Source organism: Rothia sp. HMSC065G12 (genome assembly GCF_001811455.1).
GTDB lineage: Bacteria > Actinomycetota > Actinomycetes > Actinomycetales > Micrococcaceae > Rothia > Rothia dentocariosa.
Window position 1 is genome coordinate 120,268 of sequence record NZ_KV804813.1, and the last position, 84,257, is coordinate 204,524.

An 84,257-nucleotide genomic window follows, 5' to 3' on the forward strand; every position below is an offset into this window, starting at 1 on the left:
CAGGAGCAGGGGCACTCGCCGGGACTACAGGAGCGGGGGTATCAGGCGCAGGCTTCGGAGCTGGTGGTGCTTCTGCGGCTCCTGCGCAGGGTGTAAGAACGTTGATCATAGCCTCTTTTTCGGCTGGTTTGACCCACAGGTGGTACTTAGCTTTCACCCGAATCTGACGTGCCACATAAGAGCAGCGGAATGATGCGTTTGCTGGCAGCCAGGTGGCGGCATCCGAATCGCTTTTCTGCTGATTCGCAGGACCATCAACTGCCAGAAGGTTTTCGGGATCATTGGCGAGTTGTAAGCGTTCTTGAGCTGAAATCTCCTGAGCACCCGACTGCCAGGCGTCGGAAAGCGCCACAACGTGGTCGATCTGAACCTGCTCCGAGGTATCTTTCCCACGCATGAAATTAATGACCTTCCCGGTGTAAGGATCGTTAAGAATGCCCGAGATCACCACGCATCCGCGAGAGTTTTTATGCTGTTTTGCAGTGAGATCCCGGTTGAGAATGTCATTGCGGGTATCGCATCCGTTACGGTCGATATCGCTCCAGGCATCTCCGAACTGGGCACGGGAGTACCCGGTCTTAGGGGCGCGGCCTTTAACGGGAAGGGTATTGAGGATGCGCAGGGCCTCACTAGCCTCGTCAGATCCTATAGGCGCCGTTCCTTGAGGCTCAACGGAGCTGGTATCAGGATTGACGATAGTGACGGTTCCGGGGCGAATTTGGGAACCCGGATGAGCCGTCGAAGTATCGGCATTATTCTCTTCGGGTGATTCACCTACCTCGGTCACGGTGGGTGTTTGTTCCGAATCCTGCGCGGAAACCGTGGGTTGCTGTGAGGCCTCCGTGCTTTGTGAAGAAGTAGAAGAGTGTTCGTTCGCTGAGGGGGTGCTGGACGCAGAGACGGTAGACTCAGAAATTGTGATAGTTTCAGAGGAGCATCCGCTCAGCGCAAGTCCTAGGGCTAGAAAAGCTGCGGAAAATCTTGTACCGAGTTTCAAGGAACGCCCTTGATCTGATGCAGATGACCAAAAAACATGCGCGTCAGAGCGCGATGGCAGTGTTTTTAACATCAATGATTCCTAGAGATTGTATGTGTGCATAGAGTGAATGCTTTTCACAGTATAGAAAGAAAACGCCCGTAAAGGGGGAATTTTGGTGATGTCACACGATTTGTGTATATAAAGAAACTAAAATTAATGGAGAAATGTGCGGAGCAGAACGATATTCTCTCCCGCGTACAGTCAGCTTGTGTTTATAAACGTAGCCTTTGTACATGCCGATTATTAGAGGAACCCCAATGCCCACACAGCAGGAAAACCGCAGTAACAAGCCCGTGCGTATGGTTGCCGTAGATATGGATGGTACTTTCCTGAATGATGATAAGACGTTCGATGTTGAGCGTTTTGAGAGAATCCTAACCTGCTTGTCTCGGCATGGAATTTATTTTGTGGTGGCAAGCGGAAATACCTACACGAAATTACGCCAGTATATGCATGGTTTTGAACATCGAGACATTATTTATATCGCAGAAAATGGTGCCTATGTAGCGGATGATTCCGGGGAACTTGCGGTGCATCATTTTGCTGCCGAGGATCTGCCGCGTGTGTACGAGATACTGAACGGTATGCCTCAGCTTGGGATCGTTGTGTGTACGGAAGAGAGCAGCTTTATACTGGAAAACCGCGAAAAAACGGTTATGAACATTATCCGGGACTATTTTGAGGTGCAGGGTAAGCCGCTGCCGCAGAATATCGATCCCTTCGCTTTTGCCAGTATGTTTTATCCCGGAACCGAGCGTATTAGTTCTTACGAGCAGGTGCGTGGTGTTCCCATCAAATTTTCTCTGCAAGTAACGCATCGGGATCTGCCGGATGCTACAGCACAGTTACGGCGCACCCTGCCGCAGACGGTAACCCCGCTCGTTAGTGGTTTCGGTGCAATCGACCTGGTGCGTGCCGGTGTGAATAAGGCAACGGGGCTGAAAGACCTGTGTGATCGTTTGCAGATAACCCCTACTCAGATAGTAGCCTTTGGCGATAGCGATAACGATCTTGAGATGCTCTCGTTCGCCGGTACCGGTGTGGCAATGGCCCATGCTTCAGACGAGCTCAAGGCTGTGTCTCAGCGGGTGATTGGCTCGAATAATGACGGTGCGGTGCTCGACTATTTAGAGAGCATGCTCGACGAATTAGACGGGTAAGCCCCCGTACCAATAAAGGAGTTTAGCTCTTATCCGACTTGCAATGTGGGTTCCCTAGCCTCCGCGCTGCCTCCACCACGGCGGCGCGACGTTTGTGGTGCTCTTCCTCGGTAGGTTCGCCGCAGAGCATGCGAGATACCTGCGGCATAGCCGACCACCACCCCACGATAGCGAGAATAAAAAGTACAAGATAGGCGGCGTCTATATCGTCCGTGACGGAACCTGCCTCTTGCCCAGCGCGCACCGCATTCGCTTTGAAGGTGTAGTGACCGCGCCTGGGAGCAAGCCTGGGGCCTGTTATCGGCGCGTTACCCTTAGCGTTCACCACTCTCATACTTTTGCTGGTGGGCTTCCTAATTCTGGCTTTGCTTTCACTCGCGGCCGCTTCGCGAATAAACAATCGGCTAGTTTGAATGAGGTCCGTAATTTTGAGCGCCTGCAGAAGTCTTAAACTGTGGGGGAGTACAGCTTAGGGTGAAAAAAACATGATGGCACCTCAAAATTACCCTGGAATATGAGCTTTTATGGAGGAATAATCCCCGGAATCTCTCAGAATTCGATAGAATATTGAGAAACTCTTTGTAAATCTCACCGAAGGAGAGAATGATGGCGGGTAACCCGTTTATTAATTCAATCGCCAAGCAAAATAAGCAAGGCGATCCCCGTTTCGGGCGTTTTGGTGCGGGTGGTTCCTCGTCACAGGGTCAGTATCAGGCACAGCCGAACTACTCCAGTGAACCGCAGCAGTACGGTCAGCAGACCTACGGGTATGGTCAGCCGCAGCAAGCGAACTATGACCAGTACCAGCAGGCGCAGTACGATCCGTATGCACAGCCCGGCTATGCTCCCGTTGCCGAGGGCGACCGCCTCACCATGAACGATGTGATCATGAAGACCGGTCTGAACCTGGCTCTTGTGGTGCTCGGTGCCGCAGTTTCCTGGTATCTGCCCTACCTCATGTTCGTGGGCCTTATCGCAGGTCTGATCCTGGGTATCGTTAACGCCGTCAAGCGTAAGGTTTCCCCGGCTCTGGTTATGCTGTACTCCGTGTCCGAGGGCCTGCTTTTGGGTGGTATATCCGGTCTGCTCAATAAGAGCTACCCGGGCATCGCTATTCAGGCTTTGCTGGCAAGCGTGATTGTCGCCGGTCTTACTTTAGCTCTCTTCGCAAACGGTAAAATCCGTGCCACCCCGAAGATGACCAAGATCTTCATGATCGGCATGTTCGCTTACCTGATCTACGGTATTGTTTCCTGGCTCGGTGCGGGTCTGTTCGGTTCGCCCCTGGGCAGCCTGAGCATCGGCGGTATTCCGCTGGGTCTGATTGTGGGGCTGTTTACTGTTGCTATGGCAACCTACTCGCTTCTGCTGGATTTCACCAACACTGCCGAGGCGGTGGAAGCAGGTCTTCCCGAGCGCGAGTCATGGCGTTTGGCATTCGGCCTGACCGCATCGCTGGTCTGGCTGTACATTGAGATTCTGCGTATTCTCATGTACATCAACGAAATGGTCAACAGGGACTAACAGCATTGAGGATACGGCGGTACTCACAACCGGTGGGTGCCGCCGATTCTTTGTTTTGAGCCTGCTAGACTTGCGGAATAACTATATGCCGCAGCAACGGCATGGGCGAGAGACGATTTCTATAGCACCGACTTTTCAGGAGATTTGAGTGAGCGAATCCGTAGCCGGACAGAAAACCGGCAGCACGCATCAAAACCTAACGGCAGGGGAGGGCGAACAGGATGTGCGGGCACAGAAATTAGCCCGTACCGGCGTACCCTACGCTCTTAATACCGCGGCGGCGTGGTCGTGGCGTCTGATCGTGGTGGTCGGTGCCGTGTGGCTTGTATGGCAGGGGCTTTCAAAGGTGTCTCTGCTGATTATTTCGGCGATGGTAGCTGCGCTTTTGGCTGCGCTTCTAAGCCCCGCCGTCTACGCTATGCGTAAGCACGGTATTCGTGCTGGCGGTGCGACCGCTATCGCCGAACTCGGCATGATTTTAGGAATTGCCGCTTTACTGGCCCTTACCGGGCAGCAGCTTGTGCGGGGGTTTGTCTCGCTTACCAACAACGCCATTCAAGGGTATCAGCAGCTCGTGGACTGGCTTAAGAGCATGGGGTATGAGCTGGGCGCTGATCAGCTTAACCAGATTCTTAATCAGATAGAACAGGCGGTGAGCAATAACCCCTCAACCGTTTTGCGGAGCGTATCAGAGGTTGGTTCTACCGCTGCGGAGTTTGCCACCGGCGTGCTTATTACTCTTTTTACCCTCGTCTTCTTCCTGATGGAGGGAGAGCGCATCTGGCTGTTTATCGTCAAGCTCTTCCCGAAACAGGCACGCGATGCGGTGAACGGCGCGGGCCGTGCAGGGTGGAAGTCCCTGGGCGCTTATGTGAGGGTGCAGATCTTGGTGGCCGCTATTGACGCTGTGGGCATTGGTGTTGGCGCCGCCATTTTGGGGGTTCCGCTGGCGATTCCGCTGGGCGTTCTGGTTTTCTTAGGGTCTTTCATCCCGGTTATTGGTGCTCTTATATCTGGGGCGGTCGCCGTCCTGCTGGCACTGGTAGCTTTGGGACCGGTTCAGGCGCTCATTATGATCGGCATTGTGCTGTTGGTGCAGCAGCTTGAATCGCATATTCTGCAGCCGCTCATCATGGGTAAAGCGGTCTCGCTGCATCCGCTCGCCGTGATTTTTGCGGTGGCAGGCGGGTCCATGATTTTCGGCGCAGCGGGTGCACTATTTGCGGTTCCCGTGCTCGCCGTTGTGAACTCGGTTGTGCGCTACTTGGCTGCACGGCAGTGGGAGGATGACCCGGAGCTGCGCCGTGAAGAGTTCCTCTTCCCGCATGAGGTTGAGCGCCGTGAGAAATCAAAAAAGCGTGAAGAAAAAGCACAGAAGGTTGTTGCGCAGGCGCGGGAAGCGATTCGTGGTGAAGACGATTCCGAAGGCACCGCACTTGAGACTAGCTCTGCACAGGCGACTAAAACTGTCTCGCCTTCCAAAGCCGATATGTAATTGTGCAGTTTCCCTCCAGAAAAGCCCGCGTGAGATGAATAACGTGGGCTTTTCTGTTCTGTATTAGGCTTCTTCATCGCCTAAAATAGAGGGCAGAAGCTGATGAGAGCGTAAAGAACGGATCCGATGTGAACGCACCCCTAACCGATCTACCCGTAACCCTGGAGAATATCGAGACAGCAGCGTCGCTCCTCGACGGGGTTATCGAGCGAACCCCTGTGGCGCATTCTCGTGCCCTGAGCCTCAAACTGGGGTCGGAAGTTTTCTTCAAATGTGAGAATTTGCAACGTGCGGGCTCCTTCAAAGTGCGTGGCGCCTATGTGCGCATGGCAAAACTCAGCGATGCAGAAAAGAAACGTGGCGTGGTGGCCGCATCTGCGGGTAACCACGCGCAGGGTGTTGCTCTCGCAGCGGCAAAACTGGGTATCAAGGCGCGTATTTACATGCCCCTAGGTGCGGCCCTTCCGAAGGTGACCGCAACCCGCGACCACGGTGCCGAGGTCGAACTGCACGGTACGACCGTGGACGAGGCGCTGGCTGAAGCAAAACGCTATGCCGAAGAGACCGGCGCGGTGTTTGTGCATCCCTTCGATAATGAAGATATTATCGCGGGTCAGGGAACGATCGGTTTGGAAATCCTGGAACAGGTGCCTGAGGTCGATACCATCATTGTGGGTGTTGGCGGAGGCGGCCTGCTCGCTGGTCTTTCGGCGGCGGTCCGTGCGAAGGAAGACCAGTTGGGTAAAAAGATTCGCATTATTGGTGTGCAGGCTGAGCATGCGGCGGCATATCCGCTTTCCTTGGCTGCGGATGCGCTCGTCCCGTTGAAGAAGGTCTCGACGATTGCAGATGGCATTGCGGTGGGGCGCCCCGGTCAGTTACCGTTCTCCATTATCAAGAAGCTTGTCGACGATGTAGCGACAGTGAGTGAAGACGATATCGCCCGCGCCCTTATCTTCTTGATGGAACGCAATAAGCTGGTGGTTGAACCCGCCGGATCGGTTCCGGTGGCGGCGCTCATGAACGGCAAGCTCAAGGAAACATACGGCGATTTGGGAACTGTCGTGTGTGTGCTCTCGGGCGGCAATATCGACCCGATGCTCATGCTGAAGGTGATTCAGCGTGGTCTTTCGGCGGCAGGTCGGTATATGACGATTAAGATGATGCTCTCAGACCGTCCGGGTGAGTTAGCGACGATCTCGCGCATCATTTCGGAGAATGACGCGAATGTTACTGGTGTGGATCACACGCGCGTGGGCGGTTCCCTGTCGATGGGCGATGTCTCCATTACGATCGATATGGAAACCAAAGGCGTGGAACACTGCCGTCAGGTTATCTCGGCCTTGGAGGAAGAAGGCTTCAAACCCATCGTGGTGTACTAATTTTTGAGAGGTCATCTGGCATAAAACCACAGGATATAAAGGTGGGGTTCGGTCATAAACCGAACCCCACCGTGCGTTTAAAGCTTCGTGATTCTAGCCTTGGAAAGGCTTGACTGAAACAATCTTCGCGGTCAATTCCTTGCCGTTGGGAGCAAGATAGGTGACTTCATCGCCTTCTTTGGCCCCCAGAATCGCCGCACCCATCGGAGACTTTTCCGAGAAGACCTTCAAATCAGAGTTGGCGGGCAGAGTCTCCTCAATTTCGCGAGAGCCCAGCAGGAACTTCATGGAACGGGAAGCTACTTCGGCCTCAATAACCATGCCGAGGGCAACCACACCGTCATCGCTGGGGGCGTCTCCTACCTGGGCGTTTTCTAGAAGATGCTTAAGCTGGTTGATGCGAGCTTCGTTTTTACCCTGCTCATCGCGTGCCGCATGGTATCCGCCGTTCTCACGCAAGTCTCCCTCGTCGCGAGCGGCGGCGATGCGGTCAACGATTTCTTGACGATACGGACCTGAGAGATATTCAAGCTCCTGGGTCAGCCGATCGTATGCGTCCTGAGTGAGCCATGCGCCGTTGCTTTCAGCCATGCTTCTCCTTTGGTTATGCTCCGGTATAAACCGGCGCGTTGGTCTGGGGGTTCTCCCCTGGAAAGTATCACCCTATTCTAGGGCAGAAAGTACACATGCCCTAAATATCTGAGTGTTAGGGCGTGTATCATTTCGCTGAGCGCTCACCGAATCGTGGATGTGATACGCCTATTTAAGTCGACAGGAATCCACGGTAACCGTGGTTGCCTCCGAGAGTATGCGCAGGTTCGCGCTGTGTTGTGTGACTCGGGTGTTGCCCTGCTCGGCGCTGTTAGGACCAATTTCGACGTCGGCCCATCCCACCGCAACACGGGAAGAATTAAGCGCCTTAAGCGAACAAATCGCGGTGTCTTGTGGGTTTTTAGAGAGTTCGAAACGTCCCTGCGCCTCGTCATTGCTGATGAGGGTAAACCCGGTATCGCGTGCACTTGGGCGGGATTGAGAATCTATCTGTACCCACACCACAAAAGCGCCCGCCACAACCGTAACACAGGCAGCAAGAAGCACCCACATTCGCGTGGAGAGGGCACGCTGCCGAACAGGTTTGGCGCCATAGCGCTGCGCTAGGGTATCGGCATGAGAACCGGTAGCTGCCGTTTCGCTCGCCTGCGTGTGTGAAGGATCTGTCATAGTTCTCTTCTCGTGGTGTCTAGTGGACGATGCGGTACAGAAGATGGTCTGCATCACGATACTTTACACCGTCATAATGCTTCATTTAGAGTGGTTTTCTTGCGCTATTTCTGTATGATTACACTTTTAGGAGATGGTCTTAATCTCTACCATTTTAAACCCCACAGTATAAGCCCTTTGTCATCATAAGGATTAACGTGAGCGACGCGCTAGAAAAAATCAAAGCAATTCTGCCTGAACATCCCGCAGTGCAGGATCTTAAGCCTCTTGATGAGGAATACGCAGGGTTGCGCATCCTAGCCGTCCACGCTCACCCGGACGACGAATCCTCTAAAGGTTCCGCGACCGCTGCCGCTTATACCTCCCGCGGCGCCCGCTATATGGTTGCCACCATGACAGGCGGCGAACGCGGGGACATCCTCAACGAAGAAATTCGTAACGCTCCCAGAGCACACCGTGACCTGCCCGGATTACGCCGCACCGAAATGGCCCGTGCTGCTGAGATTTTAGGCATCGAACATCGATGGATAGGGTTCATGGACTCCGGTCTGCCCGAAGGCGACCCTCTTCCCCCACTTTCTTTCGGCAGCTTCGGTACACTGCCTCTCGAACAGGCCGCCGCACCGTTGGTAAGACTCGTACGCGAGTACAGGCCTCATATTATTCTCAGCTATGACGAGGTGGGAGGATACCCGCACCCCGACCACATCATGACTCATAAGGTTGCCGTCGAGGCCTACGAAAAGGCTGGTGACCCCGAAGCATACGTGGGGGAAGGCGAACCCTGGAAACCCCTAAAGCTTTACTATGATCGTGCCTTCAACCCCGAACGCACCGTCGCCCTGCACGAGTACCTGCTCGATCAGCGGGGCGAGAGCGTCTTTGAAGGTTTCATCGAACATATGGCGCACCGTTTCAATGATGCCCAAGACGGCACCAGGCACGAAACCACCACGCGAATTCTCTGCAGTGACTACTTCATCCATCGCGATCAGGCGCTTTTATCGCACTCCTCACAGGTGGATCCGCAAGGTATTTTCTTTGCGATCTCTACCGATGAGCAGAAGCATATTTGGCCCTGGGAGGACTATACACTTATCGACTCGCGGGTGCCGGTAACCCTGCCGGAACATTCCCTGAGCGACGGCATATTTTTCTAGCCTATCGCCTCCGTAAGCGATCATGCGGTGCCCCTCGACGATGCAGAGGCTTGCAGGCCTTGAGTACTGTGAACATAGCTAAACTCTTGGCGCATTCCTAGCTGAAACATGAACCTCAGGAGGGAATATACAAGATGTCACGCGGTAGAATGAAGACTTAGACAATCACACATGACCGGCTTACCGCTAGAAACCGGAATGTTCAGAAGGATAGTCATGAGCCACCTCATTCTTGATACGCTCGCCACAGTCCCCGACCTTGTGGCATTTGCCGCTCACGGTGTTGCGCTTGCAGCAGATAACACCCCAGCCGCCAACCCCGATGGGTCTGTTGCAGGTTCGCCCGGTATTGGCGGTTTCTTTGCGACTGCGGCGCTATCCCTCCTCGTCATTATTCTTGGCATCGATATGACCCGGCGTACTCGCCGTCTGCGGTACCGTGCACAATATGCAGCCGCTCAAGAGGCCGAGCAAGCCCAAGCCCAAGCCCAGCAGGATACAGAGTCCGAGGACGATCAGCATGGCACCCGCTGATACTCTGGCGCTGCCCGTTATTACCGTGCATGGGGTTCCCTCTGAACCGGGAACCTCCCCGGAACCGAGCGTCTATGAACGCTCTATGGCAACTTCTTTAACCCCGCAGATGCTTCCTACACACATCGGTGTGCTGGTGGACGGCAACCGGCGTTGGGCCGCACAGCGGGGGCTGAGCACCCGTGAGGGGCACGCGGCAGGAGCCGAGCGCATCATTGACTTTCTGGGCTGGTGCGCCGATTTGGGAATACCTCAGGTCACGTTGTATATGCTCTCAACCGAAAATCTCAAGCGACCCGCCGATGAACTTACCGGGCTTATTGCCGTTATTGACGAATTTCTGCGGCGGCTGCATACCGCGCAGCAGGGACCCGTGCACGCGGTTGGTAACGTTTCCCTTATCCCCCATGAGCTTCGCAACACCCTGGAGCGGGTTATAGCAGAGACCGCGCCCTTGCCGGGGGTGCGCGTGAATATCGCGGTTGGCTATGGTGGACGCCAAGAAATTGTGGATGCGGTGCGTGAACTTATTCTTGATGCCGAGGCTCAGGGCTGCTCGATGCGCGAGCTGGCAGATACCCTGAATGTTGAGGATATTTCGCGTCGCTTGTACACCCGCGATATGCCCGATCCTGATCTACTGATTCGTACCTCTGGTGAGCAGCGCCTCTCGGGATTTCTGACCTGGCAAAGCGCCTACTCGGAATTCTATTTCTGCCAGGCTCTCTGGCCTGATTTTACGCGGGTAGATTTCTTGCGTGCCCTGCGGGATTATGCGGGTCGCACCCGCCGCTTTGGATCTTAGCCACTCATGCTTCAAGAACTCTCGAAACTCTTTACACAGGGAGTACCCGGCTGGTTCGCCGGTATTCTGCTGATTCTTTATCTGCTGTACGCAGCTGGGTGTACGGTAAAACTATGGGGCTGGGATCTGCGAAAACACAGGCTACCAAACCGCATCGTATTTCCTTTCGTATTTGCCACCCACACCGCTTTGCCGGTTATTGCTGCTCTGAGCGGTCAGTGGGGAACTATCCTGCGTGTATGGGGGAGTGGTCTTGTACTTTGGGCCTTCTACCTCCTGATGAGGATGCTCTCCTTCGGGGCGCTGGGCCGAGGGGACGTGAAACTTGCTCTCGCGCTTGGCGGGCTCATTGGCTACTTCTCGTGGGCTAACCTATTGTGGGCGACGTTGGTTACCTTTGTTGTGGGCGGATTATGCGCCGCGGTCTTGGTACTGAGCAGGTCCGTTACACGGCGCACCCGCATAGCCTTCGGACCGTTTATGCTGATAGGAATGATAGCGGCGGTTTTGGTGCCAAGCTACTCATTCCTATCGTTCTAAAGGCCTCGGGCCAAAACCACCGATCGACGAAAGGATCTTTGATGCCTACCCCCGAGTACATCGTGAATTTACGCAAGAAAATTGGTCACGAATATTTATGGCTTTCGGGCGCTACCGCAGTGATCCGTCGCGATGAGGATGGCAAGGTACTGCTGGTTAAACGCAGCGATAACGGCAGGTGGACTCCCGTGACGGGTATTGTCGATCCTGGCGAGAACCCGGCGCTTACCTGCATACGTGAAGCCTATGAGGAGGCGGGCGTGCGTATTGAGGTTCTAGAGCTTGCTCAGGTCAAGGCTGACCCCGCGATGCGCTTTAGCAACGGGGATCGCTGCCAGTTTTTAGATCACACGTTTTTGTGCCGGTGGGTATCCGGGCAGGCACGAGTGAATGATGAGGAATCTTCCCAGGTGCGATGGGTAGATGTGACGGATCCTCAGGAGCGTTCTATGCTCTCTGAGCGGATGCTTGACCGCATTGATGCGGCGCTGAACTATGACGGACATTGTCGTTTTGACTATGTATCTCACGCTCCCAAAGATGGACCTGAATCCTCTCGGTAACCGTCAATACTCCCTCTAATACACCCTTAAGCCGATAGCCGCGCGCCCGCATAATACCTGTTTGCTATGCGTTGAAGACCGTGTGTACTCCCAAGATCGTATCTGAGTATTTTTCTCGTACTTACCGTTGTTCATATCTGAGAAAAATAAAAATGGGGGTTTTATGCATTAATTTCGGTTTCTTGTAAAAATCTAAAATCTGTAAATTATAGAAGATTACCACCGAAAATATCTATGTATTTTTCAGATGTAACACACCGTTAAAAAATAAACCTGTGCATAATATTGTGACAATAAACATGTGGCGTCTTTATGAAAAGTATATGTTGCTTCATGGGTATTTAGCGTTGATATATCAGCGAAGTAGGTTGGATGGGTGGGTAATATTTATAGTGTGTGCATTGCTAGGATAAGAATTAAATTATGTGTCAGAAGAAATTTTTAAATAGGAAAACCCTGTATTTTGAGTTAAAGCTTTGATAAGGTGAATATGAGTGTTGAGAGATTTAACTTGCTCACTCCCAACCACATCTATACAAATGGAGAATAATAATGTCTCTTATCTACCCTACAAACAATTCACCTAACGAATCGCCCGGAAGAGCCAGAAATGCTCTCGGACGTAGCGCCTGTGCCCTCGTGGTGGCAGGCGCTTTAGTGCTTCCTCTGACCCCAGCGGGAGCTGTCACCGATCCTGGTGCTTCAACCCCTGCATCCACCGCTACGGTGACCCCGCAGGTTGTGGCCGATCAGGAACCTCAAGCAACTCCGCAGCTCGTGGTCGAAACCCCCGATGAAGTCAACCCCTACTACGGGAAGACGCTCAAAATCAAAGGAACCGGTTTCTACGGTGTGGCGGCAGATCAGCAGGTCAGCCTCAAAGTTACCCCTTCAGATACACCAGCTAATTCCCCATATTTCACTACGGAATACGGCGTATACAACCTGGGGTATGTGAATGTTCCCGCATCGCAGATTCATGACGGAACCTTTGAGGTCTATTTGAATACCCAGCCGCTGCCGCTGAACGATTTCCACCCGGAACTCGATTACGTCGTCAGCAGTACCCTGACCTCGACAACGCAGCAGGCGCAAGGATATGAAATCTTGCCCAACACGGCATACAACACCCAGGCACCGGTGCTGGTCGCACGCCAGAACACCAATCTGGAAGTCGAGGGTAAGCCTAACTCGTTGGTGGAAGACTCCGTGAAGGTGCGCGGTACCGGCTATGACCCAAAGTTTATTCCTCAAGGCGGATACTTGCAGGTTTCTCTTATTGAGGGTGATTGGCCCAGAGGTCAGGTTGTTACTCAGGAAAGAACCGTGTCATCGGTGAAAGTTTCTGCCGAGGAGCTCTCGCAGAGCGGCCTCTTTGAAACTGCGCTTCCCTATCCGGCAGGTCTGGATGCACGCCGCAGCTATCGCATCGGAACCCAGGTCATCAATCCCGACGGAACGTTGGCAAACAACGCTTTGACTGAATACCTGGATGTTGAGTTTTCCTCGGAGAGTAAAGCACCGCAGCTGAACGTGAGCGTTCCCGCTGTGAACCCGACCATCGATACCGAGATTACTGTGACCGGTACTGGATATTATGGCTCTGGCAACGCCGAGATACAGGGTCAGAGTATGAACCTCGTTATTAACGAGATAGACCAGAAGACTGGCAAACCAACGGGCGCGGTTCTCACTCATCCAGTGGATTATACCTACCGGGTGGAAGAGAAAGACCTCTACGATGGCTTTACCGACGGTACCTTCCAGACCACCTTCACCATTCCCGCGAATACCCTCAAAACCGGGCACGTATACGAGCTTAGTACGGGGGTATATCCAAAGGGCCCGAAGGACGATGTTATCTTCGAAGCCCACCAAAAGCTCCCGTTAACGACTGCGGATCAACCGGTTCCAAATCCCAAACCGGCAGAGCCCCAGCCGGGCCCCGAACCCGCACCAAACCCCAAACCCGCACCCGGTGAGAAACCTACACCCGAATCGGATTTCAAGGATGTGCGCGATCGTACCGCACATCGCGATGCGATTCTTTGGGCTTCGCAGCGGCAGCTCGTCGATAGCGCGGACGGCTATTACCGCCCCTACGATGCTATAACCCGCGAACAGTCCGTTGTGGCCCTCTACCGCTTGGCAGGAAGCCCTCAGGTTACTCTTCCGCAGGAGTCTCCCTATGTGGATGTTACCCCAGAACACCCGCACTACCGGGAGATTATTTGGGCACGCGAACGTGGTATCAGCTTCGGTTGGAGTGACGGTCATTTCCGCCCCGAGGCGGCTGCATCTCACGCGAGTATGGCTGCGTTTTTGTACCGTTACGCTGGGGAACCTGGCGTGAACCTACCGGAACAATCCCTGTATGCCGATATGACGGCTGATTCCCCGTTTTACCGGGAGAGTACCTGGCTGAAGAAGAAGGGTCTTGTTTTCTGGTCTGAAAGCTGGTTCCAGCCCGATGGTGCCGTTACTCGCGCCGATTTTGCGGAACTTATCTATCAGTACGAACAAGGCAAATAGACCGAGCAAAATTCTGAGATAGAGATTTATCTATCCGCCCGCACCGCGCGGGTCTTAGCTCAAACGTTGAGGGGCTTCTACACATCGTGTAGAAGCCCCTCAACTATGTTCTAGGAGTGGTCTGTTCACATGAAAACGATATGCGGACTAGAAGTTGCCCAGCATCTTGGTGACGTCCAGTGCTTCATCGAGCTGAGCCTCGGTTACCTCACCGCGTTCAACGTAACCTAAAGCCACCACGGCATCGCGCACGGTGACCTTGTTTGCCACGGAGTACTTGGCGATCTTCGCGGCGGCCTCGTACCCGATGAGCTTATTCAGCGGGGTTACGGTCGAGGGGGATGCCTCCGCCAGGAAGCGGCAACGCTCTACGTTGGCGCTTAGACCGTCGATCATCTTCTCTGCCGCCACGCGAGAAACGTTGGCGAGCAGGCGGATGGACTGGAGCAGGTTAGCCGCCATTACTGGAATACCCACGTTTAGCTCGAAGGCTCCGTTGGTGGAGGAAAGCGCGATGGTCGCATCATTACCAATTACCTGTGCCGCAACCTGAATAGTAGCCTCACAAATCACCGGGTTTACCTTGCCAGGCATGATGGACGAGCCGGGCTGCAGATCGGGGATGTGCAGCTCGCCTAAGCCGGTGTTCGGGCCTGAACCCATCCAACGGATATCGTTGCTGATCTTCATCAGACCGTATGCGAGGGTGCGCAGCTGACCGGAAACCTCAACCAGACCGTCGCGGTTTGCCTGCGCCTCAAAGTGGTTACGTGCCTCAGTCAGGGGCAGACCGGTTTCTTCAGCAAGCAGCTCAATCACGCGTGCCGAGAAGCCCGCCGGGGTATTGATGCCGGTGCCTACGGCGGTGCCGCCCAGGGGAACTTCAGCCACGCGGGGCAGGGATGCGTTCACACGTTCGATGCCGTAACGCACGGTAGCGGCGTAGCCAGAGAATTCTTGGCCTAAGGTAATGGGGGTTGCATCCATCAGGTGGGTGCGTCCGGACTTGACGACGTCCTTGAACTCTGCGGACTTCTTTTCCAGCGAAGCAGCGAGAACCTCAAGGGAAGGGATCAGCTCTTTGACCAGTGCCTCGGTCACGGCAACGTGCACGGAGGTGGGGAAAACATCGTTGGAAGATTGGGAGGCGTTCACATGGTCATTGGGGTGAACTTCAATGCCTCGTGATTCCAAGGAACGGGTTGCCAGCGTTGCCAGAACCTCGTTGGTGTTCATATTCGACGAGGTGCCCGAACCGGTCTGGAAGACGTCAATGGGGAAATGCTCGTCGTACTCACCGGTTGCTACCAGATCCGCCGCCTCGCGGATAGCCTGGGCGCGCTCAGCATCGAGCACCTGAAGTTCCTCATTGGCGGTCGCGGCTGCCTTCTTAACGAGGGCAAGAGCGCGAATATGGGCTGATTCGAGGGTCTGCCCCGAAATCGGGAAGTTATCGACCGCGCGCTGGGTCTGTGCACGGTAGAGTGCGTTAGCGGGCACGCGAACTTCGCCCATGGTGTCATGTTCAATGCGGTATTCAATATTTTCAGCCATAACTCTAGTTTAGGGCTCAAAATGGCGGGTTTTCATACCCTTCGTGTAAAAATCGGAACATTTGGGGAATACCGTGCATGATGATACTCACCACGCTGTGGGGTTGTGTGGCGGTACCGTATGAACTCAAGTAAAGCCTGTTGGAGCTTCTGGGGTTATGTTGGTTTTCTCGGGTGGATAACACGAAGGAGGCAGCGACCACCGATAGAACGCGTGGGAACTACTTCATCTCGCGCGAGTCAAAGACAATATCGACTGCGCCGGAATCCAAATGATAGAAGTAGCCCAGCACAATGGTCTCGCCGCGAGCAACTGCATCGGCAATAATGCGCGATTCCTGAAGCAGACGGGAAGCCGTCGCAGACGTATGAGCCCGTACCATCTCGTTCACATACTGGCTTGGCTTCTCGCCGTGGGGAAGTTCTTGGGCCAGCACCGTAGGCTGAATAGTCTCAACTACTCGCGTAATAAATCCGCCCGGAAGCTGCCCCGATTCCACCGACGAGCAGGTAGCCTGAACAGCCCCGCAAGACTGATGACCCATAATGATCAGTACCGGCGTCTTGAACTGGGTAATGGAATATTCCAGCGAACCAAGGGCACCTTCATCAAGAACCTGCCCTGCGGTGCGTACCACAAAGGCATCGCCAAGACCCAGGTCAAAGATATGTTCCGGTGGCGTACGCGAATCCGCACACCCAAAAATCGTAGTGAAAGGAAACTGTCCGCCTGTGAGTTCGTCGCGACGTGCCACATCCTGGTGCGGATGCGAAAGCTCGCCCCGTACAAAGCGTGCGTTACCCTCCTGCAGGCGTTCCAACACATACTCAGCGGTGGGTTGAACCGGACGAGAACCCATGAGCAGGCTCCTTAAAGTGAGAGGTATCTTCCCTCTATTTTACCGAAAGCAGACCGTACATTTTGCTAGAGAAAATCACGAAATATTAGAAGTATTGGATGCACTGGGGGAGGTCGTCATCGTCGGCGCTTTCATATAGGTGACCGTCGCATCCGCCAACTGGGCAAACTCCGCCGGGTCTGCCGTGCCAGTGATAATCACAGTTGTCGTTTTGCCGTCACTGTAAGGCACCTGTGCCACGTAGGAGTACACTTTTTCACTGTTCTTCTTCGAGGTGGCTGAACGTACTTCCCACTCCACGCCGCCAATAGATTCGGTGCCCTGTTTCTCAGCGTTATCGACCTGTTGAGCCACCCAGGTAGGGTTTGTATCCTTCGCTTGGATCAACTCAATAAAATGATTTTTATTGGTCACCTGTCCGCTCTTAAAGTACGGGATATTATCGGGAGTATTACCCGTCCACCGCGCGTAGTTATAGTGCCAACTCTCAAGCTGCGGTACCGCCACCGGAAAACCCGCCTGCTGGGTAGATTCAGCCGCTACCTGCGATAAATTCACCTGCGGGCGGTACGGATTCTTATCCGGCTGCGGCATGAGCCAGAGCACCGGAATGAGAATAGCCACCATCGCCAGCATCGAAATAATCATATTGCGCGCCGGAGCATTAATGCGTTTCGCCTGTTTTTGTGTAATTTGTGGCACAACAAATGAATCGGTAGAAGCATCTGCGTGAGCCTTCGGCGCATGAGCGTTCTGACCATCGCTCTCAGCCGGTGTATGCGCGTGATTCTGAGAGTTTTCCACTCACACATTCTCTCATACGCTCTAAGACATACCGTTTCCCACACCCACCTGGGCGGATGTTCACCACGGTACATGCGCCCACGCAAACCCGTTCAATACACGCGAACATTCCGCCGGGCGCGTTATGCTAGTAAACAGGAGGTGCCGGTTCAAAGCGCTGGAACGAACCAGCCAACCGGCCATGACAACGACCTCGAAGGTGAGCAATGACTGAAAACAATAACCACGCCGACCGCAACCTAGCTATGGAATTGGTGCGCGCCACCGAGGCCGCAGCCATCGCATCCGGCCCCTGGGTGGGCGCAGGCGATAAGAACCGCGCGGACGGTGCCGCCGTGGACGCGATGCGTTACCGTCTCTCGACCGTGCACTTCAACGGAACCGTTGTGATCGGTGAGGGCGAAAAAGATAAGGCTCCCATGCTATTCAACGGCGAAGTTGTTGGCGATGGCATCGGCCCCAACCTCGATATTGCGGTAGATCCCATCGACGGAACTCGTCTGACCGCATTGGGCATGGACAACGCACTCTCCGTCATCGCGGTAGCAGACGGAGGTTCTATGTTCGACCCCTCCGCCGTGTTTTACATGGAAAAACTGGTGACTGGGCCCGAAGCCGCAGAGTTCGTAGATCTTCGCCTGCCCGTCAAACAGAACCTTCACTTGGTCGCTAAGGCACAGGGTAAGAACGTAAGCGAACTGACCGTGTGCGTTCTGGATCGTCCGCGTCACGCTAAGCTCATTGAAGAGATCCGTAATGCCGGTGCACGTACCCGCATTATCCTTGACGGCGATGTTGCGGGAGCTATTGCGGCCTGCCGTGAAGGAACCGGTGTTGACGTGATGCTCGGTACCGGCGGAACCCCTGAAGGCATCGTCGCCGCATGCGCTATCAAGGCCACCGGAGGCGTAATTCAGGGCCGCTTAGCACCCACCGACGATGCCGAGCGTGAGAAGGCGCTCGCTGCGGGGCACGATCTTGATCGCATCCTCACAACTGACGATCTGGTCACCAGCGATAACTGCTTCTTCGCCGCAACCGGTATTACCGACGGCAAGCTGCTGCGCGGGGTGCGCTACAGCAAGAATATTGTGACCACCCAGTCGCTCGTTATGCGTTCCTCCTCGGGAACCGTGCGTATCGTGGAGGCTGAGCATCGCCTTTCTCGCCTGCGCGAGATTCTGTCGCATACAAAGTAACGTCTTGATATAAAGCCTGTGCCGCGCTCTTAATCATTGAGAGCGCGGCACAAGCTTTATTGTATGAGCGTGGTCTGCCTGGGAACCTAGGCTGTCGAAGTAGCGTTATTTTTTCAGGCGTGCGCGAACCTTAGCTACTGTAGATTTCGCGGTTTCCTGAGCGGTTCCCAATGCTTTCTTGAGTGCGGGACGCGCGCGGTATGCGTAGCCGTAGGCGCGGTAGCCTAGCGTGTTCACCGGAATGTCCCAGGTGCCGGGGTACTCAACCGAACGCCCGCCGAAAGACTTCTTAAACTTGGTGAACCCCGCCCATTCGTGATCAGGCTGATCTTCGGGTGCGATGCCGAAAAGATCCACATATTTCAGACCCTTTGCTTTAGCATCCAAGATGAAATTGGTCACTACCGGAATGCCTGCCGAGAGCCTACGATGCGCAAAAGAGGCCGCTGCGTGGGCATAGGTGCGCGTATCGTCTGAATCGTAGACAAATGCCGCCGCGATAGGCTCCTTGGAACCATCCTCGCCGGTCAGCTGAGCAATATAGAGGGACGCGGCATCGGCAGGCATGAGGGTCTTTGCCACCTGCATCAGATAGTCGTCCTGCTGACGGTTGAACCCGTTGCGGTCGGCGGTTTCAGAGAGGAACGTGAAGAGCACCTTCATATCCTCGGGGTTCTGAGACACCTCAATACTGACACCTTTTTTGTGGATATTACGGTGCAGATTGCGGTTATTGGACTTCATATCCTTCAAAATTGCAGCTTCGTCGCCGGAAAGATCAATAATCTGCGTGTGTGAAGGCTGAACCTGGCGCGGTGCCAACGCAGCGCCGCGTGCCTTCAGGAACTCTGCTGCATCCTGCGAACCCCAGATAGCGGAGTCAATTGGTTCGATGCGCACAAACAGGCACCCATGAGCCTTTGCTTCTTCTTTCAGCGAGTCGAGCGCGGCATCGAAAGCCTGCGCACTCTGTGCCACCGGGCCGTAGGGGCTGTAAAGATACTTGCCGGTGCGCCCGCCCTCAACGGTAGCGAGATAGGACCAGCCTTCGCCTTCGTGGCGAATAACGGTATGACCAAGAGATTGCTGAAAACGTGCCCAAATATCGGATTGAAGAATATTGCTCATTCAACTATTTTAGCCTCAACCGCAGGTTACGATGAGCGAAGGCGACCTTGGGAGTAGATAAAATACGAGCCGTTCCGTATCTTCACGGAACGGCTCGATAACACCGAGAAATGACCATACATTAGGGCACGTAAGCCTGCGGTTCGTCCCCTTCATCACGTGTAGAGTCGGCGGTCGGGGCGGGTTTGGGAGCCGCCGGGGCCTGTACTTTTTCTTCTTCGGCAACTTGGGCGCGATGCTCGGCGAGCTTAGCGCGCAGAGCCGTTCCCTTATCTACCGCGCTCTGGCGCAGATCCTTCGAGAAATCGAGAAGATCGGAGTGCACCTGCTGCGCGAAATCGTCGGTGGCGCATCCTAGGATGCGCAGCGCCAGAAGTCCCGCATTACGTGCGCCGTTGATAGACACGGTCGCCACCGGAACCCCCGCGGGCATCTGCACGATAGAAAGCAGGGAATCCATGCCTTCGAGATTCTTCAGCCGCACCGGGACACCGATAACGGGCAATGCGGTAACCGAGGCGAGCATGCCGGGAAGGTGCGCTGCCCCTCCGGCACCGGCGATGATTACGCGAATACCGCGCTGATGGGCCTGCTGACCGTAGGCGATCATATCTTCAGGCATGCGGTGTGCTGAGACGACATCCGCTTCATAGGGGATGCCGAATTCTTCAAGAACCGTAGCGGCTTCTTCCATGATGGACCAGTCGGAATCTGACCCCATCACAACGCCAACAACGGGCTTATCTGAATCGTACGGGGAGCTCATGAACAATCCTTCCTGTGAGCTAATAAGACACTACGGACACGAAATATACCGGCAAACTCTTAGAGCGGGCGACCGTCGCGCAAAATAGATGCCACATTCGCGGCGGCATCGCGTAGCGCCCGAGTCTCAGCTGCCCGACCGGTAATATTCACATGACCAATTTTACGTCCTGGGCGGGTTTCTTTACCGTAAAAATGAATTTTGGCGCGTGGCTCGGCACTGAGCGCAAGCGGGTACACACCGAAAATATCTTCATTCTCGCCGCCCAGGTAATTCTTCATAATGGCAACTTCGTCGCGCATAGCAGTTGCGCCCAACGGCATATCGAGTACCGCACGCAGATGCTGCTCAAACTGACTGGTTACCGAACCTTCCTGGGTCCAGTGTCCGGTATTGTGCGGGCGCATCGCGAGTTCATTAATGTAGAAGCCTGCTGAAGAGCCCGGAACCTCGAAGAGTTCCGCCGCCATTACGCCGGTAACCCCAAGTTCGGTGGCTAGGGTAACGGCTGCATCGGATGCCGCCCGGGCGATCGCGGGGGAGAGGTTCGGCGCGGGTGCAATAACTTCATCACAGACCGAATTCACCTGAATTGTCTCTACGACAGGCCAGGGGAGAACCTGCCCACTCTCACGGCGCGCCACGAGAGCGGAAAGCTCGCGGGTGAACGGAACCTTTTCCTCTGCCAAAAGCGCCGAAAAATCGGTGCGGTGAGGAAGCTCATCAAACCATGCAGCAGCCTGCTCACGGGCGTGCTGAAGAGAATCCAGCACCATCACGCCCTTGCCGTCATAGCCCCCGCGCGGGGTCTTCAAAACCACGGGCCAGCCGATCTCATCGCCAAAGGCGAGAAGCTCATCCAAAGTTTCAACGCGTGCCCAGCGCGGGTTCGGTAGTCCAAGATCTTCTACAGCCTGGCGCATCATGAGCTTATCCTGGGCATATTGCAGCGCATCCGGATGCGGCTGCACATTCACTCCCTCGGCAATAAGCGCCTGCAAAAATTCGGTGGGAACATGCTCGTGATCGAAGGTAATAACATCTTTGCCACGAGCGAACTCCCGCAAAGTCTCTAAATCCTTATAATCTCCCACGGGCGCGCTGCGCACCGCTGCCACGGCGCCCACCGTAGGGCTTTCAGCGAGAATATGAAGGTCAAATCCAAGGTTCGTTGCTGCGGGCGCCATCATGCGTGCCAGCTGGCCGCCTCCGATAACACCAAGTACAGGTCCAGTTACAGGGTAAGTCACATCACTCAAGTGTACTCTTATGCCCCCAAATACCGGTAGTATTCCGCGCCGCAGACTTGAAAATAACCTGGGAAGTGCATGATAAAACTCAATAAAATAAGGTAAAACGGGATCGGCTGTACTAGTATTTTAGGGATGCTATCAAAATTTAACTCACAGACGCCCAGGTCATCTTAACGGGCAGAAAAGATAGAGAATATGGCTTCAGACTCTCGCTCTACACTGGGTGATCGTCTTAAATCACTGTGGAATACCTACGGTCTAGAGGTACTTAAATTCGGTACTGTTGGCGGTGCCGCATTCTTGGTAAACGCTGCCGTGGTGTGGGCGCTGATGCTTGGTCCTTTCGAGAACGCACATACCAAGGCAAAAGTAATTGCCAGCGTTGTGGCTACCATCTTTGCATGGATTATGAATCGCCTGTGGACCTTCCGCGAAGACCGATCCGAGAACTGGAAACGTGAGGGCATCGAATTTGCCTTTGTGAATATTCTTGGCATTTTGGTTGAGGCCGGATGCGTGTTCTTCACTAACTACGTGTTGGGGCTGCGTTCGCCGGAAGCATCGTTTATCTCCGGTACGATTATCGGCACCGCGCTGGGAACGATTCTGCGGTACTTCCTCTACCGTTTCTGGGTTTACGGCAAGCACCGTAAACAGGTGGATGAAGGGGACGCTACCGAACACGAAGAATTGGGGTACATTTTGAACCAGGCGACGGGCGTGTTGACCGGCTCGGTTCCCGTGGTAGACCCTGCGGCACAGGCCCAGCGTTCGCAACAGAATGTTGAAATTACCGATATTGATAAGCCCTCTACCGGTAAACGTTCATAAATAAATAGACTGTTTGTATACTGCGGCGGATTCTTTTTCTGAGGTTCCGCCGCAGTCTTTTTACCCTCTGAGCGAACTACGCTGCCGTTTTCTAGGAGTGGCCCAAGGTGAGATCTAGAGCTCGCTCAGAACGCAGGAGCGGGTCTAACTCGGTAGCGGTAAAATCAGCCAGCGGATCGGGTAGGAATACGGCATAACCCGTGATGAGGCAGGCAAGCGCCTCTGCCACGATCGTGAGGGCTGAGGGTGCCGAGTCGAACTCTGAGGGAAGGCGAAGACGAAGCGCTAATGCTCGTTCCCCTGAAGGAAGACGGTAATCGTGACCAGCATGTTCATGTGCCCGAGAGAGCACTCGTGCCGTCAGCTCTGCCGATGTTAAGTTATCGCCCACGGGTGATGAGGTCGAAGCTGGTAGGCCGATGAACTGGTCAGCCTCGCTGCGCACGAGCGCGCAGAAGTCGAGAACTTCGGCATCGATCATTGACTCGGCCTCGTGAAGGTCTCCTAGGTAGCGCATCGAGAGAGGCCCGCGATCAACGAGAAGAAGATAGTCGGGGTTATTGAGGTTCTGAGCATGATCGGTGGTATCCGTAGCGCCTACGAGCGATTCTTCATCGTCGAAGCAGCCGCCAGCGTAGAGAGTCGCGCAGGCGAGAACCAGAAAACGCCAGTGCAGGGGAGCCGTAATCTGCACCCCAGATTCCTCGGTAACTTCGCACTCATTCACCAGAAGATTTGCGCTCTTTGCCACCCAATTCATGAAGACGCGACCGGAAAGTTCGATGCGTTCACCCCCGCGAGCATGCCAGATAAGGGCGGGGGTCTGCACACGCGCGAGAGCATCGAAAATACGCGTGAATGAACGGGCATTTGCCACGGTCGAGAGTAAATTTTCAGCCATAGAATAACTTTACCGTGTGTAAACTCCCAAAAATTTCGATGCATGATATTACTTTCGGCAGTACACGCGACCACATCATGAGATATTTTTCCTGACGTCATAACAGTTGAAGAAGAAAGTATTTGTAGTCATAAATTTGCGTGTGATGCAAATATACTCTTAAGGATGCTGAATTTATATTACGAGCGCATTACGGGCGTAAAGTTCATAAAATATCTTGAGGATGAGTTATTAAAATGTAATAAGTGACACGATTGAGTTTTGAATAGGATATAAAAAACCTGTTTTGACTAGGTGTTTAGGAGTTTGAAAGAGCTTCGTTCGAGGCGTAATCTCGGGGGTTTTGGAGGGGGCGTGGGGGAACATATATATACAGAAGATTACGCCCAAAACTTTCATGATGAAGTAATTATTTTGTGGTCTAACACCGTATAAACATTGAAATATTTGACGGTGATCTGCACATACACGGATAAAATTTGTAAGTCCAGTTTGACGAATGGGCGTGTCGCCCTTCTAATAGTTATGTAGGTTTATTTGCAGAAACATCTTTCATGCCCAAAAAACTATAAATCTACAGAGCCAAAAAGATTCGTTTGCACACCAACGAATCACCGCAGACTCATCTAGCCAATGAGAACACGGAAGGAAAAACTATGGGTTCATACACCTGTGCTGGGTATTCACGCCTGAGCACCGGTATTGCCGGTGAACGCACAGGCGGAACCCGCCAACATACTATGCAAACCGCGCAATCCCTAGAAGAACAAGCAAATATGTTCCTGAGCGTTGCCGACGCAACCACTGAGGAAGGCAGCTTTGCGGCTTCCACAGTTGAGGTAGGCAATATGTTTACCTGCTTCGAAGGCCTCGATATGTGGGCCGCCGCCGCAGGCATGTACGGAACTGAAGGTGATGACGGAGAGCTCGCCTGGCAAACTGATGCGCTGTGTGCCCAAACCGACCCAGAAGCCTTTTTCCCTGAAAAAGGAGGGTCTACTCGTGACGCTAAACGCGTCTGCGAATCGTGCCCCGTTCGTGAAGAGTGTCTAAAATATGCAATGGACAATGATGAGCGCTTCGGAATATGGGGCGGTCTCTCAGAACGCGAGCGTCGTCGGCTACGTAAGCAGGCAAGCTAAGGCGCTAGGAAGGCACAACAGTACCAATGCAGAAAGTTAGACACTGCTCCCGGCAGACCTGTCAACATGAAGCCACGGTGACCCTCAGCTACTCATACGCTGACTCTACGGCGACAATCGGACCGCTGTCCGAGTACCGCGAGCCACACGCTTACGATCTTTGCGATTATCATGCGGCACGATTAACCGCACCGCAAGGATGGCGAGTCGTCTACACGGTGGAGCTTAGAGCTGAACGAACCTGAGGTACTGCCAGCCTCTCACAACCTTCATAGGAACCTTCCGCCGCTCAGCGGAAGGTTCTTCTCCTATGAAAATAGGACAAACACCCTATCTATACCACTCTATTCAGAAAAGACACCTATGGCACAGGAAAGTCACAGCGGTACCGCATCCTCAGGGCAGAGATCCTGGGATGCGCTGCGCTCCGCGATCGGCACCGAAACCGTTGAAGAAGCGGCAGCGCGTGCTTCCGCCCCCGCAACACAAAGAACACCCGAATCACTGCTGGGAGTATCGGCACAGATGTACACCGAAGCTCCGGATTTTGCAGACAACCCCGATATTCCCAGCGATCGAGCATCCGGCGCACATGACACGAGTCAGCAGGAAGGGGAAAGCGTAGGGCAGCGGGTACGTACCTATACCAGCGTCTCAACCGGGTTTGTTCCTCTTATCCGCGAGGCAAAGGGATCTCCGAAACACCCCACGCTCAGTACTTTAGTGCAGAAGTTTGACGAGAAAAAGAACGAAGAAGCGGCTCCGGCAGATAAGACAGCTGAGCCGGATACATCCGCCTCAGAACCCAGTCAAGATGCCGATAACAAACCCCAAAAATCCACCTTGGTGACTGTGGAGAGAGGTACAAAAATCTCAACCGGGTCGCTGAGCTCACGCCCTAAATACCGCACGCAAACAAATCGTACCGTCGAAACTTCAAATGCTTGGGAAGAAGATGCGGCACAAGAAGCCGCCGCCGAACGCCCACGCCTGCTCAAGCTCCGTGCCGCCCTCATCGCGGCAGCGGTACCGCTTCTCTCGCTCATGATCGCTATTCGGGCCGTCGCGTCCGCACCATTCCTCTGGCTGGAATACCGCAGGCCCGGATTCCCCGAAGACAGCTACGGATTCGACCTCGCCGAACGTATGCGGCTGGGCTCCTATGGGCTGGACTACGTGACCAACCTAGCCCCCGAAGACTACCTGGCGAAAGCCACCACCGGACCGGCAAACACCCCGGCATTCCTCCAGAGTGAAATTCAGCATATGCACGACGTCAAACGAGTCTTGCTCTTCTCAACCATCGCTGTGGCGGTATTCTGCGTGCTGGCCTTAATCGGTAGTATTTCGCTGAAGGAACGCGCCCCCGGCACTATTCGCCGCAGCCTGTACACCGGCGCTTGGGCTACCGTTATTATGCTCGTGGTGCTAGGTATCATAGGCGCCACCAGCTGGGAATGGCTCTTTACCGCCTTCCACACGACCTTCTTCCCGCAGGGCAACTGGCAGTTCCGCATGAGTGATACGCTCATTCGCCTATACCCGCCGCAATTCTGGATCGATGCGGCGCTCGCCATCGTGGTGATAACCCTGCTGATAATCGGTGTGCTGCTGGCGTTCACCTGGCCCACGCGCTACCGCCTCGTGAAGGAAAATCGGTATTACAAGGAGCGCTACCAGATTCGCCAGAAAATCAAGGCGATGCGCGCCGAACGTGACGGCGATATCGAAGCTTAGCGGGTATCCGGCGCACGTCCCTCCGGTATAAAAAGGCTCTTGAGGTGAACAAAATCGTTGTTTCTAACGCCTGTTCACCTCAAGAGCCTTTTTCGTACGGCATCCTGATTGGATCCGGGTTATTGGGGAATGGCGCCGCTAAATCCAGGTTGGAATCCACATATGCCCGTACCACTGTTCATACGGGATAACTTGCCCGGTCCATAGAGGCCAGAAGTATGCGCTCACCAGTAGAACCGCCGTCAGGTATACACCTACGCACAAAACGCCCACGCGCACGCGTCTGACGGAACTGGTACGGTTCCCCAAAAGCACGCCCAAACAACCCGCTAAGAGGATGAGGAGGAAAGGCTCAAAGGAGAGAGCGTAGAAGAAGAACATGGTGCGGTTAGGGTAGAGGAACCACGGCAGATAGCCTGCGGCAAAAACTAGCAAAAGAGCCCCAAAACGCCAGTCGCGCTTCAGGATAAAAATGACTAGGGCGAGAATTATCGCCGGAATAAACACCCACCAGATCAGCGGGTTACCAATATTGAGGATGGCCTGCGAACAGTTGAGTGCCGTGCATCCTTTTTCCCCAAACTTTGGCGCCTCATAGTAGTACGACGTTGGGTGCCCCAGAATAAGCCACTGCCAAGCCTGCGAAGCGTAGCGATGCTCACTGCTGAGTCCCGAATGGAACTTAAACGCGGATGTATGATACTCCCAGAGTAGGCGCAAATCCTCGGGAAGCCACTTCACAGCACCCGAATCGGGGAACTGATTACTCCAGTGGCGGTAGAAAGCGTTTGACGACTTAAACCAACCAATCCAGGTGGTCAGATAGACGATAAGACCCACGCCAATCATCTGAATAAACGCAGGAATACCCTCTCGAATCAGAGCGACAAGACCCCAATTTTTCAACCCTAGGATGCGCCGCGCATTCATATCCCAAAACACCGTCAGCACACCCATCGCGGCAATAAAGAACAGAGAGTTCCACTTCACCGCTACGGCGGCACCGGCACAAATACCGGCGGCAAGACGCCACAGATGCAAACCCGAGCCGGGGCCGAAAACAACCTTCTGCAAGCCCGACTCGCCGTGCGCATCCACAATCTTCATAACATTCGCCGCGAGCCTTCTACGCGCTGTCTGCCGGTCAAGAAGTAGGCAGACAAAAGTCGCTAAAATCCAGAACATCTGGAAAATATCGAGAAGCGCCAGACGGGATTCCACAAACATCAAACCATCAACGGCGCCCAGCAGCGCAGCGATAGAGGCAACCGTGACCGAACGGAACATGAGCCACCCGGCAACCGCCAAAAGCGCCACCGCGAGCGTACCAATAATCGCGGCACTCACGCGCCAACCGAAGGCGTTCTCGCCGAAAATCGCCATTCCCCAGGCAATCATCCACTTACCTAGGGGAGGATGCACCACATACTCGGGGCTGTTCGGTAAGATACCGCTAAAATCCCCCGAAGCGAATGCGTGATCCACGCCGCTCGACCACGAAACTTCATATCCGTAGTGCAGGTACGAATAGGCATCCTTGGCATAGTAGGTTTCGTCAAAGACAATCGCATTCGGGTGTGCCAGGTTATAAAAACGCAGCACACCCGCTAAGAGTACAATCAGGGTCGGTGCAAGCCAGCCCCAACGGGGCAGCGAAACACGGGCGACGCCCAGAGCCTCGAAAAGATTCGACAGAGAGTACTGCACTCTGGACTTCGTAAAAGAAAGACTAGCGGTTAACATCACCTATCAATCCTATAGGGTGTAAGCCTCCACGTCTTCTTGAAAATACCTGAAACCACAAAAATCTGGCTCAGACCATATATAAAATCTATAAAACTACACCGACATCATGCGGAACTAAGCGCTATGGCGGCACAGCGCACCTCCGAGATGAAAAGCACACACGATACACTGGGGGAGTGATCGAAAACGAAATGTATGAGCGCGATACACAAAGTACCACCTCCGCCGATACAACAATGCAGCCCCTAGCGTCTGATGAGCGTGAGGAAGGTATTCTCATCCTCGGCGGAACCCCTATCGGCAACCTCTCAGATGCCAGCGACCGGTTACGGCAGGCGCTCGCTACCGCTGACGTGATCGCTGTCGAAGATACTCGCAAGCTCCGCACCCTTGCCTCCGGGCTGGGGGTGCACACTACGGGACGAATTATCGTAAATCACGACCATAACGAGGCGGAACGCAGTGCCCAGCTCGTGCAAGCGGTCAGCGACGGGAACATAGTTCTGCTGCTCTCGGATGCCGGTATGCCAACCATCTCGGACCCCGGCTATGTTGCTGCATCCGCCGTTGCCGACGCCGACCTGCCGGTGACCGTGATCCCCGGTCCCTCGGCGGCATTGACTGCGCTCGCGCTCTCGGGACTGCCCACCGGACGGTTCACCTTTGAGGGGTTTCTGGCGCGTAAAGGCTCAGAACGTACAAGAAGGCTGAATTCCCTGGCGGCGGAAGAGCGCACCATGATTTTCTATGAATCGCCGCATCGTGTAGCCGCCACGCTCACAGATTTTGCCCGGGTTTTCGGGGGCGAACGGTGTGCCGTCGTATGCCGCGAACTCACCAAATTGCATGAAGAAACCCTGCGCGGCACCCTGAACGAACTCGCTGACTGGGCGCACAAAACCCAGGTACGCGGCGAAATCGTGATTGTGGTTGCTGGCGCCGAGCCTCCCGAAACTCCGCAGGCGCAAGACGTAGTAAGTCTCGTCCTCGAACGGGTGGATGCGGGGGAACGCCTTAAAAATGCGTGCGCCGCAGTCGCCGCCGAAACGGGTGCCTCCAAACGAGAACTCTATGAAGCCGCCCTCGCCGCTCGAAATGCCAACGTCTAAACATACCTCAACACAGCCCACAGGAGAATACCGTGTGCCATAGCCACTCCGAGCAAACCGAACTCACCCAGGAATATTTAGACTCCCTTGCAACCTTGGCACACTATAAGATGCCGAGCGAAGAAGAACTGACGGCGAGCGCGCTTCCGCATGGCTGGCAGATCGAAGAAGGGCAAACTCCCGCGCCCTACCGCGCCGAGCTTTATCGTGACGAGACCGGAGGAGGGATAGCGCAGGAACCTTCGGGTGAAGGCACCCGCCGCCGCTCCACGAAGGGCGGTGACGGACGGTCCCGCAACCTTGTGTTCCCGCCTGCACCCGAGCCTCTGCCGTACGCCATCGTCGATAACCACACCCATATGGATCTGCTTGATGGCGAAGTAGAGATTACTGCCCGGGACGCCCTTGATACTGGGGAAAAACTCGGCATAGGTGCCATTGTGCAGGTTGGCTGCGATATTCTCTCCTCGCTGTATGCGGTTGCCGCCGCCCGCGCCGACCGGCGGGTTTTGGCGGCGGTTGCCGTTCACCCCAACACCGCCCCCGAACTGGAATCCGCCGGTACCCTCGATGAGGCTCTGGAGACCTTGGATGCGCTTGCCGCCGAACCGCGCGTGCGAGCTATCGGTGAGACCGGGCTCGACTATTTTCGCACCGGAAAGGAAGGTGTTGAAGCTCAGCAGCGCAGCTTTCGCGAGCATATTCGTCTAGCGAAGAAGCACGATCTGGCGCTTCAGATTCATGACCGGCAGGCGCACGATGATGTAGTGCGCATCCTCTTTGAGGAGGGCGCCCCCGAGCGTACTGTATTTCACTGCTACTCGGGCGGGGCTGAGCTGGCGCGCATCTGTAATAAGCAGGGCTGGTATATGAGCTTCGCCGGAACCGTAACCTTCAAAAACTCGAAGGATATTCAGGAGTCGTTGCGTATGGCACGCCCTGAGCTGATTCTTGCCGAGACGGATGCGCCTTTTTTGACCCCGCACCCGTTTAGGGGCCGCCCGAATGCCTCGTACATGACGAACTATACGGTGCGGTTCATGGCGGCGCACCGCGAGCAGAACCTAGAAGACCTGTGCCGAATTATCCGCGCGAACTCGATGCGTGTCTACGGCAGCTGGGGACTTGAGGGGGTCTAGACGATGGTAACGATCAGTGCATAAGGTATAAGTATTTTTTGTGCCACCTTTATCGAAGCCTGCATGAACTATCACGCGTATATGCTATTATGGTAGATGCTATATCTCACCTTTTAAGGCTTTACCTCATAATTTCTGGAGTAAATTCTGTATTTGTGTGATATGGCATCCCGATAAATAGTTTTCTATCCCGTAACGTATCAATAGCATGTTAATGTGAGAGAACTAGGGTAAAGCCGTGTCAATCATTTCTTTTTCAAAAAGAATAAAACATTATATATGGATTAATTATGTCAAAGATGGCGCGGGGATAGATAAGATGCGCAGTTGGTATTCGCAGAAAAACCCATATTCTTATGACCTTGAGAAATACACTCATCGTATTGGTGATGTTGTTGTGCCAAACTCTAGTACCTTCTCTGTTAATCACTTATTCTACGATTCCCAACTTCCTAAAGATAATCTTCGAGATGCCCCTAACCAGATATTTGTAGTGTGGACAGGAGATAACGAAATAACGCCTGCCCGTCGGAAATCACTTAATCTTATTCGCTCCACTAACCCTGAGAGTAAAGTTATTCTGGTGACTCCAGATAATCTGGATGACTATATAGTTCCTGGGTATCCTTTACACCCTTCATACGTGAAGTTGAGCTACATTCAGCGTTCCGACTATATGCGTGCCTACCTGATGCACCATCACGGTGGTGTCTATATGGATATAAAACCTATGGATAAGCCCTGGTTACCTCTTCTTGAGGAGCTTAATGCTACCCCAGATATGTGGGTGATCGCGCCGCATGAAAAAAATTCCCGGAATTCGTCACCAGCAAGTGGGGTATTGGGGAAAGACCAGCGTAACTACTATAGGTCGATTGTGAATATGTCTGCTTATGCGTGCAAACCATACAGCAGGTTTACCGATGAGTGGATTTCTGAAATACATCGCCGTATGGATTACTTTTCAACCCTTTTAGAGGGGCGTTATAACTCTCAAGCATTTGAATATATGCCAGAGTATCCTGTCCCCTGGTCTGATTTATCAGGGAATATTGTGAGTCCATTAAGCTTGAAGTATAAAGATAATATAAAAACTATTGCAGGTATGCAATTTGAAATATATTCCGGTGGATACCGGTAAATCATTGTCACATCAAATATAAAGAGGGAAAATGAAAAAATATGTTGTTGCTCTTAAAGACGAAAATCGTCTTGAGTATTTCTTCAGTGCTCCAGGGGGCACTGGTTTTGATATATTTTGGGGAGTAGATGGGCGTGCTTTACCTATTCCTGGGGAAAGCCCTGAATTTGATAACATCTATTTTGAGAAGAGAGCAGGCCGTCTAGCCCGTCCCGGGGAAGTAGGATGCGCCTTGAGCCATACTTACGTGTGGCGTGATTTTCTAAAAAGCGGGGAAGAATGGGCACTTGTTGCTGAGGACGATGCATTGATACACGCCTCCATTGATGAAATTGTTTCTCGGGTTATTGAAAAATCTCTCAGTATTGGCGTGGTGAATTTTGCGGATGGCTGGTCCACCCAGATGGGTCGTATGAATGCCCGTACCCCTTACCCCCGGTTGTCATTGTTTTCTCCGTTTATTTGGGGTCGTCACCGTTTAGGGTACTGCGCTAACGACTGGACTGCCTGTACGGGGCTGTATCTGATCTCTCGGTCGGCGGCGCAGAAAATTATTGAGCAGATTGATGCGCGCGGTTCACAATACTGGCTGGCGGATGATTGGCCCCTTTTTGCCGCTGATTTTGGGGTGGATATTAAGGTTGTGCAGCCAGGACTGTGCGGTTGGACAGGAAATAGTCTTATCGAGGAAGACGGGACGCATTTTGTGTACCATAAAGCAAACCAGACAAAAAAACAGCCGCTCCTCAATAAGCTGCGTATTTATGCCGCGCCCAAGGCCCGGCTGAAGAATGCACAAAACATCGTCAAATCGACTCTCTGGCAGATACGGAAGAAACGCAGAGTTCTCAAGTAACTACCCGCACCAGTGAGCGGCGTCCTTCGACCTAGACCTGCAACCTTCCGTAGAATAGATAGGGTGAGAGAAAATCTGAGCGATAAACCCCTGCTGGGTCCTCAAGAAATCCGTGACCTTGCCGCGCAGCTGGGCATTCGCCCTACAAAGACCCTGGGGCAGAACTTCGTGATTGACCCGAATACTATTCGTCGCATCGTTGCCGCAGCGGATATTACCGACGACGAAACCGTGCTCGAAGTCGGCCCCGGACTTGGCTCTCTCACTCTGGGGCTAGCAGATGCCGCGCGCCAGGTTGTAGCGGTTGAAATCGATCCGCCATTGGCGCAGCAGCTACCGCATACTATCGCCAAATTCCGCCCCGACAAGGCACAAAACGTTAATGTGGTGCTTATGGACGCCCTCAAGGTGACTGAGCTTCCCCACACGCCGGATGCGCTAGTCGCTAACCTGCCCTATAACGTGGCGGTTCCGGTGCTTCTGCACCTCTTCGCGCAGTTCCCGAGCATCCGCCACGCCTTGGTGATGGTGCAGGATGAGGTTGCCGATCGTCTGGCGGCGAAACCCGGATCCAAGATTTACGGGGTTCCTTCGGTGAAGGCAAGCTGGTATGCTGAGGTCTTTAAAGCGGGGGTTATTGGTAAAAACGTATTCTGGCCCGCCCCGAAAATTAACTCCGGGCTTGTGGGATTCAGGATGCGCCCGCAGCCGCTCGCCGATATTGACCGCGACGAAGTCTTTACCGTGATTGACGCTGCTTTCGCCCAACGGCGGAAGACCCTGCGGGCCGCGCTTGCTTCGTGGGCTGGCTCCGGTGCTCGTGCCGAGGCTATCCTGACCGAGGCGGGCATTACTCCTACTGAGCGTGGCGAAAAGTTAGATATTCACGGGTATATTCGGATTGCCCAGGCGGCGCATCGGGTGCCAGCTTTAGTGGCGGATGAAAGTTAAGACCGGGAAACCGGAGATGGATAAAGAATGCATGTTCTAGAAACTCGGGCAAAAGCGCCCGGCAAAGTAAATCTCTATCTTGCCGTGGGGAACCCCCGCGAGGACGGCTACCATCCGCTCGCCACGCTCTTTTCTTCGGTCAATATCTACGAAACCGTAACCGCACGCGATGGTCAGAAACCGGGAATTACCCTGAGCCTGGATATTGTGTCCGAATCCCTGGTCGATCAGCAGCACCGCTCCGGAGAATTTGATCTAGCCGAGGTGCCGTTGGACGAGTCGAACCTGGCGCATCGTGCAGCCGTCTCTATGGTGCAGGCGCACGGGCTTACCGTGAACGATCTGAACCTGCACCTGCATATCGATAAGGCCGTTCCCGTGGCCGGGGGCATGGCGGGTGGCTCGGCAGATGCCGCCGCCGCGCTTCTTGCCGTCGATCAGTATCTCTATGAGAAGCGGCTTACCGAACGTACCCTCGGACTCGAAGAGCTGCTTGCCCTGGCTGCGCCTTTGGGTGCCGACGTGCCTTTTGTGGTGCGTGCCGCGTTCCCGCTGGGCGGGTTAGCCGTGGGGGAGGGGACCGGAACCGAGCTGCGCATCGTGGAGTTGCCCGAAGACATGATTCCACTCGATATTGTGTTGGTCGCCGCCTCAGAAGGACTCTCGACCCCGCAGGTATTTAGCGAGCTTGATGAGGGACGCGCCGCCGGGCGTTACCCCGAAGCTGGCGAGCTGCAGGTTCCTTCGGGGCTGCTGCACGCGCTAACCCAGACGGAGGCGCCGATTGCACGCATCCACGAAATTGGCAGGCAGCTTCGCAACGATTTGCAGGGACCAGCCGTGACCCTAGCTCCCGATCTTGAAACTATTTTGACCATGGATAATGAGAGCATGGTTGAGGCGTTTGTCTCTGGGTCAGGGCCTACCGTGGCTATTCTTGCGGAGGATGCGACCGCAGCTGATGAACTCGCCGCAGCACTTCGCCGCCGAGGCCGTCACGCGATAGCCACACAAACCCCCGCGATGCTCTAATTCCTTATGAATAGTCCCTTATTCCTCTGTAATAGGCGCAGTATCCAGCCGCAGCGGCTTCGGAATACGCTTGAGAATGCGGTACTGAAGAATACCCTCCAGCGCCCCAAGGTTACCGCCCGCCAGATACGCCGCCCGAAAACGGGTTGCAGGGTTTATAAGCTTAGGGGCCTGCCGCAGAACCTCCAGGATAGACGCCTTCGTACTGGGACCGCGCATTCCATGCTGCCGATAGTGCACCCACAGCAGTACCTTGTATTTTTGGTAGGCGCGCTGCTGATGAAAAATGCGTTTAGGTTTATCCCGCAGAATATAGTGCAGAAGCGGCCCATGCGTAAGCGCCGCCGGAACGCCTGCAAGCTGCACACGCCAGGCAAAATCGGTCTCTTCGGAACTCTTATATGAAGAATCCATACCCCCAGCCTCAAGATATACGCGGCGAGGAATCGAAAAATTACCCCCGGCAACCGTCGGCAGAAAACCAGCATAGGGGGTGAGCTCATCGTCGTAGAAAATCCTGGTGCGTGTGCTCAGAGTCTTCTGATCATCGCCGGGTTCAAGACCGTAAGCCCGCAGAACTTCGGGAGTATTGACCCGATCATGAAGCAGAGACCCGCTTGCTATGACAGGGGAATATAGGTTTTGCACGTACAGATGCGAAACCACCCAGTCAGGTTCTACAAGATCATCACCATCGCAGAAGATAAGGACATCACCCGCGGCTTGTACCGCCCCCATATTGCGGGCGTGGCTGGCTCCGCCACGCTGGGATGCATCTATTACCCGCAGGGGATAGGGGGCACTGTAGCTTTCGACCACGGTGCTGGTACTGTCGGTACTGCCGTTATCGCAAATGAGCACCTCAAAACTAGGGTTACCGGTTTGGGCTGCGAGTGCATCAAGCTGCTGCGTAATATAGTTGGCGCCGTTATACACCGGAATAATGACGGATGCTGCAATGGGCTTGGGGCGAGTCACGACCGGCCTCCTTTCACCTGCTCAGCTACCGGGTACGAGTTCCCTTCGGCATTAAGGTCACGGATGCGCCGCGCCGGAACGCCCGCATACACGCCATGAGGCGCACAATCGTGCACCACCACGGCACCGGCGGCAATCACGCATCCTTCGCCGATCGTAACCCCGGCGGTAATGACAGCGTTTTGCCCCACCCACGTGCCGTTTTTGATGTGTACGGGACGAGTAATATTTGCTCCCGCGCGCTGAGCGGCAGAACCAATTTCATGGGTGTCGGCAAAAATGGTGACGCGCGGCCCCAGAAAAACATTATTTCCCAGAGTCGTATGCGCGCCCACCAAAGTTTCTTTATTGACAAAACAATTCGTGCCCATTACGACCTTAGGCATAATAGTGGAACTAGGATCGCAATATGTTCCGGCACCAAAAACAATGCCATTTTTGGTGAGTTCACGTCGTTTTTGCGCATTCGTGCGTTCTCGCCGCATAAGATGCAGGCGGTATTTCAAATCTTTGAGTTTCTGAATCATGAGAATTCGTGTGAGTGAGTGTGACCTATGCGGCTCTACCACCGTGGCAAGCCCGTCTGAAGATATTGTAGCCTACCTGCAGGCGGCGGTCAGCGGAGTGTTTTTTGGTAGGGAGCAATGCGAGAGTGTTTTCTTTATACGGGATCAGTTTATGCACATCCACATGAAGAAAACGCTCCCGGAATTTATGGTGCACTGAGTATTGCCTCCGTGTCTCTCAATAATCTGTGATATAAAACCCACTCCGTCATGGTGATTACCAAGTATCCCGGACGATACCTAAAAACGTATATACTAAGTGGTATATCGCGCGGTGTGATGACGCACATTTTGCATAGTTCAGGTCAAAATTACGCGCGACCTATTCCCGCTCGAACTCGCACGAAATGAATACCCCATGCCCCACGACGTAGATATTATCGTAGGCGTTCCCGAAGGCGCCGGGTGGGCGCCCATCCATGAGATGGCGCGCCTGATGGCATCGTACTTGGACGCGCGCATCGTCACCCCTGACCCGAGCGCATCGCTTACACCCGCCACCAAAATTCTGGGGCGCCTGCCGCGTATTCCCGGCGGAAGACGTACCGCCCTTGTTATCGCCAGCGACCCCGGACAGCTTTACGCTATCGCGCAGCCACGCCTCGCCGCACGACGCTATGCTGGGGTTTACGGGTGGGTTATCGATAGTTTCTGGGATGACCGCATTCCCGCCATCGCCACCAACGGAACCTATAACACCGTTTTTGTCGCGGACCGCGACGACGTGCACGATTGGCGCAGCGCCGGGGTTAAAAACGTGCGGGTGCTTCCTTGGGGTGCAGACGTGTGGAGTAAATTCGATGAGCATCTGGCGCATCCGAAAACCACCGATATACTTCGTGTGGGGCGCCAACCCTCCGCCTATGACGACGATGAACACACCGCAGAACTTGCCCGGCAAGTGGGAATAACCTTCGCGGGGCGCCCGCCGTTCGGTGTAACCGATCAAGAATCCATCGAGTCTTTGCAGAGAGCACTCGCGGACGCCAAGTTTGTACTGGCTTTTAGTACTTTGGTGAGCCCCGCATCGTACACGCACCCAAACAAGGAGTACATTACCGGGCGCTGGACGGACGCGCTCGCCCACGGGGTGACCGTGGTGGGGCAGGTGCCTAAAACCGAAAGTACGCGCGAGATATTGTGGGATGGAGCGACCGTCGATATTGACCCGCAGGATGCTCGCGCCGGGCTGAATGCGGTGGCGCAGCTTGTGAGCGAATGGACACCTGAGCAGAGCCGAAACCAGGTGCGTATGGCGCTGCAAAGACTGGATTGGCGGCACCGTTTCACCGAGCTATTTCAGGCTGCGGGTTTGCGCAGCCCCCGGCTGGATGCGGACCTAAAGGCTATGGCTGCGGAACTTGCGGATGCTTCCCCGAGTTTATAAAAAGAGCCTTGATAGTGAATGCAACGTTGAGGAACCCGTTTGATTCGCTATCAAGACTCTTTTAGCAGGGGAGCGGGCTATCCGAGGAGTTCCGAGAGCTCCAGCCAGCGCATCTCTAGCTCGTCGATCTCATCCTGAAGCGCCTGCTGTTTTTGCCCTAGGTCGGCAAGCCCGGCGTAATCGGCGGGGTCATGCATGCTCATCTGTTCGGAGAGCTTACTCTGTTCCTCGCCCAATTTCCCGAGGCGACGCTCAATCGCGGCGGATTCCTTCTGCGCCGCGCGTGCCTGAGCCCCCGATACTTTCGGCGTGCTCTTGGGGCCAGAGTCCGTTGGTTCAGCCTGGTCGTCAGAAACCGAATAATCGTTCTTTTTCATTGGGACGGACGCACCGCCCGTAACACCAGCGGCAGAACCGCCCCGACCCGCTGCGGAAAGTGCCAAATACTCGTCCACACCACCGGGTAGATGCCGGAAAGAACCGTCAATCACCGCATACTGCTGATCGGTCACACGCTCCATGAGGTAACGGTCGTGAGAAACCACCAGCAGGGTACCGGGCCAGGTATCGAGCAGATCCTCCATCGCCGCCAGCATATCGGTATCCAGGTCGTTTGAAGGCTCGTCCAGAATCAGCACATTCGGCTCGTCCAAGAGAATGAGCATGAGCTGCAGTCGTCGCTTCTGCCCACCCGACAGATCTTTCACCGGAGTAGAAAGCTGCGCGCTCGTAAAACCTAGCCGTTCCAACATCTGCGAGGGCGACATCTCTTTGCCGTCGGCAATATAGCTGCGCTTCTTGCGGCCGATCACATCAGATACGCGGTCGTTCTCAACCTCTTTCAGCTCATCCAGCTGCTGGGTGAGGGTGGCAACCTTGACGGTCTTACCGCGTTTCACACGCCCCTCGGTCGGTTCCAGAGAGCCGGTGACCAAGGCAAGCAGGGTTGATTTTCCGGCACCGTTCACGCCCAAAATACCGGTGCGCTCACCCGGCGCAATCCGCCAAGTTACGCGACGCAGCACCTCACGTTTACCGTCGGGCAGCGAAGAATCCTCAAAGGTGACCGAGACGTTCTCAAGATCCACCACATCCTTACCCAAACGGGAAACCGCCATCTGCTTGAGTTCCACGGTATTACGCACCGGCGGCACATCGGCAATCAGCGCATTCGCCGCATCAATGCGAAACTTCGGCTTTGAGGTGCGCGCCGGGGCGCCGCGACGCAGCCATGCCAACTCTTTGCGCATCAGGTTCTGGCGCTTTGCCTCCGCGGCGGCCGCCTGCCGATCGCGCTCCACGCGCTGCAGAACGTAAGCCGCATACCCGCCCTCAAATGGTTCCACGATATTATCGTGGACTTCCCAGGTGTCGGTACTGACTTCATCGAGAAACCAGCGGTCGTGAGTGACCACGAGTAAGCCGCCCGCGTTCTTGCTCCAGCGGTTTTTCAGATGATGCGCAAGCCATGTAATTGCTTGCACATCCAGGTGGTTAGTGGGCTCATCCAGCATGAGCACATCCCATTCCTGTATCAGCAGAGCAGCCAGCGCCACGCGGCGACGCTGCCCACCCGAGAGTGAAGAAACCGGCGCATCCCAGGGCAGATCAGACACCAAACCCGCAATAACATCACGAATACGCGGCTGCGAGGCCCACTCATACTCTGGAGTATCACCCACCAGAGCATAACCGACCGTGTGAGAATCGTTGAGAACATCGGACTGATCCAGATACCCGATGCGCGTGCCACCGCGCGCCGTCACGCGCCCGGAGTCCGGTTCAAGACGCCCCGCCAGAATCTTCATGAGCGTGGATTTACCGTCGCCGTTGCGACCCACAATGCCGATGCGGTCGCCCTCATTAATGCCAACGGTCACCCCCTCAAAAATAGTGCGGGTAGGGAACTGAAGGTGCAGCGCTTCGCCGCCAAGTAAATGTGCCACATATCCAGGGTAACGCCTGACTCCCACACGCCTGGAAGTCTTCGTATAAATCCGGCGAAAACCACGCCGGTGAGAGATAAATCCCAGGGCATCTGAGGCACCACAGGCACCGTGTTAATGCAAAAATTAGGGCTTCCCGATGGCACAGAGTGGCGTGTGTGAGAACGCTGCTATTTTTGCTACACTATGGAGTATCCGTTTCTTTGTCCGTCAATCCGACGGGTGTTCATGCGGATAATCCGCCATGGTGTAATGGCAGCACAGCGGCCTTTGAAGCCGTTTGTCTAGGTTCGAATCCTGGTGGCGGAGCGAATAGTTCGGGGGTAGACTTCCGGCTATATCCCACACCTAACAAGGAGACATCTAGGTGAACGCAGAAAATCGGAAGGCACCTTCGGCTGTTATTGTTTTGGCTGCGGGAGCTGGCACTCGTATGAAATCTGCTACCCCCAAAGTTATGCACGCGATAGGCGGTCGTTCCATGGTGGAACACGCCGTAGCTGCTGCCCGAGACCTAGACCCTCAGCGCCTAGCCGTTGTGGTGCGGCACCAGCGTGATAAGGTAGCCCAGCATATTCTTGACTTTGATGCCCAGGTCACCATCGTTGATCAGGACGACATTCCCGGCACCGGTCGAGCCGTTGAAGTCGGTCTCAACGCCCTCGATAATTCCGATCTCGTTGATGGTACCGTGTTGGTCACCTACGGCGACGTACCCCTGCTTCGCGCCGAAACCCTGCGCGAGCTAATGGACTTCCACGAAGAGGGACGCAACGCCGTTACCGTGCTCACCACCAATATCGAAGAGCCCGGCGCCTACGGGCGCATCGTGCGCGACCAAGCGGGCGAAGTTACCGCCATTGTGGAGGCCAAAGACGCAACCCCCCAAGAGCTGGCGATTACCGAAATCAACTCGGGCATCTACGCTTTCGACGCCAAGGTTCTGCGCGAAGCCCTATTAGAGGTCACGACCGACAACGCACAGGGCGAAAAATACATTACCGATGTACTCGCTATAGCCCGCGATAAGGGGCACCGCACCGCCGCCCTCGCTATTGAGGATCGCTGGGAGGTTGAAGGTGCGAACGACCGCGTGCAGCTTGCGCAGCTTGGGCGTAAACTCAACGAACGCATCCTGGAAAAACATATGCGTAACGGCGTAACTATCGTGGACCCGCACAACACCTGGATCGACGTAACCGTTACCCTTGAAAACGATACAACTCTAATGCCCGGCGTGCAGCTGCACGGGACAACATCGGTCGCCACCGGTGCAACTATTGGTCCGGACACAACCCTGACCGATATGACTATCGAAACCGGCGCAACCGTTATCCGCAGCCACGGTTTCGGCGCGACCATCGGCGAAAACGCCACCGTGGGTCCCTTCTCATACCTGCGCCCCGGTACCGTTTTGGGCGCGAACTCAAAACTCGGTGCCTTCTGCGAAGCTAAGAACTCACAGATCGGCCAGGACGCCAAGGTACCCCACCTCACCTACGTAGGGGATGCCGAAATCGGCGAAGGTGCCAATATTGGTGCGGGGTCCATCTTCGCTAACTACAACGGGGTTACTAAAAACCGAACCGTTATCGGCGCGCATACCCGCATGGGGTCGGGCGGCATCTACGTGGCACCTGTCACCGTTGGAGACGGCGCATATTCCGGTGCGGGAGCCCTGATCCGCAAGGATGTTCCGGCGGGCGCGCTCGCTATCTCTGAGACTTCCCAGCGCAATATTGATGACTGGGTTCTAAAAAATCGTGAAGGAACCGAGTCTGCACAGGCTGCTGAGGCCGCGCAGGAGTAGTTTTCACACACCGAGTTCACAAGGAAAGCGAACACAATCATGTCTAGCGAGATTACCAATCCTGGGATGCGTAAAATGGCAGTGGTGTCCGGGCGGGCGCATCCGGAACTAGCCGAAGAAATCGCTGCTGAACTGGGGCATGACCTGCTGCCGACCTCTGCGTATACCTTCGCCAACGGTGAGACCTATGTGCGCTTCGAGGAATCTGTGCGCGGCGCTGATGCTTTCGTAATTCAGTCGCACCCGGCGCCCATCAACGAATGGTTGATGGAACAGATCATTATGATTGATGCGCTCAAACGTGCCTCTGCCCGCTCGATTACCGTAGTTTCGCCTTTCTACCCCTATGCCCGTCAGGATAAGAAGCATAAGGGACGTGAACCTATTTCGGCTCGTTTGATTGCCGATTTGTACAAGACTGCTGGCGCGGACCGCTTGATGTGCGTCGATCTGCATACTTCGCAGATTCAGGGTTTCTTTGATGGTCCGCTCGATCACCTCTTCGCTATTCCAGTTCTGGCGAATTATATTCGTGGGCGCGTTGAGAACCCCGAGAACGTGACCGTCGTTTCCCCGGATACCGGTCGTGTGCGCGTGGCTGAGCATTGGGCTGCCCTGCTCGGCGGTGCACCTTTGGCCTTCGTGCATAAGACACGCGATATTAACGTGCCGAATCACGCCGTCTCAAAAACCGTTGTGGGCGACGTTGAAGGGCGCTCCTGCGTACTGATCGACGATATGATCGATACCGGTGGAACCATTGCTGGCGCGGTCAAGGTTCTTAAGGATAAGGGTGCGAAAGAAGTCATTATCGCGGCTACCCACCCCGTATTTTCTGGTGAGGCTGTCGATATCCTTTCCGGATGCGGTGCCTCCGAAGTGGTTGTCACTAACACTCTGCCCGTGCCTGCCGAGAAGTCTTTCGATAATTTGACGGTTCTGTCGATTGCTCCGCTGATTGCACGTGCTATCCGTGAGGTTTTCGACGAAGGGTCTGTGACCAACATCTTCAACGATCACGCCTAAATCGTATATATCGCATTCACCCCGTGGCCGAGCTTCGACAGTTCGGCGCGGGGTGATGTTATTGGACCGAGAAAATATATCCCCGTCTGAGAACGCTAGCGCTCAGACGGGGATATTAACTACTTAGAGGCTATAGCCCTCATAATCTGCTGTTTTAGCTCTGCACGTGTGCCTGCGAGAGCCACGGCAGAATCTCGAAGAGCGAGTTTTCAATCTCATCGACCGCGATGCGTGCCGCCTCTTTACCCTGACGGTACGGATCACCAATGTTATCGCTTGAGCGCGGTGCTTGATTATGGCTGTACAGGTATGAGATCGGTTCTGCCTCGGAACCGACTTCTTGCTTCAGGATAGCTACCTGCTTGATGAGATGAACCTTGTGGTGGTACTGCGGCCATTCGCGGATAATCCAATCGGCGTGTTCCGCCTCCGCCACCAGGATCAGGGTAGCGCGTTCCACCATGTCTTCGGTGAGCTGCTTGGCGCGGTACCCGGAAATATCGTAGCCGCGCTCGTCAAGCTGTTTACCCACGTGACGGTATACGCGCGAGCCCGAAAGTGCCGAAGTTCCGGCGCTGGTGAAAATCCAGTCGTCGGTTAGACCGTATTCTTCGGAGAGCTGGCTTGCGATAATCTCTGCCGCCGCACTGCGCGCTACGTTCCCGGTACACACGAAGACCGCTTCCATAGGCCCCTGGAGCCTGGGAGCGAGCCTGCGCCTGCGCACCACGCCCGAGCGAACTTCGCCCGGCGCGAGCTTAAACGGAGAAGCATGGGATGCCGCGCGTTTTACGGGACGGACGGAAGCTGTCGGATGCACAGATGCCTGAGCAGGAGCCGAACGGAAACCCGTCGGCTGAGCTGCTGGCTGGGTACTCTGCGTATCCGTATCCTGCGCATCCTGGGCGGAAGTGGAGAGCGCGTTGTTTGCGCCATCACGCACCTTCAAGGTCTGGTGAGCGGGCCGCGAGGGCTCTGTGCGGGTGTTCTCGTTAGAAGTGGAACGAGCATTATCACGCTGAGCAAGTTTTCGCGCCAGCTGAGCCTGATTCTGCTCGCGCTGCTCTCGTTCAGACTGAGTCTGCTCGTCCTGCTGCCCGGCATTGGATTCTTCAGCGCGCGTGCGCTGAGCCTGTTCCTCTCGGCGACGGCGAGCCTCTAGACGTTGACGGTGAACTTCCGCGCGTTCACGTTCGCGCCGGGCCGCTTCATCTTCCTGGCGCTGCGTTTCCTCTGTCTGAGACTGCTGATTTTCTCCACTGTGAAGATTCAGTTCTTCCTGCGCGCGGCGAATAGCGATTGCCTCTTTACGGGTCTGCGGCTTATACCCAGGCTGCAGAAGCTTCTCCATATCGAAGCCCGCGAACTCGGGCTTGTTCGCAAGTTTCTCGCTGATAGAGGGTTCGCTCTGCTTTTGCCTCGTTGGAATATCCTCCGGGGTCTGCTTGGATGTTGCCGGAAGGCTATTCCACGGATTAGCGGCAGCAGACTTTTTCTGGGGTGTGGGAATGCTGTTCCACGGGTTATGGGTTGCTGCTGTAGATGCCGTTGCCGTGCTCTGTTGTTGAGTCTGTTGCTGGGGAGTTTCAGGCTTTTTATGAGTCTGAGCATCTTGGCGTGCGCGAGCCTGTGCCGCGGCAACAATTTTGGCGGGGGAGTAGCCAGGGTCGGACTGCGCAAGATGCGACTGAACCGGCTTAGACTGCACAGAGGAACGCGAAGCTACTTCAGCGGGCCTTGGCTGTTGGTGGGTCCTTTGCTGCGGTTGATGTGCCTGGGCGCGCTGCTGGGTGGGCTGGCTCTGGTTCTGCTGCGCCGATGAAGGACTCTGCTGGCGCTGCGCCATTTGCTCATTTGCTTGACGCGCAAGGTTGGTGCGCACCGTATTCTTCAAGGCAGCATTCCGAGCTGCAGGGTTCTTGGCAATCGAATTCTTGGGGCGTACCTTTTTTGCGCCGGTTGTTTTTGCGGATGCGGTGCGCGCCTGAGCTGACCTCTGCGGCGCTGTGCCAGACTTGGGGCGCTTGTTCTGCGCCGCAGCTGCGCCGGGTGCTTGTGAACGGGACGAGGTGGAACGCTGGGTTATGGGTATCCGCGCGGTCTTCGGGCGCGGAGAATTTGTACGCGCAGCAGTATTTTCCACGCGAGGAGTCTGCTGCTGAGATTTATGCTGTTTTGCGTAACGCTGTGCCGCAGCCTGCACATCGTTGGTATCCATGAGAACCGTTTGATCCAGCTCTGCGCTGTTCGTCGTCGGCTTGGTAATCTGCTGCTCTGGCTTCTTTTTACGCTTTGAAATCTTGCCGTGGAATTCGCCGATGTTAATCGACCTGGTTTTCCGAACCATCGGGCTTGACTGCGTCTGTGGTGCCGCCTGAGAATTTTTACGGTTGCCGCCCACGGAACGCTGTGCCCCCGTGGCGGAAGAAAGTATACTTGCGGCACGGCGGCGAGCATCGGCTGCCTGCTGCGCCCGCCTCTCTGCGGCCTGTTTTTCAGCTGCAGCACGTTCTGCAGCACGCCGTTCTTCTGCTTCGGCGACCGCAATATCGCGTGCCGCGCGTATGTTAATGCTAGACGTTACCGGCCCAGTGTGATGCAAACCCTGGGAACGGGATTCGTCCTCTCGCGCTTTCCTCTTTTGAGCCGCGAGCGAGCGTACTTCCTGTGGAAGATCCTGTGACCTACGGGAGGCGCTGCGTGCGGAACGTTGGGGCAGGTCATGTCGCGCGCTCAAACGTGCGACTCCGTCCTGAAGGGAAGACCTTGAGGATCCCCCTGCTCGGCGGCGTCCGGAAACGGTATCGGCGGAGGGGGACTCACGGTTATCCTGCCCGGCAGGTACACCAGAGTCAGACAGATATTTGTCCCTGAGGGACTGAATATTAAAAATTCCCATGGATACCTTTCAGAGTCTCGGACGCTCCAGAAGCGCATTGCATTGCCTCCAGGGCAGGGCTACTCACCTATTATTTTACCTGTAGAACACAATTTGTCAGTCTTAGAGGGTTCCTAGCGTGTACCTCAATGTTGTGTTAGGCACGAGCAGAGTACACGACGGTGGTGTTTACATGGATGACTTTCCGCGAAAAACTACATATTATAATACGTCTTATACGCCGCAAAGATTAAGCAGAAATATGCCATAGTCTGAAAATAACCCTGATCTGCATGCTAAAATCTACATACGTATTTTACGTGTATTTTTATCGGCACCAGCCGTTTCACGAAAGCACAATTCATGAAATTCCTCACCGCACTGCGGACTGAACTGGGGCAATTGAGCTACTCACTCAAAGCTCGTAAAACCCGGAAAGGTCTTAAAGATCAGATTGCCGCTATTCGGCATATCCACATATCTAACCTGCCTGCCCACCAATTCATGGGAAAACGCCATGAAATATGGGCTGTTTCTGTTGTTAAGAATGAACTTGATATTCTTCCGCACACAATTTCACATTTTTTCAGACAGGGAATTGATCGCATTCTTATTGCAGACAATCTCTCAACCGATGGAACGCGTGAATATGTGATAGATCTTGCAGCACGGGATTCACGCATCATTTTTGCATGGGATAACTATGATGTACACCTGCAATCCGAGAAAATGACATATTTATGCCATCGTGCGTGGCAGAGTGGTGCAGCGTGGATCATTCCATTCGATGGTGACGAATTTTGGTTTGCGCCGCGCGGTCAAACCCTTGCAGAATTTCTTCGCGCGAGCGCCTCGGAAACCGCTGTCTACTATGCCGGGTTCCACCACACGGTGCCGGTTCAGAACGCACCGGACGATATTATCAACACTGAACTCATCATGGATACCGCCAATTCCTTCCCGGGCAAAGTTGCGTTTCGGGCGCATCCGCTGGCGGGGCTGTACGGGGTGTCGAAGGTTCATCTGACACAGACCATCAGCGGTTTTTTGCTCGACCCTGTGTGGGTTCTGGTGATCGGGATTTTTGCGCTTCACGACATGCAGCACGCCGATGCGCGCCACCGTGCGGGGGATCCGGTATCGGGTACGCGAATGCGTCGCCTCCTCGTGTATTTAGGCGAGGTTAGCTTCGCGTTTTACCTGGTGCACGAGCTCGTGATTTTTGGGGCTGTCGCAGCGCCTTGGGGTGCATCGGCGGTAGGTGGTGTGAGGGGACTCATCCTGATGGGGGCCTCGTTGGCGCTTGGCGTGTTCTTAGCGATCGCTGCGCATCATCTGGTGGAGCGTCCCGCACGTATTATGATTCTCAAGGCATCCACGCGCACTCTGTGAGGTTTTTATGAAAAATATTTATCGTAAACTCAGAATCTTCTTTCCCGGACGAAAATTTTATATTTTAATCCTCAATATTCTGGGGCTTTTCGTGGTGTCTCTTTTCGAGATGCTGGGTGTGGCGGCTATTCTACCTATCGTTAATCTGGCGATGGGTGCCCCTATTACTGGATATTTGCGAACTGTCGCGGAACTTTTCGGCAACTCCGACCGCACGCAGCTTATCGTGATTTTTGGTGTCGCGCTGGTGCTCGCCTTTGTCATCAAGGGTGTACTGTCGTTGGTTATTAAGCGTTGGAGTCTGGGGTTTATTGCTACCCAGCAGAGCATTACCTCGGTGAATCTGCTCAACTGCTATATGCGTGAGCCTTATCTGGTTCACCGTAAGCGTGGTGCAGCGGCGGTGCTTAACTCGGTTAATGACATTGTGGGGCAGGCGTACAGCGCTTTCGTAAATGGCGTAATGAGCTTTATCGGGGATTTACTCTCCATCGTGGTGCTCATGGTGATGCTGCTGGTTCTTATGCCGCTTCCCGCGCTTTTCGCTTTTGCCTACTTCGGTGTGGCTGCCTTTGCGCTTCAATACGTTTTGCGAAGGAAAAATAAGGAACAGGGCGAGATTATCCTGGAAGCTACACGCGGCTCGATGAATGCAGCGCTTGATGCTGTGGTTGGGTTCCGTGAGATTCGTATGCACGGTGTGACCGAACGGTACCTGCACCGGTACCAGAGCAAGCGCATGGACTCGGTGAATGCGAATATGCGGAACGTCTTCCTTCAAGAACTTCCAAAGTATACCCTTGAAATTATTTTTATTCTCGGAATCGCCGCACTTCTAGCGATCATGAGCATGACTCAGGGTGTCGATAGCGCACCCTATCTGCTCCTTTTCGCTGGTGCCTGCATCCGTATTCTGCCGAACTACACGCGCATTGTGGCGTCCCTAGGTAATATTCGTGCCGGTGAGAAACCCAGCGATGAGCTTGTCCGCGAAATTGGGATGCTTGATGAACAGGGGAAGAAGCTCGACCTTCCGCCTGCTCCCGACTCTGATACTCAGGCAGAGTATGTAAACCGTGAGCTTGAGCCCATCACTATTACGGTAGAGAACCTTTCCTTTACCTACCCCGACGGTGATCAGCCGGTGCTTAAGAACATTAACCTGCAGATTCCTATGGGGACGTCGATCGCCTTCGTGGGCGGCTCGGGTTCGGGAAAGACCACCCTGGTTGATTTGATTTTGGGGCTTTTCAGCACCGAGCAGGGGCGCGTTTTGTGCAATGGGGTGCCGATCGAGCAGGATCTACCCGCGTGGTTTCAGCGCATCGGGTATGTGCCTCAAGATGTCTTCATCGCCGATTCTACGGTGCTGGAGGCGGTTGCTTTCGGGCTTGAACCTCATGAGATTGACGAGGCACGGGTGCGTGAATGCTTGGCTGTCGCTGAGCTTACCGAGGTTGTGGATTCCCTGGAGAACGGGCTGATGACGATGATCGGGCACAATGCGGTTCGGCTTTCGGGCGGTCAGCGCCAGCGTCTAGGTATTGCGCGCGCGCTCTACCGCAACCCCAGCGTGCTCATAATGGACGAGGCCACCAGCGCCCTGGATAACGAGACCGAGCATAAGATTACCCAGGCGATCGAGCGTATCTCGCGGGATATTACCGTGATTATCGTGGCGCATCGCCTTTCGACGGTGCGCAATGTGGATCAGCTGATTTACCTTTCGCAGGGCGAAATCGCCGCGCAGGGAACCTTCACGCAGGTGCAGCAGCAGAATGAAGAGTTCGCCAATCTGGTGCGTTTAGGGCAGCTTCCCGAGTAGTCGAGCGAATCGAGCTGAAAACAGTAGGACTGTGCCCGCCTCCCAATCTTGGGGAAGGCGGGCACAGGTCTATGCGGATGCTAGTTTTAGGCGGTCTCTGGCCGGGCTTCAAGGAAGGGTTTAAGGCTGTGCGCATCCTGCGGTATATCGCTGCCTAGGGGGTAGAGGCTTCCGCGCGGCTGCCACGCAAGATTTACGGGAATGGGCCTGCCCGCGATAAGATCCAACCAAATATCGGCAAGCTGTTTTTCGCTCAGCTCGCCATTTTTACGCCAGTGATACCCCAAATCTTCCGGCAAATCGGTGAGCTCAAGCGCCTTTGCCCCCTGCATGAGCTTGCGCTGCAGCTGCTGCCGCGAACGCCAAGGCAAATGTAAGATAACCACCCGATCGGTGCCCTGTGCCCCAGGCCGAAGCACCCGATGGTTGCCCATGGTGACGACCGATGACCGCCAGGATTTAAAGCACACCTTCGGGTCAAAATGCGCGGTTGTATCGAGCACCAGGTCTCCCGAAGCCGTAGGAAATAGGTTGTAGAGCTGCGAGATTTCTACGGTATTTTTGCTAGTGGACAGAACCTCGGCGAGCGTACCTTCAACGCCGAACCAAAACTCGTCCGCATCGAAAGGTACCACCCAGGTGGCACCGGCTCGCTGGGCACGATGGGTCAGATAGGTCATTTTCTCGGACTGATAGTAGGCGGGCTCCCGGTCACGCCCAACACTCAGCGGAAGCTCGCGGCTAAGACGCTGAAGAAGCTCAAAGGTGCCGTCACTCGAACCGTTATCGACCACCAGGATGCGCGCCACCCCCTGGGCATGCAGGTGCCGCAGGGAACGTTCGAGCACATCCGCCTCATTCTTGACCATCGCGACCGCCCACACGCCCTTGGTTGTGGGCAGGGGAGGGAGCTCGAAGGTCTTCTCTAGCGCCCGGTAACGGTTCTTAAAATCCCCCGAGCTCAGCAGGGCACGTGCCTCACGCCGGGTACGCAGATCGCGCTGCGCCAGAAAAAGCCGATGTTTTCCAGTGCGAAGCCCGCGAACAGTCGGGTCTAGAAAACGGGGTTTAAAGCGCGAGTTTTCAAGGCTTCCAGAGAAAAAACTACGGGAGTTAGATACGATTCGCTGCGAAAATTTAAACGGCGCGAGAAATTTGATGTTCATGGGTTATCTTCCGTGCTTGAGTATGAGTGAGTTGTGAAAGAGTGAAGTATAGGGTTTTACACGGTATCGCCTTCTTCAGGCAGAAGCCAGGTTCCCCCGTGCGGCGGCTTAACCGCATGCCAGCGGGAGAAATGCGGATGCGGACGCACAGTTCCGGGCACCACGATAGGCTGGCGGGTTTTCGCATCGTACTCGTGGGCATTCGGTACGTACACCTCAACGGTGTGATCCGCCTGCGCCATATAAGCGCCCCAGTACCCGAACGTGGTGTTTGTAAGAATAAGCCAGCGCGCCTTAGCAAGAACCGCTAAATCCGCGAACATACCCTCGCCGGTCTTATCGTAGAGCACCGGGGCAATATCTTCGAGAAAACTCAGGTTTTCGCGGCACCACTGCGGATCATCACTCGTGACCACGAAATTGCTGGGGCTCATACGCTTAAGCACCTGATCCAGGGCCTCACGTACATAGGCTACGGTATCAATACCGTAACGCTGCCGAATTGCGGGAACAGAATAATAATCGCCGCGCCGAATACTAAGCACCACCGTATTGCTTCCTACAATATTGCCTACTGTAAGAATGCGCTGCCTAAAATGTTCAGAAGAAAGTAATCGTTCGCGGGCAAAAATTTCAAGAGAACCGGGTGCAAAACTATCTTCTACATTGGTATCAAGACCAGAATAACGCCGGTGTAAAAACTTAAAATCTTTCGGATCCATCATGAGTTCCTGCAAAGCAGGAAATTCTGTAAGCCAAGGTTCTAAACCGGCAGTATTGAGCATATATGAAAAATCCCCGGCATCGGCGCGACGGTCAGCATCAACGGCCGCCAACAGATAAAGCCAATTACCGCCGCGAGAAAAAGGAGGCGCAATATACACTTTCTCGCGAGAGTGGCGAACTGTATCCAAAACCCGTGCAATACCGGGGCGTAGAAACCCCATCACGCGAAAATAAGCTTCAACATGCGGTGGGCGCATACCCTCAAGTTCTGTTAACCGGGTTTTATCTTCAGACTCAGAACGACGATTCACACATAACTCCCTGGGATTTACACACGCAATACCTTTATTATGAGGCAAAATTACGCTGTGTAGTCACCTGATATGTCGATACTATATTAGAATTATAAAGTAATACTCACTCACGAGGATATGACGGCAACAACTATGTATAGTATGCCGAGAGTTTCCTCACGAATAAACACATACGTTTACAGACAATGTTTGATGACCGGAACATAGATGTAAACCGCAACAGAAAGCATTTTTGTGACTTCGTCAGCAGAAACTATCTCCGCCATTATTCCCTTTTATGGCGAACCTGCTCCCGTGCTGGATTTAATTGCCAGCCTGCGCGCGCAGCGGGGAATAACCCCCGAAAGTCTTGAGATTATCGTTTCTGACGACCGCTCACCTATACCCTTTCCCGACACTGAAGGCGTGAGCATCGTGCGCCGCGAGCGCAACGGTGGATTTGGCAGCGCCGTAAACTCCGGGGCTGCACGCGCACGTGGAGACTGGCTGATAATCCTCAACAGCGACCTTGAACTCGGCGAAAACTTCATCAGCTCAATGCTCACGGCGCTCGCCGCCTATCCGCAGGTGCTCGCCAGCCCCCAAGTAGTCGGTCACGACGGAAAACACCAGTGGGTAGCCCGCAAATTCCCCACCGTGGGGCATATCGCATGGGAATGGTTCACACCCCTGGCACGCTTCAAACCCACGCGCCTGTGGCATCTCGGGGCAGGGCACGATATAAGTGCCTGCACCGCCGTGAGGTCCCACGGAACAGACTGGGTCATGGGCGCCTGCATGATGGTGCCCCGCACGGTATACGAACGGGTGCAAGGCATGGACGAACGCTTCTACATGAACAGCGAAGAAGTAGACTTTCAGCGCCGCCTTGCCGAGATTGGGGTGCCGCGCATCCTAGTGCCCGAGGTGACGGTCACCCACGAAGGAGGCGCATCCAGCCCCTCAGCCCGGCGCCGCCAATGGCTTACCACCGCACGATTTATCTACGCCGAAAAATGGGGTTTCGAGAAGAACCTGCGCCGCGCCCTAACCCTCACCAGCTACGCCAATTACGGCTTCAACCTGGTGCGGTCCCTGCGAAATCACCGAGTGAACCCGCGCGAGATTCTGAACCACGAACTAGAGCTGATCCGGCGGGGAAAACGGCACGAAAACTAGTCGGGTAACCGCGCCGAACCTGGCTTTCCCGCACGAAGGATCACAGGACAGAGAAGAACCACAAAGGATACACGAGATGAGAGCCCCCACGATTCTGCTGGTTTCGCCAGCGTTCCACGGGTATTGGAAGGCTATTGAGGCTTCGCTAAACGTTGCCGGATACAAGGTTCGCACCCATATTTACGATGCTCCCGGCACAGTTGCCGACCGTATCCGCAATAAACTCGCGCACGAACTGCCCGAAAAATATCGGCCCGCATCCGCCGCAGCCCAGGCGACCGCTCGTGCTATCGCCGCGTTTGAGGAGTATCGCCCCGATATTGTGCTCGTCATCAAAGGGGACCTGCTGGGGGATAACTGGTGGCAAAAACTTGAAGAATCCGGGGTGCGCTACGGAACCTGGCTCTACGACGAGCTGCGTCGCATGTCATACACCCTGGAAGATTTACCGCGCCTCGGAGCGCTCGCAAGCTATAGCCCGCAGGACGCCGAATACCTGCGCTCCCTAGGGTACGCCGTCTTGGATATGCCCAACGCCTATGATTCGCACTGCACGATTGCACCGGTTACCGAAGACGCCATCAGTTTCGTCGGGGCGAATTACCCCAACCGTGAGCATACGCTGCGTGCCCTGCACGAGGCGGGGATACCCGTGCGCGCCTACGGGCGAGACTGGTCGCGCCACCCCTGGGATATAGCCCGAACCCGCAGATTCAAGGGCGCCGGAATTCCCGCACACCGCGATATTGACCGATCCGCCGCCTACGGGGTCATGGCATCATCACCGGCGACCCTGAATATCCACCATAACCAAGACGGCTTCACGATGCGCACCTTCGAAGCCCCCGGCGTGGGCGCACTTCACCTTATTGACCGGGCCGATGTGGTGCGCTACTACGAACCCGGACGCGAAGTACTGGTCTACGAGAGTACCGAAGAACTTATTGACCTGTGCGCCCGCATCTTCCGTGAACCCCGCTGGGCGCATACAATCCGTGAGGCCGGGCAGCGACGCACCCTCGCCGAGCATACCTTCGATGATCGCGTCAAAATTTTGGAGAAACTATGGGCCTAAACTACCCCGTCGATCTCGAAGCCTGGCATGCCTGGCAGCAGCGCCAAAACACTCTGCGCTGGGTGAAAGGACGCGCCCAGAATATGGTGCGCGCCCGCAGAGGTGCCCAACAGGGCATGGTTTCCGGCGTGCTCTATACGCGCGGGGCAATACCGCGGGTACTGATCGTGCTCGACTCGTTCTCACCCACAAGCCGCAACGCCCTGCTGGAACCGCTCAAACACCTCGAAGGGGTGGGGGTCGCGCTCTGGTGCCCGAGCGACGCTTCAGCATATCTCAACGGACAATACGCCAGCACACGCTATAGCCGCAAAGATTGGAACGCCGCCCCGATACGCGCCGATGAGCTCGCCGAAAAACTGCCCGGCGTGCGCCTCGTACTGTCTTTAGGGCACTACCTGCCGCGTGGCCACGCGGCCTACCGATTCGCCCGCGAACGCGGCATAGCCTACTGGGTGGTACAGCACGGGCTGCTGGTTCCGCACGCCCCGCCGCTGCCCATCGGGTCAACTCTGCTCGCCTTCAGTGACGAGGACGCCCAATTTTGGACTTCCAGACGCCGCGACGTGCAGACGCATACCGTCGGCTCACAGCTGCTCTACCGCGCTATCAAAAATACGCACGGCGAAACCACTAAATCCCTGGGCAAAATCCTGTTTCTGGGGCAGATGCACGGCGCAGAATTACCACGCGCATCCTTCGCCCGCGCCGCGCACAGCTTTTTGAAACGCCACGACGGCATCTACCGTCCGCATCCGAGCGAAACCGATAAACTCTCCCGTGCCACCCATGCGCTCTGGGAGATAGAAGGCATCGCCATAGATCGCTCTTCCACGCCCCTGAACGAGGTGCCGAACCCGGTGGTCTCGGTCTTTTCAACCGGCGTGCTTGAGGCCGCAATCCGCGGTATTCCGGCGTGGGTATACCACCCGAACCCGCCCGCTTGGCTCGAAGAATTCTGGGCACGCTACGGCATGAACCGCTGGGGCGAAGACCCCACGCCAGCGCCCGAACAACCCGCAGTCGAGCCTGCCCACACTATCGCTCAGCTCATCATCGACTACCTGGAGGCATACTAATGCGCATTCTCTGCGTTATTCCCGTGCGCGGCGGATCCAAAGGCATACCGCGTAAAAACCTGCGCGAGATCGCCGGAAAACCCCTGGTGGCGTGGACTATTCTGCAGGCGCTCGCCGCCCGCGACGAACTGGCGGGGGAGCACGAGGTGCGGGTCGCGGTCTCAACCGAAGACCAAGAACTCGCCTCCATCGCCCGCCACTACGGCGCCGAGGTTCCGTTTATGCGTCCCGCACATCTTGCCGAAGACACCACAGCCACCGAACCGGTGATCGAGCACGCCATCGACTTCTACACGGGCGAGGGCTGGGCGCCGGATGCGGTTATGCTGCTGCAGGCCACCAGCCCGGTACGCCTGCCCGGCACTCTGGCCCGTGCAGTACGTCAATTTGCCGAGAACGGCAAAGATTCATTGGTTGGGGTTATCCCGATCGGCCCGTTTATTTGGCGGTGGCACCCGGATGCCGAACCTACCGCAGAGTTCGAGATTATGGCGCGCCCGCGCCGCCAGGAACTCACACAGGAGACCTTCCGGTACCGGGAGAACGGTTCGCTCTACCTCACCAAAACTCATGTGTATACCGAGCACCACAACCGTCTGGCGGGGTATCCTGGAGGAACCATTGATCTTTTCACGCTTCATGAGGTCGAGGGCGTCGATATTGATGCTCCTATTGATTTTGCGGTCGCCGAGCATCAGCTCAAGCAAATTCTTGAGGGACAACCCGGCTTAAGAAGCTAAGCCTCAGCGTCAAAAGATCCAACACTCACTCTCACTAAACACAAGTTTTCTTGAAGAAAGCATCATAAACCGTGATTATCGAACGTAATATCGCGCCCTATGTGGTCTTCGCCGAAGACCCGATTCTGACTGCGCTTCACAAAATTTCTGCCAACGGTCAGCGCATCATCTTTTTAGTCAATGAATCCGGCATTTTGCGCGGTTCGCTCTCGGACGGGGACTTCAGACGCTGGCTGATCGCCAACCCCACCGAATCCCTAGAGACCAGCGCACTGGCGGCGGCGAATACGAACCCGCAGACCGCCCCCGCCGATAGCGACCCCGAATCTTTGCGCGGCTACTTTGCGCGCGGTATCGAGCACATTCCGCTCATTGACGAACGCGGCCATCTGGTGGCGTTGGCAATGGACGAGCAGAACGTGTTGCGCATCGGAAAGCACACCATCAGCGAGGATGCGCCCGCCTTTATCATCGCCGAGATCGGTAATAACCACCAGGGGAGCGTGGACTTCGCGAAAGAGCTGGTGGACCTCGCGGTGGAATCCGGTGCGGACGCCGTGAAATTCCAGTTGCGCGATCTGGATGCGCTCTACCGCCAGCGCGGCGGCGCCACTGCGGGCGAGGATTTGGGCGTGCAGTACACCCTGGATCTGCTCTCACGGTTCTCGCTGAGTGTTGAGCAAATGTACGAGGTATTCGACCACGTCAAGGAGCACGGTCTGGATATTTTGTGCACCCCCTGGGATGCGCCTTCCGTGCAGGCTCTCGTCGATTACGGTATTGCGGGCATGAAGATTGCCTCCGCAGACCTGACGAACCACGAACTGCTGCGCGATGTTGCATCGCGCGGGCTGCCCATGCTGGTATCCACCGGTATGAGCCGCGAAGAAGAAATCCTGGACTCGGTGAACCTGCTGCGCAAGGCGGGCGCATCCTATGCCCTGCTGCAATGTCAATCCACCTACCCGGCACCCTTCAAAGACGTGAACCTGGCGTATATGGACCGCCTCGCCGAGATCGGCCAGTGCTTGGTTGGCTATTCTGGGCATGAACGCGGCTACCATGTGCCCGTGGCCGCTGTTGCGCGCGGTGCGAAGATTATCGAGAAGCACTTCACGACCGATAAAACCCTTGAAGGCAACGATCACACCGTATCGTTGCTGCCCGAAGAGTTCGCGGCGATGGTGCAGCAGATTCGTGACATTGAGGAATCCATCGGCACGGCCGCGCCCCGCGAGGTCTCCACCGGTGAACTGATGAACCGCGTGAACCTGGCCAAATCACTGGTTGCAACCCGCAGCATAGCCAAAGGTGAGGTAATTACTGAGGCAGATGTGACCGTCAAGTCACCCGGACGCGGCCTACAGCCGAACTACCTGCCGCAGCTGCTCGGGCGTACCATCCAACGCGATGTTGAAGAAGGATCGTTCTTTTTTGAGGGCGATCTGAAGGATGACCTCGTAACCCGCCGCGACTTCACCTTCGAGCGCCCCTGGGGTCTGCCGGTACGCTACCACGATTACAAGCCCCTGATCGAAGAGGCAACACCGGATTTCCTCGAATTCCACTTCTCCTACAAAGACCTCGACATCAATATTGATGAGGTCTTTGAGAAGAAACTGCCCATGGGCTTCACAACCCACTTGCCCGACCTCTTCGCCGGAGACTTTCTGGTCGATCTGGCCTCCCGCGACCCCGAAGTCTGGGAACGCTCCATCGCCGAGGTACAGCGCACCATCGACATTACCCGCGATCTGACCCGCTACTTCACGGTGGACGAAGACCCCGTTATGGTCGTCACGATGGGCGGCTTCACCAAAGATAAGCACATCCCGGCGAGCGCCCGTACCGCAAAGTACGAGCGCATCGGCGAAGCCCTGGGACGGCTAGATACCGCCGGGGTGCGCCTAGCGGCACAGACTCTGCCGCCCTACCCCTGGCTGATGGGTGGGCAGCAGTACCACAACCTCTTCCTTGACCCGCAGGATACCGCCGAATTCGCGCGCGCCTACGACAGTGCGCTCTGCCTGGACATTTCACACACCATGCTCGCATGCAACTTCCTCAAAATTCCTCTGTCGGAGGCGGTAGCACAGCTGGCACCGCACTCCATCCACCTGCACTTGGTCGACGGTATCGGCGTAGACGGCGAAGGTGTGCAGGTGGGCGAAGGCGATGTCGATTGGGCTGCACTGGGCAAGCAGCTGCGCGAGCTGGCGCCGAAAGCATCGTTTATCCCCGAAATCTGGCAGGGGCATATCAACAACGGTGAAGGCTTCTTTACCGCCCTAGACCGCCTCGAAAAGTGGCTGTAGGTCGGTTTCGTGACACCACCAAGAACCGTTCAACACACCCGAAAACCCGGCGAAGTACTCGATAACAGCTTCATCACCCCCGGACGATTTAGCGAACTCGACGGGCTGCGCGGAATAGCGGCACTGGCCGTTGTTGCCTACCATTTCGGGTACCCCGCCGTGCAAAACTACCCGCGCATCGCCCCCGAACCGTACTCTATTCCGCTCGGAGAACTAGGGGTGCAGCTTTTCTTCATCATCTCGGGGTACGTAATTTTGCTGAGCGCTATCAAAAGCGGTTCCGCCCTAAAATTTGGTATTTCGCGTTTCGCCCGCCTGTACCCAACCTACTGGTTGGCGCTTGCGGTTGCCGCGGCTGTGTATTTTCTCTACGGTAATCCCGGCCGGGATATTACGGTGGCGCAAACTCTGGTTAATGCGACGATGATGCAGCGTTTTATGCTGGTCGATAATGTCGATCAAGTGTATTGGACGCTCGCCATCGAGTTACAGTTCTATCTGCTCATGGGGCTCTACCTGGCTGTGCGGCGTGGAAAAATATATCGCCGCGAGATCACGATCGGTATTTTTTGCTGGACAACCTTAGGGCTGCTCATCTGCTGCATATTCCACCCGGAGACGTCCCTGACGGGTGCCCCCAAAATGCTGGTGTGGGGCGTAGTTGCCGAGCATGCGGCTCTGTTTAGTCTGGGCATGGTGTTCTTTATGTACAGCCACGACCGCAGGTTTACCTGGCTGATGCCGTACTGCGCTGCGGCGGCCTCTATTAATGCCTTCCTGATGCACGATAGCGCCCACGGGGTGGGAGTCGCCATCATATGTGCGGTGTTTTTCGCCGTTATCTATGTGCGCCACGTGCCGTTTTTGGTGCGCGGGCCCTTGCACGCGCTCGGCACAATATCGTACCCCCTGTATCTGGGGCACGCGATGCTTGGCTATATGCTGATCGATATGTTCTACCCCTGGGCGGGGGCGTGGGGCGCACGCATATTGGCTCTCACGCTGGTTCTACTCTGGGCGTGGTGCGTGCATAGTACGGTTGAGACACGAGTTTCTGCCGCCCTGCGTAACGTTCTGACACGAAAGCTGGTGAGGGCATGAGTACAGCCAAGACTTTGACCGCGCTCTGGGTCGTTCCGGTTCCCGACTTCGGGGGAGTGGCGCGACATGTTCTTGACGTCGCCCGAACCGGTATTCCCGGGTATCGCCTGGTTGTCTGCGCACCCGAGGGAAAACTCACCGAGCGCCTCCGCGAGCTTAATATTCCCGTTCACGCCGTGCCCTTCGGACCGAGCCGCGGTTTTAGAGCCTCGTTCGCCTCGCTCACACACGTTATTGAACAAGAGAAGCCCGCTATCGTGCACAGTCACCTTGCCTATGCGGATGTTATCGCCGCCGCCGTCGTCAACTCCCTCAAGATGCGGCGGCTTGCCAACCGGTCACTGACCGTTCCCACGCTCATCACTACCGAGCACGGAATCGCGGGGGATGATGCCGTCTACCACGGCACATCCTGGCGTTCTAAGCTCATGGAACAGGTGCACCGGGTGCGTCTGTGGGGCACCAATGCGGCTATTGCCGTCTCGCGCTCTACCGCCGAGCAGATGCGCCGTAAATGGGGCGCTCGCAGAGTGAGCATCATCTATAACGGGGTGGATGCGCCCCGGCTGCGCGCCGCCGTACACAAGCATCGCGCGCCGACCGAACCGGATGCGCCGCGCATCCTCTCACTCTCACGGCTCTCGCCCGAAAAAGGTATTGACGTGCTGATAGAAGCATTCGCCCAGCTGCGCACCGTGTACCCCAAGGCGCACCTTGAAATCGCGGGGGAAGGTGATCTTGCCGATACCCTGGCGCAGCAGGTGCGGGAGCTGCATATCAGCGATGCCGTAACCTTCAGCGGGTTCGTCGATCCCCTAGAGGCGATGGGCCGCAGCGATATGGTGGTTCAGCTATCCCTCTGGGAGAACTGTTCTTATACGCTCTTGGACGCTAAAGCCGCCGGATTAAAAACCGTGGCAACCAACGTGGGCGGAAACCCCGAAATTCTTGTCCCCAACGAGCTTGTTGACCGCCGCCAGAACGCATTCTGTGATAGCGTTTTAGAAGCTCTTATGCGGAACTGTGAAGCCTCGGCCCCTTCAGCATGGACGTGGGTAACCAACGCCGAGATGACGGCGCAGATCGCAGAACTCTACACTCAAACACAAAAGCATCAAGGACTAGCATGAGCACTCACCTAGGAACATCGCTATCGCCTAGCTCGCAGCACCGGAACGATAGCGCGAACCTCTCTGCGCGCGTTAGTCACGGGCTCAAAAAGAGCGGTGACTATGTGCGGGACAACAGCAATCAGCTGCGCATACCCGAATTCGTAATTTTCGGTGCCATGGTGTTCGCTACCGTGCTGCCGGTCATTAACCAGCCCCTCAGCCAGATTGCCGTGGTTATCGGCGCACTCTACGGGCTTACCAAACCTGCACAGTACGAACTTGGCAGGTTTAAATCTCTGAAAACTATTATGTGGCTGGGCTTGGTCTACATGATGTTCGTATCGCTTTTGCACACCGCCAGTGCTGATGCTTTCGACTGGCGACAACGCTTAGTTCGCATGATCTTCACCACCATTCTGATGTGGAATCTTGCCGAGGGGCGGCTGCATTTTAGGTCCGCTATCGCAGGATACCTCACGGCGCTTCTGATCAACGTTCCCGCCTTCTATCTGGGAATCACCGAGCGCTCGGACGGCAACGTTCTGGTGGGTTTCCTTCACGATAAAAACTATGCGGGCCTGGCGTACGCTATCTTTGGTGTACTCGCTTTCGCTATTATGCGCACTATGCCCGAGCGTATTTTCGCCTTCGTGCTGGGAACTTCGGTGGTGTGGCTGACGAACTCGCGTACCTCCATCACGGCGTACCTGGTAGGCGTGCTGTGGGTACTGCTCGCTTCCAGATTCAACTTTATGGTGAGGATGCTCCTGTTGGGCGGGGTCTGGGCGCTTGTGCAGACGCTCGCCACGGACTATGCCCAGGTAGGGCAGTTCGCCTCGCGTGTGGGCTCCGATATGCTCCGTGAACGTATTGATGCGGTGGCACAAGAAAAAGCCGAAACTGCGGGGTTCTTTGGAAGCGGACTTGGAGAAGCCTACGCGCCCCTGCAGGATAGGAACTGGGTGTATCACAACTCCTACCTAGTGCTTCGTACCGAGGGCGGCTGGGTCTGGACAGTTTTCGTCATCGCTATCACGATTATCGTGGGGATGCGCATCTTCGTCTCAAAAACCTCCTGGACCGTCGAAGAACGAGTGGGACAGGGCGCAGCGATAGCCCTGCTCGTGTGTGGTTTGAGTCTGGGTGAGGTTTTCTACACCTTTACCTGGGCAATTGTCATGGCCTATGCGGTTCGCGCGGGCGCCATCGCCCGGAACAGAGAACTTGGCATGCCGGGGTATGAGGCGGAAAACTTCGTGGGGGTAGACCGGCGTATCGAAATGCCAAAATCACCCGAAAAAATCACCGCCTATATCGCGAACCGGATCAAAAACTCCTAGAACCATCGCCAAATATTTGACTATTCACTTATGATAATTGGCATATCGGTACCGAAAACCTAGAAAGATACACCCGAGATGAGTAAAGAACTCTACCTAGCCACCAATAACGGCGATATAGGCGGGGGCGAAGTCATGCTCCTGAATATCGCTCGGGTGGCGCGAGGGCTCGGGTACCAGGTTGTCATCATAGGCCCGGCAAACCCGCCGGATCTCATTGAAGCGGCCGCCGACGAAGGGTTCACACGCATCGTACTGCCCGCCAAAACGCGCATGCAGTATATGGTTCAGCTGCGGCTCTGGCACCGGGCGCACCGGGATGCGCTCCTGTGGTGTAACGGGCTGGTTCCTGCCGCCGCTACCGGGGGACGGGCAGGGCGCATTGTGCACCTACATCAGCTGCCGACGGGTACCAACGCTAAATTAGTACCGTTCGCTCGCAAAAAGAGCCTTCAAACCCTCGTTCCCAGCGAGTATGTTGCGGCATCCGTACCCGGTGCGACCGTCTTCCCCAATTGGGCGCAGGAAGTCCCCCTCTCGCTGGCGAAATCCACCGTCCCCGGGGTGGTACGCATTGGCTACCTCGGCAGACTCACACCTTCCAAAGGGGTTGGTGTCCTCTGCCAGGCGATCGAGCGCCTCAACAGTACTGTTACCGTCCCCGAATACCGCCTCGTGGTTGCCGGAGCGCCCGTCTTTGCCTCTGCAGAGGAAGAGCGTGAAGTATCCCGTGCCCTTGAAAACATTGAGCGCTACACCGACCGTCTCGGTTGGAGCACCCCGCAAAAGCTCTTCGACACGGTCGATATGCTGGTAGTGCCCTCGCAAGCCCCGGAATCCTTTGGGCTGGTCGCTGCGGAAGCGATGAGTGCCCGCGTGCCGGTGATTGTCAGCGATGCGGGTGCCCTTCCCGAAGTCGTGGGGGAGGACTACCCGTATATTTACCCTGCCCAGGATCCCTCGGTCCTCGTTGAAAAGATTCGACATTTAACTCAGGCTTTCTATCAAGAATCTGATAACCTTAATGACATTATTTCTGCGGCATTTTGGCGTTGGCAGGAATTATATTCACCCGACTCAGGCAGAGAACGAGTTCGCCACCTTTTAGAGAAATATCTCTAGAGGATTCATCATACTCACGCTTGTTCCCGCCAATTACTCACTCTCATAACTACAGGACAGTTTATGGCTCACTATCAAGCAGCCGTCATCATCCCATCGCGGGGTGGAGCAGGGGTTTTACACTATCCCTTAGACGCGCTTTCTGCTCAGACGGAACGAGACTTTCAAGTTATCGTTGTCCTCGATGGTGACATCGACCAGAGCGAAAAAGTTGTTGACGACTATATCGCCCGCGGAACCTTAAACCTCACGAAGATTGTGTTCCCCGAAAATCTTGGGCGCGTGGCGGCTCTCAACGCCGGGCATACTGCGGCGGATGCGGATATTTTGATTCGCTGCGACGACGATCTGGAACCCAAGTCCGACTATGTGGCGAACCACCTTCGCTTACACCGCGACTATGACGGGGTGATCGGCACCCTGAACAATATTTTCCCCAAGACCGCTTACTCTCAGGTGTACGGAACCTACCGCGACGCAAAGTTTAAGGAAGCGGCGCTGAGCACCCCCGAATCCGAGCGTTGGCACTATTGGAATGGAAACTCGTCCGTCTCTGCAGAGCTGTACCGAACTATCGGCGGTTTCGATCCCGCCTATCGTCTTTACGGCTGGGAAGATGTCGATCTGGGTAAGATGATCGCTGATGCCGGCGGGAAAATTATAATTTCCGATGTGGTTGAAACGAAGCATTATGCTGAGGCGACCACGACCGCCGTGCGAGCTCTCCGCGCCCTGCACGCGGGCAGTGCGCGCACCATTTTCGTGCGTAAACATGGTGAAGATGCGCATGTGGCTCCCAACCCTGCCGGGCTCTGGGGTGCCGCGGTGAAGGCCCTCGCGGCGGTCAGTACCGAGGCAAATATCCGGCGAATAGGCAATACTCTCGATGCGGTACTCCTGAAACTTCCCGCGAAGATCGCTGAGAAGCTGGTAGCGCTTCAGGTGGAGGCGGCATCCTACGCAGGCGTGAAGTACCCGCAGCGCGCACGGAAGGTGTTCTAATGCTGAATCGAGTAGCACAATCCTGGCGCGGCGCATCCGCTCACATTCGTTCTTTGGCCTCGAAAAAAATCCCGACATCGGCGGAATCTCGGTCTGCAGGTTCGGTAGATACGGGTTCTGTCACCGCCCCTCGGCTCGCTATCGCTCACGACTATTTGACGCAGCGCGGTGGGGCGGAACGGGTTGTTCTGGCCCTACACCGGGCGTTCCCTGAGGCCCCTATCTACACGACCCTCTACAATCCTGAAGGTACTTTCCCCGAGTTTGAGGATGCGACTATCATCACCAGTCCGCTCAATCGGGTGGGCTTGCTGCGGCGCTACCACCGGTTGGCGCTGCCGTTGCTGCCGCTGACCGCATCCTGCCTGAAAGTTCCGGCGCACGTTGCGGTGGTTTCGACCACGGGATGGGCGCACGGATTCAAATTCACCGGCGAGAAACTGGTGTACTGCCATTCCCCGGCGCGTTGGCTGTACCTGCGCGACCAATACCTGGGCGACGAGAAAAAGAACAGTGTGATTGGGGTGGGGTTACGGGTGATAAACCCGCTGCTGCGGTTCTGGGATCAGCGCGCGGCGGCACGGTCGGAACATTACGTGGCGAACTCGACCGCCATTCAGGAACGTATTTCGCGGGTGTACGGCAAAGACGTACCCATTATTTTCCCGCCTTACTCCGGGGGTGCAACCCGCGTGGAAGAACCGATCGCAGGTCTGCAGGAATTCACGGCTGCGGGAGACTACTTTCTGCTGGTGTCGCGCCTGATGTCCTATAAGAACGTGGATGAGGCGATTAAGGCGTGCAATCGAGCGGGTAAGAAGCTGCTGATTATCGGGCATGGCCCCGAAAAAGATAAGCTCCTCAAACTCTCGGGGCCCAATGTGCGCATTATTTCCGGGATTTCCGATGAGCAGCTGTGTTCTGCCTACCGGCATTGTCTGGCACTTCTTGCGGTATCTCATGAGGACTTCGGGATTACTCCGCTGGAGGCTGGTGCCAGTGGAAAACCGGTGATCGCATACCGCGCGGGCGGGTACCTCGATACCATCCACGAAGGCCTCAACGGCGTGTTTATTGAACAGCCGACCTCGGAACAGATTGAGGCGGCGATACGGAAGTTCAACCCCGAAGAGTGGGATAAGCAGGCGATTAAGAACTACATCGCGCGTTTTAGCGAGGAACGTTTTATCGACGAAATCCGCCAGGCGGTTGATGAGCTTACCGCATCCTCATCCTCGGGCGCGTAGACTCGGTTCGCCGGGGCTATATGAAGAGCCTTGAGAGTAAAGATCTTTACTCTCAAGGCTCTTCATATAGTGGGGCAGGGCGGGGTTTAGATGGCTTCCAGCAGTTCGTCTTCGACTAGCTGATGCACAAAATTCTCAACCTCCCCGCGAATATCCTCTGGATTCTGCTCGGTAAGCTCGGCGATCAGCTCAAGGGCCTCGGGCAGGGAAAACGGCTCCTCAAAAATACCCCAAATAATGGATGCTGACCCCTCCAACACCGAAACCTGCGCGGTCCGTGTGTCGGCAAGATACGTCGTGACGGAAGCGTATTCGGAAATTTCCTCAGCGTGTACGAAGGCAACATACTCTGGGATGCTGTACCTCACCGGCGCGGTAGTAGTACTCATTAGGAGCCGCCTCCCAACCCAAAACGCTCAAAGAACCTAGTGCGAATTTCGGCGCGCGTGGGTTTATGCCCCAGTTCCATCGCCAAATGATCCTGATTGACCATAAGAATATTCTTGAGCGTGCGCATTTTCTCGGCGAATCCACGTGCCGACCGCAGCCTGCCCACCCATTGAATATAGCTCGGCACCCGCGTGGAAACCGACTTCCACAGCAGGTAGTCGCGTTCGTGACGGTACGCCTCTAAGCCACCCATTGCGGCGGAGTAGGCGAGAGAAGAATCCAATTCGGCGGCGCGGGCGCGCAGTTTAGCCCAGTCGTAGGAGTCGAGAATATCGCGCAGATACTCAAGATCCGGGTCATAAGTGGAACTAGCCCTAGCGCGGTGCAGCACCACAATCAGCCGGGAATCGAGTACTGAAGGCACGGCACAGGAACGGTGCGCTATCTCGCGTTGCATGTGTGCCGCCCAGAGCTGCTGAAAAACACGTTCGGGATCTTTTCCGAGCCCGGGAAAGAAACGGTGAATATCGGTGAGACCCCAAGATTCGTGATAAAGCGTCATTGCATGTTCAAAAACGGATCCGGTGTCAAAATGCGCCTGAATACTCCAGCCATCAGCTAAAAGTATGTGAACAAAAGTATTTACGTGAGAAGGCCGTACTAAAAGATCTGCATCGGTGCTATGTCTATCAGGTTTAAAAATTTCGGAATTAAACGCATATCCTTTGATATGTAAAATATCTATTCCGTGAAGATTCGCGAGCCTTTGAAAGTAGGCGTGCGCCAGCATAATACGCGCCTTGAGCGGCGTACCAGGTTTGTGCTGCGGTGTAGTGTGCACGATATCCTTTCACACAACGAAAATCTTTGAATATAAGGGCGGGAAAAATAGTCCACCTATTTTCCCGCCCTTATACTCAAGAATCTGATTCAGAAATTTTCTTAAGCTCCGTGCACGCCGGAAGAAACTTTCTTTTTACCGTCCTTGGAGTAACCGTAGTAGCTGGCGTAACCTACATAACTATTGGCATAACCAAATCCATAGTAGGAATTACCCAGACCCTTACGCGGAGCCTTATTGAGTACCACACCGAAGAGGTGCGAATTCACACGCTCCAGCACGGCAACAGCCTCGGTCATCTGCTCGCGGTGGCTCTTGCCCACGGTACCGACCATAATCACACCGTCCACGGCGTGGGAGAGCAGCGATGCGTCGGTCACCGGCAGCAGCGGGGGAGCATCCACGATCACCAGGAATTCCTTGGAGAGCTCTTCGATCAGCTGGCGCATCTTGTCGGAACCCAATAATTCGGAAGGGTTCGGGGGAATACGCCCGGCGGGAAGCACAAAGAGCTTGGAATCCTCTACCTGGTGCACAGCCTCAGCAATATCAACCTGACCGGCAAGAACCTGCGTCAAACCGATTTTGGCGTTAATGTGCAGTTTCTTCGCGACGGTGGGACGGCGCAGGTCGGCGTCGATCAGAATGACCGGCTGCCCCGAGCTTGCCATAGAGCGCGCCACCGCCAGCGAGACCGTAGACTTACCCTCGCCAGGAACTGCGGAGGTCACAATGAAGGAGCTCGGCGGGTTATCGATATTCACGAAGCGCAGATTCGTGCGCAGCTGACGGATAGATTCGTGGGCAATATGGTCATCGTTGCTTGCACGCACGATGTTTTCTTCCGCCAGATCATCGCTGACGGGCAGCACACCCAGAATATTGCTGTTTGTCGCCTTAATGGCGTCGTCACGGGTGCGGATGCGCTGATCCACGGAACGGCGCAGGAAGATCGCCAGGTACACGAGCACCAGCCCGGCACCGGCACCGATGAGGCCGTTCTGCATGTAGTTGGGCGATACGAGAGGCGGGTTCACGCTGGCATTATCCAGCGGAATCACACGAATCAGGGTATTGGTGGTATCGGACGGGTTGGTTGAAGAAACCTTGTTCTGAGCGCTTTCTTGGTTTTCTTCCCCAGCAGGCGTGGGGGTAGCGGTACTGTTGTTCCCCGAACCGTTCTTCTCAATATTTTCGATGTACTGAGCGGTGGCGTGAAGCGCCGAATTCGCCAAAACCCGTGCCTGCTCAGGGCTGGAAGCGGTCGCCCGCACCTTAATGAGTGAGCTGTTTTCTTCGGTAGTTGCGCTCAGGCTGCCGCGAATCGTCCCGATGCTCAGGTCAGAGTTCTGTTCCTGAATGATCTTGGCGACGGCTTCTGATGAAACGATTGCCGAGTATGAGCGGGCACGTTCTTTTGCTGCGTTTGAGCCGGATAGTACGTCAATAGTGCCACTCTGACCGACGGTCACGTACCCGGAGGCGCTGGCGGCATAAACTTTAGGCTGCAACAGGGAATAGCCGAGCCCTGCGATGGCACCGATCACGATACCAGCAATGAGCAACAAGAGATTGGCTCTTGTGGTGCGCACAAAATCTAAAATTGTCATTTCTGAAATTGCTCCAGATTGTTGAGTTTGAGTGGTGAACCCCGTGCGGGGCAGTGAGTTTTTTGTGACTATTTGAGCAGGTGCATCAAATAGTCCCCATAACCGCTTTTGGCGAATTTGGTGGCGATACTGTGAAGATCATCATTGCTTAACCAACCTGCGCGCCATGCAATTTCTTCAGGGCATCCGATAGAAAGTCCCTGACGTTTTTGGACGGTGCGAATAAAGTTGCTGGCATCTGCGAGTGAATCGAAGGTGCCGGTATCAAGCCATGCTGTACCTCGAGGCAGTACCTCAACCTTTAGTTTACCCTGTTTTAGATATACACGATTGAGGTCGGTAATTTCTAGTTCACCACGCTGAGAAGGTTTAATGTTTTGCGCATATTCCACAACATGTTTGTCATAGAAATATAGTCCCGGAATAGCATAATCGCTTTTGGGTACCTGCGGTTTTTCCTCAATGGAGACGGCGTGAAAATTCTTGTCGAACTCCACCACCCCGTAGGCGCGCGGGTCCGCAACTTGGTAAGCAAAAACGGTTGCACCGTCTTTTTGCTCATATTTTCCAAGTTGGGTTCCTAAACCGGGACCATAGAAAATATTATCACCTAGAACGAGTGCAACGGGATTATCGCCTATGAAATCTGCACCTAAAATAAATGCTTGAGCTAAACCATCAGGTGAAGGTTGCACTTTATAGTCGAAATGTACACCAAAACGAGTTCCATCCCCTAAAAGACGTCTAAATTGTTCCTGATCTTCGGGGGTTGTGATAATAAGAATGTCACGAATTCCCGCCAGCATAAGAGTGGAAAGCGGATAATAAATCATTGGTTTATCGTAAACCGGAGTGAGTTGTTTACTAATACCCTGAGTGATGGGGTGTAAACGACTGCCGGTACCACCGGCAAGAATAATTCCCTTCATAATATCTATTGTGTCATGTTTCTCTCGTAACCCGTGTATAAATTACTCGGTTTTGACCGCTAAAATCTAAAGTATGTCTCACTTACTCGTTACCGGCGGTGCCGGATTCATTGGCTCTAACTTTGTTCATTATCTATTGGATAATACTGAACACACTGTTACAGTACTCGATAAAATGACCTATGCCGCCAATAAAGCCTCGCTTAATGGTCTTGACGGCGCCAGATTTAACCTTATAGTTGGCGATATTGCAGACCGTGAACTCACAGACGAGCTCGTAGCGCAGGCGGATGCAGTCATCCATTACGCCGCAGAATCCCATAACGATAACTCCCTGGCGAACCCAGAACCTTTTATTCACACCAACCTGGTCGGCACGTTTACCCTGCTGGAGGCGGTACGCAGGCACGGAACCCGCTATCACCACATCTCGACCGATGAAGTCTTCGGTGATTTGGCACTGGATGACCCCGCAAAGTTCACCGAAACTACGCCCTATAACCCGTCATCCCCGTACTCTTCCACCAAGGCAGGTTCGGATCTGCTGGTGCGCGCCTGGGTGCGTTCTTTCGGGATTGAGGCGACCATCTCGAACTGCTCGAATAACTATGGGCCGTATCAACACATCGAAAAATTTATTCCCCGGCAGATTACGAATATCCTCTCGGGGCTGACCCCTAAGCTCTACGGCGAGGGCCTGAACGTGCGCGACTGGATTCACGCATCCGATCATTCTTCGGCGGTGCTGCGCATCCTTGAATCCGGAAAAATTGGCGAGACCTACCTCATCGGTGCAGACGGCGAGGAGAATAATATTACCGTGCTGCGCACTATTCTTCGCCTCATGGGTAAAGACGAGAACGACTTTGAACATGTGATAGACCGGCCCGGGCACGATATGCGGTATGCCATTGATGGCACCCGTCTGCGCGAAGAGCTCGGGTGGGAACCGCAGTTTACCGACTTTGAGGCGGGTCTTGCCGATACCATCGCGTGGTATACCGATAACCGTTCCTGGTGGGAACCGCTCAAAGCAGAAGTTGAGGCTAAATACGCGAAGGCGGGGCAGTAAATGACGAAAGAACTGAACGTAAGGGCAACCGATATACCGGGGCTGCTCGTCATTGATCTGCCCGTGCACGGCGATAATCGCGGCTGGTTTAAGGAAAACTGGCAGCGTGAGAAAATGCGTGCCGCCGGTCTGCCCGATTTTGACCCGGTGCAGAATAATATTTCTTTTAACACCTCGGTGGGTACCACACGCGGTATTCACGCCGAACCCTGGGATAAATACGTTTCGGTGGCGAGCGGCCGAATTTTCGGCGCCTGGGTAGACTTGCGTGCGGGGGAGAGCTTCGGACGGGTCGTGACCGTCGAACTCGGTCCCGACACCGCTATCTTCGTTCCGCGCGGGGTTGGCAACGCCTTCCAAACCCTGGAGGAAAACACCGCCTACACCTACTTAGTAAACGATCATTGGTCGGCGGATGCTCTCACCGCCTACAGCTTCCTGAACCTCGCGGACGAAAGCACCGCCATCGACTGGCCTATCGACCTGGCGCAGGCTGAGCTTTCCGAGAAGGACCGCAAACACCCGCGCTTACATGAGATCACCCCGCTTACCCCCGACCCTCTTCTGATTGTGGGTGCAAGCGGGCAGCTCGGGCGTGAACTCGTGCGCCAGCTGACCGCGCAGAATATCCCCTTTGAGGCGGTGGATCGTGATCAGCTCGATCTCGGTACCCCCGAAAAATGGCGAAACGCCTTCCGCTGGCGGTCATACCGTGCGGTCATCAATGCCGCCGCTTACACCGCAGTGGATAACGCCGAAACCCCCGAGGGGCGCCGCGAAGCCTGGGCTGCCAACGCTCACGGAGTCGCCGCCCTAGCGAGCGTCTGCGAAGAAGCGAATATTCCTCTCGTGCATGTTTCCACCGACTATGTCTTCGACGGAACTCTGCCGGTAGGGCAAGAATACTCGGTGGAGCATCCCATCGCCCCGCTGAGCGTATATGGCGCCTCCAAAGCGGCGGGGGAGAGCGCCGCGACCGCATGGCGCAAACACTACCTGCTGCGCACCAGCTGGGTGGTCGGCGAGGGCAAAAATTTTGTGGCGACTATGGCATCGCTGGCCGAACGCGGCGTGAATCCTGCCGTCGTGGCGGATCAGTGGGGGCGCCCCACCTTCACCCAAGACTTGGCGGGGGCAGCACTGCATCTGCTGTTTACCGGTGCACCCTACGGCACCTACCATGTGTCAAATAGCGGCGAGGTTATCACCTGGGCAGATCTTGCCCGAGCCGTCTACACTGGAACCGGTCACGATGCCGCCCGAGTAAGCAACACCACCACTGAGGAATACTTCGCCAACGCCCAGGTCTTCGCCCCGCGCCCCGCCAACTCTGCCCTGGATCTTTCAAAACTTATTGCTGCCGGATTCACCCCGCGCGATCACCGCGATGCGCTCGCCGAGTATCTGCACCAGCTAGGCGGGGCACGTGAAGACTAAAATCCGTGACCTTCTCGCACGCCAGGGTATACAGGTTGCACTCCTTGTAATCGCGCTTGAGGTTATCACCTACTGGTCATACTTCATGCGTCTGACGGTGGTTAACGGCGACGCGAATGCCCACTACCTCTCAGATTCTTACTATTGGTGGAATAACGGCGGGATTTTCAACCCGCCCGAATGGGTTGCCTACACCTGGATGGGTCGCCCCGCCGGGAGTAATATTCAGGGCGGATCGTATGTGCTGCCGCAGGGCATCGCAAACGGTATTTCGCCGTGGAGCCCTACGGTATCGTCTATCACGTCGGCGGTGCTCGCGGGTCTTGGCGCGGTGGGCATGTACATATTGGTCCGTCAGCTGACCGGGCACCACCTTGTTTCGCTGATCGCCCTCGTGGGGCAATTCTTTGCCCCGGCGATCTTTGCAAACGCCCAATTCTTGGATTTTCACCGTGCCGCCGCCTACTGGCCCTGGGTCCTGCTCGTCATCTCTCCGTTATGGGCGTGGCATAAACGCTACGGGATTCCGCTTGCGGTCTTAATCCTGTGGCAGAGTTTCGTCGGCATATACCCGGGGCAGCTGATCGCCGCTGCCGTGTGTATTGGTGGGTGGGGCATCGGGTGGATGATCGTCTCTCGAAGCCGCGCCTGGATATGGCGTGTCATCGTCAGCATTCTCATTGCGGTGCCGTTGAGCATCGTCAAATATGTTCCGGCGCTATTGTCGGGAACCGGGCAGCGCGACTGGAGCCCGCAGCGCATTCACCTGACTTTCCCGAACCTGGCCTCACTCATTTACCCGTACGACAACCCGGCCATGAGCTCGGATATTGCGATGCGCCCCTTCTTTATCGTGATTCCGCTTCTGCTCACTCTCACCTTCGTGCCGTGGCGTTCACGGCGTAACCTGCCGCTCTATCTGCTGGGCGGGCTGTCAATTCTGCTGTTGGGGCTGGCGACCTTCGCACCTAAGCTTCTGTGGAATATTCCGGGTATGAGCCTGAGCCGTTTCTGGATTAACGATTTCAAAAACTTCGTGCCGCTTACCATGATTATTCTGGGCAGCCTGGGGCTTAAACGGCTTTTTGAGGGCAACGTGTCGCGCCGTCGCATCCTGGTGGGATGCTCGATCGTTGCTGCCGCCATCGTGATTTTCGGCCTGTCGCTGTCGTGGAATCTGAGCGGTCCTCGCCTTGTGCTGATGCTCGTGCCGGTGGTACTTTTTGCTCTAACGGCGGTTGCTGTAACGAACTATACGCACGGTTTATGGCGGTTTGCACGGCAGAGTTCAGCCCGAACCTTGGGCGTCCTGATGCTTTGCCTGTCGGTAGCCTCCGGGCTGAATTTCGCCTACTCGGTGACAAGCACGTGGGCTTCGGCGCGTGAACGGCTTGAGGTCGGGCACTACGGGGCTGAGATTTCGCAGCTTATGCACCAAAACCAGGCGTGCGAGCAGAACTACACGCGTCGCCCTGAACGTCGCGTTTCCGATCAGCCCGTCAAAGATTGGGACCACGATAATATTGCTCTGGGAGGCGCCTTCACCTGCACCGATTCCCTGAGCGGATACGCCAATGTTCAAGGAAGCTCGGCACTGCGCGAACAGCATAAGGCGTTCAAAGGCGAAAAGGGTAATGATTTTATTCGGTTCTATGCCGCTGCCGGTGCCGTGGTGCCGCTTTCGGGCGGGTCCTTCGCGGATCTTTCCGATGCCTGTCTCAAGGAAGGCCGCTGTGCAGGGTTAGAGTACACCCCACTCTCGTACAGCAGGTTCGGCAAGATATCGTACCGGGTTGAGGTTGAGCATCAAACCGAAGTCGCCCTGAACGAATCGTATTACGCCGGCTGGACGGGCAAACTTTGCGACGCTGAAAACACCCAGAAATGCCACGCGATGGCGCTGTCTGCCGGGCCGGGGCGATACATTAAGACGGTTCTGCCCGCAGGAACATATGAGGTGAATTTGACCTATGATGCACCCTATAAGAATCAGCTGCAGGTCATCTTCTGGGTTTGTGTGCTTTTGATGCTTGCTTCGGCGGCGCTGCCGGTGAAGCGGCGTGCGGCAGGCGCAGGGGAGCAAAAGCGAAATCCTTGGGATTCCTTGCGTGCCCGCCTCAAATCTGGAAAATCTGTAAGAATGTAGTGTTGGCCAAAGCGACGGCAAACTGTATCTCTCACCGGTAGTGGACCTGTTCAACCGCGAAATCGTCGCTTACGTCGTGAGCCGCAGGACCAACAGCGACATGGTGAAGAAAATGCTGCACAAAGCCTGCCGGCAAAGGAACGATGCTGCACTCCGACCAAGGCGTACTATATCGTACGCCGGGGTATAGGAACTTACTTTCCGACCATTTTATGGTTCAAAGTATGTAGCGCAGGGGGACTGCGGGAGCGCTGCAGTTTGAAATTGAATAAGCTGGGTTCTGTTGCATACAGAACCCAGCTTATGTAGAGCGCCTGAAGAGGTTTTTATGAGCGTTCAAGATGGGGGCAGTTCAACCCGAATCCGGATTTTCAGACGACCTCTTCTCCATATCAATCAGCGTTCAGCAGGCAATTAATATAACCCTTCGCGCTCTTCGCGGGTGGAAATGTAGATGTTTTTCACCTGCGTGTAGGCGGCGAGCATCATTTTGTGGGTTTCGCGGCCGATGCCTGAAGTTTTGTAGCCGCCGAACGGCGCGCCTGCGGGCAGGCGGTTGTAGCAGTTCACCCAGACACGACCGGTTTCCAGTGCGTTGGAGACGCGCAGGCAGCGGTTGATGTCTTTGCTCCAAACTGCGCCGCCCAAGCCGTATTCGCTGTCGTTGGCCATTTTGACGACTTCTTCTTCGGTTTTGAATTTAATCACGGTGGCAACCGGTCCGAAGATTTCTTCTTGGGCAACGCGGGCGTTGTTGTTGTCAGCCTCGATCAAGGTCGGCTCGACAAATTCGCCTTTGCCCAATTCGCCTTCGAGTTTTTTGCCGCCGGTGATGATGCGGCAGCCTTCCTGCTCACCGATTTTGACATATTTCAAAATGGTTTCAAGCTGGCCGGCGTTGACTTGCGAACCCATTTGGGTATCGTCTTCCCAAGGCAGTCCGACTTTGATTTTCTTGAACTCTTCCGCCAAGGCGTTGACGAATTTGTCGTAAATGCCTTCTTGTACGAAGATGCGCGAGCCGGCGCTGCACACTTGGCCTTGGTTGAACAAAATGCCTTTTTGCGCGCCTTCGAGGGCTTTGTCGAACGGCATGTCGTCAAAGAAGATGTTGGCGGATTTGCCGCCCAGCTCCAAGGTAGAGGGAATGAGCATTTCGGCGGCAGCGATGCCGATGCGGCGGCCGATTTCGGTTGAGCCGGTGAAGGCGAGTTTGTTGAAGCCTTTGTGGTGCAGCATGTATTCGCCGGATTTCGAACCGCGTCCGGTAATGATGTTCAGCACGCCTTTAGGCAGCAGGTGGTTGATTTTTTGGGCGAACGACAACAGGCTCAGCGAAGTGCTGGAAGACGGGTGGATGACGATGGTACAGCCTGCGGCGAGCGCGGGTGCGATTTTCCAAGCCGCCATCAGGAAGGGGAAGTTCCACGGAATAATCTGACCGACGACGCCGATAGGTTCGCGCAATACGATGGACAGGTCTTCGGAGTCAAGTTGGGTTGCGGTGCCTTCTTCGCCGCGGATGACGCTGGCGAAATAACGGAAATGGTCGGAAGCCAGTGGGATGTCTGCGGCGCGGGTTTCGCGGATGGGTTTGCCGTTGTCCAGCGTTTCCTGCAAGGCGAACAATTCCAAGTTTTCGTCAATCACATCGGCGATTTTGTTGAGTATGGCGGCGCGTTCGGTTGTGGTGGTCTTGCGCCATGTTTTGAACGCTTCCTGCGCGGCGGCGACGGCGGCATCGACATCAGCGTCGGACGCGTCGGTAAATTTCGCCAGTGTTTCGCCGTTGGCGGGATTGTAGGAATCCAAAAGCGTGCCGGGGCTCGTCCACGCGCCGTTAATCAAAAGACCGTACTCTTTATCGAAAATATTCAAATCTTTTGCCATGATGCTGTCTCCTTAAGTTGTATTTATTGGGTTTTAGTTGTTTTTCTTGGTTTTTGGTCGTTTATTCAACGTCATTTGAAAACAGGGTAGTATTTTTTCTGTTTCGATTCAAGCACTAAAAATGAGAGTGTTCTCGAAATTCCAAATATGTAATTTTGTGAAACGTAAAACGCAGTCAGCCACATCTTGATGATGTATGGGGGCGAGGGCGGTTTGTTAATATATTTTAAGTTTTCAGACGACCTTGCGATAACCGTGGAGCGCTCGCCGAGTATCTGAGGATCCTCAGCAACGCTTGATGTTGGGGTGCGAGTCTGGAACTAGGAAAAACTATCCTTGCTCGTATCTGGAAAATCTGTAAGAATATAGTGTTAGCCAAGGCGAGGGCAGGTTCTGCCGTTATCGACGAGGTGGCGCATGGAATCCCATGATTTGCGCCATTATTCTCTTGGCGCATTACCCATCATCAAAGATTGGAGATTACCATGTCTGAAATTAAAATTACTGCCGAGCCCCGCACCGATTTCGGTAAGGGCTATGCACGCCGCATCCGCGCTGTTGGTGATATCCCTGCCGTTATCTACGGCAATGGCAAAGAGCCTAAGCACGTGACCCTTCCCGGCCACGAGACCACCCTGGCTGTTCGCAACAAGGACGTCGTTCTGGTGATCGAGGTTGACGGTGAGCAGTTTAAGACTCGCGTGCAGGATATTCAGCGTCACCCGATCCGCCCTGAACTGCAGCACATCGACCTGCTGTTCGTCGACTAAGGTTAGGTAGATGAAGGAGCGCGCGGCGCATCAACGTTTACGCCGGAACCCGCTTTAGAGGTTTTTCGGCAACGGTACGGCTCGTATCTGCTTCTGGCGGGTGCGAGCCGCTTCCATATTCCCCGCCAACTTACGGCGTACACCCATCTTTACCGTTTGGCTCAGGTGCGAGATAGCCGACTAGTAACCGCCTAATCCGCCCATAGTTTTATCCGGTTTACCGAGTAGTCTCTACCGAGCATTTTTTATTCCTCACCCTATAACCCGCAGGAAGGTACACGAGAACATGTCTGATGCGTGGCTCATCGTCGGCCTGGGCAACCCCGGACCGCAATACGCGAAAACCCGCCATAACATCGGGCAGATGGTGCTCGATAAAATCGCCCATGAAATGGGCAGTACCTTCAAGAAGCATTCCAAAGCATCCGCTGTAGTCGTCGAAGGTCGCCTAGGTATAGGCGGTCCTAAGGTTGTACTCATGAAATCCCTCGGGTACATGAACACCTCGGGCGGGCCCGTATCTGCGGTCGCAAAATTCTATGGCATCGACCCCGATCACATAATCGTGGTGCACGACGAGCTTGATATTCCCTTCGACACCATCAAACTCAAAATTGGTGGGGGAGAAGGCGGCCACAACGGCCTGCGCGATATTACCAAGGCGCTAGGCACCAAAGATTATTACCGTGTGCGCGCTGGTATCGGTCGCCCACCCGGGCGCATGAACACCGCCGACTATGTGCTCAAACCCTTCACGGCAGCCGAAGCCAAAGACCTGCCGTTCCTGATCGACAACTCTGTTGATGCGGTCGCCATGCTTATTACCGACGGGTTGACGGCGGCGCAGCAGCGCTTTCACAGCGCATCCTAAATATGCGCAGGGCACGGACGCTCGACAAACCGCACAATCTGGCGCCTCTACATCTGCTGGGTGCGCCTAGCAGCAAACATGACGCCCCGTTACGCCCGTAGCTATGGTTAGGCAGATTTCCTAGGCTGTTGCACACACCTAACTAGGTTTTGGCCGCGCCAAGGAATAAGCTAGAAAAGCATGACGTTATAGCCCCACAGACGCTAAGCCCGGGCGTACGGCCCCGACCTAACGTGCCACACAGCAGGGGGCTCAACGCCATGCGGCGCGCCTGAAACCGGTCAAGAGAAAAGGAACAACCGTGGCAGAATACTCAGTCCCCGCCAACACGCCGCTCAACGATGACACCGTGCGAGCGTTGCGCGCAGACTTCCCTATTCTCAGCACCGTCGTCAACGGCAACCCGCTCGTTTACCTCGATTCCGGCGCCACCAGCCAAAAACCACTCCAAGTTCTCGATGCCGAACGCAACTTCTACCTGCACGCCAACTCTGCGGTACACCGCGGCGCGCACACTCTTGCCGTTGAAGCCACCGAACTTTTCGAGCAGGCCCGCACCACCGTTGCCGCCTTCGTAGGAGCCCGCGACGAAAACATCGTCTGGACTTCCAACGCCACCGAAGCGCTCAACCTTGTCGCCTACTCAATAGGCAACGCCTCCCAAGGACTCGGCGGCGAAAAAGCCCAACGTTTTGCCCTGAAACCCGGCGACGAAATTCTCACCACAGAAATCGAACACCACGCCAACCTCATACCCTGGCAGATCCTCGCCCAACGCACCGGCGCAACCCTCAAACACATCCCCGCCACCGACGACGGACAGATCGACTACGAAGCCGCCGCCGAACTCGTCACCGAGAAAACCCGCATCCTCGCTTTCACCCACGTCTCCAATGTCACCGGTGCTATCGCGGATGTGCCGCGCTTCGTCTCACTCGCCCAAAAAGTCGGTGCCCTCACCGTCCTGGACGCCTGCCAATCCGTACCCCACATGCCGGTAGACTTCCCCGCGCTCGGTGTCGATTTCGCTGCATTCTCCGGGCACAAAATGCTCGCCCCCACCGGCATCGGCGCACTCTACGGCCGCGCCGAACTCCTCGACGCCCTGCCCCCATTCCTCACCGGCGGCTCCATGATCACCCGCGTCGAACTCCAAGACGCCGACTATATGCCCGCCCCCATCAAATTTGAAGCGGGAACCCAGCGCGTCTCCCAAGTCGTCGCCTTTGCCGAGGCAGTACGCTACCTACAGCACCTCGGCATGGACAACGTACACGCCTGGGAGCAAGAACTCGGTGCGCGGCTCGTGGCCGGCGTGCAGAACATTGAGGGCGTGCGCCTGCTAGGACCCACCGACCCGAACAAACGCGCCGGGCTCGTCTCCCTCGGCATCGACGGGGTACACCCGCACGACGCCGGGCAGCTGCTCGATACGAAAGGTATCGCCGTGCGCGTAGGTCACCACTGCGCCCAGCCGCTGCACCGCGGCGCCGGGCTGACGGCCTCGACCCGCGCCTCCGCATACCTCTACAACACCACCGAAGACATAGATGCATTCCTTGCCGCGCTCGCCGAGGTACGCCCCTACTTCGGGCTGTAAAGAAGCCGTTACTCATATACACAGGATTGGATAATTCATGTCCCTAGAATCGCTCTACCAAGACATTATTCTGGAACACTCAAAGCAGCGCACCGGCGAACATCTGGTGGAGGTACCCGCCGGGCACGCCAGCGCCGACAACCACCAGTACAACCCCACCTGCGGAGACGAAATCAACCTGCGCCTCGTGCTTTCTGATAAGCAGAAAAACGGCGAAAAGGTCGTTGAATCGGTCTCGTGGGAAGGCGACGGCTGTTCCATTTCGATGGCGGCGGCATCGGTACTCTCCGAGATGGCACCGGGCATGACTGTGGGGGAGCTGCAGAACCATGTGGATGCGTTCCGCGAGATGTTGCGCTCGCGCGGTCAGATTACCCTGGATGAGGAAGAATACGGCGATATGGCGGCATTTTCTGGGGTCTCAAAGTTTATGGCCCGCGTCAAATGCGCGATGCTCTCATGGGTGGCAGTCGAAGAGGCAGCCCGCGAGGCAAGCACGAAATAGGCGTACCTATGGTTGGCTGCTGCGCTGACCCTAAAACATAGCTTCACCCATCGAGCGGCTCTCCGGTCACCATGACCGAAGGGCCGCTCTTCTATGCGCATGCACATATGGCATATAGGGTTTTGAACTCCGGGCAGATATCGTCAGTGACAGATCCGACAGGGGTCGTGACGCGGCTTTCCTATGATGCTCGAGGGAATCTGACCGGAGTGCTTAATGCTGTGGGCGACATGCTCAAGGTTGAGTATGATGCCCAGGATCGGCCCGTTTCAGTAGTTTCTCCGTCAGGAGGAACTATGCGGGTTGAGTATGACGCTGCCTCGCGTCCTGTTCGGGTGATTGACCCGGCGGGGAACGCAACTGTGTATACATATACTCCTGCGGGCAAAGTCGCCAGTATCACGGATGCGGTTGGGGGTGTGCGCCGGCTTGAGTACAACGCCGCTGGGGAACTGGTTGCGCAGGTGGCACCTGATGGCGCCCGTACCGTGCGTGAGATCAACGAGCTGGGATACACGGTTGCTGAGACTGACCCGTTAGGGCATGTGACGAAGTTTGTTCATGATGGTATGGGCAGGGTTACAGAAAAGATTGACCCAGCCGGGAATGTGTGGGCGAGCAGGTATAACGCTGCTGATACTTTGGTGGAGCATACCGATCCGACGGGTGTGCTCACACGGGTAAGTCGAGATAGTGCTGCCGGTGAGATCACGCATCAGGACGGTGTTGGGAACACCGCGACGGTGGGATTTGACGCGCTGGGCCGGGTGATGAGCAGTATTGACCCGTCTGGGGCAGTCACGTCGTGGGCGTATCAGTTTTTGACTAACACTACGACTGCCTCCTCGGGTGAAGGGGATCGGGGCGCCGCGCATCGTCAGGGTGCTTCAGAGCCTGTTCGCGTGCAGGATCCGACAGAGAATCTGGTGAGTGTCCCCGGTGCCCATGCGTTGCGGACGTGTACTGATGCTGCTGGTCAGGTTTCGGGTGAGGTGTGTGATGCTGCTGGGCGGGTGCTCAGGCAGGTGAGTGCCTCGGGGGCTGTGACGGAGTATTCGTATGATGCGTGTGGTCGGGTTGCCTCAGTGACAGATGCTGATGGGGTGATGACTGAGTACCGGTATGATGCGGATTCGCGTTTGGTGGCGAAGACTCGTGCTGGCGTGGTAGTGGAGTCTTTTGTGTATGATGCCTGTGGGCGTCTGCTGGAGCGTCGTGCTGGGACTAAGCTGGTGGGCAGGTATGCCTATGATGCTGCCGGGCGTGTGGTGCGGTGTGTGGATGCTGCTTGGGGCACTCGGTCGTTCTCCTATGATGCGTGTGGGCGTGTGGTTAAGGCTGTTTCCGGCGTAGGTGGAACATGCTTTTTTGATTATGACGGCGCGGGGCGCTTATTAGCGCGGCGTGTGGCTACGTCTGAGGGTTTTGCGACGACTTCGTATGCCTATGATGCGGTGGGGAACGTGGTGTCGGTGACGGACCCATTCGGGGCGGTGACCAAGTATGCGTATGATGGCGCGCACCGGTGCACTGAAGTCATGAATCCGGATGGTTCGCGGGTGTCGTATGCGTATGATGGCGCCGGCGAGGTGGCGAGTATGCATGTGGCTAAGCCAGGTGAACGCTTGGGTCGGTTGGCTTGTGAGTGGGTGCGAGATCGAGCCGGTCGGTGCCTGACGGTGAAGGATTATCTGGCGGGGGAGAATCTGGCACGGCTAGGCGCTCAGCGGTCTGCAGCTGCTACGGTCGCTACAGCAACAACCACCGTTGGTTCTGCTAACGCGAGTGCAACAACGGCTGCTGGTAGGTCTTCTATCGGTTTCTCGGATGGCGTGGAATCCGAAGCTGATGTGCATGTTCAGACGACCTATGTCTCAGATGCTTTGGGACGTTTGGTGAGGGTGGATTCTGCCCCGAAACTCGGGGATGAGGTTTCTGATACGGCGTTCTTTGCAGCGGGTAATCGAGTATCCGCTGCCGAAAATGCTTCTGCGGCTGAGGTGTTCGCATCTACGGGTGCGTGGAGTCTAGCGTACTCCTATGATGCTGATGGGAATGTGGTTCAGCGAACTACTCCGTATGGTTCTACCGTGTATGGGTATTCTCCGGGCGGGCGTATTAGGTCTACGCAGCAGATCCCTGCCGGTGTCGGGGTAGAGGACTCATCGAGTGTTGGCGATAAGCCTGGGGTGGCTGAGTTCGCTTATGATGCGCTGGGGTATTTGGAACGTGTTCAGGTTGGGGAGTGTGTCTCTTCGTGGGTGCGTGATACGTCCGGGGCCGTTATGGGGTACACCGAGGAAGTTCTCGGGGGAGCCAACGAGCCTGGTGGTTCATCGTCGGGTGTGGTGCAGGGTGTGCGGGTACGCCGGAATCCTGCGGGGAAGATTACTCGGGTGGAAGATACCGTTAAAGGTTCCTGGTGTGAGTACGCCTATGATGCTTCCGGCAGGTTGATCCGTGCGGTGAGCTCGGATGATGTGTCGGTGGCGTGGGTGTATGATCCGGTCGGATTGCTTATGAGGGAAGAAACCCATCAGGAAGGTGCCCTGGTTCGGGTGCGTTCGTTTTCCTATGCGGGGGAGCGGGTGCAGACGGTACGCCTGCATGAGGCACTAGAGGATGGCGTTTCTTCCGCTGCACCTTTTGCGGGTGTGGTGGAGGATCTAACCGGGTTAGATACGTCATCTTTGGTGTGTACAGGGTCGATTCAGTATTCCTATGATGTGCGGGGTTTCCGTACCGGGGCGGCTGATCATACTGGTGCTGCCGTGACGTGGGGCTGGGATGCTCTGGGCTCTTTAGAGCGGGTGGAGCGTATCAACCACAACTCCGACTCCCCGTTAGGCAGTCATTTGTCCGCTGCCAGCGATGGTAACTCGACGGTGTGGTTTGCGGCATCGTCGGTTCGGAATATGCCGGTAGCTGTTGGGAGTCAGCAGGATGGGCAGGATCCTGTTGTCTCGCCGCTGGTGTGGGATACGACAGTACCTGATGCTGCTTTGTTGGTGGGCGTTGGCGTTACCGAGGCGGTCTCGGCGGGGTCTGTGCTTGGTGGACGCGATAGTATCCTCACCGGTACAGGTGCGGGAGTATATAGTTTTGGCACGGATATCTTCGGTACCGCGTCCCCGGTGACTTGGGGAAGCAACACCACTGCAGCTGCTGGTAATGGGTTGCCGGGTTTGCCTGCTGATGTGGGTTTGACAGTTCAGGGTGCGTTAGCAACTGTTGGCGGTGAGTTGATGGGTGCGCGTTTGTATGATCCTGTGACGGCTGGGTTTTTGTCGCCGGATCCTGTGGAGCCTGTGGCCGGGTCGGGGTATATGGGTGCGTCGTATTTGTTTGCGTCGGGTGATCCGGTGAACCTGCACGACCCCACAGGATTAGAGCCTATTCCGGTTGAGGTGATGACGGAATATATACGACGTGTTAAGAACGGAGATGTACAACGAGACGCCTTAAATAAGTTTTGGGAAGACGTTAAACACAAATGGAATCGTTTTTGGTCCAGTTCTATTGATGATTGGAATAAATTCTGGGAAGACTTCCTTAAAGACCCAGTAGGCTGGATAAATTCTCATCCAGAAGAACTGCGTAATGGCGCAGTCATGATTCTGTCTGTGATGATGCTCGGTACCCCTTTGAGCCCGTTCGCCGTAGGGTATCTTGGGGGAGTTGGCACCTCGTGGATTATCCAGCGATGGGAAAATGGAAAGATTGACCCTAGGCAATTACAAATAGACGGTTTGATAGGTGCTGGTAGCGAAGCACTCTTTATGCTAATAGGTCGTGTATATAGGGTTGTTCGGTCTGGCAAAGGTGTCGAATTTAATACAAGTGGTGGTCGCTTGTCTATTCCTGGGCAAGCCCCTTCCTCAATGGCTAAGTTCGATACTAGGTTAGTTGGTGCCGCAGAGAGTAAAATTCTTCAAGCAGGCGAATCTGGTTTTTACACCCGCCTAAAGCCTGGTGATGCCGGTTACGGAATTTTGAAATCTCCTGCGCGAGAGTTGCAGGAAACTCGTTACCCTAAGATCGAGGTTAAACCTGTTACTGGTGGTGCTAGTTCAGCGACGGAGGTTCCGCCGGTTGCGGTGTCGCGTGTTGATGTTCCGCAGGTTGCTCCGGTGGAGGGTTCTGGTGCTTCTCGTGGTGCTTCGCAGGTTCCGGTGAAGCCTGTGGAAGCTCCGCAGGTGGGCGAGGTTCCGCCTGCTTCGGGTGCTGGGTCTGGTGCTGCTGGTATGCAGGCTGTTAAGCCTGGTGGTGTGGCCGATGATGCTGTGGCGGCTCGTGGTTCTGCTGGTGTGCGTGAGCCTGAGGTGCAGCTGAAACCTGTTGAGGAACCGAAGGTTGAGAACCTGCCTCCGGCGAAAGGTGTGGAGGGTGATTCTAATCCTGTTACGGCTGACAGGCATGTATCTTGGACAGAGCATCCTCCTGGGTCTACTGTGCAGAATGGTGATAAGACGATTACGTATCTTGATGCTGCCGATTTCAAGAGTGCTCTTGCAACGGGTACTAAGGATAGCTCGCGGTATGTGCGTGTTGAGGAGCCTGGAACATATAACGTGTACGGATTCGATGAAGCAAGGCTTGTAAGGGATGATTACTATAAAAAACTCAAAGGACAGGATTCTCCTGCCGACTTGTCCAAGGGCGAGCCTAAGTTTGCTTTGTGGCGTCCTGAAGTTGGTGAGCCTAACCTGGATACTGCGATGACTGGTTTTAGGGATGTGACTCGGCATGGTAATACGGTTGAAGCTCAGGTTGGAAACCACAAGTTTATGGTGACTAATCTGGATGAGTATACTGGGACGATTCCTGACGATGTGGTTCCAACTGCTAAATCAATTTATGAAGATGGGGAAGTATACTGGAAAAATAAGGATCATAAGCCTGAGGGTTTTGGGAATGTGCCGGATCCTCTACCTTTTGATAATAAAGATGCGCGTATTCTCCCAACCCATGACCAAGTAGGAAATGAGATCAAATACACGGAATACAAAGTTAGAAGGCTTTTTCGTACTCCAAACCAAGTAAATGATGCAGGTATAGAACGTTTGGTCGTTGGTTCTGACGGAAGCATTTACTTCACCCCTGATCATTACGAAACCTTTGTCAGAATTATCTAAAAGGAATTGACCATGCCATATAAGAAAAAGTATAAGGATGAGTTCATTGTTCCCGTCTTTACTCAGGAGAGCGGGTACTGGGAGAAAATCATGAAGCCTCGCCTGCAGGAACAGGGGTGGTTTATTGTTGAGGTGGATTGTGCCGGGGTAGATAGTTCGCATGAACTTGGGCGTAGGCTTTTACGAGCGCTTGGGTTTAACATTGCTCCAGATCAGTGGGTGAACGGTTTCTGGGTTATGAATGCTGTTACAGAAGCTGACTGGAATGATATGCGTCAGGGTCTTTTTGTATTCTATAAGAACTTTGAGGACCTTTTTAGCGTCCAGGAAAGTTGTTCACCTTTTTATGCTCCGGAGTATGCCCTTCAACTAGCTGAAAATATGGTTCACCATTATTCTAAATTCCGGGGAAATATTTATGAACAGTACCCTGTGGTGGTGGGGTACGGCGTTGGTCTTCCATCGTCGTATCTCCCACAGTTTGAGGAACTGATGGGTGCTGAGAGTGTGATGATTGCTGGTGAGGGCGTGCGGTATCCGTGGTCTGATTTTGAGGAAGAGCGGCGGAGGAATTTCCCGAACGGAGCCCCGGACCCTCTGTACGATAAAGAAGGGATCGTCTATGGGTTTACGATTGATGATAAGGATTCTACCGGAGTCTATGTGGAAGACCCTCGATATTATCCTGAATCACCATTTTATGACCCTGCTCTTGCCTCCAAGGTGCACCTGGTGCATAGTGAATTTGACGATCCCGAATAATCGATCATGTTCTTTCTTGAGTTTAGTTGTCCGTAACTTATAGCGAAGTTACGGACAACTAAACTTTTTATATCTGTCGTTAAGCAAGAAAGCTATAGAGGCTGTTCTGCCGTAACTGATGGTAAGGGAAATCCTATTACGTATACGGAAATGGATTTCATGGCTCCTCAACCTAAGATCGGTGAAATTGAGTTGAAGCCTAACGGGAAACCTGATACGACTCGTGGTGATGACCGGTTGATAGTGGGTAGTAATGGCAGTATCTATTACAGTCCGGATCATTATCACACGTTTATTCTATTAGTAGAGTAAGGGAGAAAAATAACCATGGCTTATACACCAGAAAGGCCGAAATCTTTTGTAGCTCCTTTGTTTATCCGTGAGGGTGGGTACTGGGAGAATCATATGCTGCCTTATCTGGAAGCGGAGGGGTGGAAGGTTATTGTTGTTGACTGTGCCGGGGTAAAAACCACGTTGGATTTTGCGTACCGTCTGGTTGAGAGTATTGAGAGTGTTTATGCTATTCCGGATGATTTTAACCTGCGTTGGGCTTCGGAAGATGCTTGTCTGATTGACTGGTTTGATATGCGCCAGGGGCTGTTTGTGTTGTACAAGAATTTTGATGATCTCTTCGTGATGGATGATAAGGCTGTTACAGCGTGCGTAAATATTCTGGAAACTATGGACGGTCGTTATACTGTTCGTCCAGTTTTCGGTAGTGGGCTTTATCGGGTCCTCTTTGGATATGGATTTGAATTTTCACGCGAGAGCCTACCTGTAATCAAAAAATTCTTTGAAGATAAAACTGTAACCGCCAAAGATGGGGCGGAATATCCTTGGAGCGGTGTGGAGAGGTATAAGAAAGTGTTTTTTCCTCAGGGTTTTCCTGAC

The 84,257-nt window shown here is 55.0% G+C and carries 71 protein-coding genes, 1 tRNA gene and 1 pseudogene; 50 read left to right on the forward strand and 23 right to left on the reverse strand.

The annotated features are described in order from the left end of the window. Positions 1–1,069 (reverse strand): HNH endonuclease family protein (locus HMPREF2804_RS03555; RefSeq protein ID WP_246824117.1); only part of this gene is annotated, 1,069 nt, incomplete at its 3' end. A gap of 227 nt (positions 1,070–1,296) precedes the next feature. Between HMPREF2804_RS03555 and HMPREF2804_RS03560 the strand changes: the two genes are divergently transcribed. Continuing rightward, entirely contained in the window at positions 1,297–2,199 is a 903-nt protein-coding gene (locus HMPREF2804_RS03560) for a Cof-type HAD-IIB family hydrolase (RefSeq protein ID WP_070450777.1), read from the forward strand. Between the two features lie 22 nt (positions 2,200–2,221). On the opposite strand, the gene HMPREF2804_RS03565 is transcribed toward HMPREF2804_RS03560, so the two are convergent. Then, positions 2,222–2,524, reverse strand: coding sequence for a hypothetical protein (locus HMPREF2804_RS03565; protein WP_246824118.1), 303 nt, complete (start codon positions 2,522–2,524; stop codon positions 2,222–2,224). Positions 2,525–2,805: 281 nt separating this feature from the next. Between HMPREF2804_RS03565 and HMPREF2804_RS03570 the strand changes: the two genes are divergently transcribed. From HMPREF2804_RS03570 to ilvA, 3 genes are all read left to right on the forward strand, one after another. Then, complete coding sequence (locus HMPREF2804_RS03570) at positions 2,806–3,723, forward strand: Bax inhibitor-1/YccA family protein (RefSeq protein WP_070450776.1); 918 nt, start codon at positions 2,806–2,808, stop codon at positions 3,721–3,723. 148 nt (positions 3,724–3,871) lie between these two features. Beyond that, positions 3,872–5,218: an AI-2E family transporter gene (locus HMPREF2804_RS03575; RefSeq protein WP_070450774.1), complete on the forward strand. Its 1,347-nt coding sequence runs from the start codon at positions 3,872–3,874 to the stop codon at positions 5,216–5,218. Between the two features lie 128 nt (positions 5,219–5,346). Beyond that, positions 5,347–6,600, forward strand: a complete 1,254-nt coding sequence (gene ilvA, locus HMPREF2804_RS03580) for a threonine ammonia-lyase (RefSeq protein WP_048751320.1) — start codon at positions 5,347–5,349, stop codon at positions 6,598–6,600. Between the two features lie 93 nt (positions 6,601–6,693). Here the strand turns inward: ilvA and greA are convergent, their stop codons facing one another. Both greA and HMPREF2804_RS03590 read right to left on the reverse strand, forming a co-directional pair. Next, the gene (greA, locus tag HMPREF2804_RS03585) at positions 6,694–7,191 is read right to left on the reverse strand and encodes a transcription elongation factor GreA (RefSeq protein ID WP_004006080.1); all 498 of its coding nucleotides are present in this window, start codon (positions 7,189–7,191) and stop codon (positions 6,694–6,696) included. Positions 7,192–7,359: 168 nt separating this feature from the next. Next, the gene (locus HMPREF2804_RS03590) at positions 7,360–7,821 is read right to left on the reverse strand and encodes a DUF4307 domain-containing protein (RefSeq protein WP_048751322.1); all 462 of its coding nucleotides are present in this window, start codon (positions 7,819–7,821) and stop codon (positions 7,360–7,362) included. A gap of 197 nt (positions 7,822–8,018) precedes the next feature. Here HMPREF2804_RS03590 and mca point away from each other — a divergent pair, with 197 nt between their 5' ends. The 6 genes from mca to HMPREF2804_RS03620 all read left to right on the forward strand — a co-directional run bounded on the left by mca (position 8,019) and on the right by HMPREF2804_RS03620 (position 13,955). After that, the gene (gene mca, locus HMPREF2804_RS03595) at positions 8,019–8,981 is read left to right on the forward strand and encodes a mycothiol conjugate amidase Mca (RefSeq protein WP_037231844.1); all 963 of its coding nucleotides are present in this window, start codon (positions 8,019–8,021) and stop codon (positions 8,979–8,981) included. 216 nt (positions 8,982–9,197) lie between these two features. Beyond that, entirely contained in the window at positions 9,198–9,515 is a 318-nt protein-coding gene (locus HMPREF2804_RS03600) for a hypothetical protein (RefSeq protein ID WP_239664701.1), read from the forward strand. Beyond that, a complete protein-coding gene (gene uppS, locus HMPREF2804_RS03605; RefSeq protein WP_070450772.1) occupies positions 9,502–10,320 on the forward strand; it encodes a polyprenyl diphosphate synthase in 819 nt (272 codons plus the stop codon). Before HMPREF2804_RS03600 ends, uppS begins: the two co-directional genes overlap by 14 nt. Positions 10,321–10,326: 6 nt before the next feature. Beyond that, complete coding sequence (locus HMPREF2804_RS03610) at positions 10,327–10,860, forward strand: prepilin peptidase (protein ID WP_070450770.1); 534 nt, start codon at positions 10,327–10,329, stop codon at positions 10,858–10,860. A gap of 41 nt (positions 10,861–10,901) precedes the next feature. Then, a complete protein-coding gene (locus tag HMPREF2804_RS03615) occupies positions 10,902–11,423 on the forward strand; it encodes an NUDIX hydrolase (RefSeq protein WP_004006086.1) in 522 nt (173 codons plus the stop codon). 552 nt (positions 11,424–11,975) lie between these two features. Continuing rightward, on the forward strand, positions 11,976–13,955 hold the full coding sequence (locus HMPREF2804_RS03620) for an S-layer homology domain-containing protein (protein ID WP_083308340.1): 1,980 nt from the start codon (positions 11,976–11,978) through the stop codon (positions 13,953–13,955). A 147-nt stretch (positions 13,956–14,102) separates the two neighbouring features. Here HMPREF2804_RS03620 and HMPREF2804_RS03625 read toward each other — a convergent pair whose 3' ends face one another. The 3 genes from HMPREF2804_RS03625 to HMPREF2804_RS03635 all read right to left on the reverse strand — a co-directional run bounded on the left by HMPREF2804_RS03625 (position 14,103) and on the right by HMPREF2804_RS03635 (position 17,172). Beyond that, positions 14,103–15,509, reverse strand: a complete 1,407-nt coding sequence (locus HMPREF2804_RS03625; RefSeq protein WP_013398590.1) for a class II fumarate hydratase — start codon at positions 15,507–15,509, stop codon at positions 14,103–14,105. 220 nt (positions 15,510–15,729) lie between these two features. Further along, positions 15,730–16,368 carry a carbonic anhydrase gene (locus HMPREF2804_RS03630; protein WP_070536242.1) on the reverse strand — a complete coding sequence of 213 codons (639 nt, stop codon included), beginning with the start codon at positions 16,366–16,368 and terminating at the stop codon, positions 15,730–15,732. A gap of 75 nt (positions 16,369–16,443) precedes the next feature. Next, on the reverse strand, positions 16,444–17,172 hold the full coding sequence (locus tag HMPREF2804_RS03635; RefSeq protein ID WP_070627327.1) for a DUF4245 domain-containing protein: 729 nt from the start codon (positions 17,170–17,172) through the stop codon (positions 16,444–16,446). A 206-nt stretch (positions 17,173–17,378) separates the two neighbouring features. Here HMPREF2804_RS03635 and glpX point away from each other — a divergent pair, with 206 nt between their 5' ends. Further along, on the forward strand, positions 17,379–18,371 hold the full coding sequence (gene glpX / locus HMPREF2804_RS03640) for a class II fructose-bisphosphatase (RefSeq protein ID WP_070536238.1): 993 nt from the start codon (positions 17,379–17,381) through the stop codon (positions 18,369–18,371). Between the two features lie 105 nt (positions 18,372–18,476). Here glpX and HMPREF2804_RS03645 read toward each other — a convergent pair whose 3' ends face one another. The 3 genes from HMPREF2804_RS03645 to HMPREF2804_RS03655 all read right to left on the reverse strand — a co-directional run bounded on the left by HMPREF2804_RS03645 (position 18,477) and on the right by HMPREF2804_RS03655 (position 21,515). Beyond that, positions 18,477–19,499, reverse strand: a complete 1,023-nt coding sequence (locus HMPREF2804_RS03645) for a lipid II:glycine glycyltransferase FemX (protein ID WP_070627329.1) — start codon at positions 19,497–19,499, stop codon at positions 18,477–18,479. A gap of 121 nt (positions 19,500–19,620) precedes the next feature. Further along, a complete protein-coding gene (gene purE / locus HMPREF2804_RS03650; protein ID WP_037231852.1) occupies positions 19,621–20,265 on the reverse strand; it encodes a 5-(carboxyamino)imidazole ribonucleotide mutase in 645 nt (214 codons plus the stop codon). 59 nt (positions 20,266–20,324) lie between these two features. After that, entirely contained in the window at positions 20,325–21,515 is a 1,191-nt protein-coding gene (locus HMPREF2804_RS03655) for a 5-(carboxyamino)imidazole ribonucleotide synthase (protein WP_070627435.1), read from the reverse strand. Positions 21,516–21,713: 198 nt separating this feature from the next. Here HMPREF2804_RS03655 and HMPREF2804_RS03660 point away from each other — a divergent pair, with 198 nt between their 5' ends. Beyond that, positions 21,714–22,349: a GtrA family protein gene (locus HMPREF2804_RS03660; RefSeq protein ID WP_041321997.1), complete on the forward strand. Its 636-nt coding sequence runs from the start codon at positions 21,714–21,716 to the stop codon at positions 22,347–22,349. Between the two features lie 91 nt (positions 22,350–22,440). Here the strand turns inward: HMPREF2804_RS03660 and HMPREF2804_RS03665 are convergent, their stop codons facing one another. Further along, entirely contained in the window at positions 22,441–23,250 is an 810-nt protein-coding gene (locus HMPREF2804_RS03665; protein ID WP_070627331.1) for a TIGR03089 family protein, read from the reverse strand. 656 nt (positions 23,251–23,906) lie between these two features. Here HMPREF2804_RS03665 and HMPREF2804_RS03670 point away from each other — a divergent pair. The 3 genes from HMPREF2804_RS03670 (at position 23,907) to HMPREF2804_RS03675 (ending at position 26,129) form a co-directional block, all read left to right on the forward strand. Further along, positions 23,907–24,392, forward strand: a complete 486-nt coding sequence (locus HMPREF2804_RS03670) for a WhiB family transcriptional regulator (protein ID WP_070627333.1) — start codon at positions 23,907–23,909, stop codon at positions 24,390–24,392. 26 nt (positions 24,393–24,418) lie between these two features. Next, complete coding sequence (locus HMPREF2804_RS10705) at positions 24,419–24,637, forward strand: DUF3499 family protein (RefSeq protein WP_080974329.1); 219 nt, start codon at positions 24,419–24,421, stop codon at positions 24,635–24,637. A gap of 118 nt (positions 24,638–24,755) precedes the next feature. Continuing rightward, positions 24,756–26,129, forward strand: coding sequence for a TIGR01906 family membrane protein (locus HMPREF2804_RS03675; RefSeq protein ID WP_070627335.1), 1,374 nt, complete (start codon positions 24,756–24,758; stop codon positions 26,127–26,129). A 138-nt stretch (positions 26,130–26,267) separates the two neighbouring features. On the opposite strand, the gene HMPREF2804_RS03680 is transcribed toward HMPREF2804_RS03675, so the two are convergent. Beyond that, the gene (locus tag HMPREF2804_RS03680; protein ID WP_246824120.1) at positions 26,268–27,836 is read right to left on the reverse strand and encodes a dolichyl-phosphate-mannose--protein mannosyltransferase; all 1,569 of its coding nucleotides are present in this window, start codon (positions 27,834–27,836) and stop codon (positions 26,268–26,270) included. A 275-nt stretch (positions 27,837–28,111) separates the two neighbouring features. Here HMPREF2804_RS03680 and rsmI point away from each other — a divergent pair, with 275 nt between their 5' ends. The 6 genes from rsmI (at position 28,112) to HMPREF2804_RS03710 (ending at position 34,103) form a co-directional block, all read left to right on the forward strand. Then, positions 28,112–28,984, forward strand: a complete 873-nt coding sequence (rsmI, locus tag HMPREF2804_RS03685; RefSeq protein ID WP_070627437.1) for a 16S rRNA (cytidine(1402)-2'-O)-methyltransferase — start codon at positions 28,112–28,114, stop codon at positions 28,982–28,984. Positions 28,985–29,016: 32 nt separating this feature from the next. Beyond that, positions 29,017–30,123, forward strand: a complete 1,107-nt coding sequence (locus HMPREF2804_RS03690; protein ID WP_070627337.1) for a TatD family hydrolase — start codon at positions 29,017–29,019, stop codon at positions 30,121–30,123. A 238-nt stretch (positions 30,124–30,361) separates the two neighbouring features. Then, positions 30,362–31,264: a capsular polysaccharide synthesis protein gene (locus HMPREF2804_RS03695; protein ID WP_048751341.1), complete on the forward strand. Its 903-nt coding sequence runs from the start codon at positions 30,362–30,364 to the stop codon at positions 31,262–31,264. 31 nt (positions 31,265–31,295) lie between these two features. Beyond that, a complete protein-coding gene (locus HMPREF2804_RS03700) occupies positions 31,296–32,120 on the forward strand; it encodes a glycosyltransferase family 25 protein (RefSeq protein ID WP_048751342.1) in 825 nt (274 codons plus the stop codon). A gap of 63 nt (positions 32,121–32,183) precedes the next feature. Beyond that, positions 32,184–33,071, forward strand: coding sequence for a 16S rRNA (adenine(1518)-N(6)/adenine(1519)-N(6))-dimethyltransferase RsmA (rsmA, locus tag HMPREF2804_RS03705; RefSeq protein WP_246824122.1), 888 nt, complete (start codon positions 32,184–32,186; stop codon positions 33,069–33,071). Between the two features lie 27 nt (positions 33,072–33,098). Next, the gene (locus tag HMPREF2804_RS03710) at positions 33,099–34,103 is read left to right on the forward strand and encodes a GHMP family kinase ATP-binding protein (protein ID WP_070627339.1); all 1,005 of its coding nucleotides are present in this window, start codon (positions 33,099–33,101) and stop codon (positions 34,101–34,103) included. Between the two features lie 18 nt (positions 34,104–34,121). Here the strand turns inward: HMPREF2804_RS03710 and HMPREF2804_RS03715 are convergent, their stop codons facing one another. Both HMPREF2804_RS03715 and HMPREF2804_RS03720 read right to left on the reverse strand, forming a co-directional pair. After that, the gene (locus tag HMPREF2804_RS03715) at positions 34,122–35,081 is read right to left on the reverse strand and encodes a glycosyltransferase family 2 protein (protein WP_070627342.1); all 960 of its coding nucleotides are present in this window, start codon (positions 35,079–35,081) and stop codon (positions 34,122–34,124) included. Further along, positions 35,078–35,608: an acyltransferase gene (locus HMPREF2804_RS03720; RefSeq protein WP_048751345.1), complete on the reverse strand. Its 531-nt coding sequence runs from the start codon at positions 35,606–35,608 to the stop codon at positions 35,078–35,080. The genes HMPREF2804_RS03715 and HMPREF2804_RS03720 overlap by 4 nt, the downstream gene beginning before the upstream one ends. Positions 35,609–36,005: 397 nt before the next feature. Here HMPREF2804_RS03720 and HMPREF2804_RS03730 point away from each other — a divergent pair, with 397 nt between their 5' ends. Next, positions 36,006–37,034, forward strand: a complete 1,029-nt coding sequence (locus HMPREF2804_RS03730) for a glycosyltransferase (RefSeq protein WP_048751347.1) — start codon at positions 36,006–36,008, stop codon at positions 37,032–37,034. A 77-nt stretch (positions 37,035–37,111) separates the two neighbouring features. Here HMPREF2804_RS03730 and HMPREF2804_RS03735 read toward each other — a convergent pair whose 3' ends face one another. Beyond that, positions 37,112–38,980 carry an ABC-F family ATP-binding cassette domain-containing protein gene (locus HMPREF2804_RS03735; RefSeq protein ID WP_048751348.1) on the reverse strand — a complete coding sequence of 623 codons (1,869 nt, stop codon included), beginning with the start codon at positions 38,978–38,980 and terminating at the stop codon, positions 37,112–37,114. A gap of 238 nt (positions 38,981–39,218) precedes the next feature. Here HMPREF2804_RS03735 and HMPREF2804_RS03740 point away from each other — a divergent pair. The 3 genes from HMPREF2804_RS03740 to HMPREF2804_RS03750 all read left to right on the forward strand — a co-directional run bounded on the left by HMPREF2804_RS03740 (position 39,219) and on the right by HMPREF2804_RS03750 (position 41,816). Then, positions 39,219–39,289, forward strand: a tRNA-Gln gene (locus tag HMPREF2804_RS03740). Positions 39,290–39,347: 58 nt separating this feature from the next. Continuing rightward, positions 39,348–40,790 (forward strand): bifunctional UDP-N-acetylglucosamine diphosphorylase/glucosamine-1-phosphate N-acetyltransferase GlmU, encoded by a 1,443-nt coding sequence (gene glmU / locus HMPREF2804_RS03745; RefSeq protein WP_070627344.1) that lies wholly within the window; start codon positions 39,348–39,350, stop codon positions 40,788–40,790. Between the two features lie 39 nt (positions 40,791–40,829). Next, positions 40,830–41,816 carry a ribose-phosphate diphosphokinase gene (locus HMPREF2804_RS03750; RefSeq protein ID WP_004006111.1) on the forward strand — a complete coding sequence of 329 codons (987 nt, stop codon included), beginning with the start codon at positions 40,830–40,832 and terminating at the stop codon, positions 41,814–41,816. A 154-nt stretch (positions 41,817–41,970) separates the two neighbouring features. Here HMPREF2804_RS03750 and HMPREF2804_RS03755 read toward each other — a convergent pair whose 3' ends face one another. Further along, complete coding sequence (locus HMPREF2804_RS03755) at positions 41,971–44,715, reverse strand: arsenate reductase/protein-tyrosine-phosphatase family protein (protein WP_070627346.1); 2,745 nt, start codon at positions 44,713–44,715, stop codon at positions 41,971–41,973. A gap of 342 nt (positions 44,716–45,057) precedes the next feature. On the opposite strand from HMPREF2804_RS03755, the gene HMPREF2804_RS03760 reads away from it, so the two are divergent. Both HMPREF2804_RS03760 and HMPREF2804_RS03765 read left to right on the forward strand, forming a co-directional pair. Further along, on the forward strand, positions 45,058–46,086 hold the full coding sequence (locus tag HMPREF2804_RS03760; RefSeq protein ID WP_070627348.1) for a glycosyltransferase family 2 protein: 1,029 nt from the start codon (positions 45,058–45,060) through the stop codon (positions 46,084–46,086). A gap of 7 nt (positions 46,087–46,093) precedes the next feature. Continuing rightward, positions 46,094–47,911 carry an ABC transporter ATP-binding protein gene (locus tag HMPREF2804_RS03765; RefSeq protein WP_070627350.1) on the forward strand — a complete coding sequence of 606 codons (1,818 nt, stop codon included), beginning with the start codon at positions 46,094–46,096 and terminating at the stop codon, positions 47,909–47,911. Between the two features lie 86 nt (positions 47,912–47,997). Here HMPREF2804_RS03765 and HMPREF2804_RS03770 read toward each other — a convergent pair whose 3' ends face one another. Both HMPREF2804_RS03770 and HMPREF2804_RS03775 read right to left on the reverse strand, forming a co-directional pair. Further along, the gene (locus HMPREF2804_RS03770; RefSeq protein ID WP_070627352.1) at positions 47,998–49,077 is read right to left on the reverse strand and encodes a glycosyltransferase family 2 protein; all 1,080 of its coding nucleotides are present in this window, start codon (positions 49,075–49,077) and stop codon (positions 47,998–48,000) included. A 56-nt stretch (positions 49,078–49,133) separates the two neighbouring features. Continuing rightward, entirely contained in the window at positions 49,134–50,114 is a 981-nt protein-coding gene (locus tag HMPREF2804_RS03775; protein WP_246824124.1) for an alpha-1,2-fucosyltransferase, read from the reverse strand. Between the two features lie 237 nt (positions 50,115–50,351). Here HMPREF2804_RS03775 and HMPREF2804_RS03780 point away from each other — a divergent pair, with 237 nt between their 5' ends. The 11 genes from HMPREF2804_RS03780 (at position 50,352) to HMPREF2804_RS03830 (ending at position 63,408) form a co-directional block, all read left to right on the forward strand. Then, the gene (locus tag HMPREF2804_RS03780; protein WP_070627354.1) at positions 50,352–51,275 is read left to right on the forward strand and encodes a glycosyltransferase family 2 protein; all 924 of its coding nucleotides are present in this window, start codon (positions 50,352–50,354) and stop codon (positions 51,273–51,275) included. Positions 51,276–51,351: 76 nt separating this feature from the next. Next, complete coding sequence (locus HMPREF2804_RS03785) at positions 51,352–52,350, forward strand: CgeB family protein (RefSeq protein ID WP_070627356.1); 999 nt, start codon at positions 51,352–51,354, stop codon at positions 52,348–52,350. Further along, positions 52,341–53,429 (forward strand): RNA-binding protein, encoded by a 1,089-nt coding sequence (locus HMPREF2804_RS03790; protein ID WP_070627358.1) that lies wholly within the window; start codon positions 52,341–52,343, stop codon positions 53,427–53,429. The genes HMPREF2804_RS03785 and HMPREF2804_RS03790 overlap by 10 nt, the downstream gene beginning before the upstream one ends. Then, on the forward strand, positions 53,429–54,169 hold the full coding sequence (locus tag HMPREF2804_RS03795) for an acylneuraminate cytidylyltransferase family protein (RefSeq protein ID WP_070627360.1): 741 nt from the start codon (positions 53,429–53,431) through the stop codon (positions 54,167–54,169). The genes HMPREF2804_RS03790 and HMPREF2804_RS03795 overlap by 1 nt, the downstream gene beginning before the upstream one ends. Before the next feature lie 71 nt (positions 54,170–54,240). Then, positions 54,241–56,484 (forward strand): N-acetylneuraminate synthase family protein, encoded by a 2,244-nt coding sequence (locus HMPREF2804_RS03800; protein ID WP_048754397.1) that lies wholly within the window; start codon positions 54,241–54,243, stop codon positions 56,482–56,484. A 9-nt stretch (positions 56,485–56,493) separates the two neighbouring features. Further along, complete coding sequence (locus HMPREF2804_RS03805; protein ID WP_048754396.1) at positions 56,494–57,585, forward strand: acyltransferase family protein; 1,092 nt, start codon at positions 56,494–56,496, stop codon at positions 57,583–57,585. Continuing rightward, positions 57,582–58,715: a glycosyltransferase gene (locus tag HMPREF2804_RS03810; RefSeq protein ID WP_048754395.1), complete on the forward strand. Its 1,134-nt coding sequence runs from the start codon at positions 57,582–57,584 to the stop codon at positions 58,713–58,715. Before HMPREF2804_RS03805 ends, HMPREF2804_RS03810 begins: the two co-directional genes overlap by 4 nt. Then, positions 58,712–60,037 carry an O-antigen ligase family protein gene (locus HMPREF2804_RS03815; protein WP_048754394.1) on the forward strand — a complete coding sequence of 442 codons (1,326 nt, stop codon included), beginning with the start codon at positions 58,712–58,714 and terminating at the stop codon, positions 60,035–60,037. Before HMPREF2804_RS03810 ends, HMPREF2804_RS03815 begins: the two co-directional genes overlap by 4 nt. A gap of 78 nt (positions 60,038–60,115) precedes the next feature. Next, on the forward strand, positions 60,116–61,159 hold the full coding sequence (locus HMPREF2804_RS03820) for a glycosyltransferase family 4 protein (RefSeq protein ID WP_048754393.1): 1,044 nt from the start codon (positions 60,116–60,118) through the stop codon (positions 61,157–61,159). Positions 61,160–61,222: 63 nt separating this feature from the next. After that, positions 61,223–62,161 carry a glycosyltransferase family 2 protein gene (locus tag HMPREF2804_RS03825; RefSeq protein WP_048754392.1) on the forward strand — a complete coding sequence of 313 codons (939 nt, stop codon included), beginning with the start codon at positions 61,223–61,225 and terminating at the stop codon, positions 62,159–62,161. Further along, positions 62,161–63,408 carry a glycosyltransferase gene (locus HMPREF2804_RS03830; protein ID WP_048754391.1) on the forward strand — a complete coding sequence of 416 codons (1,248 nt, stop codon included), beginning with the start codon at positions 62,161–62,163 and terminating at the stop codon, positions 63,406–63,408. The genes HMPREF2804_RS03825 and HMPREF2804_RS03830 overlap by 1 nt, the downstream gene beginning before the upstream one ends. Positions 63,409–63,494: 86 nt before the next feature. Here HMPREF2804_RS03830 and HMPREF2804_RS03835 read toward each other — a convergent pair whose 3' ends face one another. The 4 genes from HMPREF2804_RS03835 to rfbA all read right to left on the reverse strand — a co-directional run bounded on the left by HMPREF2804_RS03835 (position 63,495) and on the right by rfbA (position 67,178). Next, a complete protein-coding gene (locus HMPREF2804_RS03835) occupies positions 63,495–63,797 on the reverse strand; it encodes a PqqD family protein (RefSeq protein ID WP_070450734.1) in 303 nt (100 codons plus the stop codon). After that, positions 63,797–64,639, reverse strand: a complete 843-nt coding sequence (locus tag HMPREF2804_RS03840) for a nucleotidyltransferase family protein (protein ID WP_246822671.1) — start codon at positions 64,637–64,639, stop codon at positions 63,797–63,799. The genes HMPREF2804_RS03835 and HMPREF2804_RS03840 overlap by 1 nt, the downstream gene beginning before the upstream one ends. A gap of 101 nt (positions 64,640–64,740) precedes the next feature. Then, positions 64,741–66,249: a tyrosine-protein kinase domain-containing protein gene (locus tag HMPREF2804_RS03845; RefSeq protein ID WP_048754389.1), complete on the reverse strand. Its 1,509-nt coding sequence runs from the start codon at positions 66,247–66,249 to the stop codon at positions 64,741–64,743. A gap of 68 nt (positions 66,250–66,317) precedes the next feature. After that, positions 66,318–67,178 carry a glucose-1-phosphate thymidylyltransferase RfbA gene (rfbA, locus tag HMPREF2804_RS03850; protein ID WP_048754388.1) on the reverse strand — a complete coding sequence of 287 codons (861 nt, stop codon included), beginning with the start codon at positions 67,176–67,178 and terminating at the stop codon, positions 66,318–66,320. A gap of 73 nt (positions 67,179–67,251) precedes the next feature. Here rfbA and rfbB point away from each other — a divergent pair, with 73 nt between their 5' ends. The 4 genes and pseudogenes from rfbB to HMPREF2804_RS11445 all read left to right on the forward strand — a co-directional run. Continuing rightward, positions 67,252–68,250 carry a dTDP-glucose 4,6-dehydratase gene (gene rfbB / locus HMPREF2804_RS03855; RefSeq protein WP_048754387.1) on the forward strand — a complete coding sequence of 333 codons (999 nt, stop codon included), beginning with the start codon at positions 67,252–67,254 and terminating at the stop codon, positions 68,248–68,250. Then, positions 68,251–69,687 carry a dTDP-4-dehydrorhamnose reductase gene (gene rfbD / locus HMPREF2804_RS03860; RefSeq protein ID WP_048754386.1) on the forward strand — a complete coding sequence of 479 codons (1,437 nt, stop codon included), beginning with the start codon at positions 68,251–68,253 and terminating at the stop codon, positions 69,685–69,687. It abuts the gene before it with no gap. Further along, complete coding sequence (locus tag HMPREF2804_RS03865; protein WP_070627362.1) at positions 69,677–71,833, forward strand: Tat (twin-arginine translocation) pathway signal sequence; 2,157 nt, start codon at positions 69,677–69,679, stop codon at positions 71,831–71,833. The genes rfbD and HMPREF2804_RS03865 overlap by 11 nt, the downstream gene beginning before the upstream one ends. A gap of 19 nt (positions 71,834–71,852) precedes the next feature. Next, positions 71,853–72,023: pseudogene (locus tag HMPREF2804_RS11445) on the forward strand (DDE-type integrase/transposase/recombinase); the annotation flags it as partial. 224 nt (positions 72,024–72,247) lie between these two features. Here HMPREF2804_RS11445 and HMPREF2804_RS03870 read toward each other — a convergent pair. Next, positions 72,248–73,723, reverse strand: coding sequence for an aldehyde dehydrogenase family protein (locus tag HMPREF2804_RS03870; RefSeq protein ID WP_048754384.1), 1,476 nt, complete (start codon positions 73,721–73,723; stop codon positions 72,248–72,250). Positions 73,724–74,208: 485 nt separating this feature from the next. Between HMPREF2804_RS03870 and HMPREF2804_RS03875 the strand changes: the two genes are divergently transcribed. From HMPREF2804_RS03875 to HMPREF2804_RS03905, 8 genes are all read left to right on the forward strand, one after another. Continuing rightward, positions 74,209–74,493, forward strand: coding sequence for a 50S ribosomal protein L25 (locus HMPREF2804_RS03875; protein ID WP_037231874.1), 285 nt, complete (start codon positions 74,209–74,211; stop codon positions 74,491–74,493). 286 nt (positions 74,494–74,779) lie between these two features. Beyond that, positions 74,780–75,364: an aminoacyl-tRNA hydrolase gene (gene pth / locus HMPREF2804_RS03880; protein ID WP_048754383.1), complete on the forward strand. Its 585-nt coding sequence runs from the start codon at positions 74,780–74,782 to the stop codon at positions 75,362–75,364. Positions 75,365–75,665: 301 nt separating this feature from the next. Next, positions 75,666–76,964, forward strand: coding sequence for an aminotransferase class V-fold PLP-dependent enzyme (locus HMPREF2804_RS03885; RefSeq protein WP_070450727.1), 1,299 nt, complete (start codon positions 75,666–75,668; stop codon positions 76,962–76,964). Positions 76,965–77,001: 37 nt separating this feature from the next. Then, positions 77,002–77,469, forward strand: a complete 468-nt coding sequence (gene sufU / locus HMPREF2804_RS03890) for a Fe-S cluster assembly sulfur transfer protein SufU (protein WP_070450725.1) — start codon at positions 77,002–77,004, stop codon at positions 77,467–77,469. Positions 77,470–77,576: 107 nt separating this feature from the next. Then, on the forward strand, positions 77,577–82,604 hold the full coding sequence (locus HMPREF2804_RS03895) for an RHS repeat-associated core domain-containing protein (RefSeq protein WP_168164904.1): 5,028 nt from the start codon (positions 77,577–77,579) through the stop codon (positions 82,602–82,604). Between the two features lie 12 nt (positions 82,605–82,616). Next, entirely contained in the window at positions 82,617–83,366 is a 750-nt protein-coding gene (locus HMPREF2804_RS03900; RefSeq protein ID WP_070627366.1) for a hypothetical protein, read from the forward strand. Between the two features lie 159 nt (positions 83,367–83,525). Beyond that, positions 83,526–83,678: a ribonuclease domain-containing protein gene (locus HMPREF2804_RS10710; RefSeq protein WP_246824126.1), complete on the forward strand. Its 153-nt coding sequence runs from the start codon at positions 83,526–83,528 to the stop codon at positions 83,676–83,678. Positions 83,679–83,693: 15 nt separating this feature from the next. Beyond that, a partial coding sequence (locus HMPREF2804_RS03905) for a hypothetical protein (RefSeq protein ID WP_070627368.1) occupies positions 83,694–84,257 on the forward strand: 564 nt, incomplete at its 3' end.

Coding starts and splice junctions, on each gene's coding strand:
- uppS (WP_070450772.1), top strand. CDS start 9,502: ATGGCACCCGCTGATACTCTGGCGCTGCCCGTTATTACCGTGCATGGG.
- HMPREF2804_RS03755 (WP_070627346.1), bottom strand. CDS start 44,715: ATGGGAATTTTTAATATTCAGTCCCTCAGGGACAAATATCTGTCTGAC.
- HMPREF2804_RS03615 (WP_004006086.1), top strand. CDS start 10,902: ATGCCTACCCCCGAGTACATCGTGAATTTACGCAAGAAAATTGGTCAC.
- HMPREF2804_RS03900 (WP_070627366.1), top strand. CDS start 82,617: ATGCCATATAAGAAAAAGTATAAGGATGAGTTCATTGTTCCCGTCTTT.
- HMPREF2804_RS03825 (WP_048754392.1), top strand. CDS start 61,223: ATGGCTCACTATCAAGCAGCCGTCATCATCCCATCGCGGGGTGGAGCA.
- glpX (WP_070536238.1), top strand. CDS start 17,379: ATGACTGAAAACAATAACCACGCCGACCGCAACCTAGCTATGGAATTG.
- rfbD (WP_048754386.1), top strand. CDS start 68,251: ATGACGAAAGAACTGAACGTAAGGGCAACCGATATACCGGGGCTGCTC.
- HMPREF2804_RS03895 (WP_168164904.1), top strand. CDS start 77,577: ATGGCATATAGGGTTTTGAACTCCGGGCAGATATCGTCAGTGACAGAT.
- HMPREF2804_RS03875 (WP_037231874.1), top strand. CDS start 74,209: ATGTCTGAAATTAAAATTACTGCCGAGCCCCGCACCGATTTCGGTAAG.
- HMPREF2804_RS03610 (WP_070450770.1), top strand. CDS start 10,327: ATGCTTCAAGAACTCTCGAAACTCTTTACACAGGGAGTACCCGGCTGG.
- HMPREF2804_RS03625 (WP_013398590.1), bottom strand. CDS start 15,509: ATGGCTGAAAATATTGAATACCGCATTGAACATGACACCATGGGCGAA.
- HMPREF2804_RS03835 (WP_070450734.1), bottom strand. CDS start 63,797: ATGAGTACTACTACCGCGCCGGTGAGGTACAGCATCCCAGAGTATGTT.
- HMPREF2804_RS03765 (WP_070627350.1), top strand. CDS start 46,094: ATGAAAAATATTTATCGTAAACTCAGAATCTTCTTTCCCGGACGAAAA.
- HMPREF2804_RS03720 (WP_048751345.1), bottom strand. CDS start 35,608: ATGATTCAGAAACTCAAAGATTTGAAATACCGCCTGCATCTTATGCGG.
- HMPREF2804_RS03665 (WP_070627331.1), bottom strand. CDS start 23,250: ATGGCTGAAAATTTACTCTCGACCGTGGCAAATGCCCGTTCATTCACG.
- rsmI (WP_070627437.1), top strand. CDS start 28,112: ATGCAGCCCCTAGCGTCTGATGAGCGTGAGGAAGGTATTCTCATCCTC.
- HMPREF2804_RS03820 (WP_048754393.1), top strand. CDS start 60,116: ATGAGTAAAGAACTCTACCTAGCCACCAATAACGGCGATATAGGCGGG.
- HMPREF2804_RS10710 (WP_246824126.1), top strand. CDS start 83,526: ATGGCTCCTCAACCTAAGATCGGTGAAATTGAGTTGAAGCCTAACGGG.
- HMPREF2804_RS03630 (WP_070536242.1), bottom strand. CDS start 16,368: ATGGGTTCTCGTCCGGTTCAACCCACCGCTGAGTATGTGTTGGAACGC.
- HMPREF2804_RS03570 (WP_070450776.1), top strand. CDS start 2,806: ATGGCGGGTAACCCGTTTATTAATTCAATCGCCAAGCAAAATAAGCAA.
- rfbB (WP_048754387.1), top strand. CDS start 67,252: ATGTCTCACTTACTCGTTACCGGCGGTGCCGGATTCATTGGCTCTAAC.
- HMPREF2804_RS03660 (WP_041321997.1), top strand. CDS start 21,714: ATGGCTTCAGACTCTCGCTCTACACTGGGTGATCGTCTTAAATCACTG.
- HMPREF2804_RS03750 (WP_004006111.1), top strand. CDS start 40,830: ATGTCTAGCGAGATTACCAATCCTGGGATGCGTAAAATGGCAGTGGTG.
- HMPREF2804_RS03730 (WP_048751347.1), top strand. CDS start 36,006: ATGCCCCACGACGTAGATATTATCGTAGGCGTTCCCGAAGGCGCCGGG.
- sufU (WP_070450725.1), top strand. CDS start 77,002: ATGTCCCTAGAATCGCTCTACCAAGACATTATTCTGGAACACTCAAAG.
- HMPREF2804_RS03670 (WP_070627333.1), top strand. CDS start 23,907: ATGGGTTCATACACCTGTGCTGGGTATTCACGCCTGAGCACCGGTATT.
- HMPREF2804_RS03795 (WP_070627360.1), top strand. CDS start 53,429: ATGCGCATTCTCTGCGTTATTCCCGTGCGCGGCGGATCCAAAGGCATA.
- HMPREF2804_RS03560 (WP_070450777.1), top strand. CDS start 1,297: ATGCCCACACAGCAGGAAAACCGCAGTAACAAGCCCGTGCGTATGGTT.
- HMPREF2804_RS03810 (WP_048754395.1), top strand. CDS start 57,582: ATGAGTACAGCCAAGACTTTGACCGCGCTCTGGGTCGTTCCGGTTCCC.
- purE (WP_037231852.1), bottom strand. CDS start 20,265: ATGAGCTCCCCGTACGATTCAGATAAGCCCGTTGTTGGCGTTGTGATG.
- HMPREF2804_RS03785 (WP_070627356.1), top strand. CDS start 51,352: ATGAGAGCCCCCACGATTCTGCTGGTTTCGCCAGCGTTCCACGGGTAT.
- HMPREF2804_RS10705 (WP_080974329.1), top strand. CDS start 24,419: ATGCAGAAAGTTAGACACTGCTCCCGGCAGACCTGTCAACATGAAGCC.
- HMPREF2804_RS03770 (WP_070627352.1), bottom strand. CDS start 49,077: ATGAACATCAAATTTCTCGCGCCGTTTAAATTTTCGCAGCGAATCGTA.
- rfbA (WP_048754388.1), bottom strand. CDS start 67,178: ATGAAGGGAATTATTCTTGCCGGTGGTACCGGCAGTCGTTTACACCCC.
- greA (WP_004006080.1), bottom strand. CDS start 7,191: ATGGCTGAAAGCAACGGCGCATGGCTCACTCAGGACGCATACGATCGG.
- HMPREF2804_RS03600 (WP_239664701.1), top strand. CDS start 9,198: ATGAGCCACCTCATTCTTGATACGCTCGCCACAGTCCCCGACCTTGTG.
- HMPREF2804_RS03675 (WP_070627335.1), top strand. CDS start 24,756: ATGGCACAGGAAAGTCACAGCGGTACCGCATCCTCAGGGCAGAGATCC.
- HMPREF2804_RS03590 (WP_048751322.1), bottom strand. CDS start 7,821: ATGACAGATCCTTCACACACGCAGGCGAGCGAAACGGCAGCTACCGGT.
- HMPREF2804_RS03830 (WP_048754391.1), top strand. CDS start 62,161: ATGCTGAATCGAGTAGCACAATCCTGGCGCGGCGCATCCGCTCACATT.
- HMPREF2804_RS03870 (WP_048754384.1), bottom strand. CDS start 73,723: ATGGCAAAAGATTTGAATATTTTCGATAAAGAGTACGGTCTTTTGATT.
- HMPREF2804_RS03790 (WP_070627358.1), top strand. CDS start 52,341: ATGGGCCTAAACTACCCCGTCGATCTCGAAGCCTGGCATGCCTGGCAG.
- HMPREF2804_RS03710 (WP_070627339.1), top strand. CDS start 33,099: ATGCATGTTCTAGAAACTCGGGCAAAAGCGCCCGGCAAAGTAAATCTC.
- HMPREF2804_RS03620 (WP_083308340.1), top strand. CDS start 11,976: ATGTCTCTTATCTACCCTACAAACAATTCACCTAACGAATCGCCCGGA.
- HMPREF2804_RS03760 (WP_070627348.1), top strand. CDS start 45,058: ATGAAATTCCTCACCGCACTGCGGACTGAACTGGGGCAATTGAGCTAC.
- HMPREF2804_RS03645 (WP_070627329.1), bottom strand. CDS start 19,499: ATGAGCAATATTCTTCAATCCGATATTTGGGCACGTTTTCAGCAATCT.
- pth (WP_048754383.1), top strand. CDS start 74,780: ATGTCTGATGCGTGGCTCATCGTCGGCCTGGGCAACCCCGGACCGCAA.
- HMPREF2804_RS03700 (WP_048751342.1), top strand. CDS start 31,296: ATGAAAAAATATGTTGTTGCTCTTAAAGACGAAAATCGTCTTGAGTAT.
- HMPREF2804_RS03815 (WP_048754394.1), top strand. CDS start 58,712: ATGAGCACTCACCTAGGAACATCGCTATCGCCTAGCTCGCAGCACCGG.
- HMPREF2804_RS03845 (WP_048754389.1), bottom strand. CDS start 66,249: ATGACAATTTTAGATTTTGTGCGCACCACAAGAGCCAATCTCTTGTTG.